This window comes from Burkholderia sp. MSHR3999 (genome assembly GCF_000833595.1).
Taxonomy (GTDB): Bacteria; Pseudomonadota; Gammaproteobacteria; order Burkholderiales; family Burkholderiaceae; genus Burkholderia; species Burkholderia ubonensis.
In genome coordinates this window covers 109,058-224,400 of record NZ_JRFO01000004.1, presented here as the reverse complement: position 1 = coordinate 224,400, position 115,343 = coordinate 109,058, and the positions used below count along the sequence as shown (strand labels likewise).

The window sequence follows — 115,343 nt, the reverse complement described above, 5'->3', positions numbered from 1 at the left end:
GGCGCAAATAGTTTCGCACGCTCATTGCGGCTACCGCGGCGGCGTCAGAGACCGAAATGTCACGGTCGAAATTCTCGCGTATCCAACGTGCCGATTCATGAAGTTTGTCGGTCGAGGTGTTCATGCCGTGCCAGTCGCTCCTCGAATTGCCGGTCCAGACGATAGGCGGCTGCAGGCTGCCGGCGATCCGCGCGGCCATTTCCTCGCCATGATCGTCCGCGATCTGCGTGAGCGCCATTTGCGCGGCCTTCTGATCGAGTGTCCAGGACGTGCCGTTCCCGGACCCGACCCAAAAAACCGGCACCGTGCGTGGCCGCGCTTGGGGCAACAGGACGTCGAAACGCGGCGCGAACCGGCGCACGCGTTGCGGCGCGTTGCCTGCGCCTGCGAGCCATGCGGAGAGTTGTGCGTCGAGACCCGATTTGACCCGCACATCGTTGCTCGCGACGAACAGCGCATGAAAGTCGCCAACCCGGTACGCCGCCAGGGACTTTGTCATCACACTGATCGACGAGGAACTGGATACCGGGCCACCGAGCTTCGACAGCAGCGTTATTCGATAAGGGGGCTCGTTGGCGGCGAACCGTAACGTCGCATTGGCCAGATGGAAGATTTCGTTGATCACGCTCGCCGTGATCAGGTGGTGGCCATCGAAGATAAGTATCCCGATATTGCGGATCTCGGTTGTCTCGCTCACTTGCCGCTCTGTCATAACTTTACTGGTAAGTGCTGCTGCGCGATCCATGAAAAGTTCCCCCCGGGCTGACCGTAGGTTATATTGCGCTGCGTCATCCGAAATTGTCGGTTTGGTTGTCCTTTGCATCAGAGAACCTGTCCGAAAATTACGTGGGATTGGCGCGACGGGTGGAGTAAATCATTCAGTATCGCGCCGTTCGCGAATATCCGCGTCACGCAAGATAGCCGCGTTGGTGGATAGGTAAATCACCGCTCGGGAAGGATTGTTTAGTAAATAATGTGCTTCTCTATATTCTGCGAAGCCGGGCATGCCAGGCAAATCGTGCATGAAGAATGTTTCCGGGTCCGCCGTCTCTACATTGAGCTCTATCGCGCTTGATTAGCAATGCCTCGGCCCTTGAGGCACTGTGTGGACGGCTGACTCCCACGCGCACCAGCTGATCCGCAAATATATTCCTATCTCCGCGTCACACGCTCGCGGCATCGTAAATATGCTGGCGCAGAAGCTCCGGACGAGTATGCAAAATGGAGAGGTTATGTTTTTTGATTTAGATCAACCCGGGCGGGATTGGCGTGTGGCACTCGGTTTGCCATGAGAATTTATTGCGGTCAATAGTATTTTGTCTCATTTGTATTGCCATGGGATGTTTCTCAAATTGTTAGGTCGGTCGCTTGAATATTGCCATGGACTGTTTCTCAAATTGTTAGGTCGGCCGCTTGAATATTTGTTGAAATATTATGATTGAGTGGATTTGGGCAGAGTCTCGATTGATTTTCTTTCATGACAGTCTACTGAATGCGCCAATGGTTCGGTGTTTTAGGACTCGCCTCGGCGATTCGCGTTGCGGACTCGTTACGCTTCACGGCAGCATGAAACAACGAATGCCTCCGCCGGCCGCGGCGAATGCGGCAACGTACGACTGGCGGAAAGCCATGATCGGCCGGAGGCTGCGGATACCACGCACGAGCCGCGCGCCGCGCATGCCGGTTAGCGGCGTTCATCCATTGCACGGGGAATAGCCGGATGAAATTACCTCCCGAAGTCAACGACCTGCCAATGCCGATCGAACCGGCAGCGGATGCCAGCGTTTCCGGCCAGGTGATGGCGCAGCCCGCGTTGCGTGCACGGGCTGTGGTGCTGGCGGGCGGGTCGGGTACGCGCCTATGGCCCGTATCGCGCAAGCATTTCCCGAAACAGCTCGTCGACGTGCTTGGCACCGGGTCGCTGCTGCAGATGACAGTCGGGCGCCTCGCACCGCTCTCTGGCGAAGGGGGCTTGCTCGAGGAGGCGCCGATCGTCGTATGCGGCGCCGCGCACAGCGTGATGAGCGCGAAACAGCTGGACGAGCTCGGCGTAAAGGCGCGCTTCATTGTCGAGCCGAGCGGGCGCAATACGGCTCCGGCGATGTCGCTCGCCGCGATGCACGCGCTTGCCGAAGGGGGCGATGGCGTGCTCGTCGCCATGCCGGCCGACCATATGATTGGCGACACGTCGGAGTTCGAGCGCGCCGTCACGGCAGCAGTGCGGTTCGCTGAGTGTGGCGCAATCGTTACATTGGGCATTCGTCCCACACGCGCCGAAACAGGATTCGGCTACATCGAAGCCGGTGCGGTGATCGATGGCACGGCAAGCGAAATCTGGCGCTTTATCGAAAAGCCGGACGTCGAAACCGCCCAGGCGTATGTCGCGTCGGGCCGCTATTACTGGAACAGCGGGGTTTTCGTCGTGCGCGCCAGCGTCTGGCTTTCGCTGCTGCGGCAGATGCAGCCGGCGATGTACGCGGCTTGCGCGCAAGCGTACGAACTCGGTGAGTATGCTGACGCCTTCTTCATGCCGCATGAACTGTCGTTCGACCGTATGCCGGCCGATTCGATCGACTATGCGGTCATGGAAAACCTCGCGCGCGACAGCGACGTGCCAGGCGTGGTTGTCCCGATGGAGTCGTCGTGGTCCGATCTCGGCTCTTGGGGGGCGGTCTGGGACGCCCTCGACAAGGATTCGCACGGCAATGCATCTTCCGGTCGGGTGCTCATGGAGGATGTTCACTCGTGCTACGTGCGCTCCGAGAAGCGGCTCGTTACATGCATCGGCGTCTCGAACCTTGTGGTGGTCGAGACTGCCGATGCCGTCCTGGTGGTCGGGCGCTCGCGCGCCCAGGACGTCAAAAGCGTCGTCGATCACATTTCCCGACGGAACGATCCTGAAGCGCATTCGCATCGGCAGGTGCATCGCCCATGGGGCCACTACGATTCGATCGACAACGGCGAGCGCTTCCAGGTGAAGCGGATCCTCGTGCAGCCGCTGGCACGGCTGTCGTTGCAGCTTCATCACCATCGGGCGGAACACTGGATCGTTGTGCGCGGAACCGCGCGTGTCACGCGTGGCGACGAGGTATTCCTGCTCGCGGAAAACCAGTCGACCTATATCCCGCTGGGTGTGCGACACCGGCTCGAAAATCCAGGCAAATTGCCGCTCGAGCTGATTGAAGTGCAGTCCGGCGCGTATCTCGGCGAGGACGATATCGTTCGCTTCGAGGACGTTTATGGGCGGGTTGGATGAGCCGCTGCCAACCCGGTGTGGCGCCTTTGCCGAATGCGGTTTTAATCGCCGGGGCGTTGCGGTGGAAATCGTTTGCGGCATCGGTATTCGATTTCCAGTAATGGCTAGAAATGGCCGGAGCCGCCATGCAGGCACAGCAAGCGCAATCCGGCGCGACGTTGCGCTAGGCGCATTCAAGACCGCTCCATGACAATTCGAGGATTCCCCTGGTGAACCATTTGACCTTCAACTCGACCCCGGCACAGCGGGGCGGCGAGCACGGCCAGCTTTCCGGGCGGGGCCTGCTCAGGCTGATGCGCGACCACTGGGTGGAGATCGTTGGCATTGCCGCATTCATCGCGGCGCTGTCGGTCATCTATGTATTGCTCGCGATACCCATTTATTCGGCGGATGTGCTTGTGCGTGTGGACCCGCCGGACCCGAACGAGTTTGGCCTTTCTTCGCAGACCCGCGAGACGCCGCCGTCGGTGCCGTCACCCGATGCCGAAATGGCAGTGATGACCAGCCGTTCGGTGCTCGAACCGGTGATCCAGCGCTACCGATTCGACATAACGGTGACGCCGCGGTCGGTGCCCGTCCTCGGTGCGATTGCGCAGAAGCTGGCGAGTCCGGGACAGCCCGCCGCGCCCTGGCTCGGCCTCCGTTCGTTTGCGTGGGGAGGCGAGCAGGTGCGCGTGGCATCGCTTGAGGTGCCGCGCGCGCTCGAAGAGGAGAAGCTGACGCTGGTTGCGCGCGACAATGGCCGATACGAGCTGTTCGGGCCGTCAGGCGAGCCGCTGCTCGCCGGAAGGGTGGGTGAGGCCGCCAGTTCGCGCGGGGTTTCGATGAAAATCGCCGAGCTCGTCGCGCGGCCAGGCACGAACTTCGAAGTGATTCGCTGGAACGGGCTCGATGCCGTGACGCGTTTCGCGAAATCCATGAAGGTTACCGACCGCGCGAAGGGCACCGGGCTCGTCGAGATCACTTACCTGGACGAGTCTCCAACACGGGCCGTCGATGTGGCCAACGCGATTTCTCAGCAGTACATCGCGTACGCGGTGGCGGCACGTCAGCGCACGGACAGCGCGACGCTCGACTTCATCACGAAAGAGCTGCCGAGGCTGCGCGCCGAGCTGCTGCGCAGCGAGCAGGCGCTCGCCGACTATCAGGCGTCGGCGCAGTCAATGCAGCCGACCATGGAATCGCAGGCGTATCTGCAGGGCGGTATCGAGTTCGACCGGCAGATTGCGTCACTTCAGATCCAGCGCACCCAGTTGCTGGAGCGTTATACGCCAGGTAGCCGCTGGGTGACCAGCGTGGATACGCAGATCAAGCAGCTCCATGCGGCAAAGAGCGCGTTCGACGCGCGCTTCACGAGCATGCCCGTATCCGAGCGGCGCAATGCTGACCTGGCGCGCGACGCGAAGGTCGCCGAAGCGGTGTATCTCGGCATGGTGCAAAAAGCCGAAGAACTGTCCGTGCGGCGCGCGAGCACGACGGGCGGCGCGCACATCGTCGATGACGCAACTGTGCCGCTTCACCCCGTCAAGCCGGAAAAGTTGTTGATCATCCCTGGCGGTGTCGCCCTCGGGCTTTTCTGCGGCGTGATGTCCGTGTTTCTCCGCCGCCACGTGATGACGGGCGTAACGGACCCGCTTTATGTCGAGCAGCGGCTGAACATCCCGGTGGTAGGGGAGGTGCTGTTCAGCCGGCACCAAGCCAGACTTGATCAGGAGATGGAACCGCCGTTGCGCCGCAGACGGGTTTCCGGCGGCGCCGCGCTCATGCTGCAGCGGCCGTCGGCACGGCTGCATCGCAGCGGATCCGAACAGCAGAATGCCGTCCGCGGGCACGGCCTCACAAAGGTGCTGGCGGATCGTTTTCCGACCGATCTCGCTGTCGAAGGGCTGCGAGGCGTGCGCACTGCGCTCTCGCGTGACAGCGCACAAGCGCCGAACAACGTCGTGATGTTTACCGGTCCCACGCCGGCGGCCGGAAAGAGCTTCGTGGCGGCAAACCTGGCGGTGCTGCATGCGGAGATCGGCTCACGGGTGCTGCTGATCGACGCGGATATGCGCGGTGGGCATCTCGCGCTCAATTTCGGTCAGCCCAATCGGGACGGTCTGAGCGACGTGCTCAGATGCGAGAAAGAGCCGCGGGACGTCATGCGCGAGGTTGGGGGGGTGCAAGGCCTGTGGTTCATCTCGTGCGGCAGGCCGGCGCACAATTCCGCCGCGTTGCTGATGAGCCGCCATTTCAAGGACCTGCTCGATCGCTTCAGCGCGGAATTCGATCTCGTCGTCATTGATACGCCGCCGCATCCGATGACCGACGCCGACATCATAGCGAGCACGGCGGGTGCAACGGTGCTCGTGCTGCGCTCGGGGATGCAGAGCGAGGATGAGATCGCCGATACGGTCAGAAAGCTTGACCGTGCGGGTGCGCGCGTCGTTGGCGCGGTCTTCAACGCGATACCGGCGAGTCGCGGCAACCGTTACTACGACTACGCTTTGCGCATCGGGTCGGCAGAATCGCTCGGCACGGCGGCGTCTTAAGTCGTGACGTGGCACGCATGAGCCGGCACGCGGGAACCGCAACGGGCGTGAGCGGGCAATTGCCTGCCGTGGCGCGGTAGCGGGCGACAATGGTGATGACTCGCATGTCAACGCAAGGCGTTGTTCCGCGGTGACCGGACGGGACAACGATCGAGATGACAAGTTAACGGATGCAGTCAAGGGCCGACAACGCAGCGAGACGTATCGACGTGTGGACGCCATGCCACGCGCGTCATGCACAGAAAAAATGTTGAACGGGGGCTCCGATAATCGGAGATCGGCGGCCGCTTCATGTGTTCCGCAATATCTGCCGACCGGGGGGCGTCCGCACACTTGACGGAGGGACCGTGAGCAATGTCGACAACGAGCGAAATTCGCACCAAAATGAAAACCGGTATACCCGTACACCGGCGCGGTCGGGTGCACTGAAGATGCAGGGCTTCCTTGCGTCGGAGGGCGCGGTAGCGCCGAGCGTGGCGGCCACGGTGCGACACGAGGCCAATCGGCAGCATGGCGTCGGGAGCGCGTCGATGTGGGCGTACAGGAAGTTTCTTCAGGGCGTGAAGCGTTGCCTTCCGGATTGGGCATTCCTGATGCTTTCCCATCGCAGGAAGATCGGGCGCTTCCCGAATCTCACGAGCCCGAAGGCATTCAACGAATTGATTTTGACACGCAGTCTGAATCCGGCGATTCATTGGAGTGAGTTGGCGGACAAACTCAGCGTTCGCGAATATGTCAGGCACAAGATTGGCGAACAGTACCTGATTCCGCTGGTCGCCGTGCCCGAAGCGTTTACGCGCGAGGTCTTCGACATGCTGCCATCCTCGTTCGTGATGAAGGCGAATCACGGATGCGGGTTCGTGAAGGTGGTTCGGGACAAGGGGAAGACATCGTTCAAAGAGCTGAGCGCGCTTGCAGCCCAGTGGATGGCAGCGAACTTTTACCATACCAACCGGGAACGGCACTATCGGAACATCAAACCGCGAATCTACTTCGAAAAGCTGCTGGTCGACTCGAACGATAGAATTCCCGCCGATCTCAAGCTGCACGTGTTCGGACGCAAGTCAGGCGGCCCCGTCATCTACACGATCGTAATTTCGGACCGCTTCGGTGATATTCGCGGTGATGTCTATGATGCTCAATGGAACCGGCTCGATCTGTCGGTAGGCGAATATACGCGTAGCGACGCTCCTGCGCGACTGCCGGCCAACTGGGACGATGTTGTGAGAGTCGCGACGTTGCTCGCCGAAGATTTCGGATACCTGCGCGTGGATCTCTATTCGACAGGAAGCGACGTTTATTTCGGTGAACTGACGTTTACGCCGGGCGCGGGACTATTCCGTTTCAATCCGGATCATTTTGATTACGATTGGGGTCGCTTGTTGCGGGAAACGATGGAAAACGTCGATGAAAATAGAACTATAGGGTCAAGAAAAATCTAGGCGCGGCCTGATTTTCAGGGCGTTGTGGGCTAGCCGGACGAAATTCCGCTCTTTTTTACTCAGGTAAAAATTGAAGGAAGCTCGATAATATCGAAATCATAAAAGTTCATAAGGTTCGATAATGGCGTAGAAAGTCGCCATTATTTCGTGATTTTCGGCTCGATGCTCGCATCCGGCTCCACGGCGATGGTTACATTCAGATTCAGGCAGGTCCCCGGGAGCCACACACTACCCGCCCAACCGACAATGCAGCGACCCGCGAACTCAGGCAGCAGTGTCCTGCCAGGCTTGCGCGCATACATTGAACAAGAGAGAGAAGGTCCAATGACCAGCATAACTGACGACGATGCGAAGCCGGTTTCCAGAGACGTGGTCGACGATCGGGAGGCAACGCGTCTGCGGTTATCAACACGAACGTCATGGAGCTCGGAGAAGTCCATGGCGGTCGGGCAAGGCTTGCCACGAGACATGACGCAAAAAATGGGTCGCACGTGGGCGTATGAAACGGCTGACGGCCTACTTCGCCGTGCAAAGCCGTTCATGCCCGATTCGCTCTACTTATGGCTCTCGCACCGGAAAAGGGTTGGACGATTTCCGAACCTCGTCCGGCCTGCGACGTTGAATGAACACCTTCTTCACCGCTGCCTGCACCCGGAACCACGATGGAGCGTGCTGGCCGACAAACTCGCCGTGCGCGAATTCGTCAAGGACAGGATCGGCGAGCAATACCTGATACCTCTGATTGCGGCGCCGGAAGCATTCACGAAGGAGATATTCGATTCGTTGCCGAGTGCATTCGTCATGAAAGCAAATCACGGATGCGCATTTGTCGAAATCGTCAGGGACAAAGCGAAAACGTCGTTTGAGGACTTGAGACAGCTCGCGCAAACGTGGCTGGCGACGAATTTTTACCTCGTGTCACGCGAGAGACATTATCGGTCGATCAAGCCGCGGATCTACTTCGAAGCATTGCTGCTCGATCGCGCGGGCAACATCCCGGCCGATCTGAAGTTGAACATGTTCGGCGATGGCGCGGATGGGCCGATCATCTTCACGGCCGTTATCGCGGACCGCTTCGGTCATCCGCATGCGGATTTCTTCGATGTTAACTGGAGGCAATTGGATCTTGCGCTCGGTAACTACCCGAGGAGCGAGACCCCTCCGCCTCAACCAGCCAATTGGGCAGAGATTGTCCGTGTCGCGAGGCGTCTTGCCGAGGGCCTCGGCTACGTGCGTGTCGACATCTACGCGCCAGACGGCGAAGTGTACTTCGGCGAGTTGACCTTTACTCCCGGTGCCGGTGTTTTCCCGTTCTATCCGGACCGCTACGATTACGAATGGGGGCGACTCTTCACGAACATGAACGCGGCTGCACCAGCGCGTGGGCGCGGCGCCATGCCGGATCATGAATGATTGTGGAAGATGAACGACGCGACCAAGATCGCGCCTGCCCACGAACGAGTGACGCGTGCAATGTCGAGATCGAGCGATCGATGTGCCCGTCGATCGAGACCTATTGCTGCGCCGCCCTCGTAAAATTCGGAAAACATTCATTTTCAGACCGAAAAGCCGACCTTGGGTGACAGCGGGAATCATACCGGACGCTTTGGCCACCACAGAGAGGTCTACATGGGAACCCCGTGTGCATGTCAAAGTAATGTCGTTGCACTCGCACCTGATAAGAGCGCGTCTGTGCCTGGCGATGGCGAACCGACCGCGTTGAGGACGGATCTTTTTCAAACGCGCCAACAGTTCGCGGTTTCGTGACTTGGCGTGTTGCGAGTGGAACTGCCGGATTACGCTTTCACCGAAAATATAGACGCTTGAAGTTGCGTAGACGAGCGCAATCCGTTGACGCATGCTGTTCGAAAATGAGGAAGAATCGCGCGACTGACGATGGACTCTCGGCCGCAGTAGAGTTCGAATCAATAACCAACAATGGGGTACAAATGCCGCTCATCTTCGTATATTTCATCGGGGCGTTGCTTGGTGTCGGTGTGCTCGCCACAACTGTATCGGGCGGCTCGATCAATTCCGGTAGTTTTGTCTGTCAGGTAGCCCACTTCAACAAGTAGTGCAGTTTCTCGACCGACTGGGTTTTTGGCGATCCGAAAGATACCGGCAGGTCGAAGGGGCGGGGTTGATGGTCAACGATCCGGACATGATCGTTGCGGTGCGACTGGCCGATGCACACGGGCATCCAGTCTCGGAGCATGTGATGGCGACGAATTCGTGGAATCTTTTCGGTTTAAGAAGCCCGTTTCTGCTCCGTGCTCGTCGCTGCATCGCGCCGCGCGTCGTGCCTCGGGACCTCGCGATGGCCTCACTGCACCGACCGCCTGGCGCTGCGGCTGATTTCAGGCAGAGGCGGTTGCGCGAATCCGGGCGGTCGGCTCAGGGCTTTCTCACGCCAATAACCGGCTTGCGAATGTGCCTTTCCGTCCGTCCCAAAGGCGATGCGCGTTCGGCGCGGGCGAGTGTCAACTTGTTCGGTCAATCTTTCGGATTTTTTGGCCCTGTTGTTGTTGGCCAGCACTCGCGTCCATTACGCTGCACTACAGCAATTGACTTTTGATGTCGCGAGCCCGGCTACATGCATTTCCGTAGGCCGGTGTGCGACGGCGAGGCGCGCATCAACGCGATGTGCTTGATTCCAGCGTCAACGATGCGTTCTCTTGAGCGGTTACGAACTTCGCGCCATGCAGGAAAAGGCCGGCGGAGCGGATTTTCGCCACAGTCCCGCGAGGAGCAACATACTTATGAAAGCCGTCACGATCGCTATTTGCAACTATAACTACGAGCGCTACCTGGCCGATGCCATCGATTCCGCGTTGGCCCAGGATTATGCGGCGACGAAGGTGATCGTGATCGACGATGGATCGGTCGACGCGTCGCGGGAAGTGATCGACAGTTACGGCTCGCAGATTCGGAGCATCCTGAAAGAGAACGGCGGGCAGGTTTCGGCATATAACCGTGCGATCGAGGAAATCGATACCGAATACGCGATCCTGCTCGACGCGGACGACGTCCTCTATCCGCATGCCGTGACCGAAGTGATGCGGCGATTCGAATCGAGTGGGTGCGTGAAGGTACAGTTCAAGCTCGATGTGATCGACAATGACGGCCAACCTTCCGGCATATTCGTCCCCCATTCGGATCCTCCAGTCGATTGCGGACGACTGCTCAAGCGAGGCTGGCTCTATCCGTCGCCTCCCGCATCGGGCAACGCATATCGCGTGAGGGCGCTGCGCAGGATATTCCCATTGCCGGAGACGCCCGACGGGCGGTATGGTGCGGATTTCTATGCGATTTACGGCGTGGTTCTGGTCGGCCAGGTTGCCAGCATTCCCCGATCGCTAGGCGCTTACCGTGTACACAATTCGGCGGAGCGAGACGTCTCGTTTGCGAATTCAGAGAAAAACAACAAGGCGCCGAAGGCGTATGTGACGCGCTGGCGCGTGTTGAGACGCGTTGCACAGACGCGCCTCGGAATCGAGCTTCCGGTCGCCTTCTGGGACTTTTCGCACGAGAAGGCGATCTTCTCCGAAAGAATGTACGGCGCGCAGTTCCTCAGCCGCTGGCGCTGGTTCGCGCTCGAGTCGCACAGCTATTTTCATTCGATCGTCGCCAATCCGTTCTGGAGCGCGAAGAAGAAAGTCGGCACGATCGGCTTGTCATGCCTGTGTCTCTTTCCCTACGCACCGCTTTCGGATCTCGTGGTTCGCTACATCTCGAACCCGCTCGCGCGCGGCGGCAGAAAAGGGTGTTGAAGCGTATGTCGTGCGGCGCTGGTTGGGAGCGTAGCGCGTTCGCTACGGCGCATGACCCGGCACAACTTGCGACAGACGATCGGAATGAGCTTGAGAGAAGAGATTATGGGCCGTAAGGAAAACGTCCGATCGATCGCATTCATCTATGGCGGTTATGCGATGAGGTACCTTTATCTCATCGTCGTGATCCCGTTCTACGGGCGTGTTCTCGGGGTTGCCGAATACGGTCGCGTGCTCGCTGCGATGTCGTTGATGAGCGTGGTGTGGATGATCGTGGGATACGGCTTCACGCTCGTGGGCATTCGTGACATCTCCGGCACGCAGGACAGGAACGAGCAGAATGCGATCTTTTCGTTGCACGTGAGCGCGCGTTTTCCGACCATTCTGGCCGGTGCCGTCGTGGGCATTTGCGCCACGTATTATTCGCCGCTCCTTTCCGCGCGTCCATTGATAGGAATTCTCGCGACTGCGCTCGGCATCGTGTCGGGCTCGAACCTGGGCTGGCTGTTTCAGGGGCGTCATCATTTTCGCGTGCCTGTCATGCTTGAGGTCGCCGGATTTGCGTTGAGCCTCGTGCTGGTGCTCACGCTTGTGCGCGGCCCAGCTGATTCGTCGTGGGTGCTGGGTAGTCTGCTGCTTTCCGGTGTCGCGTCGACCGCAGTCGCGTATGGCATGACGGTGGCTGATCTGGGCCTTCCCCGTATCGCGTGGCGAGGCGTCGTGAGGTTGTTGCGCGGCTCTACGATGCTCTTTTGCTATTCGACCGGCTCCGTGGTGTTGACGGCATCGTCGACCTATATGCTCACGCTGCTGTCGACGCCTGCGCAGGTCGGATATTTCGGAGCAGCGGAGCGTTTCGCGACGATCGGGCTCGGCCTGATGGCGCCGGCGGCACAGGTTTTCATCCCAACCATCTCGCGGCAACTGGCTCAAGGCAATCATGATGGTGCGCGCGCGCGACGAGTCTTCGCGGCGCGGTATTGCTGATCGGTTACGGGATGCTTGCGCTGTGCAGCGCGCTCGTACTTTCACCGTTCCTGATGCCGTTGATTCTCGGCTCGGCGTTTGCGCCAAGTGCGCACGTGCTGCAGCAACTTGCATGGATGTTTCCCTTTGCCGCCTTCAATCAGTTCATCGGCTTTTACGTCTTCGTCCCGCGCGAGAAAGATCACTTGCTTGCCGTCGCCGGCCTGATTTCCGGTGTGCTCAATCTGACGACGGCCCTTTTCCTCGGGCCACGATATGGCGCGACGGGAATGGCGATGGCGCGGGTGATCGGGGAAGTAACGCTTTCGCTAATCCTGTTGTGTCTGGCTATTCGCTCGGGCCTGCTGAAGTCGATCGTGCGGCCGTCGGCGCGGCTTCCAGAGGCTGCGCCGTCACCCGCGCCGGCCATCAACGAGTGAATGGCGGTGCGTCAATTCCGGCATCAGGAAACGATTCCCGCCGACTGCGTCGCAAGAAGCAGTGAGCTTCTTGGCCTCGATGTGCTGCCGGCCCGTCGTCGACACATGCGTTCCGAGGGATATCCGGCACTTTCGTGTGAAGACGATCTGGCGTGTCGGCCAGAAGCGACAGCCGGTGCATGCGGAATTTCTGACTACGGCGTTGAAGCGATGAATCAGCCATTTTTGCGAATTTGCCGGTGTTCCTCCTTGTGGGCTTTTTTCGGTGCGGTGCGCGGACCGAGCAGTCGTCAGCAATACCCGCGCGCACAATTAGCCAAACATGAATCTTGACGCTTGCGATGCGCGACGTTGGCGGGTGCGTGGAATCCGGCTGTTACCGTCTCTCGAGGGATGCCCGACCTCACATTCGGCAAGCGATGTCGGCGCTTGCGGCAGCGGAATTCCCCTGCTTGTCCAGGATGCAGGCGGCGTCGCTTTTAGTACGTAATCCGTCAGCAGCTCGAGGACGAGCTTCTCGATGAAGCTGTTCAGGCACTCGTTGACAAGCTCGGTCCAGAAATTGAGGCGCGGTAGATCATTCGTTCTGGACTTTGGGCGATTTGTTGGAATTTGCTTTGGGAATCGTACTTCGAGCGTCGCGAGAAATTCAAGGCGAACACATTACAAATAGCCAAGTTGTCGTAATTTTCAGCCACGCTGCAAATGGCCGGGTTCGGCGAGCCTATGCTTACTTGCGCGCTGGGTTGCGAGAACTTGTTGTGTGGGGTAGTACAGACTCCTAAGTAATGTCAACTTCTCGTGATTTATATGCGATATCAGAAATATTGAAATTTTCTTAAATGCAATCTGCATACCTGTTTTCGTAGTCAAATTTTCTTTTGAAGTGATGAAATAACTTTCGTTCCGTCATTGCATTTAAACGTTATTAAGGATAACGATATGTCATCGATCGGGTCAAAATCACCTGGCGCGAGCCGTGCCGTCACGGCTACTTCTGCGAGCGTGGAGTGCGCCGCCCAGAGAATCGATGATGCGAAAAACGGATTATTGCAGCCGCAGGACGTTTCCGGACTGGAGGAGCGAGCCGCGCTGCCGGGGGCAAGCGATCGGGTCAAGCGCGTGTTCGACATCGTCTGCGCACTCAGCATGATCGTTGTCCTGGCCCCGCTGTTGCTCGTGATTGCAGTCATGGTGATGCTTGATGGTGGTCCGTGCGTCTTCGGACATACGCGTATTGGCTTGAACGGTGTCAAGTTTCGGTGTTTGAAGTTTCGTTCGATGGTCACAAATGCGGATGAGGTTCTCAAGGAACTGCTGGAGCGTGACCCGGTCGCTCGGGCCGAATGGGAACGAGACTTCAAGCTGAAGGACGATGTGCGTATCACTAGGCTTGGTCGCTTTATCAGAAGAACGAGCATCGACGAACTGCCGCAGTTGTGGAATGTCGTGCGAGGCGAGATGAGCCTCGTCGGACCGCGTCCTATCGTTGAAGCGGAACTGGAGCGGTATGGCCCGTATACGAACTACTACCTGATGACGAAACCAGGCATTACCGGCATGTGGCAAGTAAGCGGGCGCAGTGATCTGGACTATGCTTCACGCGTGTCGCTCGACGTGCAGTATGCAAGGACGAGGTCATTCGCCGGAGACGCGCTGATCATGATCAAGACAATCGGCGTCGCGCTCAAGAGGCGTGGCGCGTATTGAAGCGTACGTGGCGCAACGACGCAAGTACGGAGTGACGGAGCAGGCGTGCCGTTACGGATGGGTCTCATGATGCGCGAGTCTAGATGAAGTACGACAAGGACAATCGATGAGCAAAAGTATCTACGGTAACGCGATCGCCGTTATGTGGCGTGGCGTACAGAGTTGCATTGGTACTGGGCACAGCATCATGATGCTGTCAGCGTGTACGCGCGCACTGGCATGCTCGCGCCCCCCGTGCCGTGTTTGCATCGGATAGGAGGCGATCAATCATGGCGACTGTCTTCCGTGCCGCACGCCTGTCGATCAACGGCCGCTTTCTCGGCCGCCGGCCGACCGGCGTTGACCGCTTTGCCTTTGAGGTTGTGCGTAGCATCGACCAGCTGGTGGCGGCCAACGATCCCGAGGCTGCAGGTCTCGCGATCGATGTCCTTGTGCCTGAAGGTGTGACGCTTGCGCCGGACACCTTTGCGCGGCTCAACCTGCGCACGGTTCCCGGCAGCGGCCAGTCCTGGGAACAGTTCAGCTTGCCTTTGGCGGCGCGTGGGACATTGCTCCTCAACTTGTGCAACTCCGGCCCGCTATTCTTTCGCAATCAGGTGACCGTGCTGCACGATGCTGCCCCGGTAAGCGTGCCCGATGCGTACACGCCTGCGTTCCGTACCTGGTATCGCGCGATGGCGCCGTGTATCGGCCGTGTTGCGCGCCGGGTTTTGACGGGCACGGAGTTCGCTCGACGAGAGATCAACCGTGCCTATCAGATTCCGCTTCAGAAGATCGGCGTCGTACCCGAAAGCGGTGAGCACATCCTGCGCGCGACGGACACGGTCGATGTCGTTCAAAAGTTCGGGCTCGGCAGGCGGCCTTACATATTTGCGGTCAGCAGCGCAAGTCGCCACAAGAATTTCAGGCTCGTGATCGAAGCGATGGAGAAACTCGAAGGCGACCGTTATGACTTTGTGATTGCGGGCGGGAATTTGCCGATCTTCAACAAGCAAGAGGAGGTGCTCCCACGGTTCGTCAAACAGGTGGGGTACGTGTCCGACGCAGAACTGAAAGGCCTGTTTCGCAATGCGGCTTGTTTCGTGTTTCCGTCGCTGTATGAAGGCTATGGTTTGCCGCCGGTCGAGGCGATGACGCTCGGCTGCCCTGTCATCGCGTCGAACTTGCCGTCGATCAGGGAGGCCTGTGGTAACGCGGCTGTCTACATTTCGCCACACGACCCCGGTCAACTCGCGGATACGATGGACCGTGTGATGAGCGATCCGCAACTGCGTACCGCGATGCGCCAATCTGGTCATGCGCACGCTGGGCGCCTTTCGTGGCGCGACAGTGCGCTCGCCATACTTGAGGAGATCTCGCCGTGGCTCGACCGGCAATGAACAATTGGTCCACTCCCACTGCGCTGGCGGGCGAGGGGCAGTTTGGCCGCGTCGCGATCGTCCATGACTGGTTGACGACCTTTGCCGGATCGGAGCGCGTGTTGGCGGAGATCACCCGTATTTGGCCGCATTCCGATCTTTACAGCGTCGTCGACTTCTTGCCGGACGAACACCGCGGCGTGCTGCTCGGCAAGCGCGCGAAGACATCGTTCATTCAGCTCTTGCCGCGCGCGCGACAATCGTACCGGACATATCTTCCCCTGATGCCGCTCGCGGTGGAGCAATTCGACCTGTCGGGCTACGACCTCGTGATCTCGTCGAGTCACGCAGTCGCCAAGGGGGTCATCACCGGCCCGAACCAGCTTCACGTGAGCTACGTGCATTCGCCGATCCGCTACGCGTGGGATCTGCAACACCAGTACCTCCAGGAAGGTGGCCTGCAATCCGGCCTCAAGGGCGCGCTCGCCCGCGCATTGCTGCATTACATTCGAATTTGGGACCATCGCACGGCGCACGGCGTGGATCATTTCATCGCCAACTCCGATTATGTCGCGCGGCGCATCCGGAAGGTGTATGGCCGCGCCGCGACTGTCATCTATCCACCCGTCGACGTCGAGAGATTTACGCCTGGAACGGCACGCGAAAATTTCTATCTGACGGCGTCGCGCCTCGTGCCGTACAAGAAGATCTCGCTCGTCGTCGAGGCGTTTTCGTTGATGCCGGAGCGTAGGCTTGTCGTCATCGGCGACGGGCCAGATTTTGCGAAGGTGAAGGCCGCGGCGCCACCGAACGTGACGTTGCTGGGCTACCAGTCGAACGAAGTGCTGATCGACTTCATGCAGCGGGCGCGCGCATTTGTGTTCGCTGCCGAGGAAGACTTCGGCATCGTTCCGGTCGAAGCCCAGGCATGCGGCACACCCGTTATTGCGTATGGCCGTGGAGGTGCGCTCGAAACGGTCATCGCTTCATCCGACCAGTCGAGAAGAACAGGCCTGTTCTTTGCCCATCAGAGCACCGCGAGCATCGTCGATGTGATCGAGCGTTTCGAGGCAGCGGGACCGTTTGATGGCGCTGCGTGTCGACGCAACGCGCTGCGGTTTTCGCCGGCGCGATTCAGGCGGGAGATGTTTGATGCAGTGCGCGCGTTGTATGAGCCTCGAACACCCGTACACATGTCGGACAATCCGCCGCAGGCCGGGATGCTCGCGCACGAGCCAGCCGAGGAAGGTCTCCGAGGGGCGTCGTGAATAGGACGTTTGCGTGTGTTGATCGTCGGTGTTTCATCCTTTTGGCAGTGTGCCGTCCTGAAGGCGTGGTGAACGGGCTTTTGATCGCACACGTGCTTTTGAGGCCCTTCACCAGGACAGCTTTCACGCCCGAGTGTCGTGCAGCCGCCCAGATTGCGCACGCATCGCCGACATCGTTCTTGACTGCATCTGACGCAAGGGAACTTTCACATTGGAAAATTCTTGTGTTGCGCTGGATGCGGCGGGTAGTCGATGTGCATGAAGTGCTGATAGAGCGCGAATCGGAAAACCCCGTCTAGCGCACTGAAGATGACGCGTCGAGCATCCAAGCGTGCGTTCAGGTCATAAATCTCCGGACTGTTGTCCGACGTGATTGAGGGTGGGTGAGCGGACGATCAGACATGCAATGTGGTTTCGATATCTCACATATCCTCGCCAATAGCTCTCGACTTTCGGCCTTCGCGGGCATCAGAAAGCTACGGCTGGCGTATATGTTCGATGGTGAGAAGGTGTGTTCGGTTTAACGTCGCGTATTGGGGTCAGAAAGTCAGCCATGTTTTTCTGACCGATTTGCGTCGCGGGAAGGAATCGGAGCTGAAATCGAGACCGTTCGATTAACACATGCAGTATTGTCGAGTTCCGCTTGGAACGATAATGTCTACGGGGGTAAGATCATGACGGGATTCAATCGCAGTCGTCGAGGATTCCTCGGTGCATCGGCATCGGCTCTTTCGCTGACCGCCTTCCCGAAACTCGCATTCGCAACGACCGAGACGTACACTCGACTCGAGTGGCAGCAGTTCAAGCTGACGCCGCAATACACTTCGTTTCTGAATGCGATCGGTAGGATGCGCGCGAACACGGATGCAACGAGCCGGAATTCATTGCAATACTGGGCAGACATTCACCACCACAGCTGCCCGCATCGGATGCCATATTTTCTCGCATGGCATCGTGGCTACATATACTATTTCGAGCAGCAATTGAGATTGGTGTCGGGCGACAGCGCGCTCAATTTGCCATATTGGGATTACTACTCCTATTGCGTGATGCCTGCTGAGTTCACCGATAACGCCACCGGCAATCCGCTGTTCGCATCACGGATGAACACGAACGTTTATAGCGCGCTGGACTTGTCGCCGTTCGCTCCGACCGTGGTCACCTTTCAACGGGGAACGACGAATTCATTTGAAGCCGCGATTGAAACCGCGCCTCACAATCCGGTGCATAACATCATCGGCAACACGATGGCAACGATGGTCTCGCCGCTCGATCCGATCTTCTATCTGCACCACGCCAACGTTGACCGTCTGTGGCGCGCGTGGGCGCTTCCCAACGGAGGAAGCATGCCCGCACCGACCGATCCCTATTGGGCGGGCTCATTCAACTATGCAACGAATCTGACGATGTCGAAGGTGAACACGTATTTGCCGAGCGGCGTGCTGGGTTACGACTACGCGAACGTTTCAGGGCCGACCGCGCTGCCGGCAGAAAGTCGCGCCGCACAGATCATCCGCGTGCAGGCACAGGTCGAGCCGGTGCGTCGGCGCCCACCGATCTTGTCGCTTGCTCCTGCGGGCGCGCGTGCGATTTCCGCTGGACGCCGATCGATCGGCGGCGTGACACGCTTGCGGTTGACGGAAGAGTCGGTCAGTGCGCGCGTCGTGGCGGATACGAATTCCGCGAAATCGGTACACGATATGCTATTGCAGACCAGATCGGCCTATGAGGCGGCGGCAATCGGTCTACCCGCTCAGGATCAAGCGCGCGCTCAGACTCAGCCAGGCGCGTACAGGTCGATACTGGTCGTATTCGACGATATTACGTTGACGATCGCCGGCAGGAACGGAGGCTATTTCTATAACGTCTACCTGAACCTGCCCGATGGCGGGGACGTCGACACGGAGCGTTCGCAACACTTCCTTGGCACATTCGGACCCTTCGAAGTGGCGGGAGCCGCGCATTCCGGATCGGTCATGCTCGACTTTCCGGCAACCCTGGCGCTGCTCAAAATGAGCGCGACTCAAACCCGAGAATACGTCGTGTCGCTGGTGCGCGTGAACGGGCCGAAAGCGCCAAAGGGGCTGGTGATGCGTATCGGCGAATTGCGTGTCGAGCTGTCGACAGCGGCGCCTTTCATTTCGACACCGGTCGCTCCGCGTATGCCGGGCGATGCCAATTGAGGCGGATTCCGTTACACGCCGGCATCGGGCTCGAGTCCCGGTAACGTCATCGCAGAGTCAGCGTGAAGCCTTATACATCGCGCAGGGGTGGGGGTAGGAGAGCAGCCGCGCGGCCGATCCTTGCTCGATGAACTGCACTGGCGGCTTGCGCTGCCCGGACGGGGAAGCGTGTCGACGCACAATGGAAGCTCTTCTGCCGCGGCAGTTGCCGTTCATTCGAGATCCGGAACCGGTGGCGGGAAAATCGGACACGACGCATGCACCGGCACCGATCTGGGTCAATTTCGAGAATCCGGCGGCGTGTGCCGGAAGTATCCGACATCCGACGGCCCTGACGTCAAGCCTTGTTCGAATCCGTATGCGTCGTTTCCTTCGCGTTGACGTCCACGGTGTCCGGATGCGTGAGCGGGTGCTGTGTGTCGGACGGCGGCGCCGTGTCCCCGTCGTGCATGCCTTCCTTGAATCCCTTCACCGCGCCGCCGAGGTCGTTGCCGATGTTGCGCAGCTTTTTCGTGCCGAACACCAGTGCGACGATCAGCAGCACGATCATCCAGTGCCAAAGACTCAACCCGCCCATGATGCACCCCTTCTAGATGTCGCCGCGCGCGGCGAGAATATGAGCTTGCGGACGCTTGTCGATACAGGCGAGCGTCTGTCTCGCGACGCCCCTGTCGGACGATGAGACGCCCCTGTCGGACGATGACTTTGGCGCCGAGGCCGAGACGCTTCAATTTCGAAAGGCACCTGAAAACACGATGCTACACAAAACGCGGGCGCCCGAGCAATTCGTTGAGCTATCGCATTCGCCTCGCACCCCGCATGCCGTGTGGCCCAGGCGCGCGTTCCCGGTGCTCGCTGTCACAGTCAACCCCTCGTCAGGCCCTTTTGAAAATTCGCTCCGCAGATGTGGGCAATATGTCGACGTCTACTCGATGCAATGGGGCGGCTTCATCCAATATGAGCATCTATGCCATTGTGCCAAGCGATGGAGAATGTGGCGTAAATGTCAGCCATTTTGGCGCAAACAGCGCGATAAAAATCGATCAGACGGAATTGGCACCATATGGCACAGTATGCGCGAGACGCAATCCGATCGCACTCGTCCGATTGTGCAGGGGTGCAGCGCTTGTCAGACGGAATCGAATGCCTATACTTCGGATGATTAAGCGAGATCCGGCTTGTCAAGCGAAGTCGCGACGCTCTTGCTGCCGCAGTGCAGTCGCTGGTCGGGTAGTGCGGTGATCCTGGCGATGGGGAAATCGGGCGATGTGATGGTCGTTGATGGCGTTAAAGATACTCCGCTGCTGTACTAAATGAAAGATAATGTCCGCCATAACTTGATTGGCGGAATAATCTCGTGCAGCCACGATTCGGGGTGAGTCACGATGAAAGTCAAGCCCGTTTCCACGAGCGGGATAATACCGGTGATTGGCTTCTGCACCGGTCTTGTGGCGCTGATGGCTGGCGTGCCCCATGCCTGGAGTGGTCATGGCTCGACGCAGCGCGGTTTCCAGATGAAGCGGGCGGTAATTGCGCGCGCTGCGCATGCCGGTTTGTGTCCCTTGATTGCTGCCCAAGTGAAAGGGAATTTCGCTAGCGAACGCATACAGGCCCGAGCTGCCATTTGCGTCAGCGAGAAGGTTGCCCAGGACCCTGTGTCGGGTAGGCGGGTCGACCTCGGACTTTCTTCCGATCTTCCAATCATGTTCGCCGTGGCGGATCATCGGCCTTTGTCGGAACCGAGATTGACGGTCCCTCCTATCTATGGCCTGAACCTATGTGCTCAAGCTTATCGGCCTGAGTTGCGATACCCACATCGGAATCCTGATCACCTTGTCATGTTCTGTCGTCGCGACCGGGCAAACGCCACCGGCGGTCAGGCTGCTACGCCCATCGCGTAAATGAAATGCAATGACGATTGTGTGAGATGGACCAAAGGCGGGCGAATGAAGATATCAACCAGACTCGCGCTGGCGGGATCGCTGGCGACAGGCGTCGTGGCGATCCTCTTCACCGTGCTGGTCGTGACAAACCAGCGCGTGAATAAGAACATCGAGAACAATGAGGTGGCGGGCAATATCCTCGATGCGGCAACGGCGCTCCGGTATCTCACGCTCGAGTATGCACAAGGCCGCGACGTACACACTCTGGCGCAATGGCAGGCCCGCAATGCATCGATGTCGGGATTGCTTTCGGGTGCTGCTGGATTCGCCAGCAAGGAGGAACGGACCACGCTGGATCAGCTTCGGCGTGCGCATCGTAACGCGGAAGCGTTGTTTGCAGAACTGGTCAACGATCGTCAGCTGACGGGTTTGGAAAGCCGACTGGACGCGGCGAGGCCGGAACTGGAGGCGAGACTCACCGGACAGATCATGAACCAGACGCAAGACATGATTTCCAATGCCCATGCGATGTTCGACCGCGGCCGGCGCGGTGTGCTCGATGCGCAGCAACGTGCGATCTTCGCGGTCTCGCTGTTCGGTGCCGTCGTCTTGCTGACGCTCGTGATGTCGTTGATCCTGACGCTGCGCAGTATGATCCGGCCGCTGGCCAGGCTGCGCGCGGGCGCAATGGTCATGGGTGCGGGTAACCTCGACCACAGGCTTGCCGTCACCTCGCGCGACGAAATCGGGGACCTCTGCCGGGCGTTCAACGAGATGGGGGAGGCGCTCGGCGCAAGCATGGTTTCGCGAGACGAACTCGAGCGCGCGAAGGAAAGGCTGCAGCGGGAGATCAGTGAGCGCAAGCGGGCCGAGGAGCACTTCCGTCAGGTCGTCGAAGCCGCGCCGAACGCGATGATCATGGTGAATGGCGACGGCCGGATCGTACTCGTGAATTCCCAGACGGAAAAGGTTTTCGGTTACGCCCGCAAGGAGCTGATCGGGCAAGGCATCGACGTGCTCGTGCCGGAGCGATTTCGGCCACACCATCCGGACTATCGCAGCACATTCCTTCGGGATCCCCGAAGCCGACCGATGGGCGCGGGGCGCCATCTCTACGGTGTGCGCCAGGATGGCAGTGAAGTGGCACTGGAAATTGGGCTCAACCCCGTCGAGACCGCCAATGGCGTATTCGTGCTTGCCGCCATCGTGGACATCACCGAGCGCAAGCAGGCCGAGGACAAGTTGCGCGAGCGGACCGAGGAACTGGCCCGCTCGAACCGCGATCTGGAACAGTTTGCGTATGTCGCTTCGCATGATCTGCAGGAGCCGCTACGGGCGATTGCGGGGCCGTTGCAGCTACTGCAACGGCGATACCGTGGACGGCTTGACGCGCGGGCCGACGAATTCATCGAGCACGCAGTCGATGGTGCCAGCAGGATGCAGGCGCTGATTGAGGATTTGCTTGCGTTTTCCCGTGTGGGGCGATCCAGCGAGCCCTGGCAACTGACAGAGTGCAGGGAGGCGCTGGACAAAGCGCTCGCGAACCTAGCCGTCGCGATCCAGGAAAGCGGCGCGCAGATAACCGATGACGGGCTGCCCGCGGTCCGCGCGATATCCGGCCAGATCTCGGTGCTGTTTCAGAACCTCGTCGGAAACGCGATCAAGTTCCGCAGCAGGGATCGCACGATGCAGATCCACGTGGGGGCGACGATCCACGACGATGCGTGGGTGTTTCACGTGACGGACAACGGGATCGGGATCGAGTCACGGTTTTTTGACCATATCTTCCTGATTTTTCAGCGCTTGCATACACGTCGTGACTATCCCGGTACCGGCATCGGCCTCGCGCTGTGCAAACGCATCGTCGAACATCACGGCGGCCGCATCTGGGTCGAATCAGAGCCGGGCGCCGGCACCACGTTCTTCTTTACGCTGCCGCGACGGGATGGCCGTGATTTGAAATAACCATGCCACCGGTAGGAGGTCAATCATGCTTGTCGATGCAAGTGGCGATCTGGTCGAAATTCTGCTGGTCGAGGACAGTCCGACCGATGTCATGATGACTCGAGAGGCGCTCGAGTCCTACAAGGTGCTGAACCCGCTTCGGGTGGTGGAGGATGGCGTCGAGGCCATGGCATTTCTCAGGCGCGACGGGCAATACGCATCGGTGCGCCGGCCGGGCCTGATCCTTCTTGATCTCAACCTGCCGAGAAAGAGCGGCCGGGAAGTGCTCCAGGAGCTCAAGGGTGACCCGGCGCTGATGACCATCCCGGTCGTCATCCTGACGACATCGAAGTCGGAAGAGGACGTGGTGCGATCCTACGGTTTCCACGCGAACTGCTACATCACGAAGCCGGTGGATTTCACGAAGTTCTCTGACGTGGTGCGCACCATCAACGACTACTGGTTTGGCGTGGTCACATTGCCGCCGTCGGAAAGATGAACGCCTTGCGTCCGGCATTGCAGGTCCTTCTCGTCGAGGACAGTGCGAGCGACGCCTTGTTTATCGAAGAGGCACTCGCAGATGTGCAGGACTTCGAAGCCTGCCCGACCCGCGCCGAGTGGTTGTCCCACGCCATCGAACATGCGCAGACGGCGCCCTGCGATGTCGTGCTGCTCGATCTCGGCCTGCCGGACTCGCAGGGGCCCGACACGTTTCGCCGCTTTCATAGGCAGGTTCCGAGTGTCCCCGTGCTCGTGCTAACCGGTCTCGACGATATCTTGATCGGGCTGCAGGCGATACAGGAAGGGGCGCAGGACTATTTGCTCAAGCGCGATATCGAGGTGTCGCTGCTCGGCCGTGCAATCCGCTATGCGATTGAACGGCACCGTGTGGCCGCCGAACTCGTGGCCAGCAAGGAGCGTTTCCAGCTGGCGGTGAACGGTGCGTCGGCAGGGCTGTGGGACTGGGATCTGGGAACCGATTTGGTCTATTTCTCTCCGCATTTCAAGGAGATCATGGACTACCACGACGACGAACCTGCTGACGAGAATCACGCGCTCCTCGATGCGATTCACCCCGATGACATCGAGCGCGTCAGGGCGGCGCTGGCGGCGCACCTCGAGCAGCGGTCGCCTTACGACGTCGAGTACCGGGTGAACTTTCGGTCGGGTACCTCCCGCTGGATTGAATCCCGTGGACAGGCGTTGTGGAACGGCGCGGGCCAGCCGTACCGGATGGTGGGCTGGATTATGGACGTCACGGACCGAAAACGCGATGAGGAGGCGCTGCGGATTTCGCGCGAGGAGCTGCGCCGTCTGTCGGCCCACATTCAGCACGTGCGCGAGGAAGAAAAGGCGCGGATCGCACGTGAGCTGCATGACGACCTTGGTCAACAGTTGACGGCGCTGAAGATGGGTCTGGCCGAGATCGAGATTAGGCTGAAGGGACAGGCTGCGGCGACACAGACGGTGCGCGACCGCTTAAGCGACATGAGCCGGCTGATCGATATGACGGTGGCGTCGGTGCGCCGGATAGCGGCGGATCTGCGGCCGGTGATGCTGGACGATCTCGGGCTGATGCCCGCGATCGACTGGCTGGTCAATGACTTCACGGATCGCTACGGAATCGATGTCGAGCGCCGCATCGATCCGGGCGACACGACCTTCACGGGGATTGGCGCGACGACGCTGTTCCGCATCGTCCAAGAAGCGCTTACCAATGTTGCGAGACACGCGAACGCTACGGCTGTCGTCCTGACGCTATGCATCGAAGGTGGCTGCTGTATGCTGCGCGTGGCCGATAACGGGCGTGGCGGCAGAATCGTGGATGGCGGCGGCAGTGATCGACAGGACCAGTCGTTCGGCCTGGTCGGCATTCGCGAGCGCGCACACATGATCGGCGGTTCGGTGACGATCGACACTGCCGATGGCAAAGGCTTTTCGATAACGGTAACGTTTCCGCTGCATGCGGTACAACAGCAAGAGGTACTGCCATGATCCACGTACTGATCGCAGACGACCATACACTGGTTCGCGAAGGATTGCGTCACATTCTGCAGAATGCGAACGATTTCGAGGTCGCTGGCGAAGCCTCGGACTGGATAACAGCAATCTCGTTGATCCACTCGACAGACGCGCAGGTGCTGATGCTCGACTTGTCGATGCCGGGGGGCAACGGTATCGAGCTGATCCGGCAGATCAAGGACGAAAAGCCAAGTCTGCGCATTCTCGTGCTGACGATGCATGCTGAGCAGCAGTATGCGGTACGCGCGTTCAAGGCCGGCGCATCAGGCTACCTCACCAAGGAAAGCGCCAGCACCGAGCTGGTGTCCGCAGTGACGAAGGTCGCAGGGGGGGGCGTCTACGTGAGCATCGAGATGGCCGAGCGCCTTGCGCAGAACCTGAACGAGCCGGCCAACATCCCGCCGCACCAGCGGTTGTCCGACCGCGAATTCGACGTTTTCCGCCGCCTCGCAGCGGGTCAGAGCATTTCCGAGGTTGCTCGCGAGCTGTGCGTCAGCGCAAAAACGGTCAGCACGTACAAGACGCGGATTCTCGAGAAAATGCAGATGCCGCACGAAGCCGCGCTTGTCCGCTATGCGACACGCCACGGGCTGTTCGACGAAAACGACATCGTCTAGACGACACGACCCGGCTGCATTGGAACGAGAGAAGGCATGGTGACCACACAACCCATCAACCGCGATGAGGATGCAGCGCCGATGCTCGCCGCCCGGTATGTCGTGATGCGCTCGTCGGGTGTCGGCTTGCATTGCCGTCGATGGACGCGGAACGGGGCGCCAGGATGGTCGACATTACCTGCATGGCCACCACCCCACCCACGATACGCGGTATCACCAACGTTGCAGGCCCGATTGTTCCGGTCATCGACGTGCGCCGGCACTTCGGGCTAGCTGCCGGGAAGTCTCCGCGAGCGACCATTTGCTCATCACGCGAACGTCGACACAGTGATTTCTTTGTTTTTTTGACAGCATGCCAGAAGTAAGCTTGTCGCAAAAGTGCTCGGACATTTGCATTCGTAGCAGCGCAAAGGTCCGCTGTCTTGAGCGGAGCTGAGCCGACGCTCGAACGTCCGTGCGAAAGCGTGGCCCATTGGCCGCTTCTGGCCGGTCATGGGTTCGATGTCAGCAAAATTCCCGTGACGTCGTCGGCAGCGCCCCAAGCAGCTCAGCCCGGTCGACGAGCTTGCTCGCGATCAGGTGCCGCACCGTGACGAGTCCGCACGCGCGCGAGCTGTCCTTTGCGCAGCGTCGCCAGCTGCTCGGCCGTCTGCATGCGGTCCATCTTGAGGCAATCGCGCAGCAGCGCCAGAGGATGCCGGCCGAGCGTAAAGCCCATCGCCCGTTCTCGGACGCCGGGCTCGCGGCGGCTCGTAGCGAGCGGGGTGCGCGACGGCGCCGCTGCGCGACCTGGCAGCGACGAGGCGTAGACACGCCTCAAGGACGCGCCGCCGGGAATGCGGCGCGAGCTGATCCAGGCCCTGTTGCGCCGGCATGCCGCCGCGGTGCTGCGAGTGCCGGAAGCCGCGCTGACGCCCGCGACGACCTTTCGGCAGGCCGGGCTGGATTCGCTGACTGGCCTCGAGCTGCGCAACGAACGAATCGTGGGCGAAGTGGGCTTGCCGCTGTCGTCCGCGGTGCTGTGGCGTCATCCGAAGGTCGGAGCGCTCGCTGAGATCTTGACACAGCAGCTCGGCTCGGACCGTCCGGCCGACGCGCCGCCGGCGCAGCCCGTTGCCGCGCCCCTGTCGGCGATGGACGCGTGCGGGTGGTTTCTCGTGCCGCGACCGTCGCGCGCGCGCCGCGCCTGCGGATCTTCTGCATCCCGTTCCTGGGCGGCCTGGGCTCAGTGTTTTCCGGCTGGGTCCGGCACCAGCCCGAAGAGATCGAGTTGCAGGCGCTGCAGTTGCCGGGGCGGCCACCGCGCCACGCCGAAGCGGCGCATTCCCTCTATCCGGAGCTGGTCGACGCGCTGCGCGATGCGCTGCTGCCGCGCCTCGACGCGCCATACGCGATAAGATTGGTATTCCACGCTATTTGACAATCCTTCTGTCCGACATAAGCTTACGCTACGTCCTTCTTCGTGCCTGAGAATGGACGCCTCTGCGACCCGGCACAGTCGCTCGGCTGTGACCGGGTTTTTTTGGGGGGCCGTCGCACGAAGCCTTAGAGAGTTTGAGTGCGATTGCGCAACCTGAGGCTCGACTTTAAGGATGTCAGAAGGAAGAGTTGCTCGATCGCAAGTCACTTCAGGCGTTGGGCTGCTGGACCAGTTATGGTGACCTGCGGCGGAATTCTGTGACCAATCAGGCAGTGAGTCTCGCGTCGATATTATCGGAATCCAGCCAGGCTCGACGGACCGTGGCCGGAGGTTGATAGCGATGGCGCTGTGGGGCCTGCGCTCGTTGTAGAACTACCGCCAGCGTTCGATGAGCACCTTGGCCTCGGCGCGGCTGCGGAACCATTCGCGGTTCAGCAATTCGTCTCGCAGCTTGCTGTTGAAGCTTTCGACGAACCCGTTTTGCCACGGACTGCCTGGGGCGATGAAGGCCGGGCCGATTGCAGCGTCGCGCAGCCAGCGTATGACCTTGGCCGCGGTGAATTCGGCGCCGTTGTCCGACCGTATGAACGCGGGCTTGCCGTATAGCCACATGAGTCGCGACAGCGTCAGGATCACATCCTGCGAACGCAGGCTGGCACCCACCTCGATCGCCAGGCACTCGCGGGTGTCTTCATCGATCACGCATAGCATCTTCAACGCTCGGCCATCCACCAGTTGGTCGTGCACGAAGTCGTAGCTCCAGACCGAATTGGGCTGCGTGGCGCCTGGCAGGCGTATGTCGGTGCCGCAACGACGTCGGCGAGGACGTCGCCGCGCAATGTTGAGCTGCAAGGCTCGCCACATTCGTCGCACGCGCGACTCGCTCAACGCCAGCCAGGCCGACATCCGGCGATAGCCGAAGCGCGGCACCTCTTGCGCGGCTGCAATCAGCCTCTAGCCCAGACTCCGATCCTTCTCCGGTTGCTTGAGCGTATAGGTCTCCACTCGGCGGCTCAGCCCCAGGTAGCGACATGCCTTGCGTTGCGAGAGCCCCTGCCGAGTCAGGACTTCCGGCGCCTTGCGCCGGCCCGTCGGGGCGATCATTTTTTTCGGCTGAACTCCTTCAGACCGTCGATTACTAGCATCTGCTCGGCGATCAGGCGCTTAAGCCGATCGTTCTCCGATTCCAGTTCCTTGAGCCGACGTGCGTCCGCCACATCCATGCCGCCGAACTTGTTGCGCCAACGATAGAACGTCTGTTCCGAAATGCTGTTCCGCTTGCATAGATCCTTCACCGGCTCATCCCGGCTCTCGGCCTCGCGCAAGATGCGGATGATCTGCTCGCCGGTAAATCGCTTCTTCATCGAGTTCTCCTTGTCTCTAGGATAAAAGAGAACTCACTTGCCGGATGGCTACAAGAGACATCTCAGGTCAGAAGGTATTGCGTACCTAACGAACAAACGTGGCCTGATGGTTATCGCAGAAGGCGTCGAAGAGGTCGCGCAATGCAACGCGCTGACGGAAGTTGGAATCAGGTTCGCACAAGGCTTCTTGTTTCAGCGACCAGCGAACATCTTGGAATTCGAGCGCATGTACCGTGCCGCACGCGTTCGGATGCAGACACCGGCACGTGCTGTGACGTAGACTACATCGGCGCTGGGGCAGCCGCATGACGTAATCGCGCGGCCGACCCGTGCTCACGATCACTCGGATTCGGTCGGGAACCATTCATGCTTTTTACCTTTGATCCAAGACGGCCCGCGGCCCCTCCAAGTCGCCCCGCCTTGGGGGCGCGATATTTCGGTGGCGGCGCAGCTTTACGAGTCCGGCTGCGCGGAGAAGTCTGGCGATCGAAAGTGTCTTCGACCGTCAGCCCGTAGTCTTGAACTGTTGCGCACACCTACCCAATGACGGGCTGCGTGCGTATTCCACGCAAACCGAACGCTCATTCCACGCTTAAGCGAACGCTGCGGACGTGGCGACGCGGGCCTGAGCGTTTTTACTCCGACACCTCCTTGCTGGTCAAACCATTTCGGCGCTTGCGCATCGATTCGCCGGCGAGCGTGAGGCGATGGGCGTTGTGAACGAGTCGGTCGAGGATCGCGTCGGCGAGCGTCGGGTCGCCAATGGCGGCATGCCAGTTCTCGATGGGGATCTGACTGGTGACGATCGTCGAGTGGGAGCCGTGCCGGTCGTCGAGCACCTCGAGCAGATCGCGCCGCGCCTGATCGGACATCGGCGCCATCGCGAGATCGTCGAGCACCAGGACCTCGGTTCGAGCCCACTGCGCGAGCAGCCGGGCATAGCGGCCGGCGCCGTGCGCGATCGCCATCTCCTCACTGAACTTCGGCATGCGCAGATAGCCAGCCGAGTAGCCCTGCCGGCAGGCCTGGTTCACCAGAGCGCACGCCAACCAGCTCTTGCCGAGCCCGGTCGGCGCGACCAGGATCACATTCTGCCGCTCCCGAATCCACTCGCCGGTCAGCAGCCGGGCGAGCAGCGTCCGGTCCAGGCCGCGCGACGAACGGTAGTCGATGTCTTCCGGCACGGCGTCGGGGAAGCGCAGCTTGGCGCGGCGCAGCCGCGCCGTGAGCAGGCGCGAATCGCGCTCGCTGGCCTCGCGCTCGACGAGCAGCCCGAGACGCTCCTCGAAGTCGAGCTGATCGATGCTGGCCTGCGATTGCTGCTCGGCCAGCGCCGCTGCCATGCCGAACAGGCGCAGCGCATGGAGCTTCTCGACGGTCGGATGATGCAACATGATGACGATCTCCAGTCAGTGGTAGTAGGACGGTCCGCGCACGTTCGCGTGCACGAGCGGCAACTCGGCCTGGGCCGCGGCCGTCTCGGCCTTGCTTTCCAGACCGTTCTTCAGCGTCGACGCAATGAAGCGGTAGTTCGACGCTTTCAGATCGATGGCGCGGCTGCAGGCGGCCTCCAGCCGCGTGGCCCCGTAGTCCTTGCCCAGCCGCAGCACACCCAGGCAGGCGCGGTAGGCTTGCTCCGGGTGTTGGCGGCCACTGAGCAGGTGCTCGACGACGGCGGCGGTGTGCGGACCGATACTGGCTGCCCATTTGAGCAGGCGTTGCGGGTTCCACTCGGTGGTGGCCGCCCGGTGATTCGGCGGCATGTGCGCGGCGATCGTGCTGTGATGGCCGCGCCGCTCACTGCGGGCATGCGCGGCAATGCGCTGGCCGCGATGGAAGATCTCGACGCTGGTCCTGGTGTAGCGCACGTCGACCTGTTCGCGCGCGTAGCGGTACGGCACGGAGTAGAAGTGCTCGACGACTTCGACGTGGTAGTCGATCCCGACGCGCGCGAGCTTCCACTGGGCGAACTGATACGGCCGCTCGGGCAGCGGCCGCAACGCCGGGCGATCGAGTTCCTCGAAGGCACTGCGGCGACAGCCGGGCAGCTTCTTGAACGGCTTGTTGTTCAAACCGACGAGCAGTGTGGCGATCGCGCGGTTCGCTTCATCGAGGCTGAACAGGCGCTGGTGGCGTAGCCGCGCCAGAATCCAGCGCTGAACGAGCAGCACCGATTGCTCGACCTTCGCCTTGTCCCGCGGGCGCCGGCTGCGTGCCGGGATGATCGCTACGCCGTAATACGCGGCCATCTCGCCGTAAGTGCGATTCAGAATCGGATCGTAGAAGTCGGGCTTGTGCACGCCGGACTTCAGGTTGTCCGGCACGACAATCTCCACGCAGCCGCCAAGGAACGTGAAGGCCCGGACGTGCGAGCCGATCCAGTCCTCGAGCTGCTGGCTCCACGTCGCTTCCGCGTACGTGTAGTTCGATGCGCCGAGCGTTGCGACGAACAGCTCGGCTTCGCGGATCTCGCCGGTGTGCGGATCAACGATGCCGAGCTTGTTGCCCGAGTAATCGACGAACAGCTTCTCGCCGGGCGCATGGGTCTGACGCAGCGTCACCGGCAGAGTCGCCGCCCAACGCTCGTAATGCTCGCAGAACCAGCTGTAGCCGTAGCCATCGGCCTCCTGGGCCTTGTACTCGTTCCACAACAGATCGAGCGTGACCCCCTTCTTGCCCAACTCGCGATGCACCGTCGGCCACTCGGGCTTCGGGCGCTCGCGGTTCGACGGCGGCGCCGGCGGGAACAGCAGTGCCTCGAGCGCCGCGTCGTCCATCGCCGTCGCCCGTTCGTAGCTCACTTGCGCCCGTCTGGCCCGATCCAGGTACTCCCAGACCGTCGCCTTGGACGCGCCAATCGTGCGCGCGATTTCGCTTTGGCTACGCTCGCAGACAAACCGCAGGCGCAGCACCTCTTTGATCTGACGCATGGATAACCTTGTTCTCGGCATTCGTGGCACCCTGGACCAAATCGTCCAGCGTGCCATGGTTATCCCGCATCGCCGCCGTCCTTCCTACCGTTCGCTTACGCGTGGAAAGTGCGTTCGGTTTGCCGTGGAATCAGCGTTCGGTTTGCCGTGGAAACTGCGTTCGGCTTGCTCTGGAATCCGCGTTCGCTTTGGCCTGGAATACGCATCCAAGTAAAACAGCGTATGCGGTCGGTCGTACCGATCAATGCAGGCGGCCCAATCGAGGCGTTCGACGAACGTGTTCGCGAGCCGCGGATGGGCCGCCGATAGTTCCTCCTCGATACGTAGCAGGTTTGGACCCGGCGGCGTTGTCGTCGCCGTCCCAAACGTCTGCCCTTCCAGCTTCGCCCCAAAGCAACTTTTCTGCAGGTAGTAGAACCGGGCCGCTCGCTGGATGTCGGTGAGGGTTTCCGGGACCGTTTGCTTCAGCCACTCGAACACCTGCCGGCTCGTGAGCGCCCATTTGAACTGCCGCACGAACTCCTCCAGGTGGTGCTGCACGACCCGGTACAGGTTGACCAGATCGCCGTTGACGTCGTTGATCACCTCGACCTTCGCCTGCGGACGCAGGAAGTACAGCGCCGCTCTACCCGCGAACACTTCGACGTAGCAGTCGTGAGCCGGAAAGCGCGGGATGAGATGGTCAGTGAGGCGGCGTTTACCGCCGATCCACGGAATAATCGGATTTGCCATTGTGAAAACCGTTCTTAAACGTGGCGTAGAATCCGGCCCGCCTACCGGTAGTTAGCAGGGCCTTGGCTGATTCACTGACGCATTCAGTGGAAAAGCGGCCGGGATGATGCTGCATCATCACGTCGGCCGCCCCGTTTCATCCTGCGCGTTACGCGCCTTCAAGATTGAAGTCCGATTCCAACCATACCTGCCAAATTTTGCAGGCTGCGTAATTTGCTGGATGAACTATCTTTTATATGGGGCTGCTATCTCCAGCACAGCGCTCCACGTCATCATTCGCGCGACGTGGGCCTGCCCCCGGCGGAAGCGTCATTCCGACGCGACATTGGCGATATGTTCCGTATAGCTTTCAGAGAGTCATCGTGCGCGAAACTTAACCTTCTGGAGAACGACAATGAGCACCACGATTACCAATGCCGGTTACGGCGTCTGGAACAACACGATTGACGTCACGGCTCAGGTTCGACGGGAGTATGCAAACGGCACGCGCGTGTTTCTCGCTGGCAATCAATATGGCGACCCGTCCCCTGGAGACCGTAAGTATCTCTACATCTTCTGGACGATCAACAACGGGCCGGCGCAATCGGGCGTGACAGGGGAGAATGACAATCGGGGTATCAGGATCGAATAACGCGCCGGACCTGTCCGGCATTTTGTGGGCGAGGCATATCATGAGGGTTAAAAGTCGTGGATATGCCGATGAAGAAGAAAAGACGAACGGTAGCCTCGCAGGCAGCGGCCCGAGGGCCGCTGCCTGAACTGCCCAAGGAACTTCTGGACCAACTGGTCAAGGGGCCGATGTTGCCCACCGAGGTACAGGATCTGATGCTGGCGTTCAACAAAGCGATCATCGAACGCGCGATGGGCGCCGAGATGAATCTGCATCTGGGCTACCCACCGGTTAAGCTAACGAGCGCAACGGCGTCAGCGGCAAGACGGTCATCACCGATCGTGGCCCGGTCCGGGTCGAAGTCCCCCGTGATCGCGACGGCAGCTTCGAGCCGATCCTGATTCCCAAGCACGAGCGCCGCTTCACCGGCTCCGACGAACGCATCGTCGCGATGTACGCGCGCGGAATGAGCGTGCGCGAGATTCAAGGCTTTCTGGCCGAGAGAGCTACGGCACCGAGGTCTCGCCCGACTTTATCAGTTCGGTTACCGACGAGGAAATGGCCGACGCGCCGACCTGGCAGAGTCGCCCGCTCGAGGCGATGTATCCGGTGGTGTTCTTCGACGCGCTGCGGGTCAAGATCCGTGACGACGGAGCGGTCAGCAACAAAGCCGGCGTATAGTATATCTGGCACTGGTCATCCAGGCCGACGGTCAGCGCAACGTGCTGGGTCTCTGGATCGAGCAGACCGAGGGCGCCAGGTTCTGGCTGAAGGTGTTCAACGAACTCAAGACGCGCGGCTGCCAGGACATCCTGATCGCGGCGGTTGACGGCCTGAAGGGGCTGACCGAGGCCATCGGCGCCGCCTATCCAGAACCGCAGTCCAGATCTGCATCGTGCACCTGATTCGCAACAGTCTTGACTATGCCGGCTGGAAGGATCGCAAGACCGTGGCGCAGGCGCTGCGCCCGATCTACGCGGCGGCTGTCAGCTTGGGGGTGCGGACACGACCAACGCCATCGAAAGCCTGAACATGCAGTTGTGCAAGATCATCAACACCCGCGGCCACTTCCCGAATGACGAGGCTGCCATTAAGCTGCTCTGGCTGGAGTTGCGCAACGTCTCGGCCAAAACGGTACGCGCCACCTTCGACTGGAAGTCCGCGATGAACCAGTTTGCTGTCCTGTTCGGCGAGCGATTCACGCAAACGCGCGGCTAACGAGTCGTTCAACCGCCTCGTGTAGAGCGTCAACTACTTTGGCCGACCGGCCAAGATAATTGTCGCCGTCTAGCCTCGCCCACGAAAACGCGGACAGGTTCAGCCGCCGTGAATGGAAGAAGGGCTCGGGCTACCATCGGCGCTCAATTGCGGAGAACGCGATGTATCGCCAAAAGACGCTCACAGGAAACCGCTTGTGGCCACGCTCCGCCGACTCGAAGGTGACCGAGGCCGTGAACATGACTGCTACTCCGTCTTTACGCTCGGTTTGTGCAACAACGCCAACCCAAGCGTCCTGCCCTCCTTATCGCAACACAACCAAAAAACTCGCTGACCACTCATGAAGCGAGGCCTTCAATCGTGTGCGAATTACCTTGATATGCCTCTATCTGGTGCAGAGGAACGGGTTCGTGTCGTTTGACGCCTGGAGCGTTCCCGAGCAGGCGCTACCCCGTTCAAAGGTGAGGTTGCCCGTGTTCACCGCGTGGTAAGCGCCGGCAAATATCGGCCAGTCGCCACCACAAGTAAAGCAAATCTGGGCCGGCACGGCCGTTTCTGGATTTGCGACAGCGGCTACGAATTCCGCTGGCGCACTTTTCCCGGTCGCCATTATGGCCGCAGCCTCTGCTGGATCAAGGACGCGTGGTTGCCGCGCCACTTGCGCATTTGCGGACATCGTGGTTGAGAGAATCAACAAGGATCCCACCGCTATTACGAAAGTATTTAATTGTCGACGCATGATAACCTCCTTGCATTAAAGCACCTACCGTCGCTTTCTGGCATGGCTAGGCTTCGAAATTCCCGCCCAGCACGGTAATCATAGGTAATTGCCGGATGAAAACAAGAGGGGCTCTGATAAAGCTGCGTTGACGCGCGACCAATTGGTTGTCATCCGTCATTTTCAAGTCCGGCAATTGCCAACAAAATACAGAATAATATGCGAAAACGATTCGATCGCCGCAATTGACATGAATTGTTTATGAAATTTATGAGACAATAGGTAAACTCAATTTGAGATATCAAATTGAAAATTGAAATTTAATTTCACTGCGCGACATCAAGGATGGTCACCGATTTATCTGGCGGTCACAGGATAAAAATATTTGATGAGCCTTATCAAAGTATTCCATAAATTTCAGCGCAAAGTAAATCGCGAAACGCCAAGAGCATTTTCCAATGAAACATGCGTCGCGCCGCATGCATCACGAGGTAATCGTCCTTGCAGACGATTACCTCGGATAGTGATCCAAGATAATTTTGTTATCACCGCCATGGCCGCCTCAGAACGACCGTGAGTGCGCGAGACCGCCGGCCGGGACGCAGCAGCGAGGTGTTGAGGAAAATCGGAAAGACCAGTCAGGAAGGGGTTGATTTGATTGGTTATTGTTTGGGGGGACTGAGCGCTAGCCCCTGTCGCAGCTAGATCGGCCTACACCGGCAAACTGCATCAAAATCAAGGGGACCCCCATTGGCACTCTCTCGTAGGTGTGATTTTTGCATGAAGATACCATTTCGGTCGAGCGGTCGGACGGGCACAAATTGCCGAGAACGGGGCTCGGCTTAGTGATATTTCGATGCGAAAATATTCCGAACGTTACATGTCGTTAAATAATCGATTCCATGTTGCGGACGCGAATGTCACGTCTAGGTATGTGCAGCTGGAGCAGCAATATTGCTAGATTTTCAATCTCTGAAGCAGACGCCGTGCGGGCCATCCGCATAAGAATTTGTCCCGTACACGATCCCTATGATGGCGTTAATTCAATTGCTATTCCAAATGAACAGTCGGGATTGGCTTGCTAAAGTAGGTATGGTGCATCGCAATATTCGCGTCATGATGTCACTATTGTTTTGAATACTCGGCTCGATGTTCGCCCCATTGGTAACTTGGGTGAGATGCCGCTCGCTGGACGGACGCATTCATCATTCTTATCATCGCTAGGGCTACGATGCGGAACGAGTTCCTATACAAGGAGCGGCAGCTGGAGGCGGCAACGCGCATACGGCTCGCATCAACCCTTGGTCGCTTGCTCCGGCTGCAGGCGCGAATCCATGATCTCGCCCGACTCAATATAAAGTCAGATGCTTTGAATAGGTCCCTTCAAGAATTGGAATCCGCCTACCGAGTGTTAAACGATTTATGGGAAATGCGGCTCGCGATGATTGAATCAATGATCGCTGTTCGGGAAGTCGTGCAGCGATCCGAAGGAGCCGAAACGTCCGACATCACTGCTTCGACGCAAGGGCTCAGGTGCACACGCTGTTGAATTTTGCGCACGACCGGGATTGGGCACATGGTCATCGCAACTCCCCGGAAGCAATGTCGTGCGTAAGCGCGCGATCGGTACTGTCTTTCCGTCGAGGGATGATTACGGCAATCTGATTCCCATCAAAATGTGATGGGAATCAGATGAATGGAACCGAAGGCCAAGGGCCGGCAACCCGGATCAAGGAATTACACGCAGGAATTTCGGGAGAGCGTGGCGGCTGAGGCGAACGACCCGAATCGCTCAATCGCTGAGGTTGCTCGATCTCATGGGCTGAACGCCAATATGGTTGCGCAGTGGCGTCGGCGAAGTCTCGAGGCTCGCCAGGCTGGAGCTGACGAGCCGATGTTCTGTGCGGAATTGCTGCCGGTCACCGTGGTGGACGCGCCGGTGCTCTCCACGCAACACGCCACGTCGCACGGAATGGCGGAGGAGACGAGGCAGACCGCATCGACGAACTGCGACATCGAAATCGAAGTGGGTAAGCGCCGAGTGCGCATCCGCGGAATGTCGGTGGACCGCGCCGAGCAGTTTCTTCGGGATTGCTTGAAGTGATTGGCTTACCTCAGAACACCCGGATCTGGATCGCAGCCGGTACGACGGACATGCGCTGCGGCTTCAATTCGCTCGCGGCGAAGGTACAAACGGTGCTGGAGAAGGATCCGTTCTCCGGTCATGTGTTCGTGTTCCGCGGCAAGCGTGGTGACTTGCTGAAGTGTCTGTACTGGAGCGACGGCGGGCTATGCTTGCTGGCGAAACGGCTCGAGAAGGGGCGTTTCGCGTGGCCGCGCACTGATGCCGGCGTGATCGCGCTGACGACCGCCCAACTCTCGCTTCTGCTCGAAGGATTCGATTGGCGGCAGCCAATCGACGCCGCGCGCCCGCGCAGCGCGTTGTAAACGTTCATTACGCGTTGGGGTGCTCGAGGGGCGCGCCGTGTAAACTCACCGCATGTCTGCCCATCCGAATCTCTTTGCCAACGACTGGACGACCGAGCACGTCAAGATCGAAATCTTCACGGTCGCCGAGAACGTCGACGCGCTGATCGAGGAAATTATGACGGTCGCCAACGAGGAGTCTGGTGGCGATGGCGTCGTGGCCGTCGTACCGGTAGAACGCTTTCTGCGAGTGCGGGCAGCGACTCCGTAACACCGGTTTGGCGATTGCCGGTCAACGAATTTCCCGATACGCTGCACAGTCCGTCTTCGCTCTGGGACGCGCATGATGGATCACTGGCGGCTGGCTTACCTCGGCATGCGGCATTTCCCGCATGAGCTGACCGAGTTCGAACTCAATACGTTCTTTACGTTCTCGGCTCGGGAGCGCGCGCTGATCGACGGCCGCCGATCGCACCTGTACCGCTTGGCGGTCGGACTGCACCTCGGTTTCGTGCGCATGACCGGGCGCACGCTCGGTGCTTACAAACAGATTCCGAAACGGCGCTGGCACCATCTGGGCGAACAGCTCGGCGTCGAGCCGCCGGATCTCGGCACCTTGCGCGCTCTGTACGACGACCGAACCGATCGCTTGCCGATCACCAGAAGCTTGCCTACGAGGCGCTCGGCTTTCGCCCGATGGCCGAGCATCAACGACGCTATGTGGTGCGCCGGCGCCAGGCTCGCATCAGGCTCGCGGATGAGGCGGCTTGGGGGTACGTCGTCCTCGTGGGCGATAATGCGCTGCTGCAAATTTTTCAATGAACAGTCATGAGTCGAACGTCGATCCGGCGTGCCGGTCACCGGCCGCTCACCAAGGACATGCTATTGCCGATGCAGCTTGCCCGCACGCGAGCGCTGTCGCTCGAACATCACCTCGCGCTCGCCGCGAACGCTCAAGGACGCGGCAATCTCGACTTGATGGTCTGCTTGCTGAAGGCGGTCTACATGGCATTCTATTTGCGGAGCAAATCGCCAGCGGAGACGGACGTTCGCGCCATTCGGCGCGCGGAGGCAGCGCTGGAGCGGTGCATGGCCCGCGCCGAACGCAGCGAGACATGGGCCATGCTCGACGCCGACAAATCCGCGATCGAGCGGGTGCTACTGCTTCACGACGAGCAACTCGCGACAACACCCACACATCGTTATCTGGATGCGCTCGACAAGCTGAATCGATTCGCGCTCGAGGGGCTGAAATCGCCGATTCCGGCCGAGCCGCAATCGGAAAGTTAGTCTGCCGAAAAGGCGCGATCGACGAACGCACGCAACTGCGACAAATCAGTCTTGGCGTAACCGGCGGTCGTCTGGATCGACGCGTGCCCGAGCAGCGCCTGCGCGGCCGGCAACGGCACCTGCCGATCGACCACCAGCGTGCGCGCATACGCATGCCGCAACCAGTGTGGCGATGCATGGCGCAACGTGGCGGCGCCACTCGGATCGGCGGGCTCGAGCGCCGCGGCCGCCGCCGCAAAGATCGCCTTGACTTCGTCGTACAGGCCCGAGCTTTGCAATGAGCCGCCCTTGAGGCCATGAATCAGCGCGACGCGCTCGCCAGATTCGGGCTGCGCCGACAGACCACGCAATTGTCGATACGCCTGCAGCACCGACACGCAGCCCTGCGGCAGCGGAATACTGCGGGTTTTCCGCCCCTTGCCGCAGACGTGCAGGGTCCAGCGACCGTCGGACTCTGCTTCGACGACGGGCAGTTTCAGGTCGTCGGACCAGACCAGCTCGACGAGACGGACGCCCGCGTAGCGATACAGCATCCAGATAGCCCGGCGTCGCGCGGCCACGACGGGCTCGACGCCAACGGTCACCTCGCTCACCTGTACGTTGCACGCCGCGAGTTGCACGGGCGTCAACATCCGGGTGGGGACGAAGCCGGCATGCCGACGCTGCCCGCGCACCAGCCCGGCCGCCGGATTCGCGGTCAGATAGCCGGTTTCCGTCCAGTACCGGAACAGGCTCGCGACGACAGCGAGCGCACGCGCCTGCGACGCCGCCGTCAGGCTTCGCGCGACAGCACCGTTCACGTCGCGCGCGGGGTGATGCAGCGCGCGCCGGTACGCAAGCAGATCGTGACGCGTGAGATTCGACAGCGGGCCCAGTTCATGTCCGATGCACCACGCCGCGAGGCGTCGGATTTCGGTTACATGGGCTCGCGTCGTATGCGCCGAGCCGCGCCTGACACGCGTGTCGCTGCAGCCGATCGGGCCGGTGGCCGGCGCGTGCGCGGCTGCGACGCCGGCGACGGAACACGCGGTCGGCCGCTGGTGGCCGAGCGGCTCGCCGGCGAAGACCTCACCATGCTCGGCGCGCTGGTTGCGCGCTGCAATGACCGCGGCGGCACCTGGTGGCGCTTGGTGCAGCGCGTGCCGGTCGCGTGCGTGGCTGCGCCGGCACGCCGACACGATCGGCGAGCCGGTCGACGTCGACGCGACCGCTCCGCTCGTCGCCTCGGGCTAGGCCATCGAGCCGGTGCGCGGCCAGCTTGTCCCGCTCGCGCGGCTCGCCGTGCCACATCCGCTGTCCGGCGCGCAGGGCGCGAACCGCACGTCCGCGTTCCCGTACATCGCCGCACAGCACGACCTCGCGGCCGTGCGTGCGCACCTGAACCGCTACGCCAGCCAGGGCGCGACCCAGCGCGCGTACCGCCGCGAGCTCGAGCGCTTCCTGCAAGTGGGCGATCGTCGAGCGCGGCATCGCGCGGTCGTTGCTGCGGGGCGAGGATTGCGACGCGTACAAGGCGTTTCTCGCCGCGCCAGCCGACGCGTTCTGCGGGCCGCCGGCGTCTGCGAGTCCGGCCGCTGGCGGCCATTCGCGCCGGGCGGCTTGTCGCTCGAGAGCCAGCTGTACGCGGTGCGCACGCTGCGCGCGGCGTTCGAGTGGCTGGTCAGGGTGCGCTACTTGGCCGGCAATCCCGTGGGCCGCCGTCACCGACCCGTAGCCCGTCAAGCGCGCGCACAAGCTGCAGATCGAGCGGGCGCTGCCGTTCGACTTGTGGGCGCGCACCCGCGCGAGCCTCGCTGCGTGGAGCGACGGGGCGGGCCGCCCGCGCGCTGCTGCTGTTGATGGGCGACGCGGGCCTGCGCATCGCCGAGGCGGCCGCGGTCGCGCGACCCGCGCTCGAGCTGCATCCGGCCGACGGCGAGATCCCGGCGACGTGGGAGCTGCGCGTGATCGGCGGCAACAAGGAGCGCTTCGTGCCGATCGGTGTCGCGTGCGTCGACGCGCTGCGCGCGCACTGGCGCGATCGCGGCCAGGATTTCGATGCGCCCGGCGCGTCGGTGCCGCCGGGCATGCCGCTGATTGCGCCGCTGGTGATTTACATGCAGATGCCCGATGCCCCGGACCAACTCGCGTATCGGTCGACTCTGGTGCCGTGTCCGCATTGCCACTGGCGGCCGATGGATCGGTTTCCCCTACACCTCTCCACCGGCAGAGAGCCGACGATGTCTCACGTGCTACTTCTGCGATGCGACGCTCGGTGGCGGCTGGGAGCCAGGGTTGGAGTATTTGCCTCCGGTTCGATGGATGTAGTCTTGCAGCCGCCCCAGGCACGCGCCGTTCAAGACATCTGCCGTGCTCGTGCATTCCACGCCCTGTGGCGCCGCGTTACCAAGGTTTTGGAAACTGGCCACATAGGTCATCGGATCGCTCGCACCTTCGAGCGCACTCCAAAGGGTGCCGTTCGGTTTGTCGTTGAAGTAGCACGGCACGCCCGTTCTGGCGCCGGGTAGTGGCGTGTAGGCCCCATAGTAGCTGGCGCTCGCACCCTTGAGGCGGATCAGCATATTGGCACTTGTGAGGGCTCCGGCCTCACCATTGCGAAGCAGCGCCCACCCTTGCGCCCGAGCGTAGGCAAATAGCTCTTCGCGTTCCGTATTGGGTAAGTCGCGTGGCCAGACGACAATGGTCGAGCCACCGGTCGCATCCGGCTTCAACTCGGTATCGGCCAAGGCCGTGGTAATCGGCTCACCGGGCGCGTAGGTGCCGACGGATGCGCCGTACATCACAAGCGAGTAGTACGCGCCCTGCGTGTCGGGAAAAACGGTTTGCTCGTTCAGTGTCAGCGTGTCGAACACTGTCGGCACCTGCGGAATCCTGATGATCGCGATTTTGTTCGGGTTTAAGCCGGCCCCCAGATAGCCTGCACACTGGTCCGGCGGCGGAATGGAAGACACGTCGGCACCGGGCAAGAGCGGAGGTCGGGTGAATGTCACCAATGTCGGGTCGATCACCGGAGCGTATTGCCATTTCGGCGGGATTGGCGATTGCGTCTGCGGCGTCGCTGTGGCATGCGCCGAGTGGTCGGCTGATTTCCGCGCGTCGGGAGGCGGGTTCGTTCCGTAAAGGTTTTCGAGCGGCGGGGTGTCGGTTGGCAAGTGGCCGACCGAGGCCGGAATCGCGTTGTATGCCGAACAGGAGAGCTTTTCGCCGGTCTTGTAGTTGACGGCGTAAATCGCGGGAAAAGGTGTGTGCGTCGCTCCACCCGCGCCGCCCAGGTTATAGCCCGGGAAGGCCTGATACACGCGATAGGCCAGCAGCGATGTCGCAACGTCCGTCGGTATCGTCAACTTATTGGGTATGTCCGCGAGCGACGAGCCAACAGTTGCGCCATTCGGCAGCAGCAGCATGCGGTAATGACGCTTGGGTTCCATGACCCGGTTGCCGATTATAAATGGGTTGACGCTCCCTGGGTCCGGAACGGTGGCCTTGTCACTCATGACGGAAACCGCCTGGGCATGTGCACCATACATTGTCCAGGAAAACCAAGCCGAATAAGGATAATCACCCTCCACCAAAAAGCCCACCGGGGTGCCGTCGGTTGGCAACTGGGGCGCGATGTAGGAGTACGCCGCATGGGGGTCGGGCTGTAACGGAAAGCGAACCTTGTGCAGCCATTCAAAGCCGTACAGGCACGGATCGGGTTGAGCGTTGGCTTGGGCGCAAGCGGTGGCGGGCCCGATCGCGACAACCAGCATGGCGATTCGCGAAACGCGCTTCGCGCGCACCAGACGCAAACCGAGAGCTTTATATAGGGGTTTCATAGTCAAGTCCGAGATTTTGCAGGTTATGGCCACTCACGTTCGACGATTCATTTGTCAGAACATAATCTCTGACCAGATTAAATGATGCGGGAGCAGAGCGTCAAACCGCGTATAATCGTTGCAATTGATATAAAATTGGTCATGAAAATCTGCCGCTATTGCACATGTAGCCTATCTATGTGTCGCTTTGGGAGAAACTGCGACTTTTGCTAGGTGGCAAACGTTTTGTCGAATGGATTTGTTTATCGAATTATTTCGAGAATGGCGCCGGCGGGGAAAGCCGGCGCTGGAAGGGGGCGTATATCGATATGAACCTGCCCGCATTTTTTGTAAGCGCTCGACATGTACCGTCTGTTCATGAGGGCGCGGCACAAGCAATCTGATTCCCATCAGATGTAATGGGAATCAGATTGATGAAGCCAGTGGTGCATGGAAGACAACCGGGATCGAGGAACTACACGAAGGAGTTTCGGGAAGCAGTTGCTGCCGAAGCGAACGATCCGAATCGCTCGATTGCCGAGGTGGCTCGTGCGCACGGCTTGAACGCCAATATGGTCGCGCAGTGGCGAAGAAGCTTACTAGTGTTCCGTCCCAAAAATAACTTTACATGGAATTGTGTTGCTTTATGATCAAGCGAAATTGAGTGGAGGTGATCATGGCGCGCAAGAGAATCGAGGTGGTGATCTCGGAACTGGAGCGGGAGCAATTGCTGTCGATGAGCCGCTCGCGTTCGCTGCCTCATTCGCTGGTGCGCCGGACAAAGATTGTCCTGATGGCGGCTGACGGTCGTACGAACCAGGAAATCGCAGCGCAATGTGAAGTAACGTCTCCTGCGATCACGCACTGGAAGAAGCGGTTTGTCGCGCATGGGCTCGCCGGACTGCATGACGAAGCACGCCCGGGGCGACCGCGCGCGCATGACGATGAAGCCGTGGCGGAGTTGCTGGCGAAGGTACTGCATGAGAAGCCCGACGGGGCAACGCACTGGAGTGTGCGTTCTGCTGCTGCGCAAACGGGTATTTCGAAGAGTTCGGTGGCCCGGTATCTGTCGCTGTTCGGTGTCCAGCCTCATCGCTCGAAGAGCTTTAAGCTTTCGACTGATCCGTACTTCGTCGAAAAGGTGCGCAATATTGTCGGGCTGTATCTGAGCCCGCCGACCAACGCCTTGGTGCTGTGTGTCGACGAGAAGAGCCAGTGTCAGGCGCTCGAGCGTACGCAGCCGGTGTTGCCGATGGGGCTGGGCTATCTTGAAGGTGTTACGCATGACTATATACGGCATGGCACGACAACCTTGTTTGCAGCGCTCAATGCGGCGACGGGCGAAGTCATCACGCAATGCAAGCCGCGTCATCGACATCAGGAGTTTCTGGCGTTTTTGAATCACATTGATCAAGCGGTTCCGGAAGATCTTGACGTGCATCTGATCGTCGATAACTACGCAACGCACAAGCACCCGAAGGTCAGGACATGGCTGGCGAAGCACCCGCGTTATCACATGCACTTCACGCCGACGTATTCGAGCTGGCTCAATCAGGTGGAGCGCTGGTTTGGCCTGATCACGCAGCAGGCCATCCGGCGCGGTTCCTTCAGAAATGTGCGCCAGCTGATTGCCCCCATCGAGCGCTATGTTGAGCAGTACAACCAGCACAAACGTCCGTTCGTCTGGACGGCAACCGCCGATTCCATCCTTCAGAAAGTGGCTCGGCTATGCAAAGTTATTTCTGGGACGGAACACTAGGGAAACACTGATTTATCAGGCTCGGCGGTCATCGCTGACGCAGCCGAGGACGTTGTAGAAAGCAACTCACGGAACGGACCCACGATCATGAAGCGGCAGATCGGCTTTGCAGAAGCAGAAAGTCTGGGCAAGAAGCGCGTGACCAGGCGGCAGCGCTTCCTTGCGCAGATGGAGAAGGTGGTGCCGTGGCAGCGCCTGCTGTCGGCGATTGGACCGCATTACCCGAAGGGCGAGCGGGGCCGGCCGCCGGTGGGGCTGGAGCGCATGCTGCGGATCTACTTTCTTCAGCAGTGGTACGGCCTGTCGGACGAAGGCCTTGAAGACGCGCTGTACGACAGCATTGCGATGCGCGCGTTCGCGGGCATCGACCTGGCGCGCGAGAACGTGCCGGATGCCACCACGCTGCTGAAATTCCGGCGCCTGCTGGTCGAGCACGAGCTGACGCGAAAGCTGTTCGACGAGAACGGCATCGAGTTGTGCGAGCGCGGGCTGATGATGAAGGAAGGCACGCTGGTGGATGCGACGATCTTCGAGGCGCCGCCGTCCACGAAGAACGCTGAGAAGAGCCGTGACCCGGAGATGCACCAGACGAAGAAGGGCAATGACTGGCATTTCGGTATGAAGGCCCATGTCGGTGTCGACGCCGACTCGGGTCTGGTGCACAGCGTGGTCACCACGGCGGCCAACGAATCAGATGTATCGCAGGCCCACGCCCTGCTGCACGGTCACGAGCAGGAAGCATTCGGCGACGCGGGCTACACCGGCGTGGACAAGCGCGAGGAGATGAAGGGCAACACGGTGACGTGGCACGTGGCGCTCAAGCGCGCAAAGGTCAAGGCGATGCCGAACGGGCCGCTGAAGGATCTGGTGATCGCGGCCGAGCGGACCAAGGCGCAGATTCGCGCGCGGGTTGAGCACCCGTTCCATGTCGTCAAGAACCTGTTCCGCCATCGCAAGGTTCGCTACCGGGGCCTAGCCAGGAACACGGCGCAACTGTTCAGTCTGTTCGCGCTGGCGAACCTGGTGATTGCGCGTAATCGACTGTGGCCATGCCATGGGAGCAGTCCGTCTGGTGTTTGAAAAATGCAGGAAGTCGGTTGCGCAGGTGCTCAGAATTCACTGCGACGGCCTTCCAGTTTAAAAATCGCGAGCCGTGTGCGCCGAATCGTCGGCGATGGGTTCATTGATCAGTGTTTCCCTAGGGCCGCGTGAACCGCAGCGATCGCTTCAAAGCGACGTGTGGTCAGCGCTGCCAGCAACGTGTTTCGTTCCGTATTGGCCGCAGCGAGTTGCGAGCGCAGTCTTTCAATCTCGACGTCGCCACTCCACTTCAACTCTGCCTTGTGCACCTCGAGACGCGCATTGGCCTCACTGCTGAGCTGTACCTTCAGAGTCTCGAGCTTCTGCGCGTACTCCGATTGGATACTGCCTCGCAGACGCTCGGTGAACCACGACCGGCCGATGAACACGAGTGCGGTGGTTAGCGCGCCGCTCCCACCGACGGCCGCAATGAGTGTCTGCCAGTTGAAGCCTTCCATACCTTCTCCCCTTGGTGGTCTTTCGGTGCCACGCGCCCGTTGGAATGATCGGAGTTGTGCCTTTTCAGGCGCCGGAGCTGAGGTGGTGGCGCGCGTCCGTGATTCAAGGGTCAAAACGAACGCGTCACGAAAGATTCAAACAGCCACTTCTGATAATGCAGAGGATTTTTAGCGAAGCGCAGGCGGCGCACTGAGCCCGAGTGGGCACGGCGTTCGGGCCGGCTGTGCTTCGCTAAAAATTCTTTGAGCTAAGCCGCTCCGCTGACGATTGCGGTTATGGGCATTGGATCATGGCACTCGCGTGCGAGATGACCGACAACGGGGTTCGCAGTCACCGGAACGAGCGGTTCGCGGCGCGGTTTGCTGAAAGAGTGTCCACAGACCGCATGGAATGAACAGGCGCCGCAGGGTTCGGCAGGCGGCGGTGGGTGACGTCGGGTCGAGCGTGTCCAACGGCGCCAGCGGGACGTGCTGGAACCGATGTGGTTGGCGGGCGGATTGGGATTCATCGGAGAATCGCCGGTGGTGGTCGCGGCGCCGCACCGGGGAACAGGCGATCGATGCAGTGCATGCGCCCGCGTGTGCAGACGGGGCAGGTGTAAAGCGAGCGGCCAGTGAGTTTCTCGTAGCGGTCCCGATAGTCGGGTTCAGGCGCGCTGCGGGCTTCGCTGGTGGGCGCGACATCGAGCAACTGACGGCAAACGACCAGCTGGGACTCACGCAGTCGATTGCTGAGCAACCCGTAGTGACGGATGCGTTGCAGCCCGCGCGGCAGAACATGCAGCAGGAAACGCCGGATGAACTCGTGGGCATCCAGGCGCATCACGCGCGGTCTGCCCGGGTGTCGATAGTCCTTCCAGCGGAACGTGACATGCCCTTCGCTCAAGCCGACGAGGCGGTTGTTGGAGATCGCGACGCGATGGGTGTAGCGGCCGAGATAGTCGAGGACCTGCTGCGGGCCACCGAACGGCTCCTTCGCATAGACCACCCATTCGGCGTGCCGCAGACCGGCAAGATAGCGAGCAAATTCGCCTCGTTCAGCCAGGTGCGCGAGCGACGAGAAGAACCGCAGATCGCCCACATCGAAGGCATGCTGCAACCGTTCAAGGAATAAGCGGCGGAATAGACGCGACAGCACCCGCACCGGCAGGAAGAAACCAGGCTTGCAGGCCACCCAGCGGGTGCCGTCGGGAGCCAGCCCTCCGCCCGGGACCACGCAGTGTAGGTGGGGATGATGCACAAGATTCTGCCCCCATGTGTGTAGGATCGCGATGAATCCGATGGTCGCGCCGAGATGGCGCGGGTCGGCAGCGATCGTATGCAGCGTTTCGGCCGTAGCCTGGAACAGGATGTCGTAGACCACGCCCTTGTTCTGGAAGGCGATCGACGCGATCTGTTCGGGGATGGTGAAGACAACGTGGAAGTACGGCACGGGCAGCAGGTCGCTCTGGTGGTCGTCGAGCCATTGCGCGCGGGCGAGCGACTGACACTTCGGACAGTGCCGGTTACGACAGGAGTTATAGGCGATGCGCTGATGACCGCAGGTGTCGCACTGTTCGACGTGGCCCCCCAGCACTGCGGTACGACATTGCTCGATCGCACTCATGACGCGACGCTGCGCGCGGCTGAGCGAGTCGGCATGCACGTCCCGATAGGTTGGGCCGTGGCGACGCAGAACGTCCGCCAGTTCCAGCGCGGCACGCATGATCGCACTCAGCCGTTTGTGGGCGGAGGCTCGGGGCAGATGGGCGTGGCAGGTCGTTGAGGCAGTCGGTCGAACGGACTCGTCGTCGCGCAGACGGTGCTGGTTGCGACCTTCAAATAGCGCGAGGTCGTGGCGAGGCTGCGATGACCGAGCAGCAACTGGATCGTGCGCACGTCGGTGCCGGATTCGAGCAGGTGCGTGGCAAACGCGTGGCGCAACGAATGCGGCGTGATGGGCTTGCTGATTCCGGCACGACGGCGGGCGTGCTGGCAGGCCTGTCGCACCACATCGGCACCGACGGGTTGGTCAGGAAAGCGGCCGGGAAACAGCCAGTACTGGGGCCGGCCGATGCACCAGTAACTGCGCAGGATCTCCAGCAGCCGTGGCGAGAGCATCACGTAGCGGTCGGCGTGCCCCTTGCCCTGTTCGACCCGTAGCACCATGCGCTGGCTGTCGATGTCGCCGACCTTTAGGCGCGTGGCCTCCGAGATGCGCAGGCCGGCAGCGTAGGCTGCCATCAGCACGGTACGATGCTTCACGCTGCGGATTGCTTCGAGGACCCGGGTGACCTCGTCCTGACTGAGGATCACCGGCAGCTTGAGCGGCACCTTCGACAAGGGGATCTCGTCGACAGCCCAGTTGCGTTTGAGCGTAACCGTGTACAGGAAGCGCAAGGCCGCAGTGGCCACCACCAGCGTGCTGCGGGAGCGCCGCTGGACTTCAACCAGATGCACTTGCCAGGCGCGGACTTCCTCTGGACCCAGTACCTCGGGAGAGCGCCCGAAGTGTTGGGCAAAGGCCTTCACCTGCTGAAGGTAAGCGCGTTGGGTATTGGCCGCGAGGTTGCGCACGCGCATATCCTCGATCATGCGTCGACGTAGGGGTGTCATGGTGGACTCCGCTCAGAAGGGACGTGGGCAGCAAACTGCACTGCCATCGTCGCACTCGAACGGAGGGCCCCCACAATCGATCCCGGAGCCGATGCCGTCAGCCAACCACCACCTCCCGCGTCAGCGGGTTAGTTCAACTTCGGTTACCACGAGTGCGGGTTCGGGGTGTCTGCGGTTAGGTGGTGAACGGCGATTTGCTTTACGATTCGCCTAATTGAAGGGCCGTTGTACCTCGCAAGCGGTCATCGCAACAACACAACGATGAGCGGCAGTTGTGGGTCGGTTTCCGGCTGTCACCACCGGCGGTTGCCGGCCATGAAGCGTCAGTCGCTCGTACCGTTGCTCGGACACTCAGACGTCGGCTTCGCTCGGTAACCTGCCATTCCATTCGCGTGGCCACTGCGGCAACGCGTGGGCGCCGCGTCACGCTCTATCCCGTGAGCGACGGCTCGACCTCGCTCCACGTGAAGGCCGAAAACGCCGACGTCTCGACCGATTCAGGCGTGGTTTTCCCCTGCACTTATTCGTCGGATTAATAGAGCATAGAACCATCGCGCCCGTGGGCATGGCCCGCACGCCGGATGAAAACAGGAGGTGACCGCGATGCGCCGCGCCTCATGGATGGGACGCTCACGCCGCTTGCGGCGCACGACGCCGCCCGCACTCGCACCGATTTTCCTCGCGCTGTCGTTCGGCCTGCCGGCCCCTGCCGACGCGGCCGGGCCGTTGCCGGGTGGCGGCCAGTTCGTCGCCGGTGCGGGCTCGATCGCCTCCAACGGGACATCGCTCACGATCAACCAGACGTCGAGCCGCGGCGTGATCGACTGGACGAGCTTTTCGATCGGCAGCGGCAACCGCGTCACGTTCAAGAACGGCACGGGCGCGACACTGAACCGCGTTACGGGCGGCGATCCGTCATCGATTCTCGGCACGCTCACCGCCACCGGCAGCGTCTATCTCATCAATCCGCAGGGCATCGTCGTCGGCCCGGGCGGCGTCATTACGACCGGCGGCCGCTTCGTCGCGACCACGCTCGATACCGACAACTCCGCGTTCATGGCAGGCGGTCCGCTCACGCTGTCGGGCAACTCGAACGCGAGTGTCGTCAATCTCGGCAAGATCGGGTCGAGCGGCGGCGACGTGTTCCTCATAGCCCGCAGCGCGGTCGACAACCGCGGCAGCATTGGCGCACCGAACGGCACCGCCGAACTGGCCGTCGGGCAAACCGTGCTGCTGCAGGATGCGTCGGGCGGCCGGCAGGTCTTCGTGCAGACGGGCAGCGGCGGGACCGTCCTCAATCGGGGCGCAATCGAAGCCGCGCAGATCAGCCTGCAGGCGGCGGACGGCAATGTCTACGCGCTGGCGGGCAACCACGAAGTGCTGCGCGCGACAGGCACCGCCACGCGTGACGGTCACATCTGGCTGGTCGCCGACAGCGGCACGGTGAAGCTTGCCAACCCGATCCGGGCGACCAATGCCGACGGCAGCGGCGGCACCGTCGACACCGTCGCCGGCACGCTCGAATTCTCCCGCTGCGCGCCGGTCGTGCTGGCCGGCATCTGGAACATCACCACGCCGGGCTTCACGGTCGACACGCCTGCCGCGATCGCCTTCGCGCGCAGCCTGAACGCGGGCACCTCGGTGAACCTGCAGACGACGGGCGCCAATGGCCAGAGCGGGGACATCGTCGTCGCGTCGAACCTCCGCTGGACCCGTGGGGCATCGCTGACGCTCGGCGCGTATCGCACGCTCACGGTGGACAAGGGCGTGACCATCGGCAACCAGGGTAGCGGCAACCTGACGCTGCGCGCCGATGCGACCGCTATCGACAACGGCGGCAGCGTCATCAACAACGGCACCGTCGACTGGTCGAAGAGCACGGGCATCGTGAGCGCGCTTTACGACATGAACGGCCGCTACACCCCCGGCACGCTGATCGGCAATGCGGCTTGGAGCGCGCCGCTCTACAGCGGGCTCGTCACCCAACTGACCGCCTACAAGCTGATCAATTCGCTGGACGACATCAATAACCTCGCCGGACCCGATCCGTCGAAGTTTGCCGCGAACTATGCACTGGGCAAAGATATCGATGCCGGCGGCGGCTATGCGGGCATCGGCACCCACCTAAACGGCGGCGCCTTCGCATTCACGGGTCAGTTTGATGGCATGGATCATACGATCAGCAACGTGTGGTTGCCCGAAGGTTTTTTCTCGACCATCGGCAAAACCGGCGTCGTCCGTAACCTCGGCATTACCAATGCGAGCGCGTCCGGCTCTTTTGATTTCGGCCCGATTGGTCTTCTGGCGCAAGACAACCAGGGGTTGGTTGCCAATGTCTTCACCTCGGGAGGAGTGGTGGGCATCGGCGGCGGCCCGGGTATCTTTGACGCGCCACCGACCGGCGGCCTGGTCGGCACGAATGAAGGCACGATCGAACGCGCCGGCAGCAGCGCGGCCGTGGCCAACGACGGTGCGGCCGGTGGCCTGGTCGGCCAGAACGCCGGCGTCATCGTGCAATCCTTTGCGAGCGGCAATGTAAGCGGAGACAACATCACCGAGCCGGGTGGTCTCGTCGGCGAGAATTCCGGCTCGATTTCGCAATCGTATGCGACGGGTTCCGTCTCCGGGTTGACCTTCTATTCTGGCGGGCTCGTCGCAAACAATAGCGGCGTTATCACTGAATCGTTCGCGACCGGCAGCGTGACAGGCATGATAGTCGACCCGAATTACCCCCCGCAGCTGGGCGGTATCGCCGGGGCGAATTCGGGGACGATCGGCTCGAATGTGTACTGGAACGTGGCGACCACCGGGCAGTCGCAGGGAGGGCCGGGCGTATCCGCCGCCAATGGCCTGACGGCCGCGCAGATGTCCAGCCCGGCAAGCTTCTCTGGTTGGAGTTTCGCGCCCGGTGGCGTGTGGGCGATGCCAGCCGGGGCGACGAACCCCGTGCTCGCCTGGCAAGTCAGCGGGCATTGAGCCCAGTGCGCCTATTCCGGCAGACCGTATGATGGAAACCCATCCAGCGGCCCGTCGACAAGGCAGGGAATCGTGAGCGTTCGTTGGCGGAGGGGGCTCTGGCCAACGACCCGCCGGACACCGATTAAATACGACGGCCGGTGTACTCCGGAACCCGCCATCCAGTCGGCGAAACCGCGAGCGGCCGAGAAGGGTCGCAAAGAGTCATTCGCGCGGCACCACAACGGCCACTCGGTGTCGCGCGTGGCTGTTTGCAGACATCGCCGAACGGCATGATAACGAGATGAGCCTGCTTATCATGACAGCGTGATTGAATCGCCAAACTGACGGTCCAGCAAACGCTTCCACACACTACGCGCACGCTCCCGAACAGTTGACGCTGCTCTTCGCGGCGTGTCGGCAGTGACAAATTTAATTCGCAGCCCACAACCTCATGAATTCACGAGGGTTTCGCAATTCTAAGTACACGACGCCCGGCGAAGTGACATCTTTACTTCGCAAACGGTGACGACTTTATTTTCGTCTACGACTACGGACGGAATCGATGGCACGAACACGCAAGGCGCTGCCGGCTCGGGTTGATGTAGCGCACCTGATCAGCGCCGGGGTGTTGGCCGCGGCATGCCCGCGCCCGCTGATTGAAGCAATACTCGCCGAGACCGGCAAAGCCAGCCAGCGCGAGCGGCGGCTGCCCGCGCCTGCGGTGGTGTACTACGTGATGGCGCTGGCGCTGTGGCGCGAGGCTCCGCTGGAAGAGGTGCTGCGCGTGGTGTGCGAGGGGCTGCAATGGCTGGGTGGCGCAGATCAGACCGAGGCAGTGCAGGTCAGTAAATCCGCGATCTCGCAGGCGCGCACCCGCTTGGGGCCCGATGTGATGCGCCACCTGGCGCAGCGCGTGCTGCGCCCGCTGGCGCCAGCGGGCGCGCCAGGAGCGTGGTATCGGCAGCGGCGTGTGATGGCGTTGGACGGGAGCGGTCTGGACGTGGCCGACGAGCGCGCCAACGCCAAGTTCTTCGGCTACCCCACGGCCACGCGCGGACAAAGCGCGTTCCCGCAAGTGCGCTCGCTTGGCCTGGTCGAGTGTGGTACGCACGCCATCGTGGCGGCCGACATCGCGCCATATGCGCGCAGCGAGAAGGCGATGGCCGCCGAAGCGCTGCCCGGCTGGCTGCAGCCGGACATGCTGGTATTGGCCGACCGGGGCTTTTACAGCTTCAAGCTGTGGTGCTTGGCCGCCAACAGCGGCGCGGCGCTCGTTTGGCGCGTGAGCTCCACCCTCAAGCTATCGACCCAGCAAGTGCTGGCCGACGGCTCATACCTGAGTACGGTCTACGACAGCGCCGACCGCACCCGGCGCCACGGCCGCACGGTGCGCGTCATCGAGTACGCGCTGCAGAATTCGGCCACCGCCACCGAAGCCAGCTACCGATTGATCACCACCCTGCTCGACGCCGAGCAGGCGCCGGCCTTGGAGCTGGCGGCGCTGTACCACGAGCGCTGGGAAATCGAGGGCGTGTTCGACGAATTCAAGACGCACCTGCGCGGCGCCAGCACTGTGCTGCGCAGCAAGACCCCCGATCTGGTGCAGCAGGAACTGTGGGGGCTGTTGCTGGCGCACTTCGCCATCCGCCAGCTCATGGCGCAAGCGGCCTGGCGGCAAGCGCTCGATCCGGATCGCCTGAGCTTCATGCACGCCGTGCGCGTGATCAAGCGAAAACTGCCGCAAGCCGCGGCCGTTCCCCCCTGAGCGCCTGGAAAAATGGCGCGACGCGCTGCTGGCCGAAATCAGCCGCGGCCGCTGTGTGAGCAGCCGCGGGCGCTGTAACCCGCGCGGGGTCAAGCGCAAAATGAGCAACTTCCGCATCCGCCGTCGCGGCCAAGCACTGCACCGCAAACAGCAGCCCACTCCGCTTATTATTTGAACAGTATTGTGCCTAAAAGCGCTTATGCACTGCAGCGCATAAGCGCTTACCTTGTTCATACCCGTATCGCTGTGGGCGTCGACATCGCCAAGCCAGTGTTTCGGGTGCATTACATCGACCCGGAAACGGGCGAGATCGTGAACAAGCCGATCAGGCGGGCCAAGTTTCTGGAGCATTTTGCTAACCGAGCCAGATGGCTAATCGGAATGGAGGCCTGCGGCGGTGCACACCACTGGGCCCGGCAGCTGATGCGATTGGGTCACGAAATCAGATTGATGCCTGCGGCGTTCGTGAAGGCGTTCAACATCCGCAACAAGAACGATGCAGCGGATGCACGAGCGACCTGACTAGTCAGCTGTGCAGCAGCGACTCGTAATCCCGCGTCGACCGCCGCCCACCACGGCGGCCGGGCCTCCCGTGCACCTACTTCGCCTTCGGCCCGACCCAGGGCTCGCCCCACATCGACACGCCGGATCCTTCTTCCCGCTCGACCGGGCAGCGCTCGGTCGGAATTCCGACCTTCTTGTTCGCCGCGCAGCCACACGCCGAGCAGACTTTCGTGTCCTTGCCCACCAGCAGCTTGAGCCCTTGATAGAGGATCGACTCGGGCGGATCAGCCAAGTACTCGCACGCCTGACAGGCGGCCCAGCGCCGCGCGCGCGTCTCGTCGTCCACCTGCTTGAAGCCCGTACCGCTCCACTTGACGAACGCGGTCGACACGTTCGTCAGTAGTTCGCCGGTCGAGTGCTGGCCGGCGATGCGACGGGCCTCGCCAGCCGCATTGGCACCGGACTTTGAACCGGGATCGTTGCCGTCACCCTCATACCCGCGATTGCGTGGATCGTCGAACAACTGCTTCTGCAGCTCCGGGCTGTCTTTCGTTAGCATCAGGTACATCGCGAACTTCTGGTCTGCGAGCGCGCGCCGCGTGACCGCGAGCGGCGCCGGCTCCGGCAGGTTGATCAACTCTGCAAGGCGCGCGCGCGCTTGGTCGATGCCGACGTCCTGCAGCTCATGTATTTCGTTCATAGGCGCTCCAAAAATTGCGGGACCGGGCCAGCAGCCCCGCAATGGAAGAACTGCTACTTACTCACGATTACTCGGTCTTGAACTCCGCGGAGTTGTGGTCCGGCGACAGGAACTGCCCGCTCTCGCTCACGATGCCGGACACGACCACCCGATAGCCGGTCGCCGGCCGCAGTCCTTTCACCGACAGCGTGACCGACAGGTTGTCCGTCGCGACGTCGGCCTTGAGCACCGTCACGTCCTTATCGATGTTGTAGTGATCAGGGAAGCTCGCCGACCCGCGGAACACCTTCGCCGAGAATGTGACCTTCACCTGGTCGAGCCCGTCGGCGCTTGCGCTACTGACAGCAAGCGCCGGCGGCGGCAGCGCACACTCCGGAACGCCCTTGAACGCTTGGGCGCGCTTGAGCGCCTGCAGCCGGCAGGCGAGCCCGGGTGCGCTGCAGATATTCGCGGGATCGGGCTGCGCGTGTTCGGGCTTCACCAGCTCGAACGTCGCCGCGATCTCGTCATATCCCCTCTCCACGTAGTCGAGGTAGAGTTCGCCGAACCAGACTTCCCGCAGGAACCGCGCGGCGCCCCAGTAGTCAGCGCTGCCGGTGCAGGTGTAGCCGCGCGACTGGGCGACGAGGTGCGTCAAGATCGTCGTGAGGCCCGACGTGCCCAGTGTGTGCAAGCGCAGCAGACCGCCGGAGAGCACGACGTAGTTCTGGTCGGCGCTGTTGAAGTACCACGCGTTCGGCGTGTCGTTGGTCCAGTCGGCGACGTAGTAGAGGTCCGGGTAGAAGCCACGGAAGAACGCACGCAGGTACTTGAAGTTCGCGAGCGCCTCCGAGTTGCCGAGGTTCTGATGCCCTTCCTTTTCCTGGATGTCGGCAGCCTGCTCGGCAGTGAAATAAGCGAGCGCGGACGGCGGCACGTTGACGAGCGCCGGTGCCAGCGCCTTGAATCCCTTCGGCCATTGCGCCGGATCGCGCATCACCTGCTGATGGAACGTCGTGTCGAACTTTTCGAAGAACGCTGCCGAGCCGATCGGCGCGAGATCGGGCTCTACGGCCGCAAGCAGACGCGTCGGTACATTGCCCGCATAGAACGCGTTCTGCACAGCGAGGTCCGCCGTCACCAGGTTGAACGTATTGATCAGGTGGCCCTTGTAAGGGTCGGTTGGGTGCTTCGACGGATCGAACGCGCCGAGCGAGAAGTTGCGCACGCCGCCGGAGAACTGCCCGACGATTACCGCTGAAACCGTCGCAGTCTTGCCGTCCGCCTGCATCACCTTTTCGCCCGGCCGCAGATCCTGGACCGGCTGCAGCACGCCGCCGGGCACCAAGTACAGGTGGTCCGCTGTTGACGTGATAATCCGCTGGCCGCCGTCCGCGAGCTTAAAATACGCGGTGTAGCAGAAGTCGAGCGGAACGCCCGGCGCGATCCCGCCGATGTCGGTCACCTTTTCTTCCTGCCACTCCGTCATCGAGCCGCCGGTCGCGAGCACGTACGTGCCGCGCTCGATCGCCTCGATCGGCCGGTAGAAGCCCGCCGTCACTTCAATCGGCGTGCCAAGCGCAACGCACGAGCAGCAGCACCAGCATTTTCCGGCCGAGGAGTTCTGAGGAACCGGCACGTCGCCGCCCAGGCCGTTGTGCTTGCAATAGTCGTTGATGTCCCCCTGTATTTCATCGCAAATCGTTCCTGGGCAATAGGTCGGTGGCTTCATGCCCTCGATGTTCTTCTTGCACGATTCGGTTGGCATCGCTTATCTCCTTGGAATGGTCGCAATCGCCGCGACGTTGATGAACGACTTGAAACACCGGGAGCGGACAATCAATGGGGCCGGCGTGGCGCAAACAGGCCGTCCGGTAGCTCGCCGAGGAATGCGGCGACGCTGACCGCGAGATCCGCACAGACAAGGCCCGCGAGATTGAAAAGATGCCCGTGGAGCGGCGCGGCCGGGTCGACGCGGCCCAGGTGGATGTGCGCGACGTTGGCCTGGATCGTGCGGCTTGCCGTCACCTCGGCGAGCTTGCTGTCGACCGTGCGCAGCTTCGCGCCGACCGTGAGCTGACCGGCCGCGTGGAGCAGCGCGTCGTCGCCAAGCAACAGCGCCTCGGTGGCGAGCCGCAGCGTCACTGTCTTGCCGTCCGGCAGCGCGACGTCGAGCTGCACGGCGCCGGTGTCCTCGCGCATCGCCTGCAGCCGGCCGATCGCCTTTACGTCGGCCTGTTCCCAGCGGACAAGGTCAGGCCCGGTCGCCAGCACCCGGTCGCCAGCCCGCAGTTCGACGAGCGGCTGGAACGCCTGGCCGCTGATCGCGGCCGCAGTCGCGTCCGCGAAGACGCCGCCACAGCAGCACCAGCACCTCCCGGCAGCCGATTGCGCGGGGACCGGGGTGTTGGCCGCGAGCCCAGCGTGCTTGCAGTATTCGTTGATATCCCCCCTGATCTCCGCGCAAAACTCATCCCGGCAAGGCACAGGGAAGGGCCGCTTCGCGATGTTCTCCAGACACTTCTTCGTTTCCATAGCCTTCGTTCTCCGTTATGTATGCCGCGGCCGCGCGCGTCACGCGCGAGCGCTCAGGAACAGCACCACGTTCACGTCCTGCAGCACTTTCGGATCGAGCCGCTTGCCGTCCTCGATGCGCAGGCTGCTCGGCGTGTAGCCCTTTTCGAGGTCGAACGAGATCGTCAGAGGCAGCGCCGGGTTCTTGATTCGCAGCGGCCGTTCGAGCATCGCAACAGCGGTCCCGTCCGGCGACGGCAGCACCGTGACCGGCGCCGCGCCTTCGACCGTCACCGTCACGTACGGATGCTGCGAGCCGAGCGGCGTGTCATTCGGCACGACGAGCTGCAGCAGCACGCCCAGCACTTCCGCTTTCTCGAGATTCGGCGGGACGATTTTCTCGGGCGCGATCCGCAGCGACTGCCGGTTGCCGGCGAGCGGGCCGTCGACGAAGCGCGACCAGTCGCTCTGGAACTGCAGCGCCGGTTGATAGAGCTGCGCCCAGCTGCGCTCGCGCAGCTGCGGCAGGCTCGCGACCTGCGCGCGGAACGCGTCGCCGCCGTCGCGCGCGGTGTAGCGGATGTCGAGGACCACATCGGCGAGGCCGCCGAAGTCGAGCAGGTTGGTCGACTTCGGCAGCGTGAGCCGCCACGACGAGATCGCGCCGGTCTGCTCGAACGGCAAATAGAGCGGGGCCGCCGGGTTCGGGTCAAACACGCCGCTATCGCCCTGGCCCTGCGACAGCGAGATGCTCTGGAACGGCCGCACGTTGTGCTCGATCAGCCCTTGCTTCACCTCGATGTCCTCGCCGAGCAGGAATTTCACCGCGTTCAGGTTCGGCTCCAGCACGAGGCGGTTCGCGGTCTGCGTCAGCGTCGCGTGGATGTTCTGGTACGGGCCAACGAGCGCCGGGATCGTCACGCGCACGCTCTGGATCCGGCGCAGATACTGGCCCGGGAAGTCCTGGTCGAACAGTCGCTCGGACAGCGCGAACTCCGTTTCGCCGGTGCGGATCAGCCGCAGCAGCGCGGCCGGATCGAGCTGGCGCAGCGAGACCATCTTCGTGATCTCCTGAGAGCGGCTGTTGCCGCGCACGTCCGCGGCTTCCAGCTGGCTCAGCGCCTGCCCGAGCGTCTCGCCGGCGAGCAGCCCCTTGCGCGCGTCGTCCCAGTAGCTCGCCGCAATGAACGCCTCGTTTGTCCGGTTCTCGAACTGGTACGCGCGCTGCGCCATCCGCGCGAACTCGAGTGCGAGGCTGTAGGCTTGGAAGTGCGACGCCGCGAGCCGGCTCGCGAGCCAGCCGTACAGCGCGCGGTTCGTGAACTTGTCCTTGTAGAAGTCCTGCAGCGCGCGGTTCTGCTCAATCGACGTCAGGTGGATCTGCAGGTCGCGCTGCGCGATCGTCTTCTGCACCGCGTTCGCAGCGAGCTGTGCCTGGAACTGCGCGGCGTCGAATCCGGCGAGCTGCTGCTGCAGCCCCCACTCGTCCTCCTGACGCTTGTATGCGGCAACGATCGCGAGAATGCTCGCGCTCGTCTCCATCACCTTTGCGAGCGCGGCGGTCCAGCCAGAAGCGTTCTGCAGGCTCGGCCCGAGCTGCTGGCCGCCGAACGTCAGCGCGAACGGGGAGCCGACCTGCGGGAACGCGGCCGCGACCGATGCGGCCGCCCCGAGCACGCTCGACACGCTGGTCGTGACCGCCGCGGTCGCCATCAGCGTCATCTCGGCGATTTCCTCGGCGATCATCCCGTCGCGAATCAGTCCGTCGTAGTGGGTCTTGCGCGCGTTCGCGGCGTTCAACGCCTGCTGCAGCGATTGAGCCTGGTCGTCGACCTGGACGATCGTCTGTTCCTTGACCTGCGTCGTTAGCTGGAGCAGCGCCGCCTGCTGGACGATTCCGAGTTGCGACAGCGCCTCCGTGTCCTGGCGCTCTAGCGCAGCGAGCAGGCCCGCGCCGAAGCGCGCGACCTGATCGGCGAGCGTCTTCGCAGTCTGGATCAGATACGCGAACCGGTAGTTCGGGATCGGGTACGGGAGCCCGGTCGCGCCGCCGGCGAGCGAGCCCGTGCCGCCGAACGCGGCAATGACCGCGTGCGGGTCGATCGGCGGCGCGAAGAGGGCGAGCTGGCGCGCGACGCCGTTGATGTTCATCCCGTTGCGAATCTTGAACAGGCGGTCGTCGATCGTGTCCCAGTAGACCCGAAGATCTTCGTTGTCCGGCACCCCGAAGTACGCGTGGATGTCGTTGACCGGCACGTTGAAAAAGCGGTTGCCCTGACCGGTCGCCGGTACGAACGGCGTGTTCTCGAGATCGATCAGGTACTGCGGGATCCCGTCTGGATATTTCTCCTTGATCTCGTTGAACGTCAGCTTCTCGCGCTGCTCGAACACGCCGACCACCTGCGGCGTCTCGCCGAGCAGGTCACGAGCCATCGCGTACAGGTTGGTCGCCTGCGCGATGCTCTCGCGGGTGTCCTGCGTGAACAGCGCGTCGGCCCACTTGATGGCGTTGTCGACATACTTCAGCACCGCGACCTTCGCGTATGCGGAGATCCGCAGCCGGGCGATCGCGTCCGGGTCGAACGGCTCGTCGTTCGACAGATTGATCTCGATCGTGTTGGTCAGGATCTGCTTCAGCGCCGGCACCGTCATGTCGTCGCGGAACGGTCGGAACTGCCAGTAGCGGCTCGTGCCGGCCGGCTCGCCGCCGTCGCCGGTCGCGGTCGGGTTGAACACGTGCTCGAACCAGCGCTTTGCGTTCGCGTAGTCTTGGTTGCCGGTGAGCCACTCGGCGACGAGCATCGGCGCGTGATAGAAGATCTCCCAGAAGTAGAGGCCGTTCGGACCGCGGAAGTCCATCGTCGCGGGAGGCAGGTTCGCGGCGTCGAGCGCGGCCGGCGGCGGGCCGTCCGGCGTCGGGTAGTACTGGTTCACCGGGCTCTCGGGCAGGTACTGCGAATCGATCGACAGCAGGGCGTCGACGCTGACGAACAAGCGCTGCTTCAGCGGCTGCGCGACACTCGTCGACAGGCGCGTGAGCCGGTATTTCATCATGTAGAAGTTCGCCGTGCGCGCGCTGTACGGGCCGCTGTCCATCAGCAGATCGCCCGATGCCGCGGGCTGCCAGAAAGTGCGCAGCACGGTGCTCGACGCGACCGGCACCGGCGCGTCGTTCTCCTGCGTGACGAGGAAGTAGTCACTGTTGTTGTTGAACAGATACCAGCCGATCTGGTTGCCGACGCCGAGTAGCACCGATGACGCGTTGTTCGTGTGATGGAGCAGTGCCCGGTCCGCAGCGACCGCGCTCGCCTGGTTCTCGGTCGTTGCGGGGGTGCTGTTGCCCCAGTACAGAGACACCATCACCCGGTCGGTCAGGCTGCTGTACAGCACGTTGTTCGCGCGGTCCACACCAAGACGCGTGAGCGGGGCCGTGGACTCGATCGTCGGCGCGTAGGTCGGGTTGAACAAGCGGATTTCTTGGCTGACGAGCGCACCGTTGAGCAACAGCGACTTTTGCCCGGTGACGTCGCCGGTGGTCGGCACCGTGCCGTCGTTCTTGATCGCCTGCAGCAGATTCAGCGAGCTGTACAGGTTGTCGTTGTACTTGATGCGCGCGCTGATGAACGGGTCGTCCCCCGGGTTGTCGCGGTTCGGCTCGGGCGGCACGCCGCCATAGTCGGTCGCGACGTTCAGGTTCGGCCCATAGAAGACCAACAGGCGCTCGTTGCCGTCCGCGCGGGGCAGCACGGTGTACTCGCCCGGGACACCAATCTTGTATTTGTCGGTCGTGGTGCCGGCGACGTCGAACGGCGTGCTGATCAGCAACTCGGTGTCGCTCTCGATCTCAAGAATCTTGCGCTTTTGCCCGACGAAGATCAGGTCTTCGCCGGGATGCGCCTGCTTCGTGAAGCGCGTGCCGGTGCCGCTGACGCTCGTCAAGTTCCTGAACACGGTAACGGTGCCGTCCCCCTGGGACTCGGTCGAGATCGTCCACTTGCCGTTTACAATCAATTGCGTGTCGTCGAACACCGCGCCGACCACGCGGGTCTCGCTGCCGATCTGGATGAAGTCGCCGGGCGCGAAATCGATCGTGAACGCGGTCCCGACACCGTCGACGATGTTGAACCCGGCGCCGATCTTCACCACGCCCTCGCCGACATACGGCGCATAGCGCAGCTGCTGCGGATCCTTCGGGATCACGTTGAACGGAGATTCGGTCCCGCTGACGCGGAACGGCGTCTTCGTGACGAGCGTTTGCGCGGCCGGGTCGACCGAATGGACCTGCAGCTGCTGCCCGCCGACCGAGATGAAATCGCCCGGCTGCACCTGCTTTTGCAGACGCGTGCGTTTGCCGGTCGCCTGACTCGCGCCGGTCGCGAACGACAGCGTGCCGGTGCCCGGCAGCCCGCGCGGGATCATCAGCGCGAATGGCTGGCTCCAGTAGTGCTGGATGTTCGCGAACGCGGCGACGACGTTCGGGTTGTTCGCCGGCGCGTACTGCGCGTTCGGCGCGATCCGGATCGGCGTCGGCTCCATCAGCTGTTGGGCACTGAGCCAGTCGCCGGTCGAGGTCGGGAAAGTGTACTTCAGCGTTGTCTGCCAAGTCGACTGCGTGTTCGACGCCGCGTTGATCCCGCCCGAGCTCGACGACGCGTCGATCACCGAGCTCTTCGTCGGCTTGACCTCGTTCCAGAACAAGAACGGCCGGTCGAATGCCCAGACCGGCGTCACGTACTGCGCGTCGATCGATGCGCCGACCTTCTGCCATGGCTTCCATTGCGTGACGAGCGGATCGAGCCCGGAGATCCCGCGTGCCTCGGGTATCGTCGAGCGCGTGAACGTGCGCAGGTAATACTCATATGGCGACACGTTCGTGCGGCCGATCAGGAGCGCCGTCTCGTCGACCTGCCCGCCGGCCAGCTCGGTCTGTTTCGCCTTGTAGCCGCCGACCGGCACGAGCCCGGCAAGCACTTCGAACGCGTTGAAGTACTGGACCATCGCCTTCGCGACCGCCGTGTCGGTCGGCCGCGACTGCAGCAGTTGCTCCTGCATCTCCTTGAACTCCGGCGACGCCGACGAGCGCTGGCTCGCGATCAGGTAGTTCTCGGGGTACAGGAAGATCTTCCGGTTGACCTCCCACAGCCGGTACGTGGTCATCCACTCCCACCACCGCGGCTCGATGTGGTCGACCGTGACGCCGGGCTCGAGGGCCATCCGGCAGCGCTGCATGTAGAGCTGGACCGACGGGATCGCCTGCGCGATCGGCGTCGTCGTATCGATGCCCGACATCTCGACGTCGATCAACAGGAAGCTGAACAGGTCCGACGGGTTCTGCAGCGCTGGGACAGCCTTGTTCAGCCGCCACAGCAAGAAGTCGAGCAGCGTATCGCGCTTCGCGGTGTCAGTCGTGCGGCGCAGCTGGTCGGAGACGACCGCGAAGTCCTGATCTTGATAGCGGACCGCGACCGCCGCGAGCGTCGCGGCTGCGGCGTCGTCGAGCGCGCGCCACAGCGTCTCGTCGACCTGACCGCCGACCGGGCCGAGCGCGCGCGCATCGACGACGTTGGCGAGCGTGATCGCAAAGTCGGCATCGGACGCGGTCTTGCCGAGCCACGCGAACACCGGCGCGAGCCGCAGCAGCCCGGCGAGCTTGCCGATTCCAGCGAACGTCGTGATCCGCCGGCCAAGGAAGCCGGCGAGCGCGCTCACCTGGCGCGGCGCCCAACCGGTGACTTCGTGCAGAACGTCGAGCCGGCGCGGCAGGTCGATCACCGACGGCCACAGCGCGAGATAGCCGGCAACGCCGAGGCCGTCGTCGCCAATCACGCGGGTCCAGGTCTTGAACGCCGAGAGGAGGAGCAGGTCCGCGTGCGTCAGCGCGTGCGGCGCGCCGACACTGAACAGCGCGGGCTGACGCGCGATCGCGGTCCATACCTCGTTGCCGAACGCGATTTTGCTTTGCAGCAACCCGAGGCGCGACAGCCCTTCGAGCACCGTCGTCGCGCTCGCGCGGTTCGGCGCGGTGTCGCCTCCGAGGAACGCCGGGACCAGATAGCGCGGCAGCGGGAACGCCGACGACGCGTACGGCAGCCCGGCGACGACCGCGTCGCCCGCGACCGCGAGCACGCCGGCAATCCCGCCGAGCGCGGCCGCCTGTTGCGCCTGCGCGCTGCCGGAGAGTGTCTGCGCGAGCAGCACTATCCGCTCGCGCAGTATGTCGAGCGTGCCGCGGACCTGCGCGGTCTTGCCAGCGGCGTCCGGATCGGCGACCAGATAAATTCCGCAGCCCGCGTAAGCGGTGGCCTCGTCGGACCCGCGCGCGCCGAGCACGATCGTGGTGTCTGTCCCGCCGTCCGCATTGCCGGCGACGAGCACGGTGCCGACCGCGTACGCGGCATCGGCAGCCGGGGCAACTGTCCAGGCTGGCGAAACCATCGCGGTGCGGCTCTCGCCGTCGTACGCGACGATCGTCCGCGCCTCGCCGGCTTGTGCGCCGCTACCGCCGAGCACAAGCGTGTAGCCGACGTACGCGCCCGTCTCGGGCGACGCGTCGGCCGCGAGCGTCAGCCGGTCGGCCTCGCTGCTGCGCGCCGCGCCTTGCTGGAGCGGCCTGACGACCCGGTAGTAGGTAAACACATCAGGCGTCTTTGCCCACTTTGCTGAGACGGTCGCGGTCCGGGTCGCCGGATCGTATGAAGCAATCGCGCCGGACTGGCCGGTCGCGCCGCTCTGGAACAGCGTCCAGCCGGTGGTGCTGCCGTCGTAGCGCGCGGACAGCACGCCGGCATTGCCGGCCGCCGCCGGCAGGATCACAGGTGGCGCGCTCTTTTTCAGCGCGTCGAACACCGCGCGCGACTGCGCAACGCCGATGTCGCCGCTGACGAACGCGGCCGCGCCGTCGATCGGGAACAGCGGCGCGAGCATCTGCCGGTTCGCGCTGGCGAGCGTCGCGTCGAGGTATTGGCCGACCGCGATCCGCTTGCCTTGCGCGTCGGGCACGCGCTGCAGCAGCGCATCGAGTGCGCCCGGCAGCGGATAGTCGGCGGTCAGCACGTAGTTGGCCCCGCTGAGCAGCTTCAGCGGGGGCGGCGTCAGCGCGCAGAGCGTCGCGACGGCCGCCGTCGCTTCGTTGTCGGTGAGCCCCGCCTGCGCGGTCAGCTCGGCCGGGTTCACCGGAAACTGTGCGGCCGCCGGGTTGAACGCCGCGTCGTGCGGGACGATCAGGCCTTGCGAATCGACGATCCTCAGCGTGCGCAGCCCGTCGAGCAGGCGCGCGGCGTCGTCGCTCGGGAAGCCGGCCTGAACCAGCGTCTGCGCAAAGACGCGCGTGCCGATGCTCGACGACGCGAGATCGGCGAGGATTGCGGGCACGTTCGCCGGATCGAACGCGAGCCGCACAAAGCGGCTGCGAAGGCCGGTCTGGATGTACGCGAGTTCGTACGCCGAGAGCCCGGCCGCTTCAAGCCATTGCATCGTTGCCAGCGCGGTCTGCGCTTCGGCTAGCGCGTCGTTCGCGTTCGGCTGATAGCGGTTCGAGAGCCCGGCGAGCGAGCGGGCGAGCAGGTATTCGGCGATCGGCAGCCGGAACTGCTGCGCGATGCTTGCGAGTCGCCACAGCCCGGTCAGTGTGTCCAAGTCCAGCGTTAGCGCGGGCGACGCCGACGCGTTTGCTTCCCGGTAGGCGTTGCCGAGCTGCTGCAGGTCGGCCTGCTTGACCTGCAGCGCGGCCGCGAGGCGGTCGGCGAGGCCGGCCGCGTTCGCGATCCGGTACGTCGAGCCCGCAGTCGGGGCGGTCCCCCAGTTCGTATAGAGCGTCGCGGTGCGGGTCGCGCCGACATACTCCTTGATGATCCGACTCGTGCCGCTGCCGACGCCAGAGACGATGCCGACTTCGAGCCCCGCGTAAGCGCCGTCGACCGCCGACGCCTGTTGGCTCAACACGACCGTCGAGGCGGTCGCGCTTGAGACCGCGCCCTCAATGCCATCGCCGGACACGCCGTCCGGCACCCAGACGAGTGGCCGGGCCGGGTCGAACGGCAGCGGGTCCGGCGCGGTGTACGGGTCGCGGCCACCGAGTAGCGCGGGCGGATTGAACGCGACGTCGAACGGATCGGCGGGCGTCGGGCCGTCGCCGCGGCCGCTGGTCCTGAAGCGGCCGACGAGCGCGGCGGCGCGTTCGACCGGCCACGTCGTCAGCTCGGCAAGCTGCTTGACGCCGGCGATGAAGCGCAATAGCTCCTCGGTGATCTCGGCCTGGCCCGCGATCGTCATCAGCCAGTTGAGCGTCGTCGGTGTGAGGGCAGTCAGTCGCGCGAGCCGGATGAAGCGGCTGAGGCGATCGAGCCGCTTCGCCGAGAGCCCGGCGATATCGGCGTTCACGTTGCCTTTCGCGGTATCGCCAGGGACGACCGCGAGCGGCTGCAGGCTCTCGCCAGTCTGGTTGATGAACAGGTTTGCGGCCGCGCCTTGCGCGCGCTCGGCGTGGCTCAGCTGCTGGGTGAACAGATCGACGAGCGCCTCGTAGTCCATCCCGCCGGTCCGGTGCCGGAACGACTGCGCATCGACGAGATCGAGCGGGAAGCCATACAATTGCCACTTCACGTTCGTGCCGGCCGCGACCCACGGCGGATCGACGCGCACGCTCGCCGCATCGATCCGCTCGGTGACGACGCGCACCTGGCCCTCGCTCGCGAGCCGCTGGCCGACCTTCAGCAGGTCGCCGAGCTTGCCGTTCGCGCCGGACGCGGTCTTGCCGTCCTTCACGTAGGTGATCGTCCCATCGCCTTCGGCGATGAGCGTCGCCGCCGCCGACGCCACGCCGTATTGCGCGCCGATCGTCGCGTCGGTCGCGTTGACGGTGATCAGCTCGCCGCCTTGCTCGGGCGACAGCGCAAGCGCCGCGCACGCGAGCGCGGGCCGCGCGTAACCCGGCGCGAGCGGATTCTCGGCGAGCATCAGCTTGCCGGCAACGGCGAGCGACGTATCGAGCTTCGCGAGGCCCGCGCCGATCTCCGCGAGCGGGCGGCTGAACGGCAGGTTGAACGGGTAGGGCGCGGTCGCGACGACCGGATACGGGTCGCGCTTCAGGTCTTTCGTCAGCTTCGCGACGAAGATGTCCAGCACAAGTGACACGTACGGGACGAGCTTCGTCGTCTCCTTGGCCGACAGCTTGATTCCGCTGAACAGGTCCGGGCGGCGGTCTTCGAGCAGGTAACCGGCCGGAATCGTCTCGCGGTTGTAATCGGTGATGAACTCGTCGACGATCCGCATGATGTCGAGGAAGTACGCGGCCGGCGAGAAGATCGACGCGGTCTCGGGCACGCGTATGTAGTCGAGTGAGCCGAACAGGCTCTGGTAGCTCGGCAGCCGCTGGAAGTACTCGACGAGCTGCGGCTCGGCGAGTGTGGGCAGCACCTTCGCAAAGAGCGGCGAGCCAGCGATGTCGCGCACGTTCGCGAACAGATGGCGGGCGGCCGCGCGCACCTGGGTCGCGCGGCGGTGGATCTCGCGGGGCAGTTCCTCGTTGTCGCCGAAGATCTCACGTGTCTCGCGGACGAAGCGGTGCGGCGCGCGGCTCGCGATGCTGTGCGCGCTCGTGAAGCCGGCATCGATCAACTGCTCGGCGATCGGCTCGGCGCTCGCGAGATCTTCACCGACCGTCTCGTGCGGCAGCAGCCGGTACAGCCGCTGGTACGCGCGCAGCCGCTCGAGCGCGGCTGGGTGCTTCGCGGCGGTCGCCGCGCTGTTGAGTGCGCTGTTTTCCGCGAAGAAGTCGTGCGTGAGCAGATCGAAGTCCGGGTGATTCGCGATGAGGTCTTGAAGTTCAGGATGGCTGAGTTGTGCTGCCCGCTTGTTCATTGTCGTCTCCGGCTCCAGTGTGCGATGGCCTGATCAGGAAAGTTTGGGCATGAAGGTCAATGCGTGTCCGACGAGTTCGGCTGTGCGAGCGTATAGGCCGCGAGGCTGAAAGCGATGTACGCGTATCCAGGGACTCTCGCGAAAGTTCTCGTCGCGCTGGCGACTGCCTGCGCGGTGAACTCTGGCAGGTGCGAGCCGCCGGCCCCGTTGTAGACGGTCGCGACGCCCCGGAAGAGCGCCGAATAGGCGCGCTCGGTCTGCGCGAACGTGGCCGCGTCGCGGAGGTTGCCCGCGGCGAAGCCTGCGTACAGCCCGACCTTGTCGTATTCGCCTTTGTACAGGTAGTACGGCGCTTTCAACACGTCCGCCAAGAATCCGATCCGGCCGATGCTCGTGTGCGCGTGATGCAACGCGACGTGGTCGCGGACTGTTATCGCGCGGAGCGTCCTGATCCCCTGATAGCCGAACAAAGTCTGCGCGACGAGCGAGGTTGCGTCGAAGACGTTGATTCCGTTCTTGTATAGGTTGCCCGCGTGGTACCCGAAGCCCGCGACGCTGCTGAATATCGCGCCGTGGCCAGCCAAGACCAGCGTCTTGATCGAAACCGCGGCCTTGAATGGCGAGTTATTGAGCAGCAGCTCGTACGGCGGCAAATGAATGTTCGACACGCCGTGCCCGATTTCTGCCAGCGCGTGCGTATACAGGCCGATATTCTGGATGCCCGGCAGCGCGATCTTATGGATGTTCGCGAAGAACCCCGGCGCCGGCCTTTGCTGCTGCCCCTGGTCGTGCCCGCATTCGCCGGTCGGATCGGTCACCGTCAGAGGATTCCCGTGTACGTACGCGAACAGGTTCGTCCCGTCGATGGTGCCCGCCGGATCGGGCGCGATCCAGTGCGCGAGGTCCGGCGCGTAGTAGCGTTCCGGGAAACTGTAGAGCCCGGTCGACGGGTCGCGCTCCTGGCCGGTGAACTGGATCCGCTTGGCCGGCGCGGGCTCCGCTTCAGGCTGCACGGCGAACGCGGTCGCGCCGTACGGATAGTACTCCTGGTAGTCGAGCGGCGCCCCCACTTCGTTCAGGCGCAGCACGATCGAGTTCAGCAGATCGCTCACCTGGAACGTCAGCGTCGCTACGCTGCCGGCGCTGCCCGCCGCGAAATCCGCGCTGCCGACGAGGCCACCGCCGAGGCTCAGCAGCAGGCTCGCGGCGGCCGACGGATCGCCTTCGGCGACGAACGGCTCCAGGTAGTAGGTCTCGCGCGCGTCGCGGTCCTTCGCGACCAGCGTCTTGCGCAGCCGCGCCCGGTTGTACGCGTACTGCGCATACGTGATATCGCCGGCTGGCGAGGTCGCGGCCGCGAGCCGCCCCTCCGGGTTCGTGCGCAGCTGCATCCCGCTGGGCAGCGCGGTCATGAAGCCGTCGGCGTCGAAGTACGCGTCCGGCTCCCCATGCTCGGCCATCGCCTGGGTGACCGCGTGGTTCGCCGAGCGCGACACCGTATAGGCGATGCTCTGCGCGGCGCCCGCGTCGTCGGCGACCGCGAGCAGGTTGTTGGCCGCGTCGTACTGATACAGGCGTCGGTAAGGTTCGAGCGTGCGCGGCGCGTCAGCTGCCGCGCGCAGCCCGGTCGCCGACAGCAGCCGGTACAGCGAGTCGTAGCGCGAGACGTAGTCGATCGGCCCCTCGGTTGGCGCGCCGGGCGGCGGCAGCCGGTTTTCGAGGTTCGTCACGTTGCCGACCGGGTCATACGTATAGCGGACATCTTGGAAGATCGTCGTGTTTTTCGTCGCCGAGATCCGGCGCAGCCGCAGGCTCTCGGCGTAGTAGTCGCGAAAGATCGACATGCCGTTCCCGAGGTCAAGCTGTTGCGGCGTGCCGGCGGGCGTGAACGAGCGGATTTCGGCGACCGCGCGCGGCTTCGCGTCCGCGCCCACGAGCGTCAGGTCGAGCTTCGTCGGCCAGCCGTTGAACGTATGGACGGTGCCGACTCGGCAGCCGTTCGGCGCGAGATAGCTGGCGGGCTCTCCGCGCGCGTTCGCCGCGGTGGTCCACGACCAGACGGTCGTCTGCAGAGGGGGCGCGGCGCTGCCGCCCCAGTCGGCGACGCCTTGCGCCGCGACCAAATATTGGCGCGAGTGGCGCACCGGATCGCCGAGCAGCGAGTACAGCGCGGTCCGCTGGATCCCGGCCTGGTCGTCGTGCTCGATGATCCGGTTGACCGTGTTCGTATTCGGGTCGCTGCCGTAGACGATCCGCTGGCCGACGCAGTCGAGCCCGTCGCCGCGCCACGTCACACTGATCGGCAGGCGCAGCGCGTTGTAGACGATCGTGTGCCGCACGCCGCGCCGGTCCCACTCGTCGAGCGGGTGGCCGAGCGCGTCGAACAAGCGCAGCCACGGGATCCCGTCCGCATCGCTGCGTAGCGGCAGATTGCCGGCATCCGCGCTCTTCTGCGATGCGGGGTGCCCCAGCATGTCGTAGCGGACGAAGAAGTTGAAGAATGTGGGCCGTTGCGGGTTGTCCGGGTTGTAGAAGCGCGCGTCGGACTGTGCTACGAGTCGATCCTTTGCGTCGAACCAACGGTAGTTGCGCAGGCGCTCGCGGTTCCGCTCGGCCGCGGCCAGGATGGTCTCCTGCTGGATCTCGCGGCCGAGCACGTCGCGCGCGACGGTCACCGGCGTGTCCTCGAAGTCGGCCGCCATCTGGAGCGCCGCACGCTCGGCCGGAGGTAGCCCGGGATCGAGGATCCGCGACTGGTAGTACGGCGATTCGAGCACTAGGTCGTCTGCGTCCCAATGACGGCTTTGCCACGCGCGATACTCGTCGGCGGTCACGAAGCCGTCCGGTGTCTCGCTGTGGATCAGGCGGTGCAGTGCGTCGTACGCGTAGGTCCATTTCGGCGCGGCGGGGCGCGCTTCGTAGGCGGGCGTATCGGCGAAGTACGGCTGGTATTTGACGATCACGTCGCCACGGTTGTCGTAGCGCTGCTGCCCTGTGATGACCCACTGCGTCGTGCTCGCGGCCGGCCCGCTCGCTTCGGCCGTCGCCAACGCGAGGGGACGCGAATGCACGCGCGGCGCGTCCGCGTGCCCCGGCGCGGCGAGCGAGTAGGGCGCGCTGCCGGTCACGAGATCGGTGGTCGCGAGCGCTCGCTGCGAGCCGTCGAAGGCGCGCACGCGGATCCCGATGTCGGCCGGGTCGTTGCCCGCCTCCGGATAGACGAACGTGCGCCGGAACAGCTCGATCGTGAAGGTCGGCTGGCGGCGCGTTTCCGACCATGCCGCCAGGTCGTAGTAGTAGAAGGCGCTCGCGTTCTGCAGGTACTTGCGCGGATCAGCGAGCACCTGTTCCGCTGATTCCGCCGCCACCGGCACGTAGTCCGCGAGCGGCGCGTTGCCGACCCGCTGGCCGTCCTCTGTTCCGTAGCGCGTCTCGACCGCGACCTCGCGGAGCGGATCGAACAGGTACTCGGACGAATTCTCGTTCTCATCGACGATCCGCTTAGGCAGCAGCGCCTGATAGTCCGCCTCGAACACGAGCGACGCGCCGCTCGCGTCGGTCTTGCGGACGATCTGCAGCCAGTAGTGGTCGAAACGGATCGCCGTCGCCGCGCCGAACGGATCGGTGTAAGAGACGGGGGTGTAGAAACCTGCTGCGTCCGCGTAGGAGGCCGCGAGGCCGTCGGTCCACCAGTACCCTTCGTCGCGGCGATAGCCGGCGCTGCGCGCGAGGTACGTGGCGTCGATTCGGTCGCCGTAGACCTCGGCGGCAAACGCGTCCGAGAACACCGCCAGCGCCTGCCGGCGCGGCAGCTGCTGCGGGCCGGTCCGCTGCAGCGGCGCCGCGCCGGAGGCGCTGTCGTCCGCGTAGTAGTCGCGCGTCCAGCTGAAGATCCGCGCCTGCGGCTCGTCGCCGGAGAATGCGCCGCCATATTGCACGACGTGCGCGAGCGCCGCATCGACGGCCGCCTTCGCTTGCTCATAGGAGTAGTACGGCGCGGGCGGCGCGAAACCCGCCAGCTCGAACGACTGCGTCTCGAACGCGAGGCCGGCGATGTGCGCCGCACCGCTCGCGCTTTCCCGAAGCGGCGGCGTCGTTCCGCCGTTCGCGTTGCGATACGCGCCATCGACGCGATTGATGACCCCCGAGGTCGTCACGCGGATCTGCGCGGCCGCCTGCGCGGGCAGCACGCCGCGCGCAGCGGCGGTGCGCCGCGCGTAGCCGATTTCGGCTCGCCGTAGCGGCTGAAGGAACTCGCTGAACGCGACGGTCAACTGGTGGCTGATGAACGGATCGTCGGGTTGCTGCTCGAAGCGCGTGGCCGCCGCTTCGCGCGTGGTCACCGCGACGACCGCATCATGGCCGCCGAGCGCCGGCTGGATCAACTCGACCCCATGCGCCTGTTGCGACAGCTCGTACGGCACCGGCTTTACCGAGCCGTGTTCGTCGATCCCGTACTGCTCCATCAGCAGCGGGCGGCTCGCGAGCGCGCGGTACGCAAGCGCGACGCTCGCGGCCGGCTCGGCGGCGAACTCCGGCGACAGCGTGGGCGGCGGCAGCACGAGCGTCTCGGCGAGGCCCGGGTAGGCATCGGCGAGCATCCGCGCGCGCAGCGCGGCGGCCTGCGACGGGTCACCGACCGCCTGCCACGTGCGGTTGAACAACGGCTCGACGCTGGGCTTTACCTCGCCGGATGCATCGCTTTCCGTCGCGCTGCGCAGTGCACGATACTCGTCGCGCGTCGAGACCGGGAAGTGCCACGCGGCGGAATCGACGGTCACATCGTCCTGCTCCTGCGTGCTGCCGAAGCCGACGAACTGCCGGTCATGCGGATCGAAGCAGCCTTCGGCGTACTGCATCACCCGCACGCTCCGCGTCGCCGAAATCGCGTCGTCCTGTTCGATCTTCTCGACGACCGGCACCGGGAACGGCAGCTTCGTCAGCCACGGCTTGCCGGCCGCCTTGTCCTTCAGCCAATATTCGACCGAGCTGCGGTACGCGAGCCGGGTCTGCACGCCCATCCCGTTGTCGATCGACGTCATCAGGAACGGCAACTGCCCGCCGCACAGGTCGAGTTGCTGGATCGCGGGTGTTTGCCGCGCGTAGCTGAGCACGAGTTGGCTCGCGCCGGTCCCCAGCAAATCGGCCGCCTGCACTCCGTCGATCGCGCTCCAGTCGCCCGGCAGCGTCACGCTGCGCCAAAAGGTTAGCTTGCGGCCATAGTGGTTCAGATAGATATCAACGTGATCGGCGAACAGCACGATCAGGTCCGCGCCGCCGATCCCGGTCAGGTCAGCGAAGATCAGCCGGCTCGCGGCGGTGTCCGGCGACAGCAGCGGCATCCCGGCAATCGCGCGCGGTGGGGCGAAGCGGCCGTAGCCGAGCGACGGCCAGACCGTTAGCGAGCCGCTCGACGCCCGGACCAGATGCGAGAGTCCATCGCCGAACAGGTCAGCGAAGCCGATGAACGCGTCCCCCGCATCGCTTTCGTAGACCGACAGCCCTGCGGGCGCGGGCACGTTGAGTGGCGCGTCGAAGCCCTCGCGGCCGAGGCTGTCACTGTAGCGCCAGCCGGCGGGGCCGCTTTCGAGCAGTCCGACCCGTCCTCCGCCCGACAGGTCGACGAACGCCGCGCTCGTCTGTCCGAGATCGGTCGTGCTCATGGAGAGCGGTGCGAACGGCGACCAGCCGTCGCCAGTGTTGCCGAAGTAGCCGGTGTGGCCGGGCGTGAGCACGACGCTGTCGCGCATCCCGTCGCCGTCGAGGTCGAGCAAAGCGGTGCGGCCGGGCCGCTCCAGCGGCAGCACCGGCGCGACCGGGACCGTCTCGCCCGGCGCATAGCGGCCGTCGCCGAGCGGCGGCCAGTAGCGCGGCGCGGCGCCGTTTGCGCGGTCGCCGAGAATCCCCGGGATCCCTTCGCCGCGCAGGTCGACGAACCGGTACGGGAGCTCCGGAAGCAGCCCGGGCAGCGGGACTTCGTCGCCTGGTTGGCCGGAGAGCGGCCGGAACGCCGGGGCGGACACGAGGTCTGGATAGGCGAACGTGAGCGGCGGCAGGGCGCGGGCCTCGATGCTGGCATCCGCGCCGTTGCCATGTTGGCGCAGCCCGGTGCGGGTCACGCGTGTCAGCACCGATGCGCCGCCGAGCACGTCGTAAGCGAGCTCGGTGCGGCTGATATCGAGCGGCTCCGGTCCTAGCTCGTCGGGAAAGTAGTGCGACAGCACGAAGCCCGAACAGCGCTGCAACGTCTGGATCGCGAAGCCGGCGCGGAAGCTGACGAGCGGGTCGGGCCGCGTCGTCCCGTCGTAGAGAAAGCGCAGCGTGAACGCAAACGCCTCGTTGTCACCCTGCCCGAAGTTGCCGTAGCGGACCTGATTCGGGTACAGGCTTGCCGCCGTGCGGTCACCATCGTCGTCGCGCCGGTAGTCGAAGCGGACCTGGTTGCCCTTGGTGTCGAAGCGCAACTGCGCCATCCAGCGGAACACGTTCCGCGGATCCGCCGGATCGGCTACCTGCGCGTCGGCACTCCGGCCGTAGACGGTCGTCACGTTGTCACTGTCGGTGATCCGCCAGAACACGCGGCCGTCGGCCTCGTCGGTCCAGCGCTCGATCCGGTCGAAGCTCGACTCGATCCGCCGCCGGTACTCGCGCACCGCATACTCACGTCCATCGTCGACGACCGTCCGCACGACCGGCCACCACGCGTCGCCGTCGCGCCGATAGCGCGGCACCAGCACGTCGCCTGTCTCTGTGACGAACTGATCGCGTCCGGTGTAGCGGGGAATGCCGAGGCTCGTGCGCCGCGAGATCGATGGCAGCTCCAGCGTGAAGCCAAGGCCGAACAGGCCGTTCGCACTCGAACTCGAATAGCGCAGCGTCAGTTGCGGGGTGAGCCCTCGTGCGGCTGACAGAAACAGCGGGATGTCGAACCGGGCGGCTCCGGTCACCGTGTCCAGTGAGAACGACTCGCCATAGCCCAGGCTGCCGCCGCCATCCGGCTTCGCCAGCGCCGGAATTTCAATCGAGCCCGATTCGGCTCGCATGTCCCCGTATGCGTCCACTTCGAATTCGTCCTTGCTAGTTAGGCTTCTAGGCCGGCAAGCTCTATCTCTGTTATTACAGGACTGCGCTCAAACGAAGAAAACGACAATCTTGACTGCTTATGCTTTTGTTTCTATCAGGCGCAATTGGGGCAATTCTGAAGACTCCATTTGTTACAAGCGGATTCTTCCGAAGAAGCGTTCGACGAGCACAAGCCGCGCGAGATTGCGCTGGCAATTCAGGGTGTTAGGGCGCTTGCAAAGCAAGAAACGGACTGGACAGCACAAGCGCAGACGACATGCAACGCTAACTGCCACTACGAAGGGGGGACGAATCAGAGGCCGTTGGTCGAACGGCCTTACCTGTTCCTGCAAACGCTTGTTCGCATGACTTCGCGAACCGCGACCGGCATTTATTTGATAATGTTTAACGACATGTGAAGCACTATAGTTAGACGACTCCGCTTCGTCAACAAAACCTTCGCATAAACGTCGACCCAACTCAGTGAGACACCGTAAATGAGCTGATCTTCAATTTATTCCGTAAAATCATTTGACATTATTGTATCTGGCACTATTTTGATAATGTAGTCGTGAGTTGGGGTATGCGTACTTTTCATGCGAAATGTGGCGGTTTCAGGGTGACGCCCCGCCTGCAGCAAGGCTTGGCCGCCATTGAGATTTCACGCGGCCTGTTTAATCGCAAGCCATTGATCTTTTAGCTCTTTTCAGACCCAACCGCCATTTCCTGCACGATAAGGACGATCACTCCTCAAGGTGATGCCGGATCTGTCGGAGGCCGAGAGGCGTAAGCCGGCCGGCACGTCGCCGCATGCGTTCCGGTGTACAGTGGGCACCCAGATGCTTGCAGCCGGCGTCGCGCCCGAGGTTGTGCAGCGCAAGCTTGAGCACGCGTCGCTCGGCGCCAAGCGTAGACCAAATGAAAGATGTCAACTCGAGATGCCCGCCGCGCAAGGCGCTCGACGCTTGAGTTGACGACTTTATCGACAATCTCGCCGAAATAATGTCGTCAATTCGCATAAGTCCGAATTAAATTCGTCAATTCGCGTCCTAGACTTCGAATCCCGCCCATAAGGTCTTGATCTTATGGAAGATTCTGCATCTATTGCCCCGATGGCGATCGCTCGCCCACTTGGCGCCCATCGATTCGAAGCGTTCAGCCCCAAACTCGCCCGCCGCGTCACATTTTTTCGACGACCGGCGCTCGAGCAGTGGCTCGTGATCGAAGCAGACCCGACCGCACGCACGTTTTGTGAGCGCCCGGGTTGTGTGATGCTGGACGGACAACGTTATCTTGCCGACTTCTGGGTGCGCTACGCCGATCGTCAAGAGTTGATCACTCTTTTCGACCCGATGGCGATACCCGCCGACAAGGGGGCGGCGGTAATCGCGAACCCCACCAAACCGATAACGGTGCGGCGCATCGAACCGGCCGAACTCGCAGCGTCGCGCATGTGGGTCGAGAACTGGCAGCGCATGTTGCCTTGCCTCATCGCAGCGCGCGGGCTGATTGCCGATCCTCTCCTCGACGACATCGTGCGGTTCGTCGCGCTTCCTCAGCCTTTGCTCGCCATTGAACGAGAGTTCTCGACGGGCGATTCGATGCTGGTTCGCGCCGCTGTGTTCGGCCTGCTGCACGCCGGGCGCATTCAATCACCTGCGTTGCACCTCGAGGCACTGTCGCTCCTCACATCGTTTGTTGCGAGCGAAACCGTATCATGAGCCGCCGCAAACCGGAATTCCAGTCGCTCGATGTCACGACGTGGCCAACATTGGCGTGGACCGAGCTCGATGTGCCCAGGAGTAAGCGCATCAAGCTCAGCATGCAAGCAATCGAGTGCTATGCGCGTGGAGATCGCGTCAAGGATATCGAAGCGGCGACCGGCGTCAATCGGCGCCAACTCTATCGCCTGCTCGAGCGCGCCCTTGTCCCGCATCCCGATGGACGCATCTACGGATTCCGTGCACTCGTCGCGGATGTGCGTGTCGTGGACTATGTGCGCGTGAAACCCGTCGCCACGCACGGCGAGCGTGGAAGTCGCGGCATGGTGGGCGCGCTGTCCCAATTGCTGGAGCGCTACCCGAAGCTTGCCGGATGGTTGCTGCTGCAGATCAAGCAACACCGGGTGAAGCTCGATCAGCTTGTCGCCAGCGGCGATTTACGTACCCGCCTGCGTGGGCTGCAGGCCCTTCACGCGGCGTTTCTGCAGCAGTGCCGGGAAGTGGGCCTGACCGCCGCCGATTACCCATTCAACACGGCGGGCCGCGCGGTCCGTTCGCTGTCGGCGCGTGTCAAGACCGAACTGCTGCGCAGCTTCGGTACGGCAGCGCGTGCGGCCGGTGCCTCACACCTGAAAGGCCTGCCACGCTCGGACGATGCCATTGCGCCGACAGCGAGTCGTCCGTATCAGGTGGTGGAGTTTGATGGCCACCGCCTTGACATCCGGCTCAAGGTCGTTGTGCGCGATCCGCTGGGATTCGAGCACGAGTTCGAAACAGAGCGAGTCTGGCTGCTCGTGATCATCGACGTCTGTACGCGTGTGGTGCTCGGATATCACCTCGTCCTCGCGCGCGAGTACAGTCGCTATGACGTCATCAAGACGATCGAGAAGGCGCTGGAACCGCATCATGCGCGCACCTTCACGATCCCGGGGCTGGCGTACGAACAGCAGGACGGCTTTGCTTCGCAGCGTCTGCCCGAGCTCGCGTACGTTACCTGGGAGTGGATCAAGCTCGACAACGCGAAGGCGAACCTGGCGGTCGAAACGTTGACCGCGTTGTGCGAATTCATCGGCTGCGGCGCCGATGCAGGCCCCAAATACAGTCCCGACGAGCGGCCCTATATCGAGCGCTTCTTCGGCACGATCGCAAGTCGCCTGTCGTCGCGTCTGCCGGGCTACACGGGCTCGCATCCGCACGACCTGCGTCGAGCCCTCGCCGATCCGAAGGGCAACCTGCGCCTGTACGTGTCGCTCGACGAATTGGACGATCTTGTTGAATATGCGATCGCCAGCTATCACGGCACGCCGCATGCGGGATTGAACCACGTCACGCCACTCGAGGCGATGGCCTATTGCGTGCGCAGCAAGCAGCATCTGGTGACATGGTTGCCCGAGCAACGACGCCGTACCCTGTGCCTGATGCAGTCGGCGAAGCGTTGCCGGGTATGCGGCTATCTCGAGCAGGGCATCCGCCCGCACATCAACCTGCACGGCGTGCGCTACACCAACCCCATTCTTGCCTCCAGCCCGCACCTGATCGGGCGCTCGCTGCTCATCTACCTGAACTCGGACGATCTGCGCTGCGTGCGCGCATTTCTCGCCGATGGCGCCGAACTGGGCATCCTAGAAGCGCAGGGAGCCTGGCGCGTCGTCCCCCACAATCTCAAGCTGCGCCAGGAGATCCAGAAATTGCAGGGCAAGCGGCACGCGCGCAGGGCGCACGGCGTCAATCCGATTGAGGCTTATGTGCAAAGCAAACTCCGCGAGGCCAAGAAGTCCCGCAAGGCCGCCTCCGAACTTGCGCAGGCGGTGCGGACGCTCGCGGCGGCACCCACCACCCGTACGCCGCCCGGTCCCGCGATGCAGATCACGCCTCAGCCGGCGGCCGCGTCGGTCACCGCCGCGACTGCGACCACGGATGCCGCGCTGCAGCCGCCCGCGCGCCCCAGGAAACTGATCATTGGCACCGGCCAGGTCTTTTAACTTCAGCTCACATCGGGAGGTATCCCATGTCGCTTCAGATCCCGCGTCCTATCGACCCCGCGTTGCATCCTTTGGCGACCGGCAATTACCGAATCGCCACCCCGGCGATCGAAGCCTTCTACGAACTCGTCATGAAGTGTCTGCGTTACCGTATCATGGGCGCGCTTATCTATGGACCGCCGCGAATTGGCAAGACCCGTGCGATTGAGTATCTACGCTTGCTACTGGCCCGCGATCTGCCGAAAATCACCAGCTACCACGCGCAGTGCGAACACAAGCCGCGGCATGCTGAAGGTCCCTTCTTCGTCAACCTGCTCGAAGCAGTCGGGGACCATAATCCCAACGCAGGCGTCGGATCGGCCAAGCGCATGCGCCTGACGCTGCGTGTCCGCGAGGCGGCCGCCCGCGCCGGCAGCGGCACCGTGCTGCTGTTTTGCGACGAGGCGCAGCGGTACAACGAGAACGAATACGAATGGTTGCGTGACGTTCACGATGCACTCGATCGCCAGCAGATCAAGCTGTTCACGTTCCTCGTCGGCCAACAGGAACTGCTCTCCCAGAAAACCGCCCTGCAGATTGCCGGCAAGACGCAGATCGTCGCGCGCCTGATGGTCGAGGAACTGCCGTTTTACGGAATTCGCAACGTCGACGATGTCGCCACCTGTCTGAACGGCTACGATCAGACTGCGTATCCGGAGACGAGCGACTGGAGCTTTACGCGATTCTATCTGCCGCAGGCTTTCGACGCCGGCTATCGCTTGCTCGACGACGCGGGTGAACTCTGGCGGGCGTTCGAGGCGGCCCACCACAAGGCCCGTTTGCCGGGCCGCCTCGAGATTCCAATGGAGTCGTTCGCACGCGCGGTCGAAATCGTTCTGAAGGACAGCGAGCTCAAGGACGCGCCGGGTTACTGTCCCGAGCCGGCCTTGTGGACGCATGCGGTGCATCAATGCGGTTATATCCAGTCTCGCCATGCAACCGGCCACGTCCTCGCCACAGCGTAGCGGGTCGCCGCTGCGACCGCCGCGCCTGCCAATTCTGACGCTTGATGAGCAGAAGCTGACCCCATCACTGGGGTACGTGTTCAACAAGCGCTGGCTGGATCCCTGCGAATCGCTCGTGTCGATTTTGTGGAAGTTCGAGAAGGTAAATGCCTTGCCCGGCAACGTTGTAGCGCGGGTGATGGGCCCCGACATCGATCCGTACGAGGGCGTAGTACCTCAGCTCGGCGTCGTCAGCGTTGCGCAATTACACAGCGCCCTCGGTATTCCCTATGCGTCACTCGAGATCGGGCTGTTGCAGCCGAGTCAGCGGCGTCGGTACAGTCCGCTGTTTCGTCACTGCCGCAACTGCATTGCGCGCGGCTATCATAATGTGGTGCACCAAATGCTGAAATTCAACACCTGTCCAGCGCACTATCGCCAGTTGGAAACCGCCTGCCGCCGCTGCGGCTATGAGGCCCCCTACGTCGTGAATGTTCGCCTGCTCGAGTCGCCGTATCGATGCGCGTATTGTGGTGGCAGCTACGGAGGCGGCGGATGGTCACCAGAGAGGGCTCGCCCGATGAAGCCTGAGTACCGTAAGGCGTTGACGCGACGCTATTACGAGCGACACTTGGGATAGCGACGAAGCTCCGGCAGTTGTAGCAGCCAACGACCAACGTTCCCGCGATCGAATCCGCCGGATAATATCGCTGTTGCGAGGTCAGCTTCGCTCACGCGCCGCGTGAATTGCTTGGCGCTTCCGTATCCGGACGACGAGTCTGGTAAAGGCTACGAACATCGCTCACCCGGCAGCATCCTGGATTTCCTCACCGAAGCCGCAGCGGCACTATCTTAGTCGGTTGCCCGTGGCATCTTGCAATTGGATCCTGTGATCGGTGTTACGCAGAAGTGACGCATCACCGGGCCGATGCTTGCGCGATGAAATTGTTATAACATTGTATTGACTCGCCATGATGCGAGGTTTAACATTGTTATAACGGTGCAATCATGAGAGTTTCGATTCGCAGAATGGGCAATTCGCAGGGTGTGCTGATTCCGAAGCCGCTTCTGGCGCAATTGGGGTTTGAGGACGAAGTGGAGATGGAAGTGGAAGATGGCACGCTGGTTCTTCGGCGCCCACAAAACGCCCCGCGCCACGGCTGGGCAGAAGCCAGCAAGGCGCTGGCTGACGCGCGTGAGGATCGCCTGGTGATGGGTGAGTTCGGCAACGCGGGCGACGCGGAGATCGAATGGTAGCGCGTGGCGAGGTGTGGCTCGTCGCGCTTGAACCGACGCTGGGCAGCGAGATCCTGAAAGCGCGTCCATGCATTATCGTCTCGCCCCCGGAACTACACGACCACCTTCGCACGGTGATCGTGGCGCCGATGGCGTCAAAGGGGCGGCCGGCACCATTCCGCGTGCCCGTGACGTTCAAGCGCAAGCAAGGTCTGATTCTGCTCGATCAGGTTCGGACAGTGGACAAAGTCCGGCTGGTCAAAAAGGAAGGGGCTGTTGCCGAACAAACGCTGCTGGCTACGCTACGCACCCTACAAGAAGTGTTCGCTGAATGAGGGCAAACAATGTTCGAAACGATTCGTCAAGAGATGAGCGAGTTGGTGATGTTGGTCCGCCGCACAACCGAATGGGACGCGGCGGTCGCGCATGGCATCGTGAAGCTCGAGGAGGTGTCGCCGGCAGCGCTGGCCGCTCATCAGGCGCAGACGGCACGCATCGTAGCGCTGCAAGAGAAGTACGGAATTTGACGGGAAAATTGATGAGCGCCGCGATCGAAAACCACTTCAAGCTGCGCCGTCCGTGCGAGAACTGCCCGTTCCGCAAGAATGGGGCGATCCAACTCGCGCCTGGCCGCCTCGAGGGGATCGTCGAACATCTAGTGCGCGACGATCACAGCACGTTCCAATGCCACAAGACCGTGCACAACGCACACACGAGTGGTAAGTGGGATGACAACGGCAACTACGTGGCGAGCGGTCAAGAAAGTATGTGTGCGGGCGCAATGATCTATCTTGAGAAGATCGGGCGTCCAACCGTCGGCATGCGCCTCGGCCGCGTATTGGGCCAGTACGACCCGGAGCGCTTGCTGCCAGCCTTCGGCGACATCATCGACCCGAGAACTGACGAGGAAAGCAATGACGACGACGCATGACGAGAAGCAGATCCTTGAGCGGCAGGTTCGCGAGTGGACCACAGAGCTGAAGCGATTGGCCGGCCAGATCTCTGCAGCGAAAGGACAGCCCTGCGCGATCGTGATGATCACGCCGCTTGATGAGGACTACAAGGACGTCGTGCCTGAGTTGATTGCGGAGGATGCACTGCGCGTCCTGAATCACGGCTGGCCGGAAGGCTTTGAGGTCGAAATCCTTAACCAGTCCGCATGATCGATCCGGGAAGCGAAAATCATACGGGTGCACGAAGATGCATCGCATAGCCGTTACGACCGAGAGGACGGGCATGGTTTCAAACAGCGTAATCCGCAACCAGATGGATACCTACCGGTGGATGCAAGAGCATCTCGGCGGGCCCGAAGTCTATCCCGGCCATCCTTTGGTGCTGGCCACGATCATCATGCATGCATTCGACACGTTCGATGCTGCAGACAAGCCCACCGGCCACGGATGGTGTGAAGCGCTGGCGGATGGCCGCGTGCCCGGGGCCGGCGATCACGTCGGTGCGGCAATGCGGGTCCTGCGCATGGGGCGCGATGGCGCGACAGCGGACGAGATGGTGGCAGAAGCGAACCGATACTGGAATTGCGGCCGGGCCGGCGGTCACGTGAAGAATGTCGACACGGGTAGCGCACAATCTGTCCGGATTGAACCGCTATTTCGAGCGAAGGCTGATCGATGGTTCGAGTCGAATTCCGTGGCGGCATAGGGAACGACCGCGCAATGTCTTCGAGGACACGATTGAACTATCGAATCGACACCCCGGGTACGCGTGAGAAGGTCATGCGATTTCTAAATGAAATCGGCATCCCGGTACGGTACGAGATTGGGGCCACCGGCTTCACGGAGGGGTGTCGCATTGATCACGGTATGTTGGCTGTCGACCCTGCATGTCGCGTTTCGACCGTGCTGCACGAAGGCGCACACTTGGCGATTACCCCGCGGTGCTTTCGTGCCTTGATGAACGGCAACCTCTTCGCCGGCCAACGAGAAATGCTGAGAATCATGGGTGAGACCGATTTGCATCCCGACGATCCGCTTTATCGCGCCGTCATCCAATGCTCGGACCCTGAGGCTACGGCGTGGGCTTGGGCAGCAGGTATCGAACTCGGGCTGCCGGGCGACGAGATCATCCGTGACGACGAATACGGTGGTGACGGAGAAGAGATCAGGTTGGCATTGCAGATGCGTTCGTACATTGGTGTTCACGGGCTCGCACACGCCGGATTTTGTGAGATTCGTGAACGCAACGGCATGGTCGCTTGGCCGCACATGAAATTCTGGACGCAGGAAGTTGGGATGCCTGAGACGGCGTCTTGATGTGAACGAGGAAATACAGGAAAGAACATGAAGCGCCATAAGGCGAATATCATCGATGCGGCTGGTCTTGCGGATTGGCTGGCGACAGAAAAGCTGACATACGCGAACGATCAGCGCAATGGCAAACGTCTGGCCCTCGACACGTTTCTGTCAGGTGATCTCGTGGTTACTTTCGGCGACGAGGTGCTGTATCGAGGCGATGATGTTGACGCTGCGGTCGACGCGTTCAACGACGCCGGCTAACCGGCAAGGCACGGATAAATGGACCCATACAGCATCGACGTTTCGTCGCTTGGCGATACCGTCTGGGTGACCGCACACGATGGTTCACGTGTTGGCCGATTCAGCAAGCGCGTTGGGATCGACGTGCACCGGACGGTGACGGAGCAGTTGGCTGGCGCAGATCGGTGCTCGCAGTGCACGCACGAGCCCGCCGGCGTGATTGAGTGGTCCGTATTCCGCGAGGCAATCACGAAGCACTACGGAATCGAAGTGCCGGTAGACGCGATCTCGTTTTGAGCGAAGGAAGAACAGATGCACGACATATTTGAACCGAAGCGCGAGCCGGCACGCAGCATCTACAACGCCTTCAAGACTGAAGCGACAAAGCGTAAGGGGCGCAGTATCGAGGAATGGATAGCCGCTGAACGTGATGCCGTGTTCCGCGAGTCGCTTCGTCAGGCGCAGAAATTCGGATTGCGCGCGCCGTCGATGGACGAAATTGTCAGCGCCGAGCGTTACGCGATGGGCTCGATCGATTACGGCGCAAAATGGGCGTACGGAATCGTAGAAGCCATGCACAAGGCGGTGAGCCCGTCCGGCGCGTGAACCAACTGCAGAGCCGCGAGGTTATGACGAACACCCAACTACTCGCCCACATCGTCACGCAGGAATATATCGAGGTCTGTCAAGCTCGGAGCCAGACGCGAGGTGTCGCTGGCCGACATCCGCTCGGCGCCCTTCTTGGAACGGTGTCTCTGCCGGAAGAAGTTGTTCGTCATTCCGCAGAACTCGCCGAGGAGTTTTTCTCGGCGGCCGAGGCGAATGAGTTTTGTGGTGATCCGGTCGAGACCTACGTGATTCCGCGCTGGGCCAGTCGAGGCGGTGCCACATGGCTACCGAATCTCGCCGAGCTGGGATATCGCCGCGCCGAAGGCGGGTATCGGGGACGTGAGGAACTTCTGGTCGTCACTGCTGGTGTCGATTTGCACACCGATGACGAGGGACTGGTTTTGATGGTCGTGCTCCATAACGACGGGTTGACATTCCGACAGGGAAAGGCTCGGCACAAGCCGAGCGCAGGCGACTGGTTCATCTTCGATGACCGCCTACCGCACGGCGTCGACGACGCGTCCGGCCGGGCAACGTTCATTGGATGGAACATCCCGATCGTTCCGGCTTGACGCTCGACTATCGAAAGAGAAGCGAAATGTACTTTGGCGCGACATCGATTCGATGCCCGCTTTGCGGTCGCCCCGCGCTATGCAGCGCGAGCAAGGGCATGTGGTGCGGGCATTGTAAGAACGGCACGGTGCGATAGGAAAGAGGAAGAATGAGCGGCAGTAAGCGTACGGTGCGGCGGGCAGGTCGACCGGGGCTGGCGAAACACCTGTTGATGCCATTGCCAACCGAGAAGGTCCAAGCCTTGTCACTGGAAAATCATCTGGCGTTGGCAACCGTGCGTGGTGGCCGTGGCGACCTTGAGCAGCTCAGTTGCTTGATCCGCGTCGTCTATCTGGCGTTCTACCTGCGGGACGCGACCTCGGCTAGTGCCGAGGTCGAGCCATACCGGCGGGCCGAAGCGGCGCTCAATGCGCGCGTCACGCGAGTCGAGCTCGGCGAACGCTGCCTACTGCTCGATCACGAACTGGCAACCGTCGAACGCATTTTGGTCATCCACGACGAGCAGCTTGCCGCAATTCCGTGGCATCGATACCTGACTGCCTGGGAACGGCTGCAGCGCTACATCGTAGCGGGCAAGCGCTCGCCCATCGCGGCTGCATTGGGTACGTGACCGCATCGACAGAAAGGGAGGCGTTAGCATTCAAGCGAAAGCGGACAGATAAATTATATTATCGGTCCATCAACGATTTTGATCTAAACTGGAGGTCATGAAAACGCGCGACACCCCTCCCACCGATGAGACCGAACTTGTCTTTCCCGACGAGGCCGAGCTTGCAGCATTGCGCAGTTGGTACGCCGGCCTGGACGCGAGAGCAGCCGTCGCCCGCTATCTGGGCGATCGTCGGGCAGTCGGAGCGTCGTCGCGAGGCGTGCTCGGCCGGATTCGTCGGCAGCTCATCGCGTACGCGCAAGTCCGCCACCGCCCAGACCTGGCGGCCGCGTTTGTCGCTCGACCGGCGAGCGCGGCCGCCGACAGTGTGGCTCGCGCGATCGAGACGCTTCGCAACTTGCCCGCGCCGGCGCCGCTGATCACTGACGCCGTCGAGGTGTGGCTGCCGCCGCGCATAGCCGAAGCTCTCCACGCGCACGGCATTCGGACACTCGCGGACCTGACCGTGCGGATTCCGCGGCGACGTCGCTGGTGGTCGGCAATCGCCGGACTCGGCGTCGCCGGCGCGCGCCGCATCGAGGCGTTCTTCGCCGCGCATCCGGCACTGACCGAACGAGCGCGCGCATTGATCGTCGCGGTGCCGTCCGGCAGCATCGTGCCGTGGGAACAGTTGCGCATGCCGCACGAGGTCGACGGTTCGCGCGGCCAGTTTCGTGCCCCGGGAAGCGCCTGCCTGCTGAAGGCTTCGAACGACTATGAGGCGGTTCAGTCGTGGCTGTCGCTGCACGAATCGGCCGCCACGCGGCGTGCTTACCGAAAAGAGGCCGAACGCCTGATCCTGTGGGCGATCGTCGAGCGCAGTTGTGCACTATCGTCGCTCACCACCGACGACGCGATCGCCTACCGGAGTTTCCTGCGGCGGCCAACGCCGCACGAGCGCTGGATTGGTCCATCACGGCCACGGCACCACGTCGAATGGCGGCCGTTCACTGGTCCGCTGTCCGCCCGCTCGGCAGCGTATGCCCTGAACGTCTTGTCGGCGCTGTTTCGATGGCTCGTCGAGCAGCGCTACGTGCTCGCGAATCCGTTTGCCGGGGTCAAGATCAAGAGCCACGTGCAGCGTGCGGGACTGGACGTGTCCCGCGGCTTTACCGAAGGTGAGTGGCTGCTGATCCGCACGCTTGCCGATGGCCTCGAATGGTCGTACGGCTGGAGCGCGCCGGCCGCCCAACGCTTGCGGTTTGTGCTGGATTTCGGCTACGCGACCGGCCTGCGCGCGAGCGAACTGGTCAGTGCGACGCTCGGCGACATCCGCCGCGACGAGCACGGCGATCACTGGCTGCACGTGCTCGGCAAGGGTGGCAAGCTCGGCAAGGTGGCGTTGCCGTCGCTCGCTCGAACCGCGCTGGATCAGTATCTCGTGCAGCGCGGACTGCCGGTCACGCCGGCGCGCTGGAACCCGGCGACGCCGCTCGTCGTGAGTCTCGACGAGGATGGCGCGGGTATCGAAAGCACGCGACTGTGGCGCGTGCTGCGCCGGTTCTTCGTGCTGTCGGCTGACGCGATCCAGGAAGAACGGCCGGCAACCGCTGAGAAGCTGCGGCGCGCGAGCCCGCACTGGATGCGGCACACCCACGCGTCGCACGCGCTCGCGCGCGGCGCCGAGTTGATCATGGTGCGGGACAACCTGCGGCACTCATCAATCTCGACGACGTCGACCTACCTGCACAGCGACGACGTGCAGCGCGCCCGGCAGTTCGATCAGGCATTTGGGGCGCACAATTGCCGGTAGTGACACCTTCGCAGCGAGACGCTGGTGACAACTTTGCTTCGCACGCGGAAAGGTTTTGATTCAACGGCATTTTTTGTAGCCTGTGCGTGGTTCGGCGCGCGAATTGACATCTTTGCTTCGCAAACGGTGACAACTTTATTTTGGTCTACGGCCGTGCAGGCAGCTTATCCCCGGGTTCCTGCAAACCTTCCGCAGAAAGCTCCATTTCGTGATCCTGACGCGATCTTAGGGGGGACTTGGGAAGCGTTGGAGCGAGTTCTGAAGCTGGCGGGTTATTTCAGTACGGGATTACGTAAGCTGGAGCTGGCACGGTCTGTCGCATCTCACATGGACCCGGCGCAAAATAAATCACGCAGCTTCCAAGCATTTGTAGACGCCGTCGAGGCCGCAAAAATGTGATGGTTAAACTCGTGGTAGCGCCGTCAGCAAAGGCTGAGAGCGATGTTCTTTTCGTGTCCGCACGCGTTGCGCTCATGCAACAAAGGGGGGATGTATGTGCGAAGATTTTGCTAATGCGCCTTCAAGAGCTTGCAATGTCAGATGTGGCTCACGAGCGGCGTAATGAGGAAAGTCGCTCGCGACAAGAGCATGGTGTGCACGTAACCGATGATCAACGAATTGGGTGCGTGCGCAACAATATATCTCTCATCCCAAGCCGGGGGCGCGACTTTAATGCCTGTTTTCCAGGGTGGTGGAGGCGGTCCACATTGAGCCGTGACGCACGCCTATGTCGCGCTTCAACACCATCGTTTGGATTCAGCGCCTTTCGCTGAAACACCTCTCCAGTGGCCTGCCGCTGCTCACTTCCGCAGCTTGACCTTCGCCGCCCCGCATTAGCAGAATCACCGGACAAGATTAGCGCGCGAACGGACACCATTAGCAGTATCTACGAACTTTAACACCTTAAGCCAGCGCACGACGTAGCGCCGCTGGTGCTCGGCCATCGGGCGGAATCCCAACGCCTCGTACGCAAGCTTCTGATGATCGGCAAGCATCTCGCTACGGCCGTCGTACAGCGAGCGTAGCGTGCCGAGGTCGGGTGGATCAATACTGAGCTGCTCGCTGAGATGTTGCCAAAGCCGTTTGGGCACCTGTTTGTACGCGTCGAGTGTGCGACCCGTCATTCGCACGAAACCCAGGTGCAGCGCGACCGCGAGGCGGTAGAGATGCGAGCGCCGTCCATCAATCAACGCGCGCTCGCGATTGGAGAACGTGAAAAAGGTGTGGAGCTCGAACTCGGTCAACTCGTGCGGGAAGTGCCGCAAGCCGAGGTACGCCAGCCGCAAGTGATCCATCGTACGCACTCCTGTGCGAAATGGACTGTGAAGCGTAGCGAGAAAAATTTCGGACGACAACCCGGTAGCGCGGCCGTAGACGCTACGCAGAGATATTGTTAAAACATTAATGAAATAATTATTAAGAGCGGATTTTATTATCATATTTCATTTCGCCTGCCTTTCAATAAATCAACAATCGTCAAATCTCGTCAGGGGTACTGCCTTCCCATGGTTCGCCATGCTAAGTTCATGCCAAACGTTTTCTGGTGGCGGCTTTCGTGCCTGCAGCGTAACCGCCAGAGAGAAACCAAGCACACCAAGAACCAAGAAAAATGCGAGCAGAGACCTTACGACAGACGTTGGCCGGGCGCCATGTCCTGCGCGAAATAGCGCGTCAGCAAGGCTGGATGAATCACCGCTTCACGGCGCTGTCCCGGATGGATAGCACAGCACGGCCGCTTTGGATGCGCGTCACGGCGATCGTCATGGTCGCGGTCACCTATTTCGCGCCGGCCGTCTTTCTCGCCGACGAAGTGGCACGTGCCGCGCCGATTGTCGATCCGCGCGCGCCGATCCCATTTCAGCCGACCATCACGCAGACGAGCGCGGGTGTGCCCGCCGTGAACATTGCCACGCCAAACGCGAATGGCGTGAGCCTGAATCAATATCAGTCGTTTGGGATCGATTCGAAAGGATTGGTGCTCAATAACAGCACGGTCGCAGGGACGCCTTTGCTGGGCGGGACGCTGGGTGCGAATCCGAATTTGAGCGGCCGATCAGCTTCGCTGATCATCAATCAGGTGACGGCAACGGGTCCGGCTGTCAGTCTCTACGGCCCATTGGAGGTGTTCGGGGCACCCGCCTCCGTCGTAATCGCGTCTCCGAATGGCGTTTCAGTGTCGGGTTTGAGCGTAACAAACGTCACCAATCTGACACTCACCACGGGTAGCCCGCAGTTTCTCACGGGCGTTGGCGGCACCGCAACCGATTTTACGCACGCAGGCGCCGTCGCATACGACGTTCGGTCCGGCAACATTTCGATCAACGGACCGGCTGGCAATGACGGCACGCCCGGCGCTGGAATCGAAGGCACGGTAGGCAATATCGACCTGATCGGCCAAAGCGTCACGGTCAACGCGCCCCTGAGAGCTGATCAGCGCATAAACGTGGTGACAGGCAACCAGCTCGTCACGCCGACGTCGTCGAATACGATCGGCATCACGTACGGAACGTCCGCAAACGGCGCGACCAACACGGCGGCTGCGATCGGCAAGAGCGTCGCGGTCGACGCCAGCCAGTATGGTTCCGTGACATCGGGCACCGTCTACATCGTGTCCACCGCAGCCGGCATGGGTGTGAACACGCAAGGTCCGCTATCGGCGACGGCCGGCAATGTGGTCGTCGCCGCGAACGGTGACGTCACGGTTGGCAAGACGTTCGCGAATCAGAACGTCACGCTGAGCAGCGCCGGCAATACGACGATTGCCGATACTGGCCTGGCGAATCAGAAATACACGGTGACCGCGAACGGCGATATCAATGCGCCGGGCTCGGTGTCGGCCGGCCAGAACGTGTCGATGACCGCCGGCGGCAATCTGAACGCCGCGTCGGTCGCCGCGAACGGAACGGCCAGCTTGACCGCGGACCAGTCGATGACGATCGGCACCCTGTCGGCGCACGATATCGCGTTACAGACGACCAACGGCGATCTGACGGTGGGTGGATTGAGCGCACCCGGAACAGTGTCGGCCAAAGCCGGTCGGGATCTGACCGTCAATGGCGCAGTACAGGGTGGCAGCACGGTGGCGCTCACAAGCGCACGTAACGCGGCCGTCAACGGACAAGTGTCGGGCGTGGGCGACACGACGATTGCGGCGCAAGCAGGTTCAGCGTCGGTGAACGGCAGCGCCACCAGCGGCAAAAACCTGAGCGTGACGTCGGGCAGCAATACGAACGTTCAAGGCACAGCCTCGTCGGTCGGCGACATGACGCTGGCCGCCAACGGCGGGGCGTTGACGACGACCGGCAACGTGGCGGCGCTCGGAGCGTTGAGTGCAGCGGGCCAGCAGGGTGTGAGCCTCGGCGGAACGGTCTACAGCGGAGGCAATGCGTCCATTGGCTCGAGCACAGGGAGTGTCGCGGTTGCCGGCGCTGTCTCGACACCGGGCGCGTTGAACATCAACGCGGGACAGGACGCGACAATCGCGGGCACGGTCCTGAGCGGCCAGACCACGACGATCACCACCGCGCGCGACGCGAACCTGAATGGCGGCCTGTCCGTCAACAATAACGGTAACGCGAGCGTGACGGCGGGGCGCGACATCAACGGCACGGGCGCGATCAGCGTCGCGAACGATACGGCACTTGACGCCGGCAACAACGTCAGCATCTCGAGCCCGATCCAGACCGGCAACAACCTGAGTGTCACTGCTGGCCAGAACCTGTCGGTTGGAGCGGTTACCGCGGTCGGCAACAGCAGGCTGAACGCGACGAACGGCAGCGCGACGCTGACCGACAATGCCCTGTCGGGCGGGACGACGACGATCACGGCCGGCACCGACGTGAATACACAGCGTAGCGTCGAGAGCCTCGGAGATCTGTCGGTCAACGCGCAAACCGGTAGTTTCACCGCGAGCGGCCCTGTCTCGACCGCCGGCAGCGCCAATCTGAACGCCGGTCAAGCCATCACCTTGAACGGCCCGACGACCGTTTCGAAGAACGCCAGCCTGACGGCGGCCAACATCGCCACGCAAAACGTCGCCGTCGGCGGCAATCTGACCGCGACGGCCTCGAACAACCTCGACACGTCCGCCGGTCAGCTCAACCAGCCCTTCAGCGCCACCGCGCCGGCACTGTCGGTGGGCGGCAACGCGACGCTGTCTGGTGCGAACGTGACGACTGCGAACGCGGTGGTCGGCGGCACGACGCAAATTACCGGCACGCAGAGCCTGACGACGGGCGGCACAGCGGCGTTCAAGGGCGACGCAACTCTTTTTGGAGGCACGGTATCGAACGTCGGTACGCAGATGGCAGCCGGCAACCTGAATGTGTCGGGCACGACCGTGTCGAACGCGGGCAGCCTGTCGTCACTGCAAACGACGACGATTAACGCCACGGACGTTACGAATAGCGGAACGGTGTATGGACCGACCGTGAACGTGACGGCAGGCAACAGCGTCACGAACGCCGGGGCGCTGATGGCGACGAACGCGCTGAACCTGACAACCGGGACGCTCAGCAACCGCAACGGCACACTGTTCGCGGGCGACGTCCAGAACCCGAGCGCGGCAACGGGCGACGTGAATATCACCGTGAACGGTGGCGCCGGCGCGTTCGACAATACGTCGGGCGTCATTTTTTCGCACCGCAACGTTACGTTCACCGCGCCCAACCTGAATTTCGATCCGCTCGCCGCCACGAGCGGCACGATGCTGGCCGGACAAACGCTGACGCTCAATCCGCTGTCGCTGACGAACACCGGCACGTGGAACCTCGGGTCCGCCAATGTTGCCGGCCAGACGCTGGTGGTGAATTCTGCGAATATCGGCAATACCGGATCGATCGTGAGCGCGGGCGACATCACGCTGAACGGCGCCACGAACAACGCGGGTTCGATCACCGGCCGCAACGTGTCGACATCGGGCAGCTTCACGAATCAGAAGGGCGCGACGTTGCACGCGAACGTCGACGCGCATCTGGATGGTGCGACCGTCAATCAGGGCACAGTCGAAGCGGCGAACGACCTTCACCTCACCGGCGCGAGTTACGACAATTCGAACAGCACGACGCAGGCCGGCCATGACATCACGGCCAATCTGAGCGGCGCGCTCACCAACGTGGTCGGCACCTTCACCGCCGGCAACGACATGACGATCCAGGCCGCGAGTGTCAACAACAACGCGGTTTCACCGAATGCAGGCAGTGCCGGCAGCACCACCACGACGATCGTCTCCGATCCGGCGCTGCTGAATTCGATCCTGCTCGGTAGCGAGACCGTCTATACCGTGCGCGACTACGGCGGCAGCGGCGGCAACCAGACGGTGGAGAGCTGGCCTGGCGCGCAAGGCCCACTGTCCGACCTCAATCCGAATTACACGACCGGCACGATTACACTGTTGCCGGCGCAGGACTTCCAGAGCGATCCGCAGGGAGCGTACTCCTACTATCCGGATTCCGGCAACCGCTACGTTGTCGATAACGCGGCGGCGCACCAAGGCTCGGGCCTGACGCAGGGCACGCCGATGGTGCTCAACCTGCCGACCATTTCGTTGACGGTGTCCGGCTCTCAAGCGGTCACGAACCCGAGCGTGATGGCTGCCGGTCACGATCTGAGTATCACCGCGAACAGCCTCGCGAACGAGAGCAGCACGATCACGGCCGGCCACGACATCAAGCTGAACGTGCAGTCGCTGGACAACGGGGCCGCACCGTCGACCACGCTCGGCAAGTCGGTCGAGCAGGTGAACCAGCAGGAACTGAACACCCTGATCGCTCAGTTGAAGAAGCTTGGCGCGATCACGATTCCGGGCTCGGGGCTGTTCTACCACACGTCCGACGGCTATGCGCTCGCACCGGATAACGTCTTTACGGTCAATAGTTCGGTCGTCGCGCCCAGTGTGACGAGTACGGTGACTCAAGCGCCGCCGTCGCCGGGCACGATCGCGGCCGGCAATAACGTGACCGTCTCGGGCGGCAACCTGACCAACGGCGGCACGATTGCAGGCCAGACCGACGTCACGATCAACGCGGCCAGCTTCACGAACCAGGGCCGCAGCACGTCGAGCCTCGTGACGAATGCGGGATGCGCGGCGGGCGTGTCGGACGCCGACTGTAACCACGGTTTCTCGACCTTCAACCCGAACCCGTACACAAGTCAGGTCTTTACGCCGGGCACGCCGAGCTATGCAACCGTGTCGGCGGGACGCAATCTGGTCATTGCCAGCAACGCGACCAGCAACAATCTCGGCCAGCTGGTCGCGAATCAGGACGTGACGATCGGTGGTGCCGGCACGAGCTCGGGCAACGCCACGCAGTCGGCCAGCGTGACGAACACGTCGGGCACGATTCAATCCGGACGCGACATCACGATTGTGACGAACGCGTTGACGAACGCCATTGCTGATCCCGTCAAGGCGCACGAGAACTACGGTGCGCAGTCGACCTACGGGTGTTCGATGACGGGCGCCACGCCGGATTGCGAGGCGATGGTCGACAACCAGTCGGGGCCGCCGTCGATCATCAATGCTGGGCGCAATCTGGCCGTCACGGCCGGCTCGATGGTGAATACCGGCAGCGTCGTGACCGCCGGGCAGGCCGCGACGATCAACCTGTCGTCGGCGAACGCGCTGACGAATCAGGACCAGGTGCTCAATGCGTACTGGCATTCGCACTCGAATGAGGTGATCAACGGCTCGTATGTTTGGCACGACAACTACGGCTGCACGGATCTGGCGAGCTGTCAGCAGATCTGGGGCAGCGCGTGGACCGGTACGAATGAACCGCTGAGCCCGCCGTCGCCGATAGGCACGATCTACGGCCTGATCCAGGCGCCGACGCTCACGGTGCAGTCGCAGGGCAACGTGGTCAACAGCGGCAACATCATCGGCAATACGATCGCGATGTCGGGCCTGCACCTGGTGAACGGCTACACGGGCAACGTGTATACGCCGCCGAGTGTCGCGCCGACGCAGGTCGTGTCGCTCGCACCCTTGGGTGTGCCGGCCGTGGCCGCGACGGCACAGGGCGTCGCGGGCCAGGCGGCGACCGCGGCCGCGCAAGCGTCGAACGTCAACGGTCGGCCAACCGGCCCCATCCAGAGCGGTATTCAAGGTGCCAAAGTCGGCAAGCCGGGTGCGCCGAGTGGCGCGTCGGTGCAGACGATCGCTGGATCGTCGTCGTCCGTTGCCTACCTGATCAACAACCCGGCCGCGCAGGTCGTCGGCGGGATCGGGCCGTCGTATCTTCTCAGCCAACTGCCGATCAACCTGCAGCCGGGCAGCGTGCCGTTCTACTACGACCCGTTCGACGAGAACCAGGCGCTCCAGACAGCAGCGCTCCAGCGTCTGGGCAAGGCAAGTTTCATCGACGGCTTGTCGTATGACAACAAGTACCAGACGACGGTCGTCGATCAGGAAAAGTATGCGCTGTACGCGAACGCGATCGACTACGCGAAGGCGCACGACCTGAAGGTCGGCGTGGCGTTGTCGGATGAACAGCTGGCGCAGCTCGACAAGCCGATGCTCTGGTACGTCGAGCAGGCGGTGCCGCAGCCGGGATGTACGGCCACGGGGGGAGCAGTGTGCCCGACGGTCGACGCGCTGATGCCGCAGGTGTACTTGCCGCAGGGTTATGCGGCGATGAGCACCGACGGTGTGATCAGCGGCCACGACGTGACGCTGGCGTTCCACGATGCAAGTCGTCCGGACGACATCACGAACACGGGTTCGATCACGGCGACCGGTACGCTCTCGACGCCGGACGCGCGCATCACGAACCTGGAGCGCTCGGTCGACATCGGTTCGTACTACGCGGATGCCGGCGACGACGGCTACACGCGCACGACCGGCACTACCCTGCAGCAGGGTGGTTTCATGAGCGCGGCGAACTTCGCGAACAACGCCGCGATGATCAACAACATCGGCGGCCAGATTCAGAAGGTCGGCGCGAATGGTGCGATCGATCAGGCGGGGACAGCTGCGGAGCTCGCGCAGCTCAAATCGCAGCTCGGCGGCAACTTCCAGCAGAGCACGGTCAGCGACCACCTGAACAGCGAGTACCAGTCGGACGGTCACAATGGTGGCGTCGCGATGGTCTTCCAGGCGGCGATGGCTGTTGCGTTCTCGTATGTGCTCGGCCCGATCGGCGGTGCGCTCGCGACGTCGATCATGCAGCAGGAGATCGCGAACGGAGGCGTGAGCCTCGGTGCGCTTGCAAAGGCAGTCGGCACGGCATACCTGACGCAGTTCGCAGATTCCGCGCTGAACCTGAACGGATTCAACAACCTCGGCAATGGCGCCGTCGCAGCGGACACGACCGTAACGCTGGAAAACCTAGGCAACACCGCAGCAACGATTGCTCAGCGTGCCATCGTAAATGGCGCGATCACCACCGCAATCAATGGTGGCAGCTACGGAACCGCGATGTTGACGAGCACCGTCAACGACGTCGCGGCGGTCGCCAACAATGCAATCGGGTTGGGGTCGACGAATACCGATTCGCTCATCGCGAAGGACACGCTGGGCTTTGTACTGGCGCATGCTGTCGTTGGTTGCGCCACGGGGGCCGCGCTGGGCCAGGGGTGCGGTGGAGCGGCGATCGGCGCGGCGACGAGCGCCGTGCTTGGGTCGATTCTGGTGGATCAGGCCGGCGGATTGCAGAATCTGCGCCCCGATCAGATCGCAGCGATCGTTACGGCGACGACACTGCTGGGCGGACTCGCAGCGAACGCCGCCGGACAAAACGGCATTGCCGGCGCGAATGCCGCGACGAGCGAAGCGATCAACAACGCGACCAATCCGGAAGACATCGCTCATGGCAAGGATCTGCTTCCGCTCGAAGCTGGCGTGGGCAATGGAGTCGGTGGCCTGAGCGGTGGTGGTGCTGGCGGCACGATGACGACAGGCGAGGCCGCGGCGGCGTTCGAGAAAGGGGTTGTTGATTCCGTCGAAGGCACTTTCGCGAGACTCGAAAACCTCGGCGCAGCGATCGAGAGCCGGATCAGCTCGTTCACGCAGCGCTACCTTTCGGAATCTGGCGGTCGGTGGGGTACCTCCTCCACACGCCAGCTAAATTATGATGTTGGGCAGTCTTTGAAAACTAACGACTATCGTATTACGGGCGGTGGCGGTGTGAGATCGGAGGAGTATATTTCTGGCCCTGGTCCGGGGTCAAAGGGAAGTACTTACGTAGACATTACGGCGGAACCAATCAGCGGGGTTGGACCGAAGGTGCGAGTGCAAACTATTTCGACGCAATCCGATGGCATCACGCCAACGCCGTCAGAGGCCGCTGCGGCAGCACGTATTCGAGCGACCTTTCCGGACGATAAGTTGATCTTGATTCCCAAAGGTGCTACGCAGCCGCAGATCGATCAAGCTATCAAACAGGGCTTGGGAAGATGAAGAGAATCCATTTTTTTGCAACAAGAGACGATCTTGATGCGATTATAGATTTTGTTGAGGATCGACAAAAACTCAAATATATATTGATTGATCACTTTCTCCATGAAAAGTATGGAGATAAGATTCCAATTTACGAATCGGCAAAAAATATTGTCGACTTGGGCATTGCTGCGAAAAATCAAACAGGAAGCTGCGAGCGATACCTGGTAGTCGGCCGTGATGTTGCGGTGACTCCGCGAACTGAGTTGTATGGGAGTAATTTACCCGGAGGCGGCAGGCGAATTACATCGTATGATCCTGGGGACTGCCTTGAGGGAGTCGAGTTCAATGCCGGTGGATTTTGGCATGATGGGACGCTAATTAACGGACTCATTCAGACGTGGTCGGACGATCCAGCTGCCCAGAAATTAATGAGGCAATTTGCATCCGCTATTAAGAAGCATTTTCCGGTAAAGATCAATGTCTTTTGGGTTGGTCCTAAAGCCCTTGAATATCTTGAAAATGGTGGGCGTCTGACTCAGAGTGTAGCGGCCGGCCCCGAATTCGATTTGAAGCTTCCCAATACTTGATCGGATGCGTGAAGCACAAGCCGGTGCAAAGGATAACGACGCCGAGGGCAGAAAATGGAGAGGATGATTTTCCGGCGAGCATTTGTGCTGGTATGGGCCGGTGCGACTTGTTCCGCCTACGCGGCCGGCATCGTCCCGGACGGCCAGACCGCGACATTGGTGGCGACCGGGGCAACCGGACACCAGATCGTTAACATCGCGCCCGCCACTGGCGGCGTTTCGAACAATACCTATTCGTCATTCAACGTCTCGAAAGCTGGTGCCGACCTCAACAACGTCGGCATCAACGCGCGCACGATCGTCAACCAGGTCACGAGCACGAACCCATCGCTGATTCAGGGCAACGTCAATGTGCTCGGCCCGCGCGCGAACGTGATCCTGGCGAATCCGAACGGGGTCACGGTCGATGGTGGCAGCTTCACGAACACGGGTCACGTCGTGCTGTCGACCGGACAGGTGAGCTTCAACGACCTGACGCTTGCACCCGGCGTCATGCAACGCAATGTGGTGCTGACGACCGACCGCGGCGCCATCACGATCGGTCCCGGCGGCCTGTCTGGCACGCTGGTGAACCTCGACTTGATTGCAAAGCAATTGAGCATCAACGGGCCGGTCACGAACGACTTTACGAGCTCGACGAGCGGCATCCGCGCGATTGCCGGCGATAGCACCGCAACCTACGACACCAGCTTTTCCCCGTCCGACAACGGCCACGATTGGCTGATTGGCACGTCGTCGCCAAGTACAAAAAGCAATGCCGTTGCCGTCGACATTACGGCGGCCGGCGGCCTGACGGCCGGCCGCGTGCAGTTGATCGTCACCGACCAGGGCGCAGGCGTCCACAGCCTCGGCAAGATCTACGCGAACGCCGGCGACGTCATCGTCACGGCAAACGGGGACATCGCGATCGCGGACGGCTCGGTAAAGGCTGAACGGGACGTCGCGCTCGCGACCGCCGGTACGGTGTCGCTGCAAGGCGCACAGGTGATCGCCGCGAACAACGTGAACGTTCAGGCCGGCAACATCGCGCTGTCCGACGACGCTACCAGCCCCACGACCGTGAGCGCCGGCAACACGGTCAATCTGACGAGCAGCGGCGCGATCACCAACACCGGCAGCCTGATCCAGGCAGGGACCACGGCGAGCGACGGCACCACAACCGGCGGCGACGTGATCCTCACCGCAGCAGGCGACATCACGAACCGCTCGAGCGCAAACAATCTCGGGATCGTGTTTGCCGCCAACGGCCAGACCAAGCTGACGGCGGGCGGCAACATCATCAACGACAACGCCCGCATCCTGTCGAACGACGCAGTCAGCCTCACCGCGGCCGGTGACGTGCAGAACATCATCGACCATACGGGTGGCACGAACGGCGGCCAACCCGCTGCGTATTCCGACCGCGGCGGCAGCTTCCTGTTCTTTACCCATACGACGAGCGGATTCAATGTCGATTACGGCACGGTCAGCAACCCGGACCAGCTCGCCTATATCGCGGCTGTCCACGGGCCGGTGACGATCACGAGCCGCAACTTCACGAATGCCGGCGGGATCGTTCAATCGAACGACGGCGACGTCAACATCACCGCGCAGAACGCCTTCACGAACGCTGCTGTCTTCACCGGCCAGGCGAGCTATACGCGCAGCTGCTGGATCTTCTGTCACGCCGACGCGTCGAGCAACGTCACGCCGTACGGCGGCACGATTCAGGCGGGCGGCAACATCGGCATCAAGGCCGGCACGGTCGCGCGTAACGTCGGCGGCAACGTCTTCGCGAACGGTGACATCAAGGTCGACGCACCGATCACGTATGCGCAGGGCGTGACTGGCTATTCGGCGATCAACCAGCACCGGGGTTTCAAGGCGTTCTTCGGCAGTACGTGGGCGCAGATCATCGCGATGGACGTCGGTGGCGGTTTCAGCGCGAACGGCAGCGTGACGCTGACTGGCGACGGCGTGATCGATGGCGGTTCGTTCAGCGGCGGCAAGGGTGTCACGGCGGCCGGCGGCATCACGACCGTACGCGCGCCATCGCGCACGCCCGTCCAGATCGACCAGCATCTGGGCCTGACGACGTGGTGGTGGCGATGAGGTCCAGTCCCACCATGATCTTGCTGCTGTTGATCTCCGTCGCATTGCTGACGACGCTGATTATCGTGCTTAAGACGTCACCGCCGCTGTCCAGCAAGACCGTTGCGCCGGCCGGCGCACCTCACCACGCCCAGAAAGAAAAATGATGCTGAATTCGTTCAAGCGATGGCTGGGTGCGCTTCCGGCTGTGGCGGTCATGCACACGCCCGTATTTGCCCAGACGCCTCCAGCGCCGACCGCTCGCCCGGTGCAGGATCCGGCGCAACTGATCATCGAGCAGCAGCGCGAGCAGGCCCGGCAACGGCAGCTCGAGCAACCGCCGGCGTCGATCACGATCGAGCCGACGCCTGAGACGACGCTCGACATCCCGGTGGATACGCCGGTCGACTCCATTGTCGAAACGGGGCCGACCTTTGCCGTGAAGCAGATAGTGCTGCAGGCCCCCGACAGCAAGCCGTTCGAGCCGCCTCGCGGGATCTCGGCCAAACAGCTCGACGCGATTGTCGCGCCGTTCGCGAACCACGAGCTCGGCTCGCACCGCATCAATTTGCTGCTCAAGCGCATCACGGACGTTTTCGTCGAACACGGCCTCGTGACGACGCGCGCGCTGCTCGGCCCGCAAAACCTTGCCACCGGCACGCTGAAGATCACGATTCAGGTCGGCACCATCGAGGCCTTCACGGTCAACGGCAAGCCGGTTCACCGGCTCAAGGCAGGCGAGTCGTCGGCGGGCGGCGGCTGGCTTACCGACGCCGGTTACGAGAATGCGTTTCCGACGGCGTCCGGCGAGCCGCTGCGCCTGTCCGATATCGACCAGGGCGTCGCGCAGATCAATCGCCTGCGCCGCAACCAGGCGACAGTCCAGATCCTGCCCGGCCAGAATCCCGGCGAATCGATCGTCGACATCGGCAACAAGCCGGGCGATCGCCTCTACTACACGTTGGGCGTCGACAACTACGGCAGCTCGGCGACGGGCGTCACGCGCTATCGGGCCGGTGTCGAGGCCGACAACCTGCTTGGCCTGCAGGAATCGCTGAGCGTGAATTTCCTCGACAGTCTGGACAGCAATGCGATCGTCGGCTCGTTCGCAATCCCGTTCGGTCGCCATACGTTCAGCTACACGATTTCCGACTCGGAATACCAGCAGGTGATCGGCACGACCGCGCTCGAATACGGCCGCACACTGTCGCACATCTTCGGCTGGAACTACCTGGTCAGCCGCAGCGTCAGCGACATCACCAGCGTGGACGCCACAGTATCGTGGCGGCGCACGGACCGCGAAGTCAACGGCATCGATCTCGATCCGCAGCGCGTCGCCGTGTTGCGTCTGGCCGGCAACTGGCTACACAAGTTCGTGATGAACGACGCACAGGGCAATTTCACGGCCAACGCCGGCCTGTCGCAGGGCTTGCCGTGGTTCGGCGCGAATCATGATCCGCATGGCATCACGCGCGAAGACGCACACAGCCAGTTCACGAAGGTCGATGCGACGGCGGCATTCACGCTTCCGTTGCCGAAGCTAGGCCCGGCGATGCTGGCCTATCGCGGTACGGTGGGCGGCCAATACACCAACGTCGCATTGTTCGGCTCGGAACAGTTGTATCTGGGTGGCATGGACACGATACGCGGCTTCCGCTCGGGCGAGATCGCCGGCGACCGAGGGCTCTATTCGCGTAACGAAGTCGCATGGGTGAACGCCTCGGCCTGGAAGGACGGTCGAATCGAACCCTACGTATTCGTCGACGCGGGCAAGGCGAACCTGGTCGCGGTCCCCGGGTTTCCGACGCTCGCCGGCGCGGGCGCCGGGCTTCGTGCGCAATGGCAGTGGCACAAACAGATGCTGTCGGGCGAACTGTTGGTCGGGCGTGCGCTGACGCAGCCGGCCGCGCTGGGCCCGAAAGCGACCCTTGTACTTGGAACCTTGAATTGGACAATGTGATGCACATCCCGCACTGGAAGTCATTTATCGCCGCATCCGCACTTTATTTGGGCATGGCCTGCGTCGCGCAGGCGCAAGCGCCTGCTTCGTCGGCGGCGTCGGCTGGCACCGTGGCCACCGTCAACGGTACGCCGATCACGCAGGCGGAAGTCGATGCGATTCTGCGGGCGTCGCGCCAGCCGGACACGTCGCATGTGCGCCAGGCGATCAAGAATCAGCTGATCGCCCGAGTACTGATCCAGCAGGCCGCGGAGAAAGCGAACTACGGCAGCAAGCCGGAAGTGCAGGCGGCCATGCAGGTGGCGAAGGCGAACGCGGAGACGCAGCTGTACCTGAAGGACAATGTGAAGCCTGCACCGGTAACCGATTCGGACATCAAGGCTCGCTACGACGAGATCGTGGCGTCGCTCGGCAAGGACGAGTACAAGCCGCGGCTGATCGTGGTCAAGGACGCCGCGACCGCCGCGACGGTGCTGAGCGAACTGAAGGCGGGCAAACCGTTCGACGGTCTTGCGCGGCAATACAGCATTGCGCCGAGTCGCGACGCCGGCGGGGAGCTGCCGTGGGTGAGCTTCAAAACGCCGGCAACGGAAGGCAAGACGTCCGGCTTGCCGGTGGCGATCGCGCGGGCGCTCGAGAAATTGCCGATCGGCGCGGTCACGCCCGAGTCGATTCCGGTCGACGGCGCACGGGCGATCGTGAAACTCGACGCGAAGCGACCGACGCAGGTGCCGGCCTTCAACCAGGCACAGGCGACAATCCGCCAGCAGCTTGAGGCACTCGCGCTGGAAAAGGCGAGCGCGCAGTTCGTCGGCGGCCTGTTGAAGAGCGCGACCATCCAGCAGTGATCGCAAGGAGATTTGCATGGCAACCCACATGCCGCACGAGGCGCGCATTTCACCGGAGCAGATGTCGCCGCTTGTTCAGGCGTTCCTGGGCGAGATAGGCCGCAGCGGCGTGTCGGATACCGCCTTTAAACTGGCGCTGCTGATGGTACCGATGCTCAGCTTCGGATCGTGGCAGACCGTGTTTCTGCGGGACGTCGCGAAGCGTGCGGGCATTTCCCGGGCCGAGGCCTACGTCGCAGTCGACGAACTGATCAGCGCTGGTGTGCTCGAGCGACGTTTGTCGGGATTTGCCGCCCGCAAAATACAGGCGTTTCGACTTTGTGAGCGATGTCAGGCGGCGAACTTAAACCTTTCGTTGCCCCACCGCCCACGCGAACGGCGGTCGGAATTGCGTGCACCCTTCCTCGATACCGAATACTTTCGTGAGCATGGTTGAAAATCGCCGGAAGGCGCCTTGGTGGGGCGGGCAACCGCCGAAGCTGGCCGGCGTGTTCTGGCTCGACAGCAGGCAACGGGCATGGCTGAGTCGTCTGCGTGCGACATGGGGCGATGAGGCGGTAATCCAGATCTACGGCGGGTGGGTGCGACTGCATGCCGATGGGTGCGACTGGCGCTTTGCCAGCAAGGATGAACTCCGTTCCGCGACGCTGCGCCGTCAGCGTCAAAGGCAATCAGCAACATATTGATTGGTAAGCAAATTATTTTGGGGGTGGACCGCCAAGCCTTATCGCGCCTAGATGGTCCTACACCTGTAAAACGCACCAAAATCAAGGGGACCCCGAGGCGGCCGCCGCGGCACGCGCAGCGCTCGTCTCGTTGCCGGCCGACGACGACACGCCGGCCGGCTGGCTGGCTGCTCGAGGTGGTCGGCAAGGGGCAACAAACAACGCCGCGTGCCGATCAGCGACGCGTGCGTCGACGCGTTGACACGTACGGCTCCGATCACGGGCAGTATTTCGACGCAGTCGACGCGGTGAGGCCACTGATTGAGCCGCTGGTGGTGCCGCCGATGCCGCATGCGTGATATTGGGCGAAGAGGCCGGCCGCGACTATTCGGTGCGCGGCGCGCGCTGACTTTCGCAGTGGGCGATCGGGCAGCTGCTCAAGGTGATGCCGGATCTGTCGGAGGCCGAGAGGCGTAAGCCGGCCGGCACGTCGCCGCATGCGTTCCGGTATGCAGTGGGCACCCAGATGCTTGCAGCCGGCGTCGCGCCCGAGGTTGTGCAGCGCAAGCTTGAGCACGCGTCGCTCGGCGCCAAGCGCTATACGTGTCACCGTAGGAAGCGCGGCTGCGCCGCGAGGCCGCGAAGTATCACGCGCGTCTCTCGCGCCGCATGTGATCAGCGCTGGTGGGCGACGATGAGCAATCGTCAAGTAATCCCGATGACTCGAAGTGCTTTGCCCATGCTCGCACATGACCGCCCCCTAGCACCGTCAACACGCATATTGAAATGTTGCGTCCGTCTCAGAACTATGTTCGTCCGGAGGTTGAGACAGAGGAAATCAATACTGCTCCGCAGGATGTTTTGTGGCCGTCGAACGATGCAAAGCTTCCTTCGACGTCGACGCTCGCGTCCCCCTCGACGATCACGCATTCACCATGGATAGGGCAGGTGCAGCGATCGCCGACTCGTGCGACAGGTCGCCCCATGACCTCGCTGTTGGCGGCACCTGACTCGACGCGCCCGCCGTGGCTATGTACGTCGCCCACACGAATAATGCCGCGCATGGTAGTTCTTGCTCCTGTTTCAAAACCGCGCAAACCATACTGCACCATTGTCCCCCGTCCCGGCCGCGAGACAATTCGCCCCGCGTTCGTGTTAGTTCAAGCGCGCGTTTTGAATCGTTTGAACAGACCCACGATGATCAGGACAAAGCCAATAGCCGCGATAAGGACCGGCACGGATATCACAAAAGTCACCTGTGCGTCGCTCTGAATCTGAAACTTGTCAAATACGCCTATGGCCAGAGCAACGATAGCGAAAGAGAAAAGACCAATTCCCCCGACAAGCAATATTCCGCCCCACCCCAATAGGTTACGATGAGGAGAAGGCCTGTACGTCCCCGGTTCCATTGTGCACCCCTCTATGAACAAGACGGACGAAACGCCAACCAGTGGGTCGCATTCGCCAACCGAAGCAAAGCATCATCCGCGCGCCTAGAAGCTATAGCCTTGCCCATACCGGCTGTAATCGACGTCGTGGCGCTTTCCCCACCAAGGCAGATAAGCACTGCCTTCGCCAGCCGCGCGGAACCACGGCTTCTTGGGATCGACCGGATTCAGCTTCGTCGGCTGGACAACAACGACCGCTGTCGGGCGAACAGGATCGGTCGTGCCGGCCACCAAGGTATTGCCACCGAGATGGTTGGCACGACCGATCGCGAGTGCCACGTCCGTCAACGCGGTCCCGGCACCCATCTCGCCAAGCAGCGCGGGCGTATTGAACGTCTGCTTCTGGTAATCGTATTCCGGCAGCACCTCGGTCAACGTCTGCGACAATGCACCGAGGCGGGCAGACGCGGCGTCGCTGCCTTTGCCGGCATCATGAATCACATAATGCAGATCGGCCGTCGACACGCCTGCGTTATGCGCGGCCTGTTCGATGGTTGTTTTCCACGCCTGGACCGAGCGCGTCGTGCCGGCCTTCTTCTCGAAGTCATTCACATTGGCGACAGCCGCCCGGCCAATCCACGCGAGTGGTTCTCGCTCGGTCTTGAAGGCCGGCCCCGTGAGAACGAGCAACACCATGTTCTCGTTCATCTGGTTGTCTTTCGGCGGAAAACTCGGCGCATCCCAGTTCATCACCCACACGCTCTGGTCGGGATGCGCTTCCAGAAATTCAAGCGCGCGGTTCAGCGAGGTAAATCCAGCGTTTGGCCCACCCGGGGTGATATGGACATCTGGCGGAACGTTCTTGCTCCAAAGAGTCGGCGCATCCTCATTGCCGATTTCAAACATCGACACAAAGTCTTTCACCAAGAATTGCCGAGATTCTTCCGGATCGAGGCGCTTTTCAGGAATGGCGAACTCGATATGGGTACCCGCGAGCTCTCGCCACCCCGTCCGATCCTTCGAGTGGACGTTGTAGAAGTACGCTGGGCTCATCACATAGATTTCGCCGAACAACGTCAGAAGCTTGTCGACGTATTTTTCGTAGAAGCCATCAAACGTTTCGCGGCCGTTGTTGCCGTAAGCGACGCCCGCGACCGGCTGGAGCGTGGTGAAGCTCTTTGGATCTTCCTTCACCATGTCATCGTTTTCGTTCGGCTGAACGAGTCCCATCGTCCACAACAGCTGCCATTCTGTCGGATAGTCGCGTCGCTGCAGCGGATTGAGCCACGCGAGTCCGACCACCTGGGCCCGGAATGGTTGATTGGGTACTGGCGCGGCCACTGCCACGCTCGAGCTCGTCGCCGCCGCCGCGGTCTTCTCTCCGCCAGACTTTCGAAGACCCGCCCAGAGCGCCAACACGGCGACCACGACCAGAAGCGGCAACACAATCAATCGTTTCATCCATTCCTCAACCGAGAGCGGCTGCGGCGCAGCCTGCTGAGCATGATACGTCCACGTTGCGGTGACCGCGACAGACACGATCAGAATGGCAAGTGCGACGCCAAGACGTCGCGGCCAAGTCGAAGGGAGTGTACTCATAGGAATTGCGCTACCTCGAGGAACATTCCGCCGTCGCGCTCATCCTGGATCTTCTTTGGCATGTGCGCCTCGGAATCCGTCTTGATCCAACGCGAAAGAAACTCGTTGTTCATTTTTCCTCGGTTGAAGTATTCCGCGTATTTTTTGTGCGGATTGGATTTGTCAAGTCCACCTCCAAACCGCCAATCTGCCTCAAGGCGCAATGCAGTCCAGTCATCGGGGGTTAGCCGGCACACGCCGATCGCGACATCGTAGGCAAGCGCGTGCTCCGCATGATCCGCATTCGTCATGATGGTCGAGTGGTTCGTCGGATTGTTCTTTTCGGTTTTACCCAGGTAGCTCGTCACGGTGGCGCTCGAATACTGCTTGGCCTTACCGCCCGCGTTGAAACCCGGTTGTTCCGAGACGACATTGCCGTCCGCGTCGATTAGTGCACTGTTTCCTTGCTCCCTGTGGCGAACCGTTTGGCGAACGACCGCATGCATTTCGTACCGCAGATCCGCTTCACTGTCCTCGTTGCCGATCGGCGTCGCACCCTTGTAGTCGTCGATTGCATCGCCCGGTTTTTTTTCGGATGCGGACTTATGTTTGTCTCGCGCGGCTGCGGTCGGGTCATTGCCCTCATTGAAGAGGCTGGTTGCCGCCGGGCCGTCGTGGACGGGTGCGATTGGCTTGCCGTACTTCATTGCCACCGGGGTGAACTGGTGATCCAGTTTTGGGGCGTCGATCGGAATCGCCCACCATTCCGGAGGAGTCGCATTGACTGCGATTCCCGCCATGTTGATGATTGGGCCCAAGCCCCGCATCTGCCAAATACCGATCATGTCGCGAAGGTTGGTCCGGCTTGTCAACGACTTGATGATCGAGAATTTCGCTTTGGGCGATGGGGGATACCAGAAGCCTTGCGTTTTTCCTTTCTGGTAGCGCCAGTCATTCTTCGTGTAATCGTAGTACCCCCCGGGGGCTTGACCGACAAGGTAGCCCGATGCAAACACCCGCTGAGTGAAGCAATCAGCGCCGCCCGTGACTTCTATCTCGTAAGCGGTCAAGCCGCGCCAGCCGATCCCCTGCACGGTCGTTGCTGAGACCACTTGATCGTGCGGGCAGCAGTACAGGGTGACGCGGCCATATGTCCGATAGGTGTTACCGTAGCCAGCCGGCGTCATGGTTGTTTGCCCCCAGACCTTGAGGCCATGTGCTTCCCGATCGGCGACCGCAGAATAGGATTTGCCGGACGCGGATGTGCGCGTGTTAGCCATTTCCTCATCGATATCGGCCGGTGTCGGCTCGAGAGCGGCCCGCGCGCGGATGATGTCGAAGAAATTCGACAACGTGTGCACGCGCGCTTCCCACGTTTGGCGGCCGCGCCAGCCCTCTGAGTCCTTCACGCCACGTTGCGCCCAAGAATCGGTTCCGAGCTTAGCGACCAAACTGTACGGCGCGTTGGCGAGGACATAGGCGTCGGCTACGCAACGCCCAGACTTTCCCTGGCCGTCCTTTACATCCGGCAATTGGTCACCCAGAAAGGCGGCTGTGAGCCCGACCATATTGCCCTGGCTATGACACACCACCGTGATCGGGCAATCCGCCTGCTTCTTGCGAATCGACTCGATCAACTTCGCCAGACGCAGCGCAGCCATCACCCCGTATTGGCGCGAAGGCGTCGAGTACACCATGCGCGCGTCGACCGGGTTCATATCCTGAATGGATAACCACAGGAACAAGCGATCGTTGACACCGGCATTCCACAAATCCGGCAGGCTCGAGCAGCCATTCGCGAACGGGCCGCCACCCCAGTAATTCTGTTCGTTCAGGAAAATGCTTCCGCCGAACTCCTGCAGCTCTTCCTTGTTCGCCTTATGCCCCCAGCGGAAATGGATCACCGGTGACCACGATGGATCGGGCTGCACATAGGTTTGCGGTGTCATCTTCGGATTGATGAACCCATCTTTCGTCAGAGACTTGATGTAAGTAGCCGGGGTGAGTTGCCCCCCGTCCGGTCCTTTGAACATCATTTGGTCATCGAGCCGCCCGAGGCGCCGGTTCAGGCCGCGGCACAACCCTTGCTCGGCCGGCCCGAACCACTCACCCTCGGAGTTGACGCCGTGCACGAAAATCACGACGCCGGGTAGCGGCATCGGTTTGACGGCAATCAGCTTCTTCTGTTTGTCGGGCAGCACCGTGCCTTTGGCGCTCGCGACTGGACTGCGTTGTGATGTGGGCATGATCGTACCTTGTCGCGCGTTTAAGCGTCTTTCTTGAAGAACTTCACGACGACCTGTTCGAACTGGTCGTGATCGATCGGAGCCATCGTGCCGGCGCTGTCCGTTTGGCCGTTTACGATTTCGCCGTTTGCCTTGTGGATTTCGCCGACGTAGCCTTCGATCGGATTGCCGTCGGACGCTCGAACCAATTGGGGCACGCGCCCGAGCGGCGCATGATCGAACTTCGGCATGTCGGTGCTCATGCTGGCCGGCCCTTGCCACGAGTGCCCAGCCGATTTCACCGTGAACTTGCCTGGACACCCCAGCTCGATATCGCTGCCCTGCAGCTTTAGGTAGGCGCCCCCGGACGTCGTGAAGACCACCTGATCGTTCGCCATGCCTGTGAGCTTGCCGGCGGCGGCGGTGAACTGGATGTTCTTCGCGGAGTCGATATGCGTGTCATCGTTCTGGCTCTGCAGCATCACCTTGCCCTGATTCGCGATCGCCGAGACGCCATCGCTGTGGGCGAACATCGCGACACCGCGGCCGCCATGCAGGTTGATGCGCTGGCCACTGGTCAACTGGACGTGTTGCTGCGCGACCTGGTCGATGTTTTCGCCGGCATACGTCACATGCGTCTTCGGGGTGACCGCGACCGAGCCGGCCTGCGCGCCGAACGCCATCAGCGCCTGCGAGCCGCCTGCGGCGCCAGGTCCGCTTTCCGATGCTCCACCGGCTGGCGCCCAGCTCTTGAACGCCGCGGCGATCGCCTGCTGGCCGGCCGTATCGGTCGCCTGTCCACCATGCTCGCCCGCATAATCACCCAGCGACTTGAACAGCTCCGTGCACTCGCCGAGCAGCTGCAGTAGCTCGTCGCGGTCAAGCTGGCCTCCGCTTGCCTGCGAGCGTGCGTAGGTCGTCAGCAAGATCCCCTGCGCGGCCCGCAGCGCGGCCGCCGCGTCGGTACGCAGCTCGGCGCCTTCGCCACGATCTTTCCCGTGGCCGTCCTGGCGCGGCTGCGTCAGGTAGCCCAGATTCAACTGGGAATGCGCATGCTCGCTCGCTAACTGGCTGGAAATTTGGCCCGGCGTGTCGTCGAGCCGCAACTGGTTATAGCGCTGGCCTTTGATTTCCTTCGTCTTGATTCCTGACACATACCGGTTACCCGGCAGCGAACCGGTGTGCGTGAACGCCGCTGGCGGATTCGCACCGTTCCCGAGGACCGCGATGATGACCAACCGATCGGGATCACCACCGATCGCGCCGAGCAAAACCTCCATTCCGACGCGCGGAAGGAACGACGCGCCGAATTGCATGCCCGCTAGACTCGATGCCACACGGATCGGTGCGCTGTCTCCGGCATTGTCGTTCGTACCGGCTCCTTGTGCATGCGCGTGGTCTGCGGGATCCAGGCCGTGGATCCGCACATAGACCCGGCCGAGCTCGTCGCTCACAACTTCGTCGCCGTCGCGTGTGACGATCACGCCCGTCAACAGGTGGACGGGCGGGAGGTCGAGCTTCGGATCGTACGCCGGCGTGATCGGTGTGCCGCGGCGCACGCAGGTGAAGGTGTTCTCGTAGCGCGTATCCGATTCGGCGGAAGAGGGCGGCAACTGTGCAGGCGAAGGAGATGCAAGGTTCCTGCTTGCCGCGAACAGCATGTGCACGCGTTCCGTCAGCCCTTTCGGCAGGTTGTTCGAGACGTCGTGACGAATCGACGTGATGACGAACTGCCGCTTATCAGGCGACTGCATGTCCAATTCCGGATCGCCCGTCAACGTAATCCACGTCCCGACGGCGAGGTCGCGAACGCCACTCGCGCCGTCGTACTGCTCGGCTTCGAACTGATGCGCGAGCATTCTGGCGCGAGTGAGGCGCTCGTGATCGTCCCAGGAGTCCCCGGCGTGCGGGATATCGATCGCCACGTCCGTCAGGAGCGTCGCCAGGTCGTTGCCAGCCTCGCCCTGATCGACGCCACCGAGTACGGTCGATTCGTCAATACGGGCCTTCTTATAGTCCCACGATGGGCGGCTGGCTGCGCCCGGCACCAGGCGCGCGTGCAATGCGAACAGCGTGACAGTATCGCGCTCTTCGGTGCCGGCATCGCGTGGGTGAAGACGTACCGTCCCGGCCGGCGCTTCCTGCAGCGAGTCGGGATTGTCGCAACACACCAGCGTGTGGACCGGTGTGTCGTCTTGTGCGCTCGAGGTGCCCTTTACGGGGCCGGCCTTCACGAAAATCGAGATCCCTTCGCGGCGCAACAGACGGCGCACAAACGCGGTGTCCGACTCATTCACCTGTCGAGTCAATTCGCGGGGCGGATAGCGATCGCGATTCAGAAAGGACAAGTCAAACTCAAACGCGTGGGCGAGGGCGGGGCTGCGCTGCCGCCACTCGCTGAACATCACTGCCAGGACGTCGACAACGCTTTGCTTCCGGAATACACGCGAGTTTGTGCGTTTGTCCATCAGCGAGAGGGCGTCGACGATCGTCAACTGGTACACGCACAGTTCGCCATCGCTTTGGCCGATCTGCACGTTCTGGATAATGGCGTTGATCACGTGCAGCTGGCCGCGGTCGGTCACGAGTCGCACCGAGACCGGGACGCCAATAAACAGCCGCGGCGACAGGTCGTGTCGCGTCGACACACAGGTGAGATGTCCGAGGATGCCGGTCATCAAACCCTCATGAATGTTTGCGTGCTGAAGCGCCAGCAAGCGCCCTAATGTCCCTTGCAGCCGCCCGAAATTCAACGCGACCGGTCGCCGATTCCAGTCGACCGCGCCCGACGCGAAGCTGCTGATTGTTTCGCTGATGCTCACTTCGGCCCTCTCTGTTTCTTGTTCAGATCTTGCGAGGCAAGACCTCTGACGTTCGTTCGAGACTGCGCGCTGCGTCAGAGGATCAAATCGCGCGACACGAAGTGCCAGCGCGCTCCTTCCGGGTCGTACAGCGCTAATTGTTCGGCGGCACCCGCCGGTACAACAGTCGGCTCGATAGCGTCGAGCGCAGTGACCGCCCGTCGCAGCGCGGCGGCTTCTTCAGCCGGCGAGGCAACCCAACGACGCACGATCTGCAGGGTGTCGCGCCAGGCGAACAGACCAGCGCGCTCGTGCAAACGATCAAGCACCGCCAACGTGCCAGTTTCGATCACCATCACGTCCGGTGTTTGTCGCCGCCTTCGCCACTGTCCGGCCTGCGCGCGAGCCGCACGGATCAGTCGGCCATCTTGGTCGGAAACAAGGCGGCTTTCATGCGCCAGCCAAGCAACGTGCAGCGAGAGTGGCCGTTGACGAAAGCAACTTGAGTAGAAAATCGCTGACGGCAAGCGACTCGAGCGGAGCACCGCGGCAACAACGTCCGGATTTCGTCGTTGCAAAAACACCATGTCCAGCAGTGCATCGAAAGGCGACAAAAAACAGCGGACTGCCGGGCCGAAGCGTGACGAATCGGCCAGAACAGACGTCACCTTTTCGCACGTTGGCGTCGTCAGAACAAAAACGGGCTGTTCCTGATTCGCCGCCGCGGTGCCGTCGAAACGATGGGCTGCGGAGGTCATCAATGCATGTGAAATCCGGCTATTAAATCATACGACGATTCGGCCAATACATTCTAGGCGGTCTGCTCAATACAGATCGTCAATGAATGTTACGTCGCAGCCTCAGGTTGCCCGTGCCGGCCGGGGGGCAATGCCATGCTCATCTCACAGCCGTGGCCCCGACCGACCTTCGCGGTAGCCAGTCGACCCATGCGATCGACGCGATGAAGACGCGCGGTAATCTCGATCGCCATTCCCGGTTGCGTTCTCATCTGCGCCACCCTCTGGTCGCCAATACGCTACGCCGACTGCCCATGCGCTTTGCGAGCGCGCATGCCCACCGCGCGAATCCGGATGCGCGATACGCTGACGATCGCCGTGCACTTCCTGCGCCTGAAACCCGGTAGCCTGCGGCGCGACGTGCACGCGGGCGCCGCGGCGGGGAGGGCTATGGAAATGCCGACGCCCGAGGCGGTGCCCGTCGCGGTGGATCCGGACGCGGTTTACAGCGAGCGCGAGCTCGGCGCGCTGTACGTCGAGACCTATCCGCCGGTCTCGTCAACCGCGATCGAGCGCAAGGTCGCGCGCAATCGCCGGCCGCGCGACCGGCAAGACGCGGCGCTTGCGCGCATGGAGGCCAGTCTCGTCGGGGCGCCGCGACCCGAGCACATGCTCGACGATTGGTTCGACGCCAAGCTCGTCGCGCGGCTCGCGGCCGCCAGCGCGACCACCTTCGCCGAGCTGCTTGCGCTGATCCGCGCGCGGCGCCTGCGCTGGTTCCGTGCGGCGCAGCGTCTCGCCGGTTATTCGCCACGCGCGGCACGCCGGGTCGTCACGCGCACGCTCGAGCGCCTGATCGACCAACTGCCGGACCTCTGGCATGTGTCGCTGCAGACCACAACGATCTATGTGACCACGGAACAGAAACGGGCGCGACCGTAAAGCGCGAGGTATCACACTCGCCCGCTGGTGCGGCAGGCGGATCGATAGCGACTGAACCCATGGTCGAGCGTAGTCGGGGTACACGATCGCATGCACGGTCGTAGGTTGCACGACGATCGTCGCATTGCTACGGTTGAGGATCGTAAGCTTCGAACTGGGTTTGCCCGAAAAGAGGAAATGATATGAATCAACTAGCACGGTCGTCGTGGCGCTCCAAGACATTGAGAATTGGCGGCCGTCTGATCGAATACGACGAAGCGCGGGTAGGCCCCGATTTCGCCGCGCGGATCGAAAGACTGGATTACGCCGTGAGAAGGTTCACAGGTGCGATCAGCGATGAGGTGTCACGCGATAACGTGATCGGGGCTGCGCGAGCGGTGATGGTCGAGTTTGACTTGACGACGGATTTTGTGAAGGAATCGACGCGTTACTCAGCACCGGCGAAGGCAGCGCCGCTCCGTGTGACGATGGAAATTGCACGGGCGCTCATGGACTGCTTTGCTGGGACACTGGAGCCTAAAGACGGGAATCGGCTTGGCGACGAGCTAAACCAGAAGACTTTCCACTTTTACGATGCGGTGGCCGATCACCGCCGCACGGACAGTGCGCTCTGGGACCTCAGGTTCTATGACTGGGCACGCCTGAGGGATCTGACCTGGGTAGATCCGCACGCGTATCGTGGAGATGAACGCGAGTCGATTTTTTCAGCGAGTGAACTTGCCGATTTCTTCTCGGAGTATGAGGCTCGGTTCTTGCGACGCATGCTCGAATCCGAGCGGCGCCCGCGTTATGACGGGCAGATGCTGATGAGCCTGTCCGATCCGCTTGCCAACGCCGAGCTCTATGACTTGATCCAGGCATGGAGACTGAGGCCGAGCGAGATCAGGTCGATCGACGAGAATGGTGCCGGTGGCGCGCCGAGCTGAGCATCTACGTCAACGACATCAAACCGACGCGCCGTCGTGTTGATTACATGCAGTTCGGCGAGTGCGATTTCCTGAGATGTATGCTGCGGCCGATAATTGTCGAACCTACTTTCGCCTCGGAGCTTCATGCGGACGAAATCGCCGCTTGCCCGTGGGATTGCCTTGACTATCAACGAACTGATAATTTTCGTTGACAAATTCAAGATCAGAGGGGTATGGGGGCGCTAGGAGGCGCCCTTTGAGATAGGTGCCTGTTTCGTTGACGAAGCCGATAGGCTGCCCATTTTTTGTCCGGCGAACCACGGCGACTTGAGGGACGCCACCGGAGAACGTATCCCTACCGCTCCAGATCGAGTCGCAGAAAGCGGAAAAGAAATGGCGGGTGTAGTGAAGGTCTGGCGTCGCTTTTGACCACTTTTCCTGCCAATATTTAACGGATGCGCGTCCCGTTCCACTGAGTTCGACGACCATGCTCGGCTTCGTATGTTCAACCGGGAAATATGTGGCTTGCACTTTTCCGTCCGACTCGGTCCACGATAGCGAAAAGAGATGGAACGTGCTCTTCTTCATCCCGACGCCAGTCCTAGCTGCATAGAGAAGCGTGGTGTCGAGACAAGTCCGATTCAGCTCCGCGCGGCGCGCTTCAAGCAACGTCGTGAGCCTAACCAAGCGAGCATGGGGATCGAATTCGCTCCCCGGAATAAGCGACTCTGTAATGAAGCTCGATGCAACGGGCTGTGCAAGGTCAACCTCACCAACGTATCCAAGGATTTCGGGTCGATGCGCCGAGGCGTACAATTTGGTGCAGTCGTCTTCGGGCGGGCGGTCTGGAAACGAGATGCGACTGTCGGTCGCCATCGTAATGCCCGAAATCTGTGGGCCTTCCTTTTTCATATCGGCCGCAAGCCATGCAATTAGGGAGGTCATGACGATGTATTCATGATTTTATCGTTTCAATGTATCATCATAATCTGAACCCCCGGCGGCCCCGCCAACCGTTTTTTTCGAAGAGAGCTGTTCACGGGGCCGTGGCGCGATACGACCAACTCCACTTCCAAAGCGGAGTCGCCGGGTGCCCAAAGACTTGACATAATAAGTATTAGCGAAGCTGTTGGTATGTTCTGAAGTGTTGCGCGTTGGGCGGCACTGAGGCTCCAGATACCGCAACGGCAAGACGCACATATGGTAAGTTTCGCCGTTGCGTTTTGTTCTGGAACTTTTTATGTTCGTTCAGATCGGTGCCGACGCCGTGCCGCGGGCGCTCCGAGGTGTCGCGCTAGTCGACGGCAATCACATTCCGAGGTACTGGGCCGCAGCCTGGCTGGTGGTCGCTGGATCGCAATGGGCGACGTCCACGCAGACAATGCGGCTGCGGTACGTCGAGAACCTGTACGAGCATGCGGACCGTGCGTTCAAGACGAATGCGTTGGACGACGCGCTGTCCGAACTAGATGACGCACGGCTCGCGGACATTCTCGAGTCGTGGTTCGTGAGCCTGCGCAACCAGCCTGTCGCCACGCGCAGCAACGAGGACCGTTGGCAGACCGGGCTGGCGTTCGTGACGTCGGTGGTCAACTGGCTGTCGAAATCGGCGGACGCGAAGATGCGGCAGATCGAAGCGCGAATCCATCGGCTCTCGACGCTTTACAGCCAGCTTCACATTCGACAAGGCGGTCGCAGCGAGACGGTTCGGTCGTTGCCTGCAAGCGTCGTCGAAAGTCTCTATCAGATGCTTGATCCGGAATCGGAAGCCAATCCGTTCCAACGCGCACACACGCGCTGGCGGGTCTTCATCGCCTTCGTGCTGATGCTCCATCAGGGCCTGCGTCGCGGCGAACTGTTGCTGCTACCGGCGGACGCCATCAAAAGCGGCTATGACCGCAAGCTGGGCCGGACACGGTACTGGCTGAACATCCAGCAAAACGGCTATGAAGAGGCGGACAGCGACAGCCGATACTCAAAGCCCAGCATCAAGACGCTCCATTCGGTCAGGCAGATTCCCGTTAGCGACGCGACGGCGCGTCTGGTGCAGACCTATTGCGAAAATTACCGCCGGCGGCCTTCCCATTCGTTCATGATGAGTGCCCAGACTGGCGGCCCTCTCTCCACGGAATCATTGACGAAGATCTTTACAACGATATCGAAAGCGTTGCCCACCGATGTGCTACAGGAACTGCACGACCGCACCGGAAAGAAGTCGGTTACGTGCCATGACCTCCGGCACAGTTGCGCCGTGCTGCGTCTTCATCAGTTGTTGGAGCGCGGTGACGCGATGCCGGAAGCGTTGCAGAAACTGCGCACATTCTTTGGATGGTCGAAAGAATCGGACATGCCATCTCGCTATGCCAGGGCTGTCTTTGAAAGTCGGCTTGCGAGCGTATGGAACGACGAGTTCGACGATCGCGTGGCCGTGCTGCGTGCCCTTCCGCGGGGAAGCTGACCATGCAAAGCGTTGCTCCGTTCTTGCTTGGGCAAGCCGAGCCGTCATCGCTGCTCGAGAGGATGGTGGCAGCCTTGCCGGAGCTGCCACCCGTCATCCATTACTACGACGACTTTGAGGATAAACCACGCTCCATACCAGATGCCCGCCAGGTTGATGTGTTCGGACTTCACATTAACGGCCGGATGTTCCGGCTCGACTTTAGCCGGTATCTCGCTGCCTATGGCACCCTGCAGAAGCACCTGCTGGTCTTCCTGTTGGGAGAAGACCTGCACATCTCGACCTGCTTCAATGTACTGAACGCGGCGACGCACCTCGATGCCAACGACGTCGAACGCATCGTGGCAGCTGGCCCAACCGGCATATCGACGGTATGGATGACACTGCGCGCCCGTCAGTTGGTTGTCCACGCCTATCGTTTCGTCAAGGCGGTCCTGCGTCTTCTGTGCAGACATCGCCTGTATGGGTGGTCGGAGTCCTATCTGACCTATGTGAGCACTGCCCTGCCCGGCCCTTCGTCGGACTCGTATGCCCGCGTGCGGTCTGGCGATGTGTTCCTGACCGCTGACGAAGAAGCGGCGATTGTTCGCTATCTCGACGACGCATCAAACTCCGTGAAAACCGGGGGCCGGTCCGGTCTTGCGTACGAGGAGCTGTGCGACGCCGCAATGGTGCTCTGTTCCTATCAGTTTGCCATGCGTCCGATCCAAATCGCGATGCTGACAAGGCGCGACATACGAATCTGGGATCCCGAGCCCGGTGGCGAACCGGCTGTTCACGTTACGTTTCTTATGGTGAAGCAACGGGGAAAGCTTCGAAAAAGGCCGATGGTCCGTCGTGTAAAGCAGGAATGGGCGGTGCTGTTCATTGCCTTGGCGGCATACGCAGACACGCAGCATCGCGAGGCAAGCGATCGCGTCTTCGGTGTCGATTCGAACCATGAGGCTGGGTCGCGTATTGCGCGCCGCGTGGAACGCCTGATCGGGGATGATGCCTGCGCGATGGACCTTCGACATACGGCGGCACAACGGCTCGTTGACGCCGGTGCCAGCCACGAAGAGCTTGCCGAGTTCATGGGGCATTCTTATGTGAAAACAGGCCTGGTCTACTTCTCGACATCGGCGTCCCATGCCGAACGGGTCAACCGCGCGCTCGGCGCGTCGGACATCTACCGACGCGTGGCAAAGATCGCGCGCGACCGGTTCATCTCCCCGGAAGAGCTCACCTTACTCAAAGGTGAACAGCAGATTGCTGGCGTGCCTCACGGCATTCCGATCGCGGGCATCGGCGGTTGCACATCGGGACAGCCTGCGTGCCCCTATAACCCGGTGACGTCGTGCTACGGGTGCAGGAAGTTCATGCCATTGCATGACAAGGCGATGCACGAGAGCGTGCTGGCCTCGATGCGCGAGGTGGTCGTGTTCTTTGAACAGAGCTCTCGTGGCGACACCCGGTCTCCGACCTATCTGCAGTTGCAGCGCACGATCGCCGAAATACAGACGGTCATCGACGAGCTGGAAAGCGAGGAGCGATGAATTCCCACTACTCCGCGTTCATTGATCTGGGCAAGACTCTCGCCCGCGAAAAAGGGCTGTGCTGGGAAATGCCTCTTGACCCGGCAGGCGCCGCTCAGGATGGTGTCGGCTGGAACCTGACGGTCGCTGCTGG

79 protein-coding genes and 10 pseudogenes (2 of these 89 running past the window's edge) are annotated in these 115,343 nt (G+C 62.1%); 64 read left to right on the top strand and 25 right to left on the bottom strand.

Annotated elements, in window-relative coordinates; translation table 11 throughout:
- Both KY49_RS13675 and KY49_RS37235 read right to left on the bottom strand, forming a co-directional pair.
- On the bottom strand, positions 1 to 697 hold the 5' portion of the coding sequence (locus KY49_RS13675) for a helix-turn-helix domain-containing protein (protein WP_157380403.1). It extends 212 nt beyond the left edge of the window; 697 of the gene's 909 nt are visible here — the first part of the coding sequence; it begins with the start codon at positions 695 to 697; its stop codon lies beyond the left edge, outside the window.
- Positions 698 to 874: 177 nt separating this feature from the next.
- Positions 875 to 1,024: a hypothetical protein gene (locus KY49_RS37235; RefSeq protein ID WP_156162508.1), complete on the bottom strand. Its 150-nt coding sequence runs from the start codon at positions 1,022 to 1,024 to the stop codon at positions 875 to 877.
- Between the two features lie 696 nt (positions 1,025 to 1,720).
- Here KY49_RS37235 and KY49_RS13670 point away from each other — a divergent pair.
- From KY49_RS13670 to KY49_RS13625, 10 genes and pseudogenes are all read left to right on the top strand, one after another.
- Positions 1,721 to 3,256: a mannose-1-phosphate guanylyltransferase/mannose-6-phosphate isomerase gene (locus tag KY49_RS13670; RefSeq protein ID WP_415869904.1), complete on the top strand. Its 1,536-nt coding sequence runs from the start codon at positions 1,721 to 1,723 to the stop codon at positions 3,254 to 3,256.
- Between the two features lie 209 nt (positions 3,257 to 3,465).
- Positions 3,466 to 5,790, top strand: coding sequence for a polysaccharide biosynthesis tyrosine autokinase (locus tag KY49_RS13665; RefSeq protein ID WP_052495665.1), 2,325 nt, complete (start codon positions 3,466 to 3,468; stop codon positions 5,788 to 5,790).
- A 347-nt stretch (positions 5,791 to 6,137) separates the two neighbouring features.
- Positions 6,138 to 7,232, top strand: coding sequence for an ATP-grasp fold amidoligase family protein (locus KY49_RS13660; RefSeq protein ID WP_231636405.1), 1,095 nt, complete (start codon positions 6,138 to 6,140; stop codon positions 7,230 to 7,232).
- A 438-nt stretch (positions 7,233 to 7,670) separates the two neighbouring features.
- The gene (locus KY49_RS13655) at positions 7,671 to 8,645 is read left to right on the top strand and encodes an ATP-grasp fold amidoligase family protein (RefSeq protein WP_231636404.1); all 975 of its coding nucleotides are present in this window, start codon (positions 7,671 to 7,673) and stop codon (positions 8,643 to 8,645) included.
- A gap of 1,346 nt (positions 8,646 to 9,991) precedes the next feature.
- Entirely contained in the window at positions 9,992 to 11,002 is a 1,011-nt protein-coding gene (locus KY49_RS13650; protein ID WP_042585171.1) for a glycosyltransferase family 2 protein, read from the top strand.
- A gap of 105 nt (positions 11,003 to 11,107) precedes the next feature.
- Positions 11,108 to 12,408, top strand: a pseudogene (locus KY49_RS13645) (lipopolysaccharide biosynthesis protein).
- 1,065 nt (positions 12,409 to 13,473) lie between these two features.
- Positions 13,474 to 14,118 (top strand): annotated as a pseudogene (locus tag KY49_RS13640) (sugar transferase); the annotation flags it as partial.
- Between the two features lie 269 nt (positions 14,119 to 14,387).
- Positions 14,388 to 15,497 carry a glycosyltransferase family 4 protein gene (locus tag KY49_RS13635; protein WP_042585170.1) on the top strand — a complete coding sequence of 370 codons (1,110 nt, stop codon included), beginning with the start codon at positions 14,388 to 14,390 and terminating at the stop codon, positions 15,495 to 15,497.
- Entirely contained in the window at positions 15,494 to 16,744 is a 1,251-nt protein-coding gene (locus KY49_RS13630; RefSeq protein ID WP_042585169.1) for a glycosyltransferase family 4 protein, read from the top strand. The genes KY49_RS13635 and KY49_RS13630 overlap by 4 nt, the downstream gene beginning before the upstream one ends.
- 674 nt (positions 16,745 to 17,418) lie before the next feature.
- Positions 17,419 to 18,927 (top strand): tyrosinase family protein, encoded by a 1,509-nt coding sequence (locus KY49_RS13625; RefSeq protein ID WP_060149018.1) that lies wholly within the window; start codon positions 17,419 to 17,421, stop codon positions 18,925 to 18,927.
- A 337-nt stretch (positions 18,928 to 19,264) separates the two neighbouring features.
- Here the strand turns inward: KY49_RS13625 and tatA are convergent, their stop codons facing one another.
- Positions 19,265 to 19,504, bottom strand: coding sequence for a Sec-independent protein translocase subunit TatA (gene tatA / locus KY49_RS13620; protein ID WP_042585167.1), 240 nt, complete (start codon positions 19,502 to 19,504; stop codon positions 19,265 to 19,267).
- 604 nt (positions 19,505 to 20,108) lie between these two features.
- Positions 20,109 to 20,651: a hypothetical protein gene (locus tag KY49_RS37230; RefSeq protein WP_139253513.1), complete on the bottom strand. Its 543-nt coding sequence runs from the start codon at positions 20,649 to 20,651 to the stop codon at positions 20,109 to 20,111.
- Positions 20,652 to 20,828: 177 nt separating this feature from the next.
- On the opposite strand from KY49_RS37230, the gene KY49_RS35570 reads away from it, so the two are divergent.
- From KY49_RS35570 to KY49_RS39250, 5 genes are all read left to right on the top strand, one after another.
- Positions 20,829 to 22,775, top strand: a complete 1,947-nt coding sequence (locus KY49_RS35570; RefSeq protein ID WP_080402687.1) for a sensor histidine kinase — start codon at positions 20,829 to 20,831, stop codon at positions 22,773 to 22,775.
- A 25-nt stretch (positions 22,776 to 22,800) separates the two neighbouring features.
- Positions 22,801 to 23,253 (top strand): response regulator, encoded by a 453-nt coding sequence (locus KY49_RS13610; RefSeq protein WP_042585166.1) that lies wholly within the window; start codon positions 22,801 to 22,803, stop codon positions 23,251 to 23,253.
- Positions 23,250 to 24,749, top strand: coding sequence for a hybrid sensor histidine kinase/response regulator (locus KY49_RS13605; protein ID WP_042585165.1), 1,500 nt, complete (start codon positions 23,250 to 23,252; stop codon positions 24,747 to 24,749). Before KY49_RS13610 ends, KY49_RS13605 begins: the two co-directional genes overlap by 4 nt.
- Positions 24,746 to 25,393 carry a response regulator gene (locus KY49_RS13600; RefSeq protein ID WP_042585164.1) on the top strand — a complete coding sequence of 216 codons (648 nt, stop codon included), beginning with the start codon at positions 24,746 to 24,748 and terminating at the stop codon, positions 25,391 to 25,393. Before KY49_RS13605 ends, KY49_RS13600 begins: the two co-directional genes overlap by 4 nt.
- Positions 25,394 to 25,524: 131 nt before the next feature.
- Positions 25,525 to 25,758, top strand: coding sequence for a chemotaxis protein CheW (locus tag KY49_RS39250; RefSeq protein WP_415869112.1), 234 nt, complete (start codon positions 25,525 to 25,527; stop codon positions 25,756 to 25,758).
- Between the two features lie 182 nt (positions 25,759 to 25,940).
- Here the strand turns inward: KY49_RS39250 and KY49_RS35560 are convergent, their stop codons facing one another.
- Positions 25,941 to 26,111 carry a hypothetical protein gene (locus tag KY49_RS35560; RefSeq protein ID WP_231636402.1) on the bottom strand — a complete coding sequence of 57 codons (171 nt, stop codon included), beginning with the start codon at positions 26,109 to 26,111 and terminating at the stop codon, positions 25,941 to 25,943.
- Between the two features lie 118 nt (positions 26,112 to 26,229).
- On the opposite strand from KY49_RS35560, the pseudogene KY49_RS38525 reads away from it, so the two are divergent.
- Positions 26,230 to 26,391, top strand: a pseudogene (locus KY49_RS38525) (acyl carrier protein); the annotation flags it as partial.
- A gap of 149 nt (positions 26,392 to 26,540) precedes the next feature.
- A complete protein-coding gene (locus KY49_RS38520; RefSeq protein WP_042585163.1) occupies positions 26,541 to 26,813 on the top strand; it encodes a thioesterase II family protein in 273 nt (90 codons plus the stop codon).
- Positions 26,814 to 27,078: 265 nt separating this feature from the next.
- Here KY49_RS38520 and KY49_RS35550 read toward each other — a convergent pair.
- Positions 27,079 to 28,177 (bottom strand): annotated as a pseudogene (locus tag KY49_RS35550) (IS3 family transposase).
- Positions 28,178 to 28,214: 37 nt separating this feature from the next.
- Between KY49_RS35550 and KY49_RS35545 the strand changes: the two are divergent.
- Positions 28,215 to 28,457 (top strand): EAL domain-containing protein, encoded by a 243-nt coding sequence (locus KY49_RS35545; protein WP_080402685.1) that lies wholly within the window; start codon positions 28,215 to 28,217, stop codon positions 28,455 to 28,457.
- Between the two features lie 355 nt (positions 28,458 to 28,812).
- Here the strand turns inward: KY49_RS35545 and istB are convergent, their stop codons facing one another.
- From istB to KY49_RS13570, 3 genes and pseudogenes are all read right to left on the bottom strand, one after another.
- Positions 28,813 to 29,571: an IS21-like element helper ATPase IstB gene (gene istB, locus KY49_RS13580; RefSeq protein ID WP_042585161.1), complete on the bottom strand. Its 759-nt coding sequence runs from the start codon at positions 29,569 to 29,571 to the stop codon at positions 28,813 to 28,815.
- Positions 29,572 to 29,586: 15 nt separating this feature from the next.
- Complete coding sequence (gene istA, locus KY49_RS13575; protein WP_042585160.1) at positions 29,587 to 31,128, bottom strand: IS21 family transposase; 1,542 nt, start codon at positions 31,126 to 31,128, stop codon at positions 29,587 to 29,589.
- A 183-nt stretch (positions 31,129 to 31,311) separates the two neighbouring features.
- Positions 31,312 to 31,839: pseudogene (locus KY49_RS13570) on the bottom strand (DNA adenine methylase); the annotation flags it as partial.
- A gap of 394 nt (positions 31,840 to 32,233) precedes the next feature.
- Between KY49_RS13570 and KY49_RS13565 the strand changes: the two are divergent.
- The 8 genes and pseudogenes from KY49_RS13565 to KY49_RS13530 all read left to right on the top strand — a co-directional run bounded on the left by KY49_RS13565 (position 32,234) and on the right by KY49_RS13530 (position 38,102).
- Positions 32,234 to 32,470: a hypothetical protein gene (locus KY49_RS13565; RefSeq protein ID WP_042585159.1), complete on the top strand. Its 237-nt coding sequence runs from the start codon at positions 32,234 to 32,236 to the stop codon at positions 32,468 to 32,470.
- Positions 32,471 to 32,532: 62 nt separating this feature from the next.
- Positions 32,533 to 33,667: pseudogene (locus tag KY49_RS13560) on the top strand (IS256 family transposase).
- A 95-nt stretch (positions 33,668 to 33,762) separates the two neighbouring features.
- A pseudogene (locus tag KY49_RS37225) lies at positions 33,763 to 33,897 on the top strand (IS5/IS1182 family transposase); the annotation flags it as partial.
- Positions 33,898 to 36,081: 2,184 nt separating this feature from the next.
- Positions 36,082 to 36,489 carry a transposase gene (locus KY49_RS37220; RefSeq protein WP_042585157.1) on the top strand — a complete coding sequence of 136 codons (408 nt, stop codon included), beginning with the start codon at positions 36,082 to 36,084 and terminating at the stop codon, positions 36,487 to 36,489.
- A complete protein-coding gene (gene tnpB, locus KY49_RS13545; protein WP_042585156.1) occupies positions 36,486 to 36,833 on the top strand; it encodes an IS66 family insertion sequence element accessory protein TnpB in 348 nt (115 codons plus the stop codon). Before KY49_RS37220 ends, tnpB begins: the two co-directional genes overlap by 4 nt.
- A gap of 52 nt (positions 36,834 to 36,885) precedes the next feature.
- Positions 36,886 to 37,083, top strand: a complete 198-nt coding sequence (locus KY49_RS13540) for a P-II family nitrogen regulator (RefSeq protein ID WP_231636401.1) — start codon at positions 36,886 to 36,888, stop codon at positions 37,081 to 37,083.
- 75 nt (positions 37,084 to 37,158) lie between these two features.
- Positions 37,159 to 37,541: pseudogene (locus KY49_RS13535) on the top strand (DUF4158 domain-containing protein); the annotation flags it as partial.
- A gap of 99 nt (positions 37,542 to 37,640) precedes the next feature.
- Positions 37,641 to 38,102: a hypothetical protein gene (locus tag KY49_RS13530; protein ID WP_042585155.1), complete on the top strand. Its 462-nt coding sequence runs from the start codon at positions 37,641 to 37,643 to the stop codon at positions 38,100 to 38,102.
- On the opposite strand, the gene KY49_RS13525 is transcribed toward KY49_RS13530, so the two are convergent.
- On the bottom strand, positions 38,099 to 39,280 hold the full coding sequence (locus tag KY49_RS13525) for a tyrosine-type recombinase/integrase (protein WP_231636400.1): 1,182 nt from the start codon (positions 39,278 to 39,280) through the stop codon (positions 38,099 to 38,101). The genes KY49_RS13530 and KY49_RS13525 overlap by 4 nt on opposite strands.
- Between KY49_RS13525 and KY49_RS39245 the strand changes: the two genes are divergently transcribed.
- From KY49_RS39245 to KY49_RS13510, 4 genes are all read left to right on the top strand, one after another.
- The gene (locus tag KY49_RS39245; RefSeq protein WP_415869119.1) at positions 39,176 to 40,609 is read left to right on the top strand and encodes a hypothetical protein; all 1,434 of its coding nucleotides are present in this window, start codon (positions 39,176 to 39,178) and stop codon (positions 40,607 to 40,609) included. The genes KY49_RS13525 and KY49_RS39245 overlap by 105 nt on opposite strands.
- A 1,709-nt stretch (positions 40,610 to 42,318) precedes the next feature.
- The gene (locus KY49_RS35525) at positions 42,319 to 42,549 is read left to right on the top strand and encodes a transposase (RefSeq protein WP_331456547.1); all 231 of its coding nucleotides are present in this window, start codon (positions 42,319 to 42,321) and stop codon (positions 42,547 to 42,549) included.
- Positions 42,550 to 42,575: 26 nt separating this feature from the next.
- The gene (locus tag KY49_RS13515) at positions 42,576 to 43,658 is read left to right on the top strand and encodes an IS630 family transposase (RefSeq protein WP_042585265.1); all 1,083 of its coding nucleotides are present in this window, start codon (positions 42,576 to 42,578) and stop codon (positions 43,656 to 43,658) included.
- An 87-nt stretch (positions 43,659 to 43,745) separates the two neighbouring features.
- Positions 43,746 to 44,738: an IS5 family transposase gene (locus KY49_RS13510; RefSeq protein WP_042585153.1), complete on the top strand. Its 993-nt coding sequence runs from the start codon at positions 43,746 to 43,748 to the stop codon at positions 44,736 to 44,738.
- 107 nt (positions 44,739 to 44,845) lie between these two features.
- On the opposite strand, the gene KY49_RS13505 is transcribed toward KY49_RS13510, so the two are convergent.
- From KY49_RS13505 to KY49_RS13495, 3 genes are all read right to left on the bottom strand, one after another.
- Positions 44,846 to 45,196 (bottom strand): hypothetical protein, encoded by a 351-nt coding sequence (locus tag KY49_RS13505; RefSeq protein ID WP_042585152.1) that lies wholly within the window; start codon positions 45,194 to 45,196, stop codon positions 44,846 to 44,848.
- A gap of 505 nt (positions 45,197 to 45,701) precedes the next feature.
- Positions 45,702 to 46,901, bottom strand: coding sequence for an IS91 family transposase (locus KY49_RS13500; protein WP_080402683.1), 1,200 nt, complete (start codon positions 46,899 to 46,901; stop codon positions 45,702 to 45,704).
- 8 nt (positions 46,902 to 46,909) lie between these two features.
- Positions 46,910 to 47,791 carry a site-specific integrase gene (locus tag KY49_RS13495; RefSeq protein WP_042585150.1) on the bottom strand — a complete coding sequence of 294 codons (882 nt, stop codon included), beginning with the start codon at positions 47,789 to 47,791 and terminating at the stop codon, positions 46,910 to 46,912.
- 603 nt (positions 47,792 to 48,394) lie between these two features.
- Between KY49_RS13495 and KY49_RS13490 the strand changes: the two genes are divergently transcribed.
- From KY49_RS13490 to KY49_RS13480, 3 genes and pseudogenes are all read left to right on the top strand, one after another.
- A complete protein-coding gene (locus KY49_RS13490; RefSeq protein ID WP_042585264.1) occupies positions 48,395 to 50,767 on the top strand; it encodes a two-partner secretion domain-containing protein in 2,373 nt (790 codons plus the stop codon).
- Between the two features lie 544 nt (positions 50,768 to 51,311).
- Positions 51,312 to 52,514, top strand: a complete 1,203-nt coding sequence (locus KY49_RS13485) for an IS4 family transposase (RefSeq protein ID WP_042585149.1) — start codon at positions 51,312 to 51,314, stop codon at positions 52,512 to 52,514.
- A 213-nt stretch (positions 52,515 to 52,727) separates the two neighbouring features.
- A pseudogene (locus KY49_RS13480) lies at positions 52,728 to 53,030 on the top strand (IS110 family transposase); the annotation flags it as partial.
- Between the two features lie 82 nt (positions 53,031 to 53,112).
- On the opposite strand, the gene KY49_RS13475 reads toward KY49_RS13480, so the two are convergent.
- The 5 genes from KY49_RS13475 to KY49_RS13455 all read right to left on the bottom strand — a co-directional run bounded on the left by KY49_RS13475 (position 53,113) and on the right by KY49_RS13455 (position 73,112).
- A complete protein-coding gene (locus KY49_RS13475) occupies positions 53,113 to 53,718 on the bottom strand; it encodes a hypothetical protein (protein ID WP_042585147.1) in 606 nt (201 codons plus the stop codon).
- A 67-nt stretch (positions 53,719 to 53,785) separates the two neighbouring features.
- Entirely contained in the window at positions 53,786 to 55,465 is a 1,680-nt protein-coding gene (locus tag KY49_RS13470) for a hypothetical protein (RefSeq protein ID WP_156162507.1), read from the bottom strand.
- A gap of 71 nt (positions 55,466 to 55,536) precedes the next feature.
- Positions 55,537 to 56,232 carry a hypothetical protein gene (locus KY49_RS37215; RefSeq protein ID WP_156162506.1) on the bottom strand — a complete coding sequence of 232 codons (696 nt, stop codon included), beginning with the start codon at positions 56,230 to 56,232 and terminating at the stop codon, positions 55,537 to 55,539.
- A gap of 39 nt (positions 56,233 to 56,271) precedes the next feature.
- Positions 56,272 to 66,069 carry a neuraminidase-like domain-containing protein gene (locus tag KY49_RS13460; RefSeq protein ID WP_042585144.1) on the bottom strand — a complete coding sequence of 3,266 codons (9,798 nt, stop codon included), beginning with the start codon at positions 66,067 to 66,069 and terminating at the stop codon, positions 56,272 to 56,274.
- Positions 66,070 to 66,125: 56 nt separating this feature from the next.
- Positions 66,126 to 73,112: a SpvB/TcaC N-terminal domain-containing protein gene (locus KY49_RS13455; protein WP_042585143.1), complete on the bottom strand. Its 6,987-nt coding sequence runs from the start codon at positions 73,110 to 73,112 to the stop codon at positions 66,126 to 66,128.
- 1,104 nt (positions 73,113 to 74,216) lie between these two features.
- Between KY49_RS13455 and KY49_RS13445 the strand changes: the two genes are divergently transcribed.
- The 18 genes from KY49_RS13445 (at position 74,217) to KY49_RS35510 (ending at position 85,528) form a co-directional block, all read left to right on the top strand.
- Positions 74,217 to 74,852 (top strand): hypothetical protein, encoded by a 636-nt coding sequence (locus tag KY49_RS13445; RefSeq protein ID WP_042585141.1) that lies wholly within the window; start codon positions 74,217 to 74,219, stop codon positions 74,850 to 74,852.
- A complete protein-coding gene (locus KY49_RS13440) occupies positions 74,849 to 76,834 on the top strand; it encodes a DDE-type integrase/transposase/recombinase (protein ID WP_042585140.1) in 1,986 nt (661 codons plus the stop codon). The genes KY49_RS13445 and KY49_RS13440 overlap by 4 nt, the downstream gene beginning before the upstream one ends.
- Positions 76,835 to 76,860: 26 nt before the next feature.
- Complete coding sequence (locus KY49_RS13435) at positions 76,861 to 77,838, top strand: ATP-binding protein (RefSeq protein WP_042585139.1); 978 nt, start codon at positions 76,861 to 76,863, stop codon at positions 77,836 to 77,838.
- Entirely contained in the window at positions 77,807 to 78,457 is a 651-nt protein-coding gene (locus KY49_RS35520; RefSeq protein WP_197083571.1) for a hypothetical protein, read from the top strand. Before KY49_RS13435 ends, KY49_RS35520 begins: the two co-directional genes overlap by 32 nt.
- Before the next feature lie 368 nt (positions 78,458 to 78,825).
- Positions 78,826 to 79,074 carry an AbrB/MazE/SpoVT family DNA-binding domain-containing protein gene (locus KY49_RS13430; RefSeq protein WP_042585138.1) on the top strand — a complete coding sequence of 83 codons (249 nt, stop codon included), beginning with the start codon at positions 78,826 to 78,828 and terminating at the stop codon, positions 79,072 to 79,074.
- Positions 79,068 to 79,388, top strand: a complete 321-nt coding sequence (locus KY49_RS13425; protein ID WP_042585137.1) for a type II toxin-antitoxin system PemK/MazF family toxin — start codon at positions 79,068 to 79,070, stop codon at positions 79,386 to 79,388. The genes KY49_RS13430 and KY49_RS13425 overlap by 7 nt, the downstream gene beginning before the upstream one ends.
- Positions 79,389 to 79,397: 9 nt before the next feature.
- Positions 79,398 to 79,580: a hypothetical protein gene (locus KY49_RS13420; RefSeq protein ID WP_042585136.1), complete on the top strand. Its 183-nt coding sequence runs from the start codon at positions 79,398 to 79,400 to the stop codon at positions 79,578 to 79,580.
- Positions 79,581 to 79,591: 11 nt separating this feature from the next.
- Entirely contained in the window at positions 79,592 to 79,984 is a 393-nt protein-coding gene (locus KY49_RS13415) for a hypothetical protein (RefSeq protein WP_042585135.1), read from the top strand.
- Positions 79,968 to 80,216, top strand: a complete 249-nt coding sequence (locus tag KY49_RS13410) for a hypothetical protein (RefSeq protein ID WP_042585134.1) — start codon at positions 79,968 to 79,970, stop codon at positions 80,214 to 80,216. The genes KY49_RS13415 and KY49_RS13410 overlap by 17 nt, the downstream gene beginning before the upstream one ends.
- Positions 80,217 to 80,289: 73 nt before the next feature.
- Complete coding sequence (locus tag KY49_RS13405) at positions 80,290 to 80,712, top strand: hypothetical protein (protein ID WP_197083570.1); 423 nt, start codon at positions 80,290 to 80,292, stop codon at positions 80,710 to 80,712.
- 32 nt (positions 80,713 to 80,744) lie between these two features.
- Positions 80,745 to 81,323 (top strand): hypothetical protein, encoded by a 579-nt coding sequence (locus KY49_RS13400; RefSeq protein WP_197083569.1) that lies wholly within the window; start codon positions 80,745 to 80,747, stop codon positions 81,321 to 81,323.
- Positions 81,324 to 81,350: 27 nt separating this feature from the next.
- Positions 81,351 to 81,566, top strand: coding sequence for a hypothetical protein (locus tag KY49_RS13395; RefSeq protein ID WP_042585132.1), 216 nt, complete (start codon positions 81,351 to 81,353; stop codon positions 81,564 to 81,566).
- Positions 81,567 to 81,584: 18 nt separating this feature from the next.
- Entirely contained in the window at positions 81,585 to 81,842 is a 258-nt protein-coding gene (locus KY49_RS13390) for a hypothetical protein (protein WP_042585131.1), read from the top strand.
- 15 nt (positions 81,843 to 81,857) lie between these two features.
- Positions 81,858 to 82,151, top strand: coding sequence for a hypothetical protein (locus KY49_RS13385; RefSeq protein WP_042585130.1), 294 nt, complete (start codon positions 81,858 to 81,860; stop codon positions 82,149 to 82,151).
- 23 nt (positions 82,152 to 82,174) lie between these two features.
- Complete coding sequence (locus tag KY49_RS35515; protein ID WP_231636396.1) at positions 82,175 to 82,726, top strand: hypothetical protein; 552 nt, start codon at positions 82,175 to 82,177, stop codon at positions 82,724 to 82,726.
- Positions 82,727 to 82,875: 149 nt separating this feature from the next.
- Positions 82,876 to 83,337 carry a hypothetical protein gene (locus tag KY49_RS13380; protein WP_042585129.1) on the top strand — a complete coding sequence of 154 codons (462 nt, stop codon included), beginning with the start codon at positions 82,876 to 82,878 and terminating at the stop codon, positions 83,335 to 83,337.
- A 97-nt stretch (positions 83,338 to 83,434) separates the two neighbouring features.
- Positions 83,435 to 85,129: a site-specific integrase gene (locus KY49_RS13375; protein ID WP_042585128.1), complete on the top strand. Its 1,695-nt coding sequence runs from the start codon at positions 83,435 to 83,437 to the stop codon at positions 85,127 to 85,129.
- A 24-nt stretch (positions 85,130 to 85,153) separates the two neighbouring features.
- Positions 85,154 to 85,528 (top strand): DUF4276 family protein, encoded by a 375-nt coding sequence (locus KY49_RS35510; RefSeq protein ID WP_231636395.1) that lies wholly within the window; start codon positions 85,154 to 85,156, stop codon positions 85,526 to 85,528.
- 503 nt (positions 85,529 to 86,031) lie between these two features.
- On the opposite strand, the pseudogene KY49_RS13370 reads toward KY49_RS35510, so the two are convergent.
- Positions 86,032 to 86,424: pseudogene (locus KY49_RS13370) on the bottom strand (DUF4158 domain-containing protein); the annotation flags it as partial.
- Between the two features lie 389 nt (positions 86,425 to 86,813).
- On the opposite strand from KY49_RS13370, the gene KY49_RS13365 reads away from it, so the two are divergent.
- From KY49_RS13365 to KY49_RS38130, 8 genes are read left to right on the top strand one after another with little or no spacing between them, the layout of a single operon-like run.
- Positions 86,814 to 94,526: a two-partner secretion domain-containing protein gene (locus KY49_RS13365; RefSeq protein WP_082062349.1), complete on the top strand. Its 7,713-nt coding sequence runs from the start codon at positions 86,814 to 86,816 to the stop codon at positions 94,524 to 94,526.
- Positions 94,523 to 95,095, top strand: a complete 573-nt coding sequence (locus KY49_RS37205) for a hypothetical protein (RefSeq protein WP_156162503.1) — start codon at positions 94,523 to 94,525, stop codon at positions 95,093 to 95,095. The genes KY49_RS13365 and KY49_RS37205 overlap by 4 nt, the downstream gene beginning before the upstream one ends.
- Before the next feature lie 54 nt (positions 95,096 to 95,149).
- Complete coding sequence (locus KY49_RS13360) at positions 95,150 to 97,186, top strand: two-partner secretion domain-containing protein (protein WP_042585126.1); 2,037 nt, start codon at positions 95,150 to 95,152, stop codon at positions 97,184 to 97,186.
- 14 nt (positions 97,187 to 97,200) lie between these two features.
- Positions 97,201 to 97,332: a hypothetical protein gene (locus KY49_RS38960; protein WP_269433289.1), complete on the top strand. Its 132-nt coding sequence runs from the start codon at positions 97,201 to 97,203 to the stop codon at positions 97,330 to 97,332.
- A gap of 50 nt (positions 97,333 to 97,382) precedes the next feature.
- A complete protein-coding gene (locus KY49_RS13355) occupies positions 97,383 to 99,125 on the top strand; it encodes a ShlB/FhaC/HecB family hemolysin secretion/activation protein (RefSeq protein ID WP_042585261.1) in 1,743 nt (580 codons plus the stop codon).
- Positions 99,126 to 99,178: 53 nt separating this feature from the next.
- Positions 99,179 to 99,973: a peptidylprolyl isomerase gene (locus KY49_RS13350; protein WP_231636418.1), complete on the top strand. Its 795-nt coding sequence runs from the start codon at positions 99,179 to 99,181 to the stop codon at positions 99,971 to 99,973.
- A 16-nt stretch (positions 99,974 to 99,989) separates the two neighbouring features.
- Positions 99,990 to 100,409 (top strand): hypothetical protein, encoded by a 420-nt coding sequence (locus KY49_RS13345; RefSeq protein WP_052495659.1) that lies wholly within the window; start codon positions 99,990 to 99,992, stop codon positions 100,407 to 100,409.
- The gene (locus KY49_RS38130) at positions 100,396 to 100,659 is read left to right on the top strand and encodes a hypothetical protein (RefSeq protein WP_197083580.1); all 264 of its coding nucleotides are present in this window, start codon (positions 100,396 to 100,398) and stop codon (positions 100,657 to 100,659) included. Before KY49_RS13345 ends, KY49_RS38130 begins: the two co-directional genes overlap by 14 nt.
- A gap of 785 nt (positions 100,660 to 101,444) precedes the next feature.
- Here KY49_RS38130 and KY49_RS35505 read toward each other — a convergent pair.
- The 5 genes from KY49_RS35505 to KY49_RS37200 form a co-directional block, all read right to left on the bottom strand.
- On the bottom strand, positions 101,445 to 101,702 hold the full coding sequence (locus KY49_RS35505; RefSeq protein WP_082062348.1) for a PAAR domain-containing protein: 258 nt from the start codon (positions 101,700 to 101,702) through the stop codon (positions 101,445 to 101,447).
- 429 nt (positions 101,703 to 102,131) lie between these two features.
- Positions 102,132 to 103,625 (bottom strand): hypothetical protein, encoded by a 1,494-nt coding sequence (locus KY49_RS13335; RefSeq protein WP_042585123.1) that lies wholly within the window; start codon positions 103,623 to 103,625, stop codon positions 102,132 to 102,134.
- Positions 103,622 to 105,850 carry a T6SS effector phospholipase Tle3 domain-containing protein gene (locus tag KY49_RS13330; RefSeq protein ID WP_042585122.1) on the bottom strand — a complete coding sequence of 743 codons (2,229 nt, stop codon included), beginning with the start codon at positions 105,848 to 105,850 and terminating at the stop codon, positions 103,622 to 103,624. Before KY49_RS13330 ends, KY49_RS13335 begins: the two co-directional genes overlap by 4 nt.
- A 20-nt stretch (positions 105,851 to 105,870) precedes the next feature.
- Positions 105,871 to 108,651: a type VI secretion system Vgr family protein gene (locus KY49_RS13325; protein WP_042585121.1), complete on the bottom strand. Its 2,781-nt coding sequence runs from the start codon at positions 108,649 to 108,651 to the stop codon at positions 105,871 to 105,873.
- Positions 108,652 to 108,725: 74 nt separating this feature from the next.
- Positions 108,726 to 109,391: a hypothetical protein gene (locus KY49_RS37200; protein WP_157651376.1), complete on the bottom strand. Its 666-nt coding sequence runs from the start codon at positions 109,389 to 109,391 to the stop codon at positions 108,726 to 108,728.
- Positions 109,392 to 109,721: 330 nt separating this feature from the next.
- Here KY49_RS37200 and KY49_RS13315 point away from each other — a divergent pair, with 330 nt between their 5' ends.
- Both KY49_RS13315 and KY49_RS13310 read left to right on the top strand, forming a co-directional pair.
- Positions 109,722 to 110,309, top strand: coding sequence for a phage integrase family protein (locus KY49_RS13315; RefSeq protein WP_042585120.1), 588 nt, complete (start codon positions 109,722 to 109,724; stop codon positions 110,307 to 110,309).
- A gap of 182 nt (positions 110,310 to 110,491) precedes the next feature.
- Complete coding sequence (locus KY49_RS13310) at positions 110,492 to 111,235, top strand: hypothetical protein (protein ID WP_156162501.1); 744 nt, start codon at positions 110,492 to 110,494, stop codon at positions 111,233 to 111,235.
- Between the two features lie 105 nt (positions 111,236 to 111,340).
- Here the strand turns inward: KY49_RS13310 and KY49_RS37195 are convergent, their stop codons facing one another.
- Positions 111,341 to 112,162: a hypothetical protein gene (locus tag KY49_RS37195; RefSeq protein WP_156162500.1), complete on the bottom strand. Its 822-nt coding sequence runs from the start codon at positions 112,160 to 112,162 to the stop codon at positions 111,341 to 111,343.
- 295 nt (positions 112,163 to 112,457) lie between these two features.
- On the opposite strand from KY49_RS37195, the gene KY49_RS13305 reads away from it, so the two are divergent.
- The 3 genes in view from KY49_RS13305 to KY49_RS13295 are tightly spaced (at most 2 nt apart) and all read left to right on the top strand, a layout consistent with a single transcriptional unit that may run on beyond the window.
- A complete protein-coding gene (locus KY49_RS13305; RefSeq protein ID WP_042585118.1) occupies positions 112,458 to 113,675 on the top strand; it encodes a tyrosine-type recombinase/integrase in 1,218 nt (405 codons plus the stop codon).
- Between the two features lie 2 nt (positions 113,676 to 113,677).
- Positions 113,678 to 115,210, top strand: a complete 1,533-nt coding sequence (locus KY49_RS13300; RefSeq protein WP_042585117.1) for a tyrosine-type recombinase/integrase — start codon at positions 113,678 to 113,680, stop codon at positions 115,208 to 115,210.
- On the top strand, positions 115,207 to 115,343 hold the 5' end (the start) of the coding sequence (locus KY49_RS13295) for a hypothetical protein (protein WP_231636394.1). The gene runs 2,659 nt beyond the window's last position; only the first 137 of its 2,796 coding nucleotides appear in the window; it begins with the start codon at positions 115,207 to 115,209; its stop codon lies off the right edge, out of view. The genes KY49_RS13300 and KY49_RS13295 overlap by 4 nt, the downstream gene beginning before the upstream one ends.

Coding starts and splice junctions, on each gene's coding strand:
- KY49_RS37235 (WP_156162508.1), bottom strand. CDS start 1,024: ATGCACGATTTGCCTGGCATGCCCGGCTTCGCAGAATATAGAGAAGCA.
- KY49_RS13670 (WP_415869904.1), top strand. CDS start 1,721: ATGAAATTACCTCCCGAAGTCAACGACCTGCCAATGCCGATCGAACCG.
- KY49_RS13655 (WP_231636404.1), top strand. CDS start 7,671: ATGGCGGTCGGGCAAGGCTTGCCACGAGACATGACGCAAAAAATGGGT.
- KY49_RS13650 (WP_042585171.1), top strand. CDS start 9,992: ATGAAAGCCGTCACGATCGCTATTTGCAACTATAACTACGAGCGCTAC.
- KY49_RS13635 (WP_042585170.1), top strand. CDS start 14,388: ATGGCGACTGTCTTCCGTGCCGCACGCCTGTCGATCAACGGCCGCTTT.
- KY49_RS13630 (WP_042585169.1), top strand. CDS start 15,494: ATGAACAATTGGTCCACTCCCACTGCGCTGGCGGGCGAGGGGCAGTTT.
- KY49_RS13625 (WP_060149018.1), top strand. CDS start 17,419: ATGACGGGATTCAATCGCAGTCGTCGAGGATTCCTCGGTGCATCGGCA.
- tatA (WP_042585167.1), bottom strand. CDS start 19,504: ATGGGCGGGTTGAGTCTTTGGCACTGGATGATCGTGCTGCTGATCGTC.
- KY49_RS37230 (WP_139253513.1), bottom strand. CDS start 20,651: ATGATCCGCCACGGCGAACATGATTGGAAGATCGGAAGAAAGTCCGAG.
- KY49_RS35570 (WP_080402687.1), top strand. CDS start 20,829: ATGAAATGCAATGACGATTGTGTGAGATGGACCAAAGGCGGGCGAATG.
- KY49_RS13610 (WP_042585166.1), top strand. CDS start 22,801: ATGCTTGTCGATGCAAGTGGCGATCTGGTCGAAATTCTGCTGGTCGAG.
- KY49_RS13605 (WP_042585165.1), top strand. CDS start 23,250: ATGAACGCCTTGCGTCCGGCATTGCAGGTCCTTCTCGTCGAGGACAGT.
- KY49_RS13600 (WP_042585164.1), top strand. CDS start 24,746: ATGATCCACGTACTGATCGCAGACGACCATACACTGGTTCGCGAAGGA.
- KY49_RS35560 (WP_231636402.1), bottom strand. CDS start 26,111: ATGGGCTTTACGCTCGGCCGGCATCCTCTGGCGCTGCTGCGCGATTGC.
- istB (WP_042585161.1), bottom strand. CDS start 29,571: ATGTTGCATCATCCGACCGTCGAGAAGCTCCATGCGCTGCGCCTGTTC.
- istA (WP_042585160.1), bottom strand. CDS start 31,128: ATGCCGAGAACAAGGTTATCCATGCGTCAGATCAAAGAGGTGCTGCGC.
- KY49_RS13565 (WP_042585159.1), top strand. CDS start 32,234: ATGAGCACCACGATTACCAATGCCGGTTACGGCGTCTGGAACAACACG.
- KY49_RS37220 (WP_042585157.1), top strand. CDS start 36,082: ATGGAACCGAAGGCCAAGGGCCGGCAACCCGGATCAAGGAATTACACG.
- KY49_RS13540 (WP_231636401.1), top strand. CDS start 36,886: ATGTCTGCCCATCCGAATCTCTTTGCCAACGACTGGACGACCGAGCAC.
- KY49_RS13530 (WP_042585155.1), top strand. CDS start 37,641: ATGAGTCGAACGTCGATCCGGCGTGCCGGTCACCGGCCGCTCACCAAG.
- KY49_RS39245 (WP_415869119.1), top strand. CDS start 39,176: ATGCTCGGCGCGCTGGTTGCGCGCTGCAATGACCGCGGCGGCACCTGG.
- KY49_RS35525 (WP_331456547.1), top strand. CDS start 42,319: ATGGGAATCAGATTGATGAAGCCAGTGGTGCATGGAAGACAACCGGGA.
- KY49_RS13515 (WP_042585265.1), top strand. CDS start 42,576: ATGGCGCGCAAGAGAATCGAGGTGGTGATCTCGGAACTGGAGCGGGAG.
- KY49_RS13510 (WP_042585153.1), top strand. CDS start 43,746: ATGAAGCGGCAGATCGGCTTTGCAGAAGCAGAAAGTCTGGGCAAGAAG.
- KY49_RS13505 (WP_042585152.1), bottom strand. CDS start 45,196: ATGGAAGGCTTCAACTGGCAGACACTCATTGCGGCCGTCGGTGGGAGC.
- KY49_RS13500 (WP_080402683.1), bottom strand. CDS start 46,901: ATGCGTGCCGCGCTGGAACTGGCGGACGTTCTGCGTCGCCACGGCCCA.
- KY49_RS13495 (WP_042585150.1), bottom strand. CDS start 47,791: ATGACACCCCTACGTCGACGCATGATCGAGGATATGCGCGTGCGCAAC.
- KY49_RS13490 (WP_042585264.1), top strand. CDS start 48,395: ATGCGCCGCGCCTCATGGATGGGACGCTCACGCCGCTTGCGGCGCACG.
- KY49_RS13485 (WP_042585149.1), top strand. CDS start 51,312: ATGGCACGAACACGCAAGGCGCTGCCGGCTCGGGTTGATGTAGCGCAC.
- KY49_RS13475 (WP_042585147.1), bottom strand. CDS start 53,718: ATGAACGAAATACATGAGCTGCAGGACGTCGGCATCGACCAAGCGCGC.
- KY49_RS13470 (WP_156162507.1), bottom strand. CDS start 55,465: ATGCCAACCGAATCGTGCAAGAAGAACATCGAGGGCATGAAGCCACCG.
- KY49_RS37215 (WP_156162506.1), bottom strand. CDS start 56,232: ATGGAAACGAAGAAGTGTCTGGAGAACATCGCGAAGCGGCCCTTCCCT.
- KY49_RS13460 (WP_042585144.1), bottom strand. CDS start 66,069: ATGAACAAGCGGGCAGCACAACTCAGCCATCCTGAACTTCAAGACCTC.
- KY49_RS13455 (WP_042585143.1), bottom strand. CDS start 73,112: ATGCGAGCCGAATCGGGCTCGATTGAAATTCCGGCGCTGGCGAAGCCG.
- KY49_RS13445 (WP_042585141.1), top strand. CDS start 74,217: ATGGAAGATTCTGCATCTATTGCCCCGATGGCGATCGCTCGCCCACTT.
- KY49_RS13440 (WP_042585140.1), top strand. CDS start 74,849: ATGAGCCGCCGCAAACCGGAATTCCAGTCGCTCGATGTCACGACGTGG.
- KY49_RS13435 (WP_042585139.1), top strand. CDS start 76,861: ATGTCGCTTCAGATCCCGCGTCCTATCGACCCCGCGTTGCATCCTTTG.
- KY49_RS35520 (WP_197083571.1), top strand. CDS start 77,807: ATGCAACCGGCCACGTCCTCGCCACAGCGTAGCGGGTCGCCGCTGCGA.
- KY49_RS13430 (WP_042585138.1), top strand. CDS start 78,826: ATGAGAGTTTCGATTCGCAGAATGGGCAATTCGCAGGGTGTGCTGATT.
- KY49_RS13425 (WP_042585137.1), top strand. CDS start 79,068: ATGGTAGCGCGTGGCGAGGTGTGGCTCGTCGCGCTTGAACCGACGCTG.
- KY49_RS13420 (WP_042585136.1), top strand. CDS start 79,398: ATGTTCGAAACGATTCGTCAAGAGATGAGCGAGTTGGTGATGTTGGTC.
- KY49_RS13415 (WP_042585135.1), top strand. CDS start 79,592: ATGAGCGCCGCGATCGAAAACCACTTCAAGCTGCGCCGTCCGTGCGAG.
- KY49_RS13410 (WP_042585134.1), top strand. CDS start 79,968: ATGACGACGACGCATGACGAGAAGCAGATCCTTGAGCGGCAGGTTCGC.
- KY49_RS13405 (WP_197083570.1), top strand. CDS start 80,290: ATGGTTTCAAACAGCGTAATCCGCAACCAGATGGATACCTACCGGTGG.
- KY49_RS13395 (WP_042585132.1), top strand. CDS start 81,351: ATGAAGCGCCATAAGGCGAATATCATCGATGCGGCTGGTCTTGCGGAT.
- KY49_RS13390 (WP_042585131.1), top strand. CDS start 81,585: ATGGACCCATACAGCATCGACGTTTCGTCGCTTGGCGATACCGTCTGG.
- KY49_RS13385 (WP_042585130.1), top strand. CDS start 81,858: ATGCACGACATATTTGAACCGAAGCGCGAGCCGGCACGCAGCATCTAC.
- KY49_RS35515 (WP_231636396.1), top strand. CDS start 82,175: ATGACGAACACCCAACTACTCGCCCACATCGTCACGCAGGAATATATC.
- KY49_RS13380 (WP_042585129.1), top strand. CDS start 82,876: ATGAGCGGCAGTAAGCGTACGGTGCGGCGGGCAGGTCGACCGGGGCTG.
- KY49_RS13375 (WP_042585128.1), top strand. CDS start 83,435: ATGAAAACGCGCGACACCCCTCCCACCGATGAGACCGAACTTGTCTTT.
- KY49_RS13365 (WP_082062349.1), top strand. CDS start 86,814: ATGAATCACCGCTTCACGGCGCTGTCCCGGATGGATAGCACAGCACGG.
- KY49_RS37205 (WP_156162503.1), top strand. CDS start 94,523: ATGAAGAGAATCCATTTTTTTGCAACAAGAGACGATCTTGATGCGATT.
- KY49_RS13360 (WP_042585126.1), top strand. CDS start 95,150: ATGGAGAGGATGATTTTCCGGCGAGCATTTGTGCTGGTATGGGCCGGT.
- KY49_RS38960 (WP_269433289.1), top strand. CDS start 97,201: ATGATCTTGCTGCTGTTGATCTCCGTCGCATTGCTGACGACGCTGATT.
- KY49_RS13355 (WP_042585261.1), top strand. CDS start 97,383: ATGCACACGCCCGTATTTGCCCAGACGCCTCCAGCGCCGACCGCTCGC.
- KY49_RS13350 (WP_231636418.1), top strand. CDS start 99,179: ATGGCCTGCGTCGCGCAGGCGCAAGCGCCTGCTTCGTCGGCGGCGTCG.
- KY49_RS13345 (WP_052495659.1), top strand. CDS start 99,990: ATGGCAACCCACATGCCGCACGAGGCGCGCATTTCACCGGAGCAGATG.
- KY49_RS35505 (WP_082062348.1), bottom strand. CDS start 101,702: ATGCGCGGCATTATTCGTGTGGGCGACGTACATAGCCACGGCGGGCGC.
- KY49_RS13335 (WP_042585123.1), bottom strand. CDS start 103,625: ATGAGTACACTCCCTTCGACTTGGCCGCGACGTCTTGGCGTCGCACTT.
- KY49_RS13330 (WP_042585122.1), bottom strand. CDS start 105,850: ATGCCCACATCACAACGCAGTCCAGTCGCGAGCGCCAAAGGCACGGTG.
- KY49_RS13315 (WP_042585120.1), top strand. CDS start 109,722: ATGCGCGATACGCTGACGATCGCCGTGCACTTCCTGCGCCTGAAACCC.
- KY49_RS13310 (WP_156162501.1), top strand. CDS start 110,492: ATGAATCAACTAGCACGGTCGTCGTGGCGCTCCAAGACATTGAGAATT.
- KY49_RS37195 (WP_156162500.1), bottom strand. CDS start 112,162: ATGACCTCCCTAATTGCATGGCTTGCGGCCGATATGAAAAAGGAAGGC.
- KY49_RS13305 (WP_042585118.1), top strand. CDS start 112,458: ATGTTCGTTCAGATCGGTGCCGACGCCGTGCCGCGGGCGCTCCGAGGT.
- KY49_RS13300 (WP_042585117.1), top strand. CDS start 113,678: ATGCAAAGCGTTGCTCCGTTCTTGCTTGGGCAAGCCGAGCCGTCATCG.